114 protein-coding genes and 1 tRNA gene are annotated in these 111,827 nt (G+C 67.9%); 48 read left to right on the forward strand and 67 right to left on the reverse strand.

Annotated elements, in window-relative coordinates; genetic code table 11:
- Position 1: 1 nt before the first annotated feature.
- The gene (locus EPO52_RS16060; RefSeq protein WP_290809250.1) at positions 2-775 is read right to left on the reverse strand and encodes an MIP/aquaporin family protein; all 774 of its coding nucleotides are present in this window, start codon (positions 773-775) and stop codon (positions 2-4) included.
- Positions 776-1,010: 235 nt separating this feature from the next.
- On the opposite strand from EPO52_RS16060, the gene dhaK reads away from it, so the two are divergent.
- From dhaK to dhaM, 3 genes are all read left to right on the forward strand, one after another.
- Positions 1,011-2,012: a dihydroxyacetone kinase subunit DhaK gene (gene dhaK, locus EPO52_RS16065; RefSeq protein ID WP_290808543.1), complete on the forward strand. Its 1,002-nt coding sequence runs from the start codon at positions 1,011-1,013 to the stop codon at positions 2,010-2,012.
- A 140-nt stretch (positions 2,013-2,152) separates the two neighbouring features.
- Positions 2,153-2,791 (forward strand): dihydroxyacetone kinase subunit DhaL, encoded by a 639-nt coding sequence (gene dhaL, locus EPO52_RS16070; protein ID WP_290808546.1) that lies wholly within the window; start codon positions 2,153-2,155, stop codon positions 2,789-2,791.
- Positions 2,792-2,793: 2 nt separating this feature from the next.
- Positions 2,794-3,525, forward strand: coding sequence for a dihydroxyacetone kinase phosphoryl donor subunit DhaM (gene dhaM, locus EPO52_RS16075; RefSeq protein ID WP_290808549.1), 732 nt, complete (start codon positions 2,794-2,796; stop codon positions 3,523-3,525).
- Between the two features lie 13 nt (positions 3,526-3,538).
- Here dhaM and EPO52_RS16080 read toward each other — a convergent pair whose 3' ends face one another.
- The gene (locus EPO52_RS16080; protein ID WP_290808552.1) at positions 3,539-3,988 is read right to left on the reverse strand and encodes a nitroreductase family deazaflavin-dependent oxidoreductase; all 450 of its coding nucleotides are present in this window, start codon (positions 3,986-3,988) and stop codon (positions 3,539-3,541) included.
- 269 nt (positions 3,989-4,257) lie between these two features.
- Between EPO52_RS16080 and EPO52_RS16085 the strand changes: the two genes are divergently transcribed.
- The 6 genes from EPO52_RS16085 to EPO52_RS16110 all read left to right on the forward strand — a co-directional run bounded on the left by EPO52_RS16085 (position 4,258) and on the right by EPO52_RS16110 (position 9,399).
- Entirely contained in the window at positions 4,258-4,494 is a 237-nt protein-coding gene (locus EPO52_RS16085) for a hypothetical protein (RefSeq protein WP_290808555.1), read from the forward strand.
- A gap of 59 nt (positions 4,495-4,553) precedes the next feature.
- Positions 4,554-5,357, forward strand: a complete 804-nt coding sequence (locus EPO52_RS16090; protein ID WP_290808558.1) for a hypothetical protein — start codon at positions 4,554-4,556, stop codon at positions 5,355-5,357.
- A gap of 106 nt (positions 5,358-5,463) precedes the next feature.
- A complete protein-coding gene (locus EPO52_RS16095; RefSeq protein WP_290808561.1) occupies positions 5,464-5,901 on the forward strand; it encodes a YciI family protein in 438 nt (145 codons plus the stop codon).
- Positions 5,901-7,151 (forward strand): RNA polymerase sigma factor, encoded by a 1,251-nt coding sequence (locus EPO52_RS16100; RefSeq protein WP_290808564.1) that lies wholly within the window; start codon positions 5,901-5,903, stop codon positions 7,149-7,151. Before EPO52_RS16095 ends, EPO52_RS16100 begins: the two co-directional genes overlap by 1 nt.
- 61 nt (positions 7,152-7,212) lie before the next feature.
- The gene (gene argG / locus EPO52_RS16105; RefSeq protein WP_290808567.1) at positions 7,213-8,655 is read left to right on the forward strand and encodes an argininosuccinate synthase; all 1,443 of its coding nucleotides are present in this window, start codon (positions 7,213-7,215) and stop codon (positions 8,653-8,655) included.
- A 3-nt stretch (positions 8,656-8,658) separates the two neighbouring features.
- Positions 8,659-9,399, forward strand: coding sequence for a DUF1345 domain-containing protein (locus tag EPO52_RS16110; protein WP_290808570.1), 741 nt, complete (start codon positions 8,659-8,661; stop codon positions 9,397-9,399).
- A gap of 9 nt (positions 9,400-9,408) precedes the next feature.
- Here the strand turns inward: EPO52_RS16110 and EPO52_RS16115 are convergent, their stop codons facing one another.
- Positions 9,409-10,368 (reverse strand): zinc-binding alcohol dehydrogenase family protein, encoded by a 960-nt coding sequence (locus EPO52_RS16115; RefSeq protein ID WP_290808573.1) that lies wholly within the window; start codon positions 10,366-10,368, stop codon positions 9,409-9,411.
- A 71-nt stretch (positions 10,369-10,439) separates the two neighbouring features.
- On the opposite strand from EPO52_RS16115, the gene EPO52_RS16120 reads away from it, so the two are divergent.
- Positions 10,440-10,877, forward strand: a complete 438-nt coding sequence (locus tag EPO52_RS16120) for a MarR family transcriptional regulator (RefSeq protein WP_290808576.1) — start codon at positions 10,440-10,442, stop codon at positions 10,875-10,877.
- A gap of 51 nt (positions 10,878-10,928) precedes the next feature.
- On the opposite strand, the gene EPO52_RS16125 is transcribed toward EPO52_RS16120, so the two are convergent.
- Positions 10,929-11,420 (reverse strand): FBP domain-containing protein, encoded by a 492-nt coding sequence (locus EPO52_RS16125; protein WP_290808579.1) that lies wholly within the window; start codon positions 11,418-11,420, stop codon positions 10,929-10,931.
- Positions 11,421-11,680: 260 nt separating this feature from the next.
- Between EPO52_RS16125 and secA2 the strand changes: the two genes are divergently transcribed.
- The gene (gene secA2, locus EPO52_RS16130; protein ID WP_290808582.1) at positions 11,681-13,990 is read left to right on the forward strand and encodes an accessory Sec system translocase SecA2; all 2,310 of its coding nucleotides are present in this window, start codon (positions 11,681-11,683) and stop codon (positions 13,988-13,990) included.
- A 203-nt stretch (positions 13,991-14,193) separates the two neighbouring features.
- Here secA2 and EPO52_RS16135 read toward each other — a convergent pair whose 3' ends face one another.
- Positions 14,194-14,481 carry a hypothetical protein gene (locus tag EPO52_RS16135; protein WP_290808585.1) on the reverse strand — a complete coding sequence of 96 codons (288 nt, stop codon included), beginning with the start codon at positions 14,479-14,481 and terminating at the stop codon, positions 14,194-14,196.
- Positions 14,482-14,633: 152 nt separating this feature from the next.
- Here EPO52_RS16135 and EPO52_RS16140 point away from each other — a divergent pair, with 152 nt between their 5' ends.
- Positions 14,634-15,023, forward strand: a complete 390-nt coding sequence (locus EPO52_RS16140) for a VOC family protein (RefSeq protein WP_290808588.1) — start codon at positions 14,634-14,636, stop codon at positions 15,021-15,023.
- A gap of 52 nt (positions 15,024-15,075) precedes the next feature.
- On the forward strand, positions 15,076-15,738 hold the full coding sequence (locus EPO52_RS16145; protein WP_290808591.1) for a dihydrofolate reductase family protein: 663 nt from the start codon (positions 15,076-15,078) through the stop codon (positions 15,736-15,738).
- Positions 15,739-15,775: 37 nt separating this feature from the next.
- On the opposite strand, the gene EPO52_RS16150 is transcribed toward EPO52_RS16145, so the two are convergent.
- Positions 15,776-16,786, reverse strand: coding sequence for a helix-turn-helix domain-containing protein (locus tag EPO52_RS16150; protein WP_290808593.1), 1,011 nt, complete (start codon positions 16,784-16,786; stop codon positions 15,776-15,778).
- Between the two features lie 80 nt (positions 16,787-16,866).
- Complete coding sequence (locus EPO52_RS16155) at positions 16,867-17,841, reverse strand: alpha/beta hydrolase (RefSeq protein WP_290808596.1); 975 nt, start codon at positions 17,839-17,841, stop codon at positions 16,867-16,869.
- A gap of 210 nt (positions 17,842-18,051) precedes the next feature.
- On the opposite strand from EPO52_RS16155, the gene EPO52_RS16160 reads away from it, so the two are divergent.
- The 4 genes from EPO52_RS16160 to EPO52_RS16175 are packed head-to-tail and all read left to right on the forward strand — an operon-like array spanning position 18,052 to position 20,108.
- Positions 18,052-18,474 carry an arsenate reductase ArsC gene (locus tag EPO52_RS16160; protein WP_290808599.1) on the forward strand — a complete coding sequence of 141 codons (423 nt, stop codon included), beginning with the start codon at positions 18,052-18,054 and terminating at the stop codon, positions 18,472-18,474.
- A complete protein-coding gene (locus EPO52_RS16165) occupies positions 18,471-18,647 on the forward strand; it encodes a hypothetical protein (protein ID WP_290808601.1) in 177 nt (58 codons plus the stop codon). The genes EPO52_RS16160 and EPO52_RS16165 overlap by 4 nt, the downstream gene beginning before the upstream one ends.
- A 58-nt stretch (positions 18,648-18,705) precedes the next feature.
- A complete protein-coding gene (gene mmuM / locus EPO52_RS16170) occupies positions 18,706-19,641 on the forward strand; it encodes a homocysteine S-methyltransferase (protein WP_290808607.1) in 936 nt (311 codons plus the stop codon).
- A 47-nt stretch (positions 19,642-19,688) separates the two neighbouring features.
- Complete coding sequence (locus EPO52_RS16175; RefSeq protein ID WP_290808610.1) at positions 19,689-20,108, forward strand: Rid family hydrolase; 420 nt, start codon at positions 19,689-19,691, stop codon at positions 20,106-20,108.
- Positions 20,109-20,171: 63 nt separating this feature from the next.
- Here EPO52_RS16175 and EPO52_RS16180 read toward each other — a convergent pair whose 3' ends face one another.
- Positions 20,172-20,489 carry an antibiotic biosynthesis monooxygenase family protein gene (locus EPO52_RS16180; protein ID WP_290808613.1) on the reverse strand — a complete coding sequence of 106 codons (318 nt, stop codon included), beginning with the start codon at positions 20,487-20,489 and terminating at the stop codon, positions 20,172-20,174.
- A 95-nt stretch (positions 20,490-20,584) separates the two neighbouring features.
- On the opposite strand from EPO52_RS16180, the gene EPO52_RS16185 reads away from it, so the two are divergent.
- Entirely contained in the window at positions 20,585-21,208 is a 624-nt protein-coding gene (locus EPO52_RS16185) for a TetR family transcriptional regulator (protein ID WP_290808616.1), read from the forward strand.
- Between the two features lie 63 nt (positions 21,209-21,271).
- On the opposite strand, the gene EPO52_RS16190 is transcribed toward EPO52_RS16185, so the two are convergent.
- The 6 genes from EPO52_RS16190 to EPO52_RS16215 all read right to left on the reverse strand — a co-directional run bounded on the left by EPO52_RS16190 (position 21,272) and on the right by EPO52_RS16215 (position 27,282).
- On the reverse strand, positions 21,272-21,901 hold the full coding sequence (locus tag EPO52_RS16190) for a hypothetical protein (protein WP_290808619.1): 630 nt from the start codon (positions 21,899-21,901) through the stop codon (positions 21,272-21,274).
- A complete protein-coding gene (locus tag EPO52_RS16195; protein ID WP_290808622.1) occupies positions 21,898-22,494 on the reverse strand; it encodes a sigma-70 family RNA polymerase sigma factor in 597 nt (198 codons plus the stop codon). The genes EPO52_RS16190 and EPO52_RS16195 overlap by 4 nt, the downstream gene beginning before the upstream one ends.
- A 220-nt stretch (positions 22,495-22,714) precedes the next feature.
- Positions 22,715-22,879: a hypothetical protein gene (locus tag EPO52_RS16200; RefSeq protein WP_290808625.1), complete on the reverse strand. Its 165-nt coding sequence runs from the start codon at positions 22,877-22,879 to the stop codon at positions 22,715-22,717.
- Between the two features lie 141 nt (positions 22,880-23,020).
- The gene (locus tag EPO52_RS16205; RefSeq protein WP_290808628.1) at positions 23,021-24,214 is read right to left on the reverse strand and encodes an MFS transporter; all 1,194 of its coding nucleotides are present in this window, start codon (positions 24,212-24,214) and stop codon (positions 23,021-23,023) included.
- Between the two features lie 22 nt (positions 24,215-24,236).
- Complete coding sequence (locus EPO52_RS16210) at positions 24,237-26,615, reverse strand: excinuclease ABC subunit UvrA (protein WP_290808631.1); 2,379 nt, start codon at positions 26,613-26,615, stop codon at positions 24,237-24,239.
- A gap of 61 nt (positions 26,616-26,676) precedes the next feature.
- A complete protein-coding gene (locus tag EPO52_RS16215; protein ID WP_290808634.1) occupies positions 26,677-27,282 on the reverse strand; it encodes a TetR/AcrR family transcriptional regulator in 606 nt (201 codons plus the stop codon).
- Positions 27,283-27,327: 45 nt separating this feature from the next.
- Here EPO52_RS16215 and EPO52_RS16220 point away from each other — a divergent pair, with 45 nt between their 5' ends.
- Positions 27,328-27,789 carry a hypothetical protein gene (locus tag EPO52_RS16220; RefSeq protein WP_290808636.1) on the forward strand — a complete coding sequence of 154 codons (462 nt, stop codon included), beginning with the start codon at positions 27,328-27,330 and terminating at the stop codon, positions 27,787-27,789.
- Between the two features lie 24 nt (positions 27,790-27,813).
- Here EPO52_RS16220 and EPO52_RS16225 read toward each other — a convergent pair whose 3' ends face one another.
- The 5 genes from EPO52_RS16225 to EPO52_RS16245 are packed head-to-tail and all read right to left on the reverse strand — an operon-like array spanning position 27,814 to position 32,468.
- Complete coding sequence (locus tag EPO52_RS16225) at positions 27,814-29,073, reverse strand: ABC transporter permease (RefSeq protein WP_290808638.1); 1,260 nt, start codon at positions 29,071-29,073, stop codon at positions 27,814-27,816.
- Between the two features lie 17 nt (positions 29,074-29,090).
- Positions 29,091-29,891, reverse strand: a complete 801-nt coding sequence (locus tag EPO52_RS16230; RefSeq protein WP_363340681.1) for an ABC transporter ATP-binding protein — start codon at positions 29,889-29,891, stop codon at positions 29,091-29,093.
- Positions 29,888-31,489, reverse strand: coding sequence for a hypothetical protein (locus EPO52_RS16235; protein ID WP_290808641.1), 1,602 nt, complete (start codon positions 31,487-31,489; stop codon positions 29,888-29,890). The genes EPO52_RS16230 and EPO52_RS16235 overlap by 4 nt, the downstream gene beginning before the upstream one ends.
- A 4-nt stretch (positions 31,490-31,493) precedes the next feature.
- Positions 31,494-32,207 carry a hypothetical protein gene (locus tag EPO52_RS16240; protein ID WP_290808644.1) on the reverse strand — a complete coding sequence of 238 codons (714 nt, stop codon included), beginning with the start codon at positions 32,205-32,207 and terminating at the stop codon, positions 31,494-31,496.
- Positions 32,208-32,231: 24 nt separating this feature from the next.
- A complete protein-coding gene (locus EPO52_RS16245; RefSeq protein WP_290808647.1) occupies positions 32,232-32,468 on the reverse strand; it encodes a hypothetical protein in 237 nt (78 codons plus the stop codon).
- 180 nt (positions 32,469-32,648) lie between these two features.
- Here EPO52_RS16245 and EPO52_RS16250 point away from each other — a divergent pair, with 180 nt between their 5' ends.
- Positions 32,649-33,269 carry a DUF308 domain-containing protein gene (locus tag EPO52_RS16250; RefSeq protein WP_290808650.1) on the forward strand — a complete coding sequence of 207 codons (621 nt, stop codon included), beginning with the start codon at positions 32,649-32,651 and terminating at the stop codon, positions 33,267-33,269.
- On the opposite strand, the gene EPO52_RS16255 is transcribed toward EPO52_RS16250, so the two are convergent.
- Complete coding sequence (locus EPO52_RS16255) at positions 33,266-33,754, reverse strand: NUDIX domain-containing protein (RefSeq protein ID WP_290808653.1); 489 nt, start codon at positions 33,752-33,754, stop codon at positions 33,266-33,268. The genes EPO52_RS16250 and EPO52_RS16255 overlap by 4 nt on opposite strands.
- A gap of 5 nt (positions 33,755-33,759) precedes the next feature.
- A complete protein-coding gene (locus tag EPO52_RS16260) occupies positions 33,760-34,557 on the reverse strand; it encodes an SDR family oxidoreductase (RefSeq protein ID WP_290808656.1) in 798 nt (265 codons plus the stop codon).
- A gap of 120 nt (positions 34,558-34,677) precedes the next feature.
- Between EPO52_RS16260 and EPO52_RS16265 the strand changes: the two genes are divergently transcribed.
- From EPO52_RS16265 to EPO52_RS16280, 4 genes are all read left to right on the forward strand, one after another.
- Positions 34,678-35,184, forward strand: a complete 507-nt coding sequence (locus EPO52_RS16265) for an NfeD family protein (protein WP_290808659.1) — start codon at positions 34,678-34,680, stop codon at positions 35,182-35,184.
- The gene (locus EPO52_RS16270; RefSeq protein WP_290808662.1) at positions 35,181-36,116 is read left to right on the forward strand and encodes an SPFH domain-containing protein; all 936 of its coding nucleotides are present in this window, start codon (positions 35,181-35,183) and stop codon (positions 36,114-36,116) included. Before EPO52_RS16265 ends, EPO52_RS16270 begins: the two co-directional genes overlap by 4 nt.
- Complete coding sequence (locus tag EPO52_RS16275) at positions 36,094-36,888, forward strand: glycerophosphodiester phosphodiesterase family protein (protein WP_290808665.1); 795 nt, start codon at positions 36,094-36,096, stop codon at positions 36,886-36,888. Before EPO52_RS16270 ends, EPO52_RS16275 begins: the two co-directional genes overlap by 23 nt.
- A 120-nt stretch (positions 36,889-37,008) precedes the next feature.
- Positions 37,009-37,374, forward strand: a complete 366-nt coding sequence (locus EPO52_RS16280) for an RNA polymerase-binding protein RbpA (RefSeq protein ID WP_290808668.1) — start codon at positions 37,009-37,011, stop codon at positions 37,372-37,374.
- 31 nt (positions 37,375-37,405) lie between these two features.
- On the opposite strand, the gene lnt is transcribed toward EPO52_RS16280, so the two are convergent.
- Genes lnt through EPO52_RS16315 form a run of 7 tightly spaced genes read right to left on the reverse strand, consistent with a single transcriptional unit; the run spans position 37,406 to position 45,123 of the window.
- A complete protein-coding gene (gene lnt / locus EPO52_RS16285) occupies positions 37,406-39,049 on the reverse strand; it encodes an apolipoprotein N-acyltransferase (protein WP_290808671.1) in 1,644 nt (547 codons plus the stop codon).
- Between the two features lie 10 nt (positions 39,050-39,059).
- Entirely contained in the window at positions 39,060-41,549 is a 2,490-nt protein-coding gene (locus EPO52_RS16290) for a DEAD/DEAH box helicase (protein ID WP_290808673.1), read from the reverse strand.
- The gene (tatC, locus tag EPO52_RS16295) at positions 41,549-42,301 is read right to left on the reverse strand and encodes a twin-arginine translocase subunit TatC (protein WP_290809252.1); all 753 of its coding nucleotides are present in this window, start codon (positions 42,299-42,301) and stop codon (positions 41,549-41,551) included. The genes EPO52_RS16290 and tatC overlap by 1 nt, the downstream gene beginning before the upstream one ends.
- 50 nt (positions 42,302-42,351) lie before the next feature.
- Positions 42,352-42,672 (reverse strand): Sec-independent protein translocase subunit TatA, encoded by a 321-nt coding sequence (gene tatA / locus EPO52_RS16300; RefSeq protein WP_290808676.1) that lies wholly within the window; start codon positions 42,670-42,672, stop codon positions 42,352-42,354.
- Positions 42,662-43,015: a hypothetical protein gene (locus tag EPO52_RS16305; RefSeq protein ID WP_290808678.1), complete on the reverse strand. Its 354-nt coding sequence runs from the start codon at positions 43,013-43,015 to the stop codon at positions 42,662-42,664. The genes tatA and EPO52_RS16305 overlap by 11 nt, the downstream gene beginning before the upstream one ends.
- 9 nt (positions 43,016-43,024) lie before the next feature.
- Positions 43,025-44,077, reverse strand: coding sequence for a WYL domain-containing protein (locus EPO52_RS16310; RefSeq protein ID WP_290808681.1), 1,053 nt, complete (start codon positions 44,075-44,077; stop codon positions 43,025-43,027).
- On the reverse strand, positions 44,074-45,123 hold the full coding sequence (locus tag EPO52_RS16315; RefSeq protein WP_290808684.1) for a WYL domain-containing protein: 1,050 nt from the start codon (positions 45,121-45,123) through the stop codon (positions 44,074-44,076). Before EPO52_RS16315 ends, EPO52_RS16310 begins: the two co-directional genes overlap by 4 nt.
- Positions 45,124-45,207: 84 nt before the next feature.
- Between EPO52_RS16315 and EPO52_RS16320 the strand changes: the two genes are divergently transcribed.
- Together EPO52_RS16320 and EPO52_RS16325 are read left to right on the forward strand one after the other, a co-directional pair.
- The gene (locus EPO52_RS16320; protein ID WP_290808687.1) at positions 45,208-46,641 is read left to right on the forward strand and encodes a beta-propeller fold lactonase family protein; all 1,434 of its coding nucleotides are present in this window, start codon (positions 45,208-45,210) and stop codon (positions 46,639-46,641) included.
- A gap of 126 nt (positions 46,642-46,767) precedes the next feature.
- Positions 46,768-47,595: a L,D-transpeptidase gene (locus tag EPO52_RS16325; RefSeq protein ID WP_290808690.1), complete on the forward strand. Its 828-nt coding sequence runs from the start codon at positions 46,768-46,770 to the stop codon at positions 47,593-47,595.
- Between the two features lie 24 nt (positions 47,596-47,619).
- On the opposite strand, the gene EPO52_RS16330 is transcribed toward EPO52_RS16325, so the two are convergent.
- From EPO52_RS16330 to EPO52_RS16340, 3 genes are read right to left on the reverse strand one after another with little or no spacing between them, the layout of a single operon-like run.
- Entirely contained in the window at positions 47,620-48,522 is a 903-nt protein-coding gene (locus EPO52_RS16330) for a hypothetical protein (RefSeq protein WP_290808693.1), read from the reverse strand.
- 47 nt (positions 48,523-48,569) lie between these two features.
- Entirely contained in the window at positions 48,570-49,637 is a 1,068-nt protein-coding gene (locus EPO52_RS16335; protein ID WP_290808696.1) for a tRNA (adenine-N1)-methyltransferase, read from the reverse strand.
- A complete protein-coding gene (locus EPO52_RS16340) occupies positions 49,634-50,332 on the reverse strand; it encodes an HAD family phosphatase (RefSeq protein ID WP_290808699.1) in 699 nt (232 codons plus the stop codon). Before EPO52_RS16340 ends, EPO52_RS16335 begins: the two co-directional genes overlap by 4 nt.
- A 110-nt stretch (positions 50,333-50,442) precedes the next feature.
- Between EPO52_RS16340 and EPO52_RS16345 the strand changes: the two genes are divergently transcribed.
- Positions 50,443-51,303, forward strand: coding sequence for a PAC2 family protein (locus EPO52_RS16345; RefSeq protein WP_290808701.1), 861 nt, complete (start codon positions 50,443-50,445; stop codon positions 51,301-51,303).
- 109 nt (positions 51,304-51,412) lie between these two features.
- On the opposite strand, the gene mshC is transcribed toward EPO52_RS16345, so the two are convergent.
- From mshC to EPO52_RS16360, 3 genes are read right to left on the reverse strand one after another with little or no spacing between them, the layout of a single operon-like run.
- Complete coding sequence (gene mshC / locus EPO52_RS16350; RefSeq protein WP_290808704.1) at positions 51,413-52,705, reverse strand: cysteine--1-D-myo-inosityl 2-amino-2-deoxy-alpha-D-glucopyranoside ligase; 1,293 nt, start codon at positions 52,703-52,705, stop codon at positions 51,413-51,415.
- Positions 52,706-52,717: 12 nt separating this feature from the next.
- Positions 52,718-53,545: an undecaprenyl-diphosphate phosphatase gene (locus EPO52_RS16355; protein ID WP_290808707.1), complete on the reverse strand. Its 828-nt coding sequence runs from the start codon at positions 53,543-53,545 to the stop codon at positions 52,718-52,720.
- A gap of 57 nt (positions 53,546-53,602) precedes the next feature.
- Positions 53,603-54,916 carry a M20/M25/M40 family metallo-hydrolase gene (locus EPO52_RS16360; protein ID WP_290808711.1) on the reverse strand — a complete coding sequence of 438 codons (1,314 nt, stop codon included), beginning with the start codon at positions 54,914-54,916 and terminating at the stop codon, positions 53,603-53,605.
- A 119-nt stretch (positions 54,917-55,035) separates the two neighbouring features.
- Here EPO52_RS16360 and EPO52_RS16365 point away from each other — a divergent pair.
- The 3 genes from EPO52_RS16365 to EPO52_RS16375 all read left to right on the forward strand — a co-directional run bounded on the left by EPO52_RS16365 (position 55,036) and on the right by EPO52_RS16375 (position 56,607).
- Positions 55,036-55,120, forward strand: a tRNA-Leu gene (locus EPO52_RS16365).
- A gap of 139 nt (positions 55,121-55,259) precedes the next feature.
- The gene (locus EPO52_RS16370) at positions 55,260-55,862 is read left to right on the forward strand and encodes a sulfite oxidase-like oxidoreductase (RefSeq protein ID WP_290808714.1); all 603 of its coding nucleotides are present in this window, start codon (positions 55,260-55,262) and stop codon (positions 55,860-55,862) included.
- A 7-nt stretch (positions 55,863-55,869) separates the two neighbouring features.
- Entirely contained in the window at positions 55,870-56,607 is a 738-nt protein-coding gene (locus tag EPO52_RS16375; protein ID WP_290808716.1) for an FAD-binding oxidoreductase, read from the forward strand.
- Between the two features lie 10 nt (positions 56,608-56,617).
- Here the strand turns inward: EPO52_RS16375 and EPO52_RS16380 are convergent, their stop codons facing one another.
- The 5 genes from EPO52_RS16380 to EPO52_RS16400 form a co-directional block, all read right to left on the reverse strand.
- Positions 56,618-56,968: a VOC family protein gene (locus EPO52_RS16380; RefSeq protein WP_290808719.1), complete on the reverse strand. Its 351-nt coding sequence runs from the start codon at positions 56,966-56,968 to the stop codon at positions 56,618-56,620.
- A 4-nt stretch (positions 56,969-56,972) separates the two neighbouring features.
- Positions 56,973-58,448: a peptide MFS transporter gene (locus tag EPO52_RS16385; protein WP_290808722.1), complete on the reverse strand. Its 1,476-nt coding sequence runs from the start codon at positions 58,446-58,448 to the stop codon at positions 56,973-56,975.
- 85 nt (positions 58,449-58,533) lie between these two features.
- Complete coding sequence (gap, locus tag EPO52_RS16390) at positions 58,534-59,532, reverse strand: type I glyceraldehyde-3-phosphate dehydrogenase (RefSeq protein ID WP_290808725.1); 999 nt, start codon at positions 59,530-59,532, stop codon at positions 58,534-58,536.
- A gap of 163 nt (positions 59,533-59,695) precedes the next feature.
- Positions 59,696-60,643, reverse strand: a complete 948-nt coding sequence (locus EPO52_RS16395; RefSeq protein WP_290808729.1) for a helix-turn-helix domain-containing protein — start codon at positions 60,641-60,643, stop codon at positions 59,696-59,698.
- A gap of 10 nt (positions 60,644-60,653) precedes the next feature.
- Complete coding sequence (locus tag EPO52_RS16400; RefSeq protein ID WP_290808732.1) at positions 60,654-62,474, reverse strand: DEAD/DEAH box helicase; 1,821 nt, start codon at positions 62,472-62,474, stop codon at positions 60,654-60,656.
- Positions 62,475-62,698: 224 nt separating this feature from the next.
- Between EPO52_RS16400 and EPO52_RS16405 the strand changes: the two genes are divergently transcribed.
- On the forward strand, positions 62,699-63,496 hold the full coding sequence (locus EPO52_RS16405) for an SGNH/GDSL hydrolase family protein (RefSeq protein WP_290808734.1): 798 nt from the start codon (positions 62,699-62,701) through the stop codon (positions 63,494-63,496).
- An 85-nt stretch (positions 63,497-63,581) separates the two neighbouring features.
- On the opposite strand, the gene EPO52_RS16410 is transcribed toward EPO52_RS16405, so the two are convergent.
- From EPO52_RS16410 to EPO52_RS16420, 3 genes are all read right to left on the reverse strand, one after another.
- A complete protein-coding gene (locus EPO52_RS16410) occupies positions 63,582-64,841 on the reverse strand; it encodes a D-alanyl-D-alanine carboxypeptidase (RefSeq protein ID WP_290808737.1) in 1,260 nt (419 codons plus the stop codon).
- A gap of 65 nt (positions 64,842-64,906) precedes the next feature.
- Positions 64,907-66,463: an APC family permease gene (locus EPO52_RS16415; RefSeq protein ID WP_290808740.1), complete on the reverse strand. Its 1,557-nt coding sequence runs from the start codon at positions 66,461-66,463 to the stop codon at positions 64,907-64,909.
- Between the two features lie 69 nt (positions 66,464-66,532).
- Positions 66,533-67,351, reverse strand: a complete 819-nt coding sequence (locus tag EPO52_RS16420; RefSeq protein WP_290808743.1) for an RNA methyltransferase — start codon at positions 67,349-67,351, stop codon at positions 66,533-66,535.
- Positions 67,352-67,473: 122 nt separating this feature from the next.
- Between EPO52_RS16420 and EPO52_RS16425 the strand changes: the two genes are divergently transcribed.
- Positions 67,474-68,325, forward strand: coding sequence for an NAD-dependent protein deacetylase (locus tag EPO52_RS16425; RefSeq protein WP_290808746.1), 852 nt, complete (start codon positions 67,474-67,476; stop codon positions 68,323-68,325).
- A 25-nt stretch (positions 68,326-68,350) separates the two neighbouring features.
- Complete coding sequence (locus EPO52_RS16430; RefSeq protein ID WP_290808748.1) at positions 68,351-68,977, forward strand: histidine phosphatase family protein; 627 nt, start codon at positions 68,351-68,353, stop codon at positions 68,975-68,977.
- On the opposite strand, the gene EPO52_RS16435 is transcribed toward EPO52_RS16430, so the two are convergent.
- Both EPO52_RS16435 and EPO52_RS16440 read right to left on the reverse strand, forming a co-directional pair.
- Positions 68,904-70,001: a glycosyltransferase family 1 protein gene (locus EPO52_RS16435; RefSeq protein WP_290808750.1), complete on the reverse strand. Its 1,098-nt coding sequence runs from the start codon at positions 69,999-70,001 to the stop codon at positions 68,904-68,906. The genes EPO52_RS16430 and EPO52_RS16435 overlap by 74 nt on opposite strands.
- Entirely contained in the window at positions 69,998-70,951 is a 954-nt protein-coding gene (locus EPO52_RS16440; protein ID WP_290808752.1) for an alpha/beta hydrolase, read from the reverse strand. The genes EPO52_RS16435 and EPO52_RS16440 overlap by 4 nt, the downstream gene beginning before the upstream one ends.
- A gap of 97 nt (positions 70,952-71,048) precedes the next feature.
- Between EPO52_RS16440 and treS the strand changes: the two genes are divergently transcribed.
- Both treS and EPO52_RS16450 read left to right on the forward strand, forming a co-directional pair.
- A complete protein-coding gene (gene treS, locus EPO52_RS16445) occupies positions 71,049-72,773 on the forward strand; it encodes a maltose alpha-D-glucosyltransferase (protein ID WP_290808754.1) in 1,725 nt (574 codons plus the stop codon).
- Positions 72,774-73,152: 379 nt separating this feature from the next.
- On the forward strand, positions 73,153-73,848 hold the full coding sequence (locus tag EPO52_RS16450) for an exonuclease domain-containing protein (protein WP_290809254.1): 696 nt from the start codon (positions 73,153-73,155) through the stop codon (positions 73,846-73,848).
- A 206-nt stretch (positions 73,849-74,054) separates the two neighbouring features.
- Here EPO52_RS16450 and EPO52_RS16455 read toward each other — a convergent pair whose 3' ends face one another.
- The 3 genes from EPO52_RS16455 to glgA all read right to left on the reverse strand — a co-directional run bounded on the left by EPO52_RS16455 (position 74,055) and on the right by glgA (position 76,551).
- Positions 74,055-74,315, reverse strand: coding sequence for a type B 50S ribosomal protein L31 (locus EPO52_RS16455; RefSeq protein WP_290808756.1), 261 nt, complete (start codon positions 74,313-74,315; stop codon positions 74,055-74,057).
- Positions 74,316-74,400: 85 nt separating this feature from the next.
- Entirely contained in the window at positions 74,401-75,183 is a 783-nt protein-coding gene (locus EPO52_RS16460) for an ABC transporter ATP-binding protein (RefSeq protein WP_290808758.1), read from the reverse strand.
- A gap of 186 nt (positions 75,184-75,369) precedes the next feature.
- Positions 75,370-76,551 carry a glycogen synthase gene (glgA, locus tag EPO52_RS16465; protein WP_290808760.1) on the reverse strand — a complete coding sequence of 394 codons (1,182 nt, stop codon included), beginning with the start codon at positions 76,549-76,551 and terminating at the stop codon, positions 75,370-75,372.
- Between the two features lie 48 nt (positions 76,552-76,599).
- Here glgA and EPO52_RS16470 point away from each other — a divergent pair, with 48 nt between their 5' ends.
- Entirely contained in the window at positions 76,600-77,844 is a 1,245-nt protein-coding gene (locus EPO52_RS16470; RefSeq protein WP_290808761.1) for a glucose-1-phosphate adenylyltransferase, read from the forward strand.
- A 12-nt stretch (positions 77,845-77,856) separates the two neighbouring features.
- Positions 77,857-78,558: a phosphoserine phosphatase SerB gene (gene serB / locus EPO52_RS16475; protein WP_290808763.1), complete on the forward strand. Its 702-nt coding sequence runs from the start codon at positions 77,857-77,859 to the stop codon at positions 78,556-78,558.
- 159 nt (positions 78,559-78,717) lie between these two features.
- Here the strand turns inward: serB and fabG are convergent, their stop codons facing one another.
- Positions 78,718-79,440, reverse strand: coding sequence for a 3-oxoacyl-ACP reductase FabG (gene fabG / locus EPO52_RS16480; protein WP_290808764.1), 723 nt, complete (start codon positions 79,438-79,440; stop codon positions 78,718-78,720).
- 84 nt (positions 79,441-79,524) lie between these two features.
- On the opposite strand from fabG, the gene EPO52_RS16485 reads away from it, so the two are divergent.
- From EPO52_RS16485 to EPO52_RS16495, 3 genes are read left to right on the forward strand one after another with little or no spacing between them, the layout of a single operon-like run.
- Positions 79,525-79,854 (forward strand): DUF3099 domain-containing protein, encoded by a 330-nt coding sequence (locus tag EPO52_RS16485; RefSeq protein WP_290808766.1) that lies wholly within the window; start codon positions 79,525-79,527, stop codon positions 79,852-79,854.
- Positions 79,851-80,069 carry a hypothetical protein gene (locus tag EPO52_RS16490; RefSeq protein WP_290808768.1) on the forward strand — a complete coding sequence of 73 codons (219 nt, stop codon included), beginning with the start codon at positions 79,851-79,853 and terminating at the stop codon, positions 80,067-80,069. The genes EPO52_RS16485 and EPO52_RS16490 overlap by 4 nt, the downstream gene beginning before the upstream one ends.
- Positions 80,069-80,905 (forward strand): SURF1 family protein, encoded by an 837-nt coding sequence (locus tag EPO52_RS16495; RefSeq protein WP_363340714.1) that lies wholly within the window; start codon positions 80,069-80,071, stop codon positions 80,903-80,905. Before EPO52_RS16490 ends, EPO52_RS16495 begins: the two co-directional genes overlap by 1 nt.
- A 25-nt stretch (positions 80,906-80,930) precedes the next feature.
- On the opposite strand, the gene EPO52_RS16500 is transcribed toward EPO52_RS16495, so the two are convergent.
- A complete protein-coding gene (locus EPO52_RS16500; RefSeq protein ID WP_290808772.1) occupies positions 80,931-82,529 on the reverse strand; it encodes an ABC-F family ATP-binding cassette domain-containing protein in 1,599 nt (532 codons plus the stop codon).
- A 155-nt stretch (positions 82,530-82,684) separates the two neighbouring features.
- Between EPO52_RS16500 and EPO52_RS16505 the strand changes: the two genes are divergently transcribed.
- Complete coding sequence (locus EPO52_RS16505) at positions 82,685-83,275, forward strand: biotin transporter BioY (RefSeq protein ID WP_290808774.1); 591 nt, start codon at positions 82,685-82,687, stop codon at positions 83,273-83,275.
- A gap of 149 nt (positions 83,276-83,424) precedes the next feature.
- Here EPO52_RS16505 and EPO52_RS16510 read toward each other — a convergent pair whose 3' ends face one another.
- From EPO52_RS16510 to EPO52_RS16545, 8 genes are all read right to left on the reverse strand, one after another.
- On the reverse strand, positions 83,425-84,309 hold the full coding sequence (locus EPO52_RS16510; RefSeq protein ID WP_290808776.1) for a DUF559 domain-containing protein: 885 nt from the start codon (positions 84,307-84,309) through the stop codon (positions 83,425-83,427).
- A 180-nt stretch (positions 84,310-84,489) separates the two neighbouring features.
- On the reverse strand, positions 84,490-84,819 hold the full coding sequence (locus tag EPO52_RS16515) for a metal-sulfur cluster assembly factor (protein WP_290808778.1): 330 nt from the start codon (positions 84,817-84,819) through the stop codon (positions 84,490-84,492).
- Positions 84,820-84,823: 4 nt separating this feature from the next.
- Entirely contained in the window at positions 84,824-85,588 is a 765-nt protein-coding gene (sufC, locus tag EPO52_RS16520) for a Fe-S cluster assembly ATPase SufC (RefSeq protein ID WP_290808780.1), read from the reverse strand.
- Between the two features lies 1 nt (position 85,589).
- Entirely contained in the window at positions 85,590-85,916 is a 327-nt protein-coding gene (locus tag EPO52_RS16525; protein ID WP_290808782.1) for a non-heme iron oxygenase ferredoxin subunit, read from the reverse strand.
- A gap of 3 nt (positions 85,917-85,919) precedes the next feature.
- Positions 85,920-87,125, reverse strand: a complete 1,206-nt coding sequence (gene sufD, locus EPO52_RS16530) for a Fe-S cluster assembly protein SufD (RefSeq protein WP_290808784.1) — start codon at positions 87,123-87,125, stop codon at positions 85,920-85,922.
- A complete protein-coding gene (gene sufB / locus EPO52_RS16535; protein ID WP_290808786.1) occupies positions 87,126-88,544 on the reverse strand; it encodes a Fe-S cluster assembly protein SufB in 1,419 nt (472 codons plus the stop codon). It lies immediately after the preceding gene.
- A 190-nt stretch (positions 88,545-88,734) separates the two neighbouring features.
- Positions 88,735-89,634 carry a COX15/CtaA family protein gene (locus EPO52_RS16540; RefSeq protein ID WP_290808787.1) on the reverse strand — a complete coding sequence of 300 codons (900 nt, stop codon included), beginning with the start codon at positions 89,632-89,634 and terminating at the stop codon, positions 88,735-88,737.
- Between the two features lie 11 nt (positions 89,635-89,645).
- Positions 89,646-90,566, reverse strand: coding sequence for a heme o synthase (locus EPO52_RS16545; RefSeq protein ID WP_290808789.1), 921 nt, complete (start codon positions 90,564-90,566; stop codon positions 89,646-89,648).
- A gap of 164 nt (positions 90,567-90,730) precedes the next feature.
- Between EPO52_RS16545 and tkt the strand changes: the two genes are divergently transcribed.
- Genes tkt through pgl form a run of 6 tightly spaced genes read left to right on the forward strand, consistent with a single transcriptional unit; the run spans position 90,731 to position 98,899 of the window.
- The gene (gene tkt / locus EPO52_RS16550) at positions 90,731-92,824 is read left to right on the forward strand and encodes a transketolase (protein ID WP_290808791.1); all 2,094 of its coding nucleotides are present in this window, start codon (positions 90,731-90,733) and stop codon (positions 92,822-92,824) included.
- A 28-nt stretch (positions 92,825-92,852) separates the two neighbouring features.
- A complete protein-coding gene (gene tal / locus EPO52_RS16555) occupies positions 92,853-93,965 on the forward strand; it encodes a transaldolase (RefSeq protein ID WP_290808793.1) in 1,113 nt (370 codons plus the stop codon).
- Positions 93,962-95,566: a glucose-6-phosphate isomerase gene (locus tag EPO52_RS16560; RefSeq protein ID WP_290808795.1), complete on the forward strand. Its 1,605-nt coding sequence runs from the start codon at positions 93,962-93,964 to the stop codon at positions 95,564-95,566. The genes tal and EPO52_RS16560 overlap by 4 nt, the downstream gene beginning before the upstream one ends.
- 26 nt (positions 95,567-95,592) lie before the next feature.
- On the forward strand, positions 95,593-97,134 hold the full coding sequence (gene zwf / locus EPO52_RS16565; protein ID WP_290808797.1) for a glucose-6-phosphate dehydrogenase: 1,542 nt from the start codon (positions 95,593-95,595) through the stop codon (positions 97,132-97,134).
- Positions 97,131-98,108 carry a glucose-6-phosphate dehydrogenase assembly protein OpcA gene (locus EPO52_RS16570; protein WP_290808799.1) on the forward strand — a complete coding sequence of 326 codons (978 nt, stop codon included), beginning with the start codon at positions 97,131-97,133 and terminating at the stop codon, positions 98,106-98,108. The genes zwf and EPO52_RS16570 overlap by 4 nt, the downstream gene beginning before the upstream one ends.
- 20 nt (positions 98,109-98,128) lie before the next feature.
- On the forward strand, positions 98,129-98,899 hold the full coding sequence (gene pgl / locus EPO52_RS16575) for a 6-phosphogluconolactonase (protein WP_290808801.1): 771 nt from the start codon (positions 98,129-98,131) through the stop codon (positions 98,897-98,899).
- An 84-nt stretch (positions 98,900-98,983) separates the two neighbouring features.
- Here the strand turns inward: pgl and EPO52_RS16580 are convergent, their stop codons facing one another.
- The 9 genes from EPO52_RS16580 to uvrC all read right to left on the reverse strand — a co-directional run bounded on the left by EPO52_RS16580 (position 98,984) and on the right by uvrC (position 107,471).
- Entirely contained in the window at positions 98,984-99,346 is a 363-nt protein-coding gene (locus EPO52_RS16580; RefSeq protein ID WP_290808803.1) for an RNA polymerase-binding protein RbpA, read from the reverse strand.
- Positions 99,347-99,376: 30 nt separating this feature from the next.
- The gene (secG, locus tag EPO52_RS16585; protein WP_290808805.1) at positions 99,377-99,628 is read right to left on the reverse strand and encodes a preprotein translocase subunit SecG; all 252 of its coding nucleotides are present in this window, start codon (positions 99,626-99,628) and stop codon (positions 99,377-99,379) included.
- Positions 99,629-99,685: 57 nt separating this feature from the next.
- A complete protein-coding gene (tpiA, locus tag EPO52_RS16590) occupies positions 99,686-100,474 on the reverse strand; it encodes a triose-phosphate isomerase (protein WP_290808807.1) in 789 nt (262 codons plus the stop codon).
- Positions 100,465-101,679 carry a phosphoglycerate kinase gene (locus EPO52_RS16595; protein ID WP_290808809.1) on the reverse strand — a complete coding sequence of 405 codons (1,215 nt, stop codon included), beginning with the start codon at positions 101,677-101,679 and terminating at the stop codon, positions 100,465-100,467. The genes tpiA and EPO52_RS16595 overlap by 10 nt, the downstream gene beginning before the upstream one ends.
- 83 nt (positions 101,680-101,762) lie before the next feature.
- Positions 101,763-102,770, reverse strand: coding sequence for a type I glyceraldehyde-3-phosphate dehydrogenase (gene gap, locus EPO52_RS16600; protein WP_290808811.1), 1,008 nt, complete (start codon positions 102,768-102,770; stop codon positions 101,763-101,765).
- Between the two features lie 103 nt (positions 102,771-102,873).
- Positions 102,874-103,497, reverse strand: a complete 624-nt coding sequence (locus tag EPO52_RS16605) for a superoxide dismutase (RefSeq protein ID WP_290808813.1) — start codon at positions 103,495-103,497, stop codon at positions 102,874-102,876.
- An 87-nt stretch (positions 103,498-103,584) separates the two neighbouring features.
- Positions 103,585-104,562 carry a DNA-binding protein WhiA gene (whiA, locus tag EPO52_RS16610; protein ID WP_290808815.1) on the reverse strand — a complete coding sequence of 326 codons (978 nt, stop codon included), beginning with the start codon at positions 104,560-104,562 and terminating at the stop codon, positions 103,585-103,587.
- A 74-nt stretch (positions 104,563-104,636) separates the two neighbouring features.
- Complete coding sequence (rapZ, locus tag EPO52_RS16615) at positions 104,637-105,515, reverse strand: RNase adapter RapZ (RefSeq protein WP_290808817.1); 879 nt, start codon at positions 105,513-105,515, stop codon at positions 104,637-104,639.
- A 39-nt stretch (positions 105,516-105,554) separates the two neighbouring features.
- The gene (gene uvrC / locus EPO52_RS16620; protein WP_290808819.1) at positions 105,555-107,471 is read right to left on the reverse strand and encodes an excinuclease ABC subunit UvrC; all 1,917 of its coding nucleotides are present in this window, start codon (positions 107,469-107,471) and stop codon (positions 105,555-105,557) included.
- 115 nt (positions 107,472-107,586) lie between these two features.
- Between uvrC and EPO52_RS16625 the strand changes: the two genes are divergently transcribed.
- Positions 107,587-108,861, forward strand: a complete 1,275-nt coding sequence (locus EPO52_RS16625) for a plasmid pRiA4b ORF-3 family protein (protein ID WP_290808821.1) — start codon at positions 107,587-107,589, stop codon at positions 108,859-108,861.
- Between the two features lie 60 nt (positions 108,862-108,921).
- On the opposite strand, the gene uvrA is transcribed toward EPO52_RS16625, so the two are convergent.
- Positions 108,922-111,813 carry an excinuclease ABC subunit UvrA gene (uvrA, locus tag EPO52_RS16630; RefSeq protein WP_290809256.1) on the reverse strand — a complete coding sequence of 964 codons (2,892 nt, stop codon included), beginning with the start codon at positions 111,811-111,813 and terminating at the stop codon, positions 108,922-108,924.
- Positions 111,814-111,827 lie beyond the last annotated feature (14 nt).

The raw sequence follows: 111,827 nt of genomic DNA on the forward strand, positions 1-111,827 counted from the left end.
GCTAGGTGAGGATGGGGAGCAGCGGGATGGCGAGCAGCCCCGCGAGCACACCACCGATGATCGGGCCCACCACGGGAACCCACGAGTACGACCAGTCGGAAGACCCCTTGCCCTTGATCGGCAACAGGAAGTGCGCAATCCGCGGACCGAGGTCACGAGCCGGGTTGATCGCATACCCCGTCGGACCACCGAGCGACGCGCCGATACCGATCACGAGCAGAGCCACCGGAAGCGCACCGAGCGCGGCCAGACCGCCATCGCCCTGACGGCCACCACCGAAACCGATCACCACGAACACCAGCACGAACGTGCCGATGATCTCGGTGACGAGGTTCCACCCGTACGAACGGATCGCGGGACCGGTCGAGAACACACCCAGCTTGTTCGCCGCCTCGGGCTCCTCATCGAAGTGCTGCTTGTACGCCAGCCACACGAACACCGCACCGATGATCGCACCGATCAACTGCGCACCGATGTACGCGATCACCGTCAAGAAATTCACATCCACCGGGGTGGCCGCAGAACCGAACTCCGTCGCGCCGTTCGCCACGAGCCCGAGGGTCACCGCGGGGTTGAGGTGCGCGCCGGATGCGTACGCCACGATCACACCGGCGAAGACCGCGAGGCCCCAGCCGATGTTCACCATCAGGAAGCCGCCGTTGAAGCCCTTGGTGCGTGTCAGGGCGACGTTGGCCACGACACCGCAGCCGAGGAGCACAAGGAGGGCTGTACCCACCAGCTCCGAGAGAAAATCGATTCCGAGATTGTCCACGATGACCTTCTTTCGCACTGTTCGGCCACCCGCTGTGGCCTCCGTGGTGAACGGGATGTCCCGAGCATATCCCCAGGATCTTGCCAGGTACATGCCCCCGCGCCCACTCCGGTGGGTCGTTCTCCACAGGGTGGGATCGGCGCTACCGGATCGAATCGCAAACAGCGTAGATTTGCACTGGATGGCCCGGTCCGGGCTCCCGTCGCGGGCGACGAACGTCCGATCGAAGGGAATTTCAATGAAGAAGCTCATCAACGATCCGAAGAACGTCGTCGACGAAGCGGTGGCCGGCTTCGAGGCCGCTCACGGCGACATCGTCGTGGTGTCCCACGATCCCATCTACATCGTGCGCAAAGACGCGCCTGTCGCGGGCAAGGTCGGCATCGTCAGCGGTGGCGGCAGCGGCCACGAGCCCCTGCACGGCGGATTCGTCGGCTACGGGATGCTCGACGCCGCCGTTCCCGGCCCCGTCTTCACGTCTCCCACGCCCGACCCCATCCTCGCCGCCACGAAGGCCGTCGACTCCGGTGCAGGCGTGCTGCACATCGTGAAGAACTACACGGGAGACGTTCTCAACTTCGAGACGGCGGCCGACCTCGCGGCCGCCGACGACATCGAGGTGCGCACCGTGATCGTCGACGACGACGTGGCGGTGAAAGACTCGCTCTACACGGCCGGCCGGCGTGGCGTGGCGGGCACGGTTCTGGTGGAGAAGATCGCCGGCGCGGCCGCCGAGCGGGGCGACGACCTCGATGCTGTGGCCGCCATCGCCACGAAGGTCAACTCGCAGGTGCGCACCATGGGTGTCGCCCTCACGCCCTGTGTCGTGCCGCACGCGGGGGAGCCGAGCTTCACCCTCGCCGACGACGAGATCGAGATCGGCATCGGCATCCACGGCGAGCCCGGCCGCGAGCGCATCAAGCTCGAGCCGGCCGACGCGATCGTCGACCGACTGCTCGCGCCGATCCTCGAAGACATGCCACTCGCGTCCGGCGACAAGGTGCACCTCCTGGTGAACGGCATGGGCGGCACGCCTCAGGTGGAGCTCTACATCGTGTTCCGCCACGCGGCCGCGGTGCTCGCCGAGAAGGGCGTGGAGGTCACCCGCTCGCTGGTGGGCAACTTCGTCACATCGCTCGAGATGCAGGGCGTCTCGATCAGTGTTCTGAAGCTCGACGACGAACTGACCGCGCTCTACGACGCGCCGGTCCAGACGGCCGCTCTGCGGTGGGGAAGGTAGACGCATGACAGCGACTCTGTGCATCACCCGCATGACGGGCGGGATCGAATCTGCGGTGGGGAAGGTAGACGCATGACAGCGACTCTGTGCATCACCCGCATGACGGGCGGGATCGAATCTGCGGTGGGGAAGGTAGACGCATGACTCTGGGCATCACCTGGACGACAGACTGGATCAAGGACTCCGCGCGCGTGGTCTCCGAGCACCGGGTAGAACTCGTGACGCTCGACCGTGAGATCGGAGACGGCGACCACGGTGAGAACCTCGACCGCGGGTACACGGCCGTTCTGGCCAAGCTCGGGGAGCTGCCGTCCGACGCCGTTCCGGGTGATGCCCTCAAACTCGTGGCCACCACGCTCATCTCCACGGTGGGGGGCGCATCCGGTCCTCTGCTCGGCACCGCCTATCTCAAAGCGGCCGGCGCCGTGGGCAAGGAGCCCGAACTCGATGGCGCCGCCCTGGTGGCGCTGCTCACGGCCGCTCGCGACGGCGTGGTGCTGCGGGGCAAGGCCGAGCCGGGCGACAAGACCATGATCGACGCGTGGACTCCCGCGGTCGACGCCGCGGCCGCTGCTCTCGCCGAAGGCAAGAGCGAGGTCGAGATCCTGGATGCGGCGGCCACTGCCGCCGAGGCCGGTGCCGTGGACACCGAGCCCCTCGTCGCCCGCAAGGGCCGTGCGAGCTACCTCGGCGAGCGAGCCATCGGGCACCGCGACCCGGGCGCGCAGTCGTCGTCGCTCATCATCCGTGCCGCGGCCGACGCGGCGAAGGGCCTGTGAACGTGGCGAGCACCGTGCAGCACGTCGGCATCGTCTTCGTGTCGCACAGCGCGAAGATCGCCGAAGGTCTCGTCGAGCTCGCCCGCCAGATGGCCGGCACCACCGCGCTCGTCGCGGCCGGCGGCACCGACGATGGCGGCATCGGCACCAGCTTCGACAAGGTGAGCGCCGCCGTCGGCGAGGCCGATTCGGGTTCCGGTGTGGCGATCTTCTGCGACCTCGGCTCCGCCATCCTCACCGCGGAGACCGCGCTCGACTTCCTCGACGAGGAGGTTCAGGCGCGTGTTCGTATCGTGTCGGCACCGCTCGTGGAGGGCGGCGTGGCCGCTGCCGTGGCGGCCGAGTCCGGCGCGTCGCTCGACGACGTGGTGGCGGCCGGTGAGTCGGCCAACGAGGCCGCACCGTCGAAGGTGGCGGATGCGGGCGACGGCGCCGTCGCGGCGGTGCCTGTGTTCGAGGCGGAGGCGGCCGCATCCGCCACCCCGTCGCGCACGGTGACCATCATCAACAAAGACGGTCTGCACGCCCGGCCCGCGGCCGAGTTCGTGAAGCTCGCCAGTTCGTTCCCCATCAAGGTGACGGTGAACGGCAAAGACGCCAAGAGCCTGCTCGGCATCATGTCGATGGGGCTGACGAAAGGCGCCCAGGTGGAGATCGCCAGCGCCGATCCCCAGGGGGCCGACGCGGTGAACGCGCTGGCCGACCTCGTGGAGACCGGGTTCGGCGAGGCCTAGGCAGGCGCCCCGGCTACGACTGAGCCGACTCGAGGCGGGTCAGCAGGAAGACCGGGATCTGCCGATCGGTCTTCTTCTGGTAGTCGGCGTAGGGAGGGTACGCGGCCACGGCGCGCTCCCACCAGATCGCCTTCTCGTCGCCCGTGATCTCGCGCGCGGTGTAGTCGTGCTTCACGGGGCCGTCCTGCAGCTCGACGTGCGGGTTCTTCACGAGGTTGTAGTACCAGACCGGATGCTTCGGTGCGCCGCCCAGCGAGGCCACCACCGCGTACTCGCCATCGTGTTCGACCCGCATCAGCGGATTCTTGCGCAGACGCCCTGAGCGGGCACCCACCGAGGTGAGGATGATGACGGGCATTCCGTTCAGCATCGTTCCTTCGGTGCCGCCCGAGCCTTCGTAGGTCTCGAGCTGCTGACGGGCCCAATCGCTGGTTCCCGGTTCGTATTCTCCTGTGAGTGGCATGGTTCTATTCAACTCCAGCACCGCCCCGGTATTCCACAGATCGACGCCGGCGTCGACCGGGGTGTGGGTTCCGTGGGAGGATTCGGGTGGGGCACAGGGGATTCAAGACGAACGGTCGGAAGGATCGAACACAACAGATGGCCAGCGGTACAACAAGCAAATGCCCGCTCTGCGGAAGGTCGATCGCGGTCGGCCTGGTGTCGGGAACCTTGATCCAGCACGAGGACAAGACAGGTCTGCGGTGCTCGGGATCGGGCAAGGAGCCTGTGGTGGCCGCGCCCCGCAGCTCGGCTGCTGCACGCGCGAAGTCTGCGGCATCCGGAGCGGCGCCGAAGCGCACCAGCCCGGCCACGAAGGGCTCGCTCAGCGTTCGCAAGGTCGAGGTCGACCCGGAGGTGGCTCGTGAACGCGCCGAGAAGTCGGAGCGCCTGCGGCAGGAGCGCGCCGAAGCGGCACGCGCCCGCAATGAGGTGCACGTCTCCTACTTCGACGAGCCACGGGCCTGATACGCCGCACACGAACAGGTCGTGACGATGGGTGACGACCGCCGGTGGATGATGGAGCGATGCACTCGATTCGGTCTCCGTATCTCGAGAGCGTAGCGGCACGCCGCCGGGCGACGATCCTTGCCGAGTATCTTCCGTCTCGGCTCGACGGGTTCGTCGATCTCGCGCTCGATGGCGGCTCGCTCGCGATCACCGTGATGAGCCGGCATCCGGGCGCCTTCGTGACGATGGCATCGACCGAGTCGGAGCTGCTCACGGTGTGGCAGGTGGCGCAGTCCGAACCCGAGGCGCTCGTCGACGCGGTCACCTTCCATGGCGACCGCCACAGCCGTTCGTACTTCGCGGCCCTGCGCGACTCCGCGGTGCGCGGAGACGCGGGCCGTGCGGGGGAGGTGGGCGCCGCATCCGAATCGGTGGAGCGGGCTGCACGTTTCGTGTATCTGCGCGGTAGTGCGCGCGCGGATGCGCATGGCCGTCCGCTCCGTCGCTTCGACGAGGCGGAGTACGGCCGCGACTCGGTCGCTTTCGACGCCTCGAACCTCCTCGCTCTCGGGCGCCTGCTGGCGCAGCGCGACATCGCCTTCCTGGAGCGGCCGCCCTTCGAGGTGCTCGGCGACATCCGGGAGGGCGATCTGGTGCTGCTCGATCCGCCCGCCGATGCGGTCGGGGGCCCCTCGCCCCGAGAGCTACGGAGCCTGGCCGGCTCGATCACCGCCCGAGGGGGCTTGGTGCTTGCCCCGGGGGGCGGCGACGCGCACGCCGGGTGGCAGGCATCCGCGGGCCTCACGTCACTGGGGCGGCGGGACGGACTCGAGATCTGGGTCAACGGCGGACTCCTCCGGGCGCATCGCGACGCGGGCTGAGGGTTCCCGAGAACATTTTTCCGTGCGATGTCGATTTCGGTCGCGGCTGTTCGACGCGATAGTAGAGGGAGCCATGAACGGCACCCCACGATGGAGGAGACATCCCATGAAGTACATGCTGATCATGCGCACCACGGCCGAGGCCATCGAGGCGTCGAAGGATCTCGATTTCGAGGAGATCATCAACGCCATGGGCGCGTTCAACGAGTCGATGATCACCGCCGGCGTACTCATCGGCGGCGACGGCCTGAGCGATGCCAAGGAGGGCTTCGTGGTCGACTTCTCGGCGCAGCCCCCCGCGGTGACCGACGGCCCCTACGGCGAGGTGCACGAGCTCTTCAACGGCTTCTGGATCCTGCAGGTGTCGTCGAAGGAGGAGGCGCTCGAGTGGGCGCTCCGCGCGCCGCTCGGCGCCGGGACGAAGCTCGAGGTGCGCCGCATCACGGATGAGAGCGACTTCGCCGACTACGCCGACAACGAGTTCATCCAGAAGGAGAAGGAGTGGCGGGCCGCGGAGTCCGAGGGCACGTCCCCCGCGCTGTAATGGACGCCCGGCGCTCGGTCGACGCCGTCTGGCGCATCGAGAGCGCGCGCATCGTGGCGACGCTCGTGAAGATGGTGGGCGACGTCGGCCTCGCCGAGGATCTCGCGCAGGAGGCCCTCGTCGACGCGCTCTCACAGTGGTCGGAGACCGGGGTTCCGCAGAATCCCGGGGCCTGGCTCACCGCGGTGGCGAAGCGCAAAGCGATCGACAGCTGGCGGCGGCGCGCGCGGCTCGACGATCGCTACCGGGCCATCGCGCACGACCTCGAAGGCCAGGCGGCGGGCCCGGATGCCCCGGGCGGCGCCGGCTGGGAGCCGATCGACGACGACGTGCTGCGTCTGATCTTCATCGCCTGCCACCCGGCGCTCAGCCAGGACGCGCGTGTCGCCCTCACTCTGCGCGTCGTGGGCGGGCTCAGCACCGAGGAGATCGCGCGGCTGTTCCTGCTCCCGGTCGCGACCGTGCAGCAGCGGATCGTGCGGGCGAAGAAGACACTCACGGCGGCGCAGGTGCCCTTCGAGACGCCCGAGCCGGCCGAGTGGCCCGCCCGACTCGGTTCTGTCGAGGGGGTCGTGTACCTGATCTTCACCGAGGGCTATGCGGCGACATCCGGAGACCGGTGGATGCGCGCGGAGCTGGCCGGGGAGGCCCTCCGCATCGGGCGCGTTCTCGCCGGTCTGCTGCCTCGCGAAGGCGAGGTGCACGCCTTGGTGGCGCTGATGGAGTTCCAGGCCTCTCGGTTCGGGGCGCGCACGACACCGGACGGCACCCCGGTGCTGCTCGAGGATCAGGACCGCACGCGATGGGACCGCGCGCAGATCGTGCGGGGGAGCGCGGCGCTGGCTCGAGCGGATGCCCTGGGCCGGGGGCGTGGCCCCTACGCCCTGCAGGCGGCCATAGCCGAGTGCCATGCGATCGCGCCGAGCATCGCCGAGACCGACTGGGAGCGGATCGTGGTGCTCTATGAGGCGCTCGGGCGTCTGGCGCCGAACCCCGTCGTCGACCTCAACCGGGCCGTGGCCGTCTCGATGGCCGTCGGGCCCGCATCCGCTCTGCGTATCGTCGATGAGATCGAGGAAGCGGGGTCGCTGCGGGGGTCGCCGCTGCTGCCGAGCGTGCGGGGCGAACTGCTCGCGCGCCTCGGGCGAAAGGATGAGGCGCGCTCCGAGCTGGCCACGGCTGCCGGTCTCACCGCGAATGAGCGGCAGCGCGCGGTGCTGCTCGGCAAGATCGCGGCGCTCGGCGGCTGAGGGAGCTCGAACGACCGTGGAGCGTGCGATCGGGCATCCCTCGCCGCGCTAGGGTTTTGGTATGTCCAAGGTTCTCAGCTCCCTCCCTGTCGGCGAACGTGTCGGCATCGCCTTCTCCGGGGGTCTCGACACCTCCTGCGCCGTCGCCTGGATGCGCGAGAAGGGCGCTGTGCCCTGCACCTACACGGCCGACATCGGCCAGTACGACGAACCCGAGATCGACAAGGTGCCGAGCCGCGCCATCGAGTACGGCGCCGAGATCGCCCGTCTCGTCGACGCGAAGAGCGCTCTCGTCGAGGAAGGTCTTGTGGCGCTGCAGTGCGGCGCGTTCCACATCCGCTCCGGGGGCAAGACGTACTTCAACACCACGCCGCTCGGCCGCGCCGTCACCGGCACGCTTCTGGTGCGCGCCATGAAGGACGACGGTGTCGACATCTGGGGCGACGGCTCCACCTACAAGGGCAACGACATCGAGCGCTTCTACCGCTACGGCCTGCTCGCCAACCCGCGTCTGCGTGTCTACAAGCCCTGGCTCGACGCCGAGTTCGTGGGCGAGCTGGGCGGGCGCACCGAGATGAGCGAGTGGCTCGTGGCGCGCGGCTTCCCCTACCGCGACTCCACCGAGAAGGCCTACTCCACCGACGCCAACATCTGGGGCGCCACGCACGAGGCGAAGAAGCTCGAAGAGCTCTCGACCGGGCTCGACATCGTGGAGCCGATCATGGGCGTCGCGGCTTGGCGCGACGACGTGCAGATCGCCACCGAGGAGGTCTCGGTTCGCTTCGAGGCCGGCCGCCCCGTCGCCATCAACGGCGTCGAGTTCGCCGACCCGGTGGCCCTCGTGCTCGAGGCCAACGCCATCGGCGGCCGCCACGGTCTCGGTGCCTCCGACCAGATCGAGAACCGCATCATCGAGGCGAAGAGCCGCGGCATCTACGAGGCGCCGGGCATGGCGCTGCTGCACATCGTGTACGAGCGCCTCCTCAACGCGATCCACAACGAGGACACCGTGGCGAACTACCACACCGAGGGCCGCCGCCTCGGCCGCCTCATGTACGAGGGTCGCTGGCTCGACCCGCAGTCGCTCATGCTGCGCGAGTCCATCCAGCGCTGGGTCGGCTCCGCCGTCACCGGTGAGGTCACCCTGCGGCTCCGTCGCGGCGACGACTACACGATCCTCGACACCACGGGCCCCGCGCTCAGCTACGACCCCGACAAGCTCTCCATGGAGCGCGTCGGCGACGCCGCTTTCGGGCCCGGCGACCGCATCGGCCAGCTCACCATGCGCAACCTCGACATCGCCGACTCGCGTTCGCGACTCGAGCAGTACGCGGCGGCGGGCATCATCGGGGGAGCCACGGCTGAACTCGTGGGCACCCTCGAAGCCGGCGAGGCCGACGAGATCCTCGAGGGCACCGCGGGGTCGGATGCGGCCTCCGCCGCCCTCGAGCGAGCCACCGACGCGGCTTCCGAAGGCGCGGCGTTCGACTCCGGAACCGACTGAGCCATGCTGGCCGGGGGCGAGCCATCCGGCCTGCCGGTTCCTGAGCCGGAGCCGCAAGCTGCTCCGCACCACGAACCCGGCACGTCGACCAAGCGCGGCTGGCTTCTCGTGGGATTCATCCTGAGCTCCCTCGCCCAGCTCGGCCTCGTGGCGCTCGGGCTCAGCTATCTCTTCGACGAGAGCGACTTTGGCGGCGCGTTCATCCTGCTCACCTGGTGTCTGGCCGGATCGCTCTACGTTCTGGTGGCGGTGATCGTGCTCGGCCGGCTCTCGCGCCAGTCCACCGACCGGCCGCTGCGGCCGTCGCGGCTCGAAGTGGGCCGGGTTGCTCGGGTGGTGGCGTTCGTCTCCACCATCCTCACCAGCCTGATCGGAGTGGCTGCGGCGATCCAGCTCGTGAGCTACCGGTCCGATCCCGAGTGGGGTCAACTCACCGTGGTGGTGGGGGTGTGGGCGATGGTGCTGTCGTGGGGGCTCCTGCACTGGGGCTTCGCGCAGATCTACTACCAGGATTACTACAAGGCGGCTGAGCCCATCATGCGGTTCCCGTCGACGCCGTATCCGCGTCTGGTCGACTTCGTCTATTTCTCGTTCACCCTCGGCACCTCGTTCGCTGCGAGCGACATCGAGGTGCAGAGCAGCCGACTGCGCTGGCGCGTGGTGTGGCACTCGGTGATCAGCTTCTTCTTCAATGGCCTGATCATCGTGTTCGCCCTGAACTCCATCCTGAGCGCCGGCGGCTGAGACCGACCGTCAGGGAACGATCACGATGCGGCGGCGCGCGAGCGGCGCATCCGTCCACGCCTGCTCGACGTCGCTCAGCGGAACGGTCAGCGGATCGACCTCGAACCCTCCCGCCGTGATCGCTGCGGCGATGTCGGCCAGTTCGGCCAGGATGTCGCGCGTGCTCACCGACCCCTGCCCGCTCCCCACGATCGAGAGCTTCGACGAGCGCAGGGCGGCCGACGGGATACCGGCGGTCGGTCCTGCGACGGAGCCGATCTGCACCCAGGCGAGCGGAATTCCCCGATCGGCGCGCTGGGTGACGATGCCGGTCATCGCGGCGGATGCGGGCTCGCCCCAGACGTAGTCGAGCACGACGTCGACATCGGATGCGGCGGCGCCCACCCTGCGGGCCACCTCGACTGAGTCGCCCGCGAGTGACACGACATCGTCGGCACCGAAGTGGTGGAGCTCCGACAGGGTTGCCGCGTCGCGGCCCGCGGCGACGATCCGCGATGCGCCGAGGCGGGCGGCGACCTGGACCGCCATGCGACCCGCGCTGCCCGTGGCGCCGAGCACGAGCACCGACTGGCCGGCTTCGAAGGGGATGCGGCGGCGAAGAGCGAGCCACGACGACATCACGGGATTCATCGCGGCCGCGACGCTGACGGGGTCGCTTCCCTCGGGGAGCACGACGCTCCGTCGAGTATCGATCACCGTCTGCTCGGCCAGGGAACCGAGTGTCGTGTCGCCGAGCACGAAGTAGCGGAGGAGGCCGTCGCTGCCGCGACCTACGCCGTCGACCCCTGGCACCAGCGGGAGGACGCCGGTGCTCGTGTAGTGCGAGCCGTCGGCCTGGGAGCGCACGCGCGGGTGCAGACCGGCGGCGAGCACATCGACCACCAGCTGGTGGTCGATGAGCGCGGAGGGCGCGGGGAACTCGTCGAATCGCGGGGCGAGGTCGAATGTGTGAACGACAGCGGCTTTCATGAGGGCTCCTTAGTACGTAATACGAACTAATAATAGTTGGTGATACGAACTATGACAAGTAGTCTTGAGTCATGGACACTTCCGAGCCCGAAGATCCAGGACTGGTCGACGCCCTGGTGCAGTCGTCGTTCGTGGTCATCGCCGCCCTCAGTTCTCTTGCCGCCGCGCACGACCTCTCGCTCACGCAGCTGCGCGTGCTCGCGATCCTGCGCGACCGACGGTTGCGGATGGCGGGCCTGGCCGGTTACCTCGGTCTCGAGCGCTCGACGCTGTCGGGGCTCGTCGACCGCGCAGAGAAGCGCGGGTTGCTCGAGCGGGCTCCGAGCGCCGACGACGGCCGGGCGATCGAGGTGTTCCTCGCGCCCGGCGGGCGGGAGCTCGCCGACAGGATCACGGTCGAGGCGGGCGCAGCTCTGGCGCCGCTCACCGCAGCGCTCGCTCCGGGCGACCGCGCCCGGCTGACGGGGTTGCTCGGGAGCATGCTCGAACCGGGTGCGCGCCCGCGATGATCTGCGGCCGCGCACCCGTTCGAACCCGGCAGGCGCTCTCCCGGTACCGGGTCAGCCGGTGTGCGCCACCTCGCGAGCGAAGGCCTCAGCGTGCAGCTGGAGCTCCCGGATGCGGTCGATACGGGCCGCCTCGGCGTCGAAGCCGATGTACGCCATCGGAGGGAGCTTGCGCACCGTGGCGGAGCATCCGAAATCGGCGCAGATGAGGGTTCCGATCGTGTCGCCGTTGCGGCCTGCCGCCCCCGCGCGTTTCGCCGAGTAGAACACGACGTCGTTCGTGAGGTTCACGTCGGAGCACCACGAGCACTGCGGGCGAGTGAGCGGACGGGCGTCGGCTTGGCGCAGCACGACGCCGACAGGTCGGCCGTCGACCTCGGCCACGATGTAGCTGCGGCGGGCGAGCTTGCGGTCGTGCCAGCCGAAGTAGTCGAGCGCCTCGAAGCGGGTCTGCGCGAAATCGGTGGGGAAGGCCGCATCCGACACCTCCTTGCGGGAGGCGTTCACGAAGGATGCGCGAATCTGCTGTTCGGTCAAAGGGGTCATCGTTCTCATACCAATCGTCATCGTCTCGGCCTCGCGGCCGCGTCTGTGCCCGCGCGACGCGCGAGCGGGGATCTCTACCGCGGGAGGCGGCTATCTGGTACCGGCGAGAACGACGCCGGCAACCTCCCCACGCCCCGAGGGCGACACGATGCGACTGATGGATGACACCTGTCGAGGGTAACAAACGCGGGCGGGAGTCACCTGTCCGGCGGCGGGGAACCGGGTCGGGTCTCGTCACAAACGCGACGTATACTCATGCAATGGTGCAGCGGGCGCGGGGCAGGATGCTCCGCCAGTTCCTGGGCATCGGGGGAGTGGCCGAGTTCCGCCTCGAGCGGCGGGTGGTCGCGTCCGCCGAGCTGACCCGCCCGGCGGCGGCGCCCCGGCCCGGCGCGTTGGCGGCGCTGCGTTCTTCCGGCACTCGGGGGTGGAGCGCCGAGCAGGAGCGCGAGTTCTGCGCACGGGCGGCGGCGGCCGCCGAAGAGGCAGTGGGCCTGCGAGCCTATCCGGGGCAGCTCGTGGCGGCGCTCGCGCTTCTCCACGGGCACGGTGTGCAGATGGCCACAGGGGAGGGCAAGACCCTCGCCGGGGCACTGGCCGCGATCGCGGGCGCTCTCCAGGGGCGTTCGGTGCACGTGCTGTCGGTGAACGACTATCTCGCCCGGCGCGACGCGGAGTGGATGGCCCCGCTCTACAGCGCCTTCGGTATCAGCGTCGGCTGGGTGTCGGCGGAGCTCGATCGGGACGAGCGCCGCTCCGCCTACCTCTGCGAGGTCACCTACGTGTCGGTCAGCGAAGTGGCATTCGACGTGTTGCGCGACCGGTTCCGAACCGATCCGGCCGATGATGCGATCGTGGAGCGGGATGTCGCTCTCGTCGACGAGGTCGACGCGGTGTTGATCGACGAGGCCACCACACCTCTCGTGCTCGCCGGCGAGGCGTCTCCTGACCAGGACGACGGCCTGGCGGCGGACATCGATCCCCGCGTGGTCGCGGCCGCGGTCGCCGAGCTGCACGATGGCACCGACTTCGAGGTCGACTCCGACCGCCGCAACGTCTCGCTCACCGATGCGGGCACGGCCCGCATCGAGCAGTCGCTCGGTCTGACGAATCTCTTCGCGTCGGATCACGATCACCTCACGGCCGTGAATCTCGCGCTGCACGCGCGAACCCTCGTGCAACGCGACGTCGACTACCTCGTTCGCGACGGTGCGCTCGAGGTCGTGAACACGGCGCGCGGCCGCATCGCGGCCGCCCAGCGGTGGCCCGATGGGCTGCACGCCGCCATCGAGGCGAAGGAGGGGCTCGGCACGAGTGTCCTGAGCGAGGTGCTCGACTCGATCACGGTGCGTGCTCTCATCCGGGGGTATGCGTCGGTGTGCGGCATGAGCGGCACGGCGATGGATGTCGCGGAACTGCTCGCCGAGTCCTACGGATTCACCACGGGTGAGGTCGACCCGCGCGTGCCGTCGGTGCGAGACGACCTGCCCGACCGCGTCTTCCGCACCCGAGACGAGAAGCAGCGCGCCCTGGTCGAGCATGTCGTCGTCGTCGCCCGCACGGGGCGGCCGGTGTTGATCGGCACCGGGAGTGTGGCGGCATCCGAGACCCTCGCGACCGCGCTGGCGGAAGCCGGTGTCGCGACCGTGGTGCTCAATGCGAAGAACGACGCGGAGGAGGCGGAGATCATCGCGCGGGCCGGTGAGTTCGGGCGCGTGACCATCTCGACCCAGATGGCGGGCAGGGGAACCGACATCCGGCTGGGCGGAGTCGACGAGCACGATCGCGAGCGCATCCTGGGCCTTGGCGGCCTGTACGTGATCGGCGCAGAGCGGCAGAGCAGTTCCCGGCTCGACGGGCAGCTGCGGGGCCGGGCAGGGCGGCAGGGTGATCCGGGGTCGACGGTGTTCTTCGCGAGCCTCGACGACGACGTCATCGTGGCGAATCTCGACGTGGCCGAGAAGGAGGGCGGCGACGCCATCCGAGCGGATGCGGCACTCTTCGATCACGCGCAGAGGGTTGCCGAGGCGACGCGAGAACAACTCCGCACGTCGACGTTGCACTATTCCGAGATCCCTGCCCGGCAACGCGAGGCGGTGCTGCGGCTTCGTGAGGGCGTGTTCCACGGGGAGGTGCCCGAGGGCCTCACCTCCGACGAGAGTGCAGCCGGCCTCGCCGTACTCGAACTGCAGTTCGGCACCGAGGCGGTCGTCGAGTTCCGGCGCGAGCTCGTGCTCCATCACCTCGACGCGGAGTGGAGCCGGCACGCGGCGGTGCTCGCGGCTGCGCGAGAGGGTATCCATCTTCGATCGCTTGCGCGCGATGATCCGCTCGCCGTCTACGACAAGATCGCCTATTCGGAGTTCGAGCAGTTCGTTCCGCGGGTGTCCGCAGCGGTGGCCGAGGCCGTCGCGAGCGCACGGGCGGCCGGGCGTGTGGACGCCGGTCTCGCGGCCCTCCGTCGGCCGAGTTCCACCTGGACCTACATGGTGGTCGACGACCCGTTCGGCTCTCCCGAGAGGCGCCTCGCACGGCGCATCACGCGGGGGCTGCGGAGGCTCGTGGGCTGACGAAGCCCGGGCCGTGTCGTGCCGTGCCGTCAGTGTGTGTGGCGGTGGTGGCTGTCGGGGTAGTGCTCGTGCGTGTGGGTGAGTGGGGCGTGGGTGTGCGGATGCTTGTGCCAGCCGCGCGGGCCGACATCCTGTGCCGGCTCGTGGTCGTGCTGGTGGTGCTCGTCGTGGGTGTGCCAGTGGTCGTGGGTGAGCGCCGACGGTCAGTGGGCTGCGGTCGTGTACCGCTCGTCCTGGTCGGTGCGGCGCAGCGAGATGAGCACGCCGATGACGGCGAAGACGATCGGCAGGGCGCCGAAGATCAGCAGATCGAGCCACGAGAGCTCGCCGCGTGTGGCGGAATTCAGCAGGATGCCGAGTGCAGCGATGAGGGCGGAATCGAGGCCCAGTACGATGGCGATCCGGTTGCCGCTGCGGAAGCAGATGACCGCCGCCGTGATCGTGATCGCGAGCAACGCGAGCGAGATGAGCAGTGTCCAGATGCCGATCATGTGACCATCCCTTCGGTTGCCTGCCACGAGTCTAGGAGTTGACAGGCGCGTGTGCGCGTGCCTACCGTGCAGGAAGTCGGGGTGCGTGACACGATCGACACCACACCGCTCGCGCTGATCGCCGATCGGTGTTCGGCAGAAGAGGAGACACCGTGAGACTCCAGACCGTGAGCATCTTCGTCGACGACCAGCAGCGTGCGCTCGACTTCTACACGTCCCGACTCGGGTTCGTGGTGTGCGACGACGTGCCGCTCGGCGAGCATCGGTGGCTGACCGTCGTCGATCCGGATCGGCCTGACGGCACCCGGCTGCTGCTCGAGCCGAAGGCGCATCCGGCGGTCGCACCATTCACCGAAGCGCTCGCGGGCGACGGTATCCCGTACCTCGTGCTGGGCGTCGACGACGTGCAGGCCGAGTACGACCGGCTTGTGGCGCTGGGGGAGACGTTCACCCAGCCGCCCACGCCGATGGGTCCCGTGATCATCGCGGTGCTCGACGACACCTGCGGCAACCTCCTGCAGCTCGCCCAGTTCGAGGGCTGAGGACGGACGCCTGAATGTGGACGATGTACACATTCGCTGCTAGCGTGGCGGCATGACGAAGCTCAGGGTTCACAATCTCGCGGTGTCGCTCGATGGGTTCGCGACGGGCGAGGGGCAGTCGCTCGAGACGCCGTTCGGGCACGCGGGGCATCGGCTGATGAGCTGGTTCTTTCCAACCCGGAGTTTCGTGGCCATGACGGGCCACGACGATGAGGCAGTGGGGCGCGGCACGAGCGGCGTCGATGATGCCTTCGCGTCGGCCACGAACCAAGGGATCGGCGCCGAGATCATGGGGCGCCGCAAGTTCGGGCCGCAGCAGGGGCCCTGGGAGGATGAGTCCTGGCGCGGTTGGTGGGGTGAGGAACCGCCGTTCCACTCACCGGTGGTGGTGCTCACCCATCACGAGCGGCCCGACCTGGCGGTCGGCGAGACGACGTTCCTGTTTCGTTCGCTCGGCCCTGCCGATGCCCTGGCGCTGGCGACCGAGCAGGCGGGCGCTCTCGATGTGCGACTCGGCGGTGGCCCCACCGTCGTGCGCGAGTTCCTCCAGGCGGATCTCGTCGATCACCTGCACATCGTGGTGGTGCCGATCCTGCTCGGCCGCGGGGTACGTCTGTGGGACGGCCTCGAAGGGCTGGAAGACCGCTTCTCGGTCGAGGTGACGGCGTCGACCTCGGGCGTCGTGCACTACGTGTTCACCAGGTTGCCGCGCTGATCGGAGGCTCCGCTGAAGGAGTGGTCTGATCGACGGCTCAGTCGAGGCGGGTGGTGGCCAGGCGGTGCAGGGCCAGCGCGAGGGTGAGGCGCACCCGGCCGCCCGGGGAATGCACGTCGAAGCCCAATGCCTGGGCGATCTGGGTCGCCTTCGCCTGCACGGTCGAGTGGTGCAGGCCGAGTTCGAGGGCGACCGCGCGCAGGCTGTCGTTCTCGGCGAGCACGTCGAGGAGATTCTCCTGCTGCGGATGTGCGCGGAGAAGCGCTCCGACGGCGAGCGCATCCGGAGCCGGTGGGCCTGATCCGACCGCTGCGGCCAGAACGAGGAGCCCTCCGAGGCTCTCCGAGTCGACCACGGGGGAGTGCGCCGACGTCAGTCGCAGGGCGACCAGAGCGGATGCCCACGACGAGTCGAGCGCGTCGGCGCGTGCTGCGACACCGATGCCCGCCCGCTCGAGATCCCCCGTGTCGGCCGGCGATTGGATCGAGACCCTGACCGCTCCGGCAGCCGTGCCGATCACGAGGCTCGGCCGAGCATGTTCGACCGATGACGGCGTCGCGATCACCCGATAGGAGGCCGAGGGATCGAGGTGCAGCCGCGTCGCTGCGGCGACCCGTGCCTCCTCGCTGGAATCCGAGTCGATGAGGGTCTCGATGGCCCTCCGCGACGCGGCGGCGGGCGACGTGCGGTCGATCGCGATGTCGAGCGCGATCGCGAGTCGCTCCACGATCATCTCGTCATTCGCGTGAGCCGCGCCCTCGCGTTCGATCCAGGCTCTCCCATCGTCTCCGAACGTGTGTGTCGGCCATCCGTCGATGCGCTCGGGTGTTCCGTGCACGCCGGGGGAGCGGATGCCCGTCGCGTCGACTCGATGGGTGCGGCCTTCCGCACTGAATCCCGCGGCGCATCCGCTCAGCACGGCCGCACCGCGCAGGAGCACGTCGACTCCCGCCCGGCCGTCGACGAGGGCATCGAAATAGGAGATGACCTTCAGGGTTTCCGTCGCCTCGGCGTCGAGTGCCGTCAGGCGACCCACGAGTTCCTGCATCTTCGCTGCTCACTGGTAGGGGTCTCTGCCCCACCACCCTAGCTGCGGCGGGGGCGATGAGGCAGAGCTTCGCGCTGAGCTCAGGCCCCGAGCACTCGATGCAGCCACGCCACCCGTGCGGCTCGGGCCTCCATGGAGAGCGCGGCCTGCGGTGCCATGGCGTCGAAACCGTGGAATCCGCCCGGCCACACATGCAATTCGGCCACGCCGCCCTGCTCCCAGATCTTCGTCGCGTAGGCGACATCCTCGTCGCGGAACACCTCGGCTGTGGCGACGTCGATGAAGGCGGGTGGCAGTCGGGTGAGGTCGGTCGCGCGGGCGGGTGCGGCGTAGATGGAGACGTCGGCGGTGCGGCGTCGTTCGCCGAGGAGGGCATTCCAGCCGGTGTCGTTGCTGCCGCGATCCCACACCCCGAAACCGTCGACCTGGTGGCTCGAGACGGTCTCGTTGCGGTCGTCGAGCATCGGGTAGATCAGCAGCTGGCCGGCGAGGGCGGGTGTTCCGAGATCCCGCGCCTTCAGGGCCACCCCCGCAGCGAGGCCGCCCCCGGCGCTTGCGCCGCCGATCACGATGCGAGCGGGGTCCACCCCGAGTTCCTCCGCGTGCTCGGCGAACCAGACGAGCCCGGCGTACGAGTCGTCGACGGGAGCAGGATCGGGGTTCTCGGGGGCGAGCCGGTATTCGACCGACGCAACCACGGCGTCGAACTCGAGCACCCAGCTGAGAAATTCGTCGGCACCGGTGAAGCGGTCGCCGATGACCATCCCGCCACCGTGGGTGTGGTAGATCCCCGGTCCGCCCGCGACGTGGTCGGTGCGCGTGAAGAGGGAGATCACGATGTCGGGGGCGCCCGCCGGGCCGGGAACCGTGCGCTCCTCGTGCCGGATGGGACGGTCGGCGATGAGGTCGGCGATCGGCGGGGCCAAGAAGCCGCCGTCGCGCATCGGGCCGATCATCTCGGGGGTGAGGGTGGACGGGAGCATCTCGCCCAAGGCGGCGAGCGCTGCGCCGAGTTCGACGTCGAACGGGGGAGCGGGGTGGATCGTGGTCGTCATGATGACCTCCAGTGGTCGTGGCCACATCGTTGTGGCGTGATCCATCCTGACGTGCCGCTGACGCCCGCCTCTACCGCCATGTGCACGCGGATGTCGGCTCCCGCCCGCCAACTGGCGGCCCGGCGGTACGCATGTCGGCTTCCTGATTCATCGCCGTTCACTTCCCGCCACTAGCATCAGCACAACACACCCGACCGAGGAGCCGCCGAAGTGACCGACACGTCCGCCACCACCCCGAAGCCCGCCGTCTTGTTCGTGTGCGTGCACAACGCCGGCCGGTCGCAGATGGCCGCGGGCTATCTCCGAGCGCTGGCCGGCGACCGCGTCGACGTGTTCTCGGCCGGCAGTGAGCCTGGCGATCAGGTGAATCCCGCCGCTGTCGCCGTGATGAACGAGGAAGGGATCGACCTCGCGGGTGCTGTCCCGCAGATCCTGACGACCGATGCCGTGCGTCAGGCCGATGTCGTGATCACGATGGGCTGCGGTGACGCGTGCCCGATCTTCCCGGGCAAGCGCTATGAGGACTGGGAGCTCACCGACCCGGCCGGGCTCCCTGTGGAGCAGGTTCGGCTGGTGCGTGACGACATCAAGGGCCGCGTGCGGGCGCTGATCGAGAGCCTGAACGCGGAGTGAGCCGCATCCCTGTCGCTGCGACGGGTGCGATCTGCGTAGCGGCCCTGTTGGCGGGCTGTAGCGATTGGAGCGAGTACAACGACCTGCGCGACTCTCCCGCGGTGACCTCGTGCGTGGAGACCGCCCGAGGATCGTCGATCGAGACGCACGTGGCGAGTCTCGAACGGCGCTGAGAGCCACGCGCTGTCCCGTTCGCTCGGTCGGGCGGTGGCGGCGAGGCACAATGAAGACATGGAGCTGAACCGCGGGTGGTGGACGGTCGACGGAGGGCTCGGCACCCTTCTCGAAGCGCGTGGTCACGACCTCTCCGACAGCCTGTGGAGTGCCCGCCTCCTGGCGAGCGATCCCGCTGCGATCCAGGCCGCTCACGAAGAGTTCTTCGCGGCCGGCGCCCAGATCGCCGTCAGCGCGTCGTACCAGGTGGGCTTCGAAGCGTTCGAACGGTTCGGGATCAGCCGCACGGACACGGAGCGGCTCCTGGCTTCGAGTGTCGAGCTCGCCCGGGCGGCGCGCTCGGTCGCCCTCGGCGCCGGACCGGCGCCCGATGCGCCGCTCCTCGTCGCGGCATCGGTCGGACCCTACGGCGCCACCTGCGGTGATGGTTCGGAATACAGCGGATCTACCGGGCTCAGCAGGGCGGAATTGCGCCACTGGCACGAGCGACGCTTCGAGGTGCTCGTCGATGCCCGCCCCGATCTGCTCGCGATCGAGACCATCCCGACGCTCGACGAGGCAACGGCGCTCACCGACCTTCTGCGCGGCTCCGGCGTCCCGGCTTGGCTCTCCTTCACGATCGAAGCGGGCCGGCTGCGTTCCGGCGAGCCGATGGAGGAGGGGTTCCGGCTGGCCGACGGTGTCGATGAGCTCCTGGCCGTCGGCATCAACTGCTCTCATCCGCGTGAGGTGCTTCCGGCGATCGCGGCCGCACGCGCCGTGACCGATCGAGCGATCGTGGTCTATCCCAATTCCGGAGAGGTCTGGAACGGAGCGAGCCGAAAGTGGCAGGGAGCGTCCTGGTCCGGCGACGTCAAGGCGTGGTCGGATGCCGGTGCGACACTGATCGGCGGGTGCTGCCGCGTGATGCCGGCCGAGGTCGGGGCCATCCGTGCCGCGCTCGACTCCTCGGGCCACGCCAACGATCACGGATGCGCGGGGTCAGCACCGTAGTATGTCGGGAGCAGCGCCGTCGATATCAAGCCCCGGGGGAGCGACCTGTGGAACGTGACGTGATCTTCACTCCGGATGCGCCGTGGAGCCCCGGCGGTTCCAGCCAGGCGATCGCCCACAACGGTCTGCTCTACGTGTCGGGCCAGCTTCCGATCGACCCGGCGACCGGGCAGATGCTGCCTCGCCCGCTGAACCCGTTGTTCGGGGGCGGTGATCAAGCGGTGAGCGCTCAGACGCGACAGTGCTTGAACAATGTGAACGCGATCTGTCAGGCCGCAGGGGCTGACCTGTCGAACGCGATCAAGCTCACCATCTACACGCCCATGCTGATCGAGTTCGCCGGCGTCATCGATCGTGTCTACCGCGAATCCTTCGCATATGACCCTCCGGCACGTTCGATGATCGGAGTGAATGTGCTGCAGGGCAATGCGCTGGTGCAGATCGACGCGATCGTGGCGCTCAACTGAGACGGCGGGGGAGCGGTCGGCGGCAAGACCTACCAGGTGTGCGCGTGCGACCTGTTCCCGTGATCAGCTCGAGAAGACGACGTGGACGTCCACGCGCATCGACGGATCCAGCCCTGCTTCGTCGGCAAGCAGATCGAACACGCGCTGGTGGGGTTCGTCGAGTTGCTGATTCGAGTAGTGACGATCGAACGAATCCTGATCCCGGTAGAACTCGAACGCCCACATCACGTCCGGGTTGCTGGCGTCGCGACTGAGCGACCATTCCACGGGTCCATCCGGGTCGCCCGTGAAGTGGAGGTCGTTGCAGAGCTGGAAGAGTTCATCGCCCCTCCCGGGCTTGGCCTGGAAGCGCAGGACCACACCTGGCTGATTCGTCTTCATGAAGGTCTCCTTGCTGTTCGGTATCCGAGGCGACGCCTTTGGATCACTGCTCCAAATAGTTTGGATCAACGATCCAAACATGTCAAGATGGATCCATGGTGGAGTCGAAGAACAAGGTCCGTCGTGTGGACGCGCTGTCGAAGGATCGAATCGTCCTAGCCGCGGTCGAGATTCTCGACGCGTCGGGGGAGGGGGGCCTCACCACCCGGAGTCTCGCGGCGTCTCTCAACACCGGATCGGGCGCGATCTTCCATCATGTCGGCAGCAGGGATGAGCTTCTGCGAACCGCGGTTGACAGCGTCATCGCTGACGTGACTGCCGGCATGGCGCACGAGGGGACACCTGAAGAGTCCATTCGGATGCTGATGCTCGGAGTCTTCGACGCGATCCAGGCGCATCCCTGGGTCGGCGCACAACTTGCCCGCGAGCCGTGGCAACCCGCTCTCCTCGAGATCTTCTTCGAGATCGGCAGCAGGCTCCAACTCCTCGGGGTTCCCGAGGCCGAGCTCTTCGACGCGGCTTCGACCCTGCTGGGCTACCTCCTGGGTGTTGCCAGCCAGCATGCCGCCGCCGTGAATCTCTCGCGGAATACCGACCGGGCGAACCGCCGTGCATCGTCAGATCATCCGTTTGCCCCGCACGTGACACGACTCGCCGATCATGACGACCGCGTGCAGTTCGTGGCTGGAGTGGAGATCATCCTGGCGGGGATCGCGTAATAGGGCAGGTGCGGGTCCAGATCGGGGCCGGTCACCCAGCACCTCCGGGGGGCCGGATGGAGCCTATGACACGGTGCGGTTGAAGGTGACGGTCGGATTCGCGGGGGGTCCCGAGACTGTGCAGAGGGCGATGATGTTGCTCACTGGCGTCGAACCGGTGGGCCAATTCACGTAGACAGTTGCGACTGATGACCATTCGGATTCGGGGATGCTGTCCTGCGTGTAGGGGTCGACGCCTGCTTTCACGCTGTCGTCAGTGAACTCTGCCGCTGTTGGCACGGGGTCGAATCCGGCAAACCCCTCCTGGGGAGTGGCGTCGATGCAGGCTTGGTAGGCCTGTCGAGCATCGAAGCCATTGACGAACGGCCCTTCCGGTTCGATCGGGGTCGTGCCTGTTGGAGTGGCTGAGGTCGTAGGCGTTGGGGTGGGGGTCGGTTCCGCCAAGGGGGTGGGGCTGGCGGTAGCGCTGTGTGGTGGAGTGCTTGCGATGGGCGGGGTGGTGCCGAGGTTGGGGAGGCCGGCGACGATGATGGCGACGGCAGCTGTGGCGACTCCGGTGATCAGTGCGATGCTTCCGGCGGCTGTGATGATCCGACGTGAGGAGTGCTTTCTGCCAGTACTCGTGCGTGCGTGCGCGAGTATCGTCCGGCGCATGGATGCGGACAGTTGTGGGTCCAGGTCGGGGCCGGTCATCGAGCACCTCCGGTGTGTGCTGTTTCGTTGTTGAGTGTTGATAGCACGTCGGCGGCGAGGCGCTGCTTTGCGCGTGACAGCCTTGATTTGACCGTCCCGGTTGGGATGGAGAGCACCGCCGCAGCGTCGGCGGTGGAGAGTTGCTGGATGATGCAGAGCGTGATTATGTCCTGATCTCGCTTCGGAAGCCTGGAGAGAGCGTCGCGCACTTGGCCATTCAATGACTGCGTGTCGAGTCTGTCGGCGACTTCGTCCGCCGGGTCGATGTCGTGCAGGGGCTCTCGCATCTGTTCGAGAAGGGTGCGATAGCGGCGTCGTGAACGGTCGAGGTTTCGTGCGAGGTAGTTGGCGGTCACGAGGAGCCAGCCGATCATGGAGCCGTCGACCATGCGGACGGAGTCGCGTCGCCTCCATTTTTCGAGGAAAGTCGCAGCGGTGACATCCTCGGCGTCGTGGATGGTGGGTGCCATCCGTTGTGCCTGATGGAAGACGCGGTTTCGGTGAAGGTCAAAGATCGCGCCGAACGCGGTGGGATCGCCAGCGCGGGCTGACTCCCAGCTGGCAGCTTCGTCGTCAGGTGTAGTGATGGTCACGTTAAGAGATTGTCCCGACTCGTCGTTTGGTTCCATTTATTGCCACGGTCTGAGACGTAAGCCCAGAACAGAGCGGTGATCGGGCCTGGAATGTCAGACGGACTCGTGAGTACCCGAAGTTCTGTCATTGCAGAAAGAGAGCTTGAGCAGCCTTTTACTTGACATAATGTGCATTATCAGCGGTTCTCGATGTAAGCGATCTGGTTCGATCGTGTCGGCTCTACAGGCCGTCACCCAGGCTGGAGAACGTGAGTGACAGGCCGAGAACGAAGACGGCGATCGCCAACACGCTCGCGGCGGTCGTTGCGGCCGACGTCGCGACGAGCGCTGTCGTCAATCTTGAGCGCTGGCGCGAGCGGAGAATGATGGACAGTGCGAGCGTCATCGCACTCCCTAGTGCCAGACACGCGCCTAGGGGCACGAGTGAGATGAATGCCATGCGAGGAGTTGCCTCTCGGGATCGACCCAATCCGTTCGTGAGGTGGTTGACGATGGATCTGAAATGAGCATACCTCATGCGATCGTTTCAGTCGAGGTGGCCGTCGCGTGGGAGCCAGCGCGGGATGAGGATCACGAGCACGATGAGCGCGAGCACGCCCGCGCTGACGAAGCCGAGACCGCCCGTGCCCGTCAGGGTGATCGCCTGGCCGCCGACGATCGCGCCCAGGGTGATGCCGATGTTGAAGGCCGTGTTGCTCACGGGCGCCGCAACGGCGGGCAGGCTGAGCGATGCACGGATGGCGAGCACGTTCAGCAGCACCGGCATCGCCCCGAACCCCACGCCCCAGGCGATCACAGCGATCGTGATACCCCACGCGGAGTCACGCGTGAGACCGATCGCGATCACCACGGCCAGCACGAACACGAGCGTCACCCGCAGGGCTGCGCCGGGATGCGCGTGCGTGAACCGCGTCACCGCCAGAAGGCCCACGAGACACGCCATCCCGTAGCCGAACAGCACGAGTACGACACCCTGCTGAGGCACACCCGCGCCACGCAGGAGCGGCTCCACGTAGGTGTAGGTGAGGAAATGCGCCAGAAGCACCACGATGATCGTCACCGCTACGCGCAGCAGACCCGGCTGCACCGCTGCGCGCAGGACAAGACGGGTCGTCAACGGCTCCCCCGCCTCGGTGCGCGTCTTCGGCAGCAGCAGGAACACCGCGATCGCCAGCAGCGCGAACACGCCCGCGACCACCGTGAACGGCAGACGCCACGACGCCAGATTCGCGAGCGCGGTGGCCAGGGGTACGCCCAGCGCGAGCGCCATCGCGTTGCCCGCACTCACCGTGGTGGCCGCCACCGCGCGCCTTTCGGGAGCCACCACCGAGAGCGCGATGCGATAGACCGCCGTGAAGAGCACGGCGTGCGCCACCCCGCCGAGAGCCCGCGCGGCGAGCGCCACCCCGAATGACGTGGTGAACGCCATGATCCCGGCGCTCAGGCAGAACGTGACGAGCACGACCGCGAGGGTGGTTCGAGCGTTGAACCGCGCCGTGACCGCACTCAGCGGTATCGATCCCACCACCACCAGCACGCTGAAGGCGCTGACCAGGAGCCCGGCGCCCTGCTCGTCGACACCGAAATCGCGCGCGATAGGCGTCAGGAGCCCGATCGGGAGGAGCTCGTACACGACCGCCACGAACACCGCGAACCCGAGTACCAGCAAGGGCAGCCGGGCCCCGGATGCGCGCGCGACTCCCCCGGTCACCTCGCTCACGAGGCGCCATCCGACGCCGCGCTCACGCGCTCACGTACTCCGCCAAGTGCTTGCCGGTGAGGGTCGCTCTCGACGCCACGAGATCGGCGGGCGTGCCCTCGAACACGATGCGGCCGCCATCATGGCCTGCGCCGGGCCCGAGATCGACGATCCAGTCGGCATGCGCCATCACGGCCTGGTGGTGTTCCACCACGATCACCGATTTGCCCGAGTCGACCAGTCGGTCGAGCAGGGCCAGGAGGTTCTCGACATCCGCCAGGTGCAGGCCGGTCGTGGGCTCGTCGAGCACGTAGATGCCGCCATTCTCGGCCAGGTGCATCGCGAGCTTCAGGCGCTGACGCTCGCCACCCGACAGCGTGGTGAGGGGCTGGCCGAGGCTGATGTAGCCGAGCCCGACGTCATGCAGCCGCTCCAGGATGGCGTGCGCCGCCGGGATGCGTGACTCCCCCGACTCGAAGAAGGTCAGAGCCTCGGAGACGGGCATCGCCAGCACCTCGCTGATGTCACGGCCGTTGAGCGTGTACTCGAGAACGGAGGCGGCGAAGCGTCTTCCTTCACACACCTCGCAGGGTGTGGAGATCTCCGCCATGATGCCGAGGTCGGTGTAGATGACGCCCGCACCATTGCAGTTCGGGCAGGCTCCCTCCGAGTTGGCGCTGAACAACGCCGGCTTCACGTTGTTCGCCTTCGCGAATGCCTTGCGGATGGGCTCGAGCATGCCCGTGTAGGTCGCCGGATTGCTGCGCCGCGAACCCTTGATGGCCCCCTGATCGATTGAGACCACGCCCGCGCCTGCCGGAATAGAGCCGTGCACGAGCGAGCTCTTACCCGATCCGGCCATGCCCGTCATCACCACGAGCACGCCCAGAGGGATGTCGACGTCGACATCCTTCAGGTTGTGGGTCGACGCCCCCCTGACCTCGAGCGCTCCGGTCGGCGTGCGAACCGACGACTTCACGGAGGCCCGGTCGTCGAGATGGCGGCCTGTGAGGGTGCCGCTGTGGCGCAGCCCTTCGAGAGTGCCCTCGTAGCAGATGGTGCCGCCCGCGGTTCCGGCACCGGGACCGAGGTCGACCACATGGTCGGCGATCGCGATCATCTCGGGCTTGTGCTCCACCACCAGCACCGTGTTGCCCTTGTCGCGCAAGAGGAGCAGCAGCTCGTTCATGCGCTGGATGTCGTGCGGATGAAGGCCGATGGTGGGTTCGTCGAAGACGTACGTGATATCGGTGAGCGATGACCCGAGGTGCCGGATGATCTTGGTGCGTTGCGCTTCTCCCCCGGAGAGCGTGCCCGACGGCCGATCGAGCGAGAGGTACCCGAGCCCGATCTCGACGAAGGAGTCGAGGGTGCTCTGCAGGGTTCTCAGCAACGGGCCCACCGACGGATCGTCGAGGTCGCGAACCCACGCCGCGAGGTCGCTGATCTGCATGGCGCAGGCATCCGCGATGCTGATGCCCGCGATCTTCGACGACCGTGCACCCTCGCTGAGGCGGGTGCCGAGGCACTCGGGGCAGGTCGTGAACGTGACGGCGCGGTCGACGAATGCGCGGATGTGCGGCTGCATCGCCTCTCGGTCTTTCGAGAGGAACGACTTCTGCACCTTCGGGATGAGGCCCTCGTAGGTCATGTTGATGTCGCCGACCCTGACCTTCACGGGCTCCTTGTGCAGGAAGTCGTGCCGCTCCTTCGACGTGTAGTCGCGGATCGGTTTGGCGGGATCGAGGAACCCGGAACCCGTGAAGATGCGCACGCCCCACCCATCGGGGGTGTAGCCCGGGATGGTGAGCGCTCCCTCGTCGAGCGACTTCGAGTCGTCGTAGAGCTGCGTGAGGTCGATGTCGGTGACGCTGCCCATGCCATCGCAGCGAGGACACATGCCTCCCGTGATCGAGAAGCTCCGCCGTTCCTTCGTGGTGACGCCGCCCTTCTCGAGGGTGACCGCGCCGGCCCCCGAGATCGACGCCACGTTGAAGGAGAAGGCCTGCGGCGGTCCGAAATGCGGTTGGCCGAGCCGACTGAACAGGATGCGCAGCATCGCGTTCACATCGGTGGCAGTGCCCACCGTGGACCGCGCGTTGGCACCCATGCGTTCTTGGTCGACGATGATGGCGGTGGTGAGGCCCTCGAGTACGTCGACGTCGGGCCGAGCTTGCGTCGGCAAGAAGCCCTGGACGAAAGTGCTGTAGGTCTCGTTGATCATGCGCTGCGACTCGGCCGCGATGGTGCCGAACACGAGCGAGCTCTTGCCCGAACCCGACACGCCCGTGAACACGGTGAGGCGCCGCTTCGGGATGTCGACGCTCACGTCTTTGAGGTTGTTCTCGCGGGCCCCTTGCACGCGGATGATGTCGTGGGTGTCGGCCGCGTGCGACTCTGGTACCGAAGCGGTGGATGCCATGCCTGTCACACTAGCCGCGACATCCGACGCCGTGCTTCTCCGTTTCTGACGCGCTCCTCCGCTACGCCGGATCGCTTCGAGTCGGGTCGTCGTGGTGGCGCGGATGCCCGCCGCTTGCGGCCTCGATCACGGCCAGCTGCTCATTGGCGACCAGGTCGAAGGGTTCCAGGGAGCGCTCGGCGCGGGAGAGCACGACGGCACCCTCACCGGCCGCGATGAGGGAGGCGGCGAGGGCCTGCGCGCGACGCTCGTCCACACCGCCCGCGGTGAGGAGGTCGCTCAGGCTGTGCCGCCATCCGCGGAACACTCCCCCGGCGCGGTCGAGAAGCTCGTTGCTGTCGGCAGCCACGGTGACGGCGGCCACGGCGCATCCGGCGCTGAACTCGGAGCGGGTGAGCACGGAGCGCCAGAGGGCGAGGAATGCGGTGGCCACGTCGACGGCCGACCGCCCGCTCAGCTGCTCGAGCACTGCCATGGCCCGCTCCCCCGCGGCGCCGACGGCGGCGAGCACCAGCTCGTCCTTGCCGCCCGGGAAGTGGTGATAGAGCGAGCCTCGCGGGGCCCCGGATGCCTCGATGATCTCACTGAAGGATGTGCCCTGCAGGCCGCGCTTGGCCAGGAGCAGGGCGGTGGAATCGATCATCCGCTGCTTGATCTCGCCGGCCATGATGCACCTCTCGTTGACTATGACGCTCGTCTTAGTCTACGGTCTATGACGACCGTCATATTCACGAGGAGCGTCTCCATGCCCATGATCGACATCTACGCCACCGCCGGCCTCTTCGCCGACGTCCACGAGGTTGCGAGAGCCGCCGCCACGATCGTGAAGGAGGTCGAGCAGGTGCCCGACATCCCGATGTTCCACAAGAACACCGCCGCCTTCGTGCACGAGCTGGTTCCGGGCGCCTTCACCAACGTCGACGGCGACACCGACTACGTGCGGGTGCAGGTGCTCACCAACTCGGGGGCGCTCGATCGCGACAAGCAGGTGGCCGTGGTGCGCCGGCTCACCGATCTCGTGGCGAGCGCCGCGGGTGACCCCACTCTCGTGGATCGCACGTGGGTGCTGCTCACGGAGGCCGTGGAGGGTGGCTGGGGCCTGTGGGGCCACGCGCACACGAATGCGGAGATCGTGGATGCGGCCCGCGCCGAGATCGGCCGACTGCGGGGCTGAGAGGGGGCCGGCCGTCTAGACCGGTCAACCGGATGCCGCCCGCAGCGCTTCGACCGGTTCGATGAGTGCGGCGCGGATGGCAGGGTAGCCACCCGCGAGAAGGCCGACCACTCCCCCGGCCGCAGCGCCGCCCAGCGTCATCCCGAGGTCGAGCACTGGAGTCCACCCCTGCACCAGGGAGATCGTCACGACGACGAACACCCCGAGGGCGGCCCCGATCACACCGCCCAACAGCCCGACCACCACGGACTCGAGCACGAACTGGGCGGCGATCTGACCTCGAGTGGCGCCCAGGGCGCGGCGGAGGCCGATCTCGCCGCGTCGCTGCGACACACCGAGCATCGTCACGCTGGCGATTCCGAGACCGCCCGCGAGAAGGGTGATGATGCCGATCGCCACGAACACGAGATCGATGTCGCTGCGCACCGCTCCCTCGAACTGCGTCGGTTCGGCCGGGGCGGCGACGTCGAAATCATCGGGCGAGTTCGGTGCGAGGGCGATGGGAACCTGGTGGGCGACGACGGATGCCGAGCCCACCGCGATCTTCAGCTCCACGCGGGCTGCAGTCGCACCGGGGTAGTCACGGCGCGCGGCGGCCAGCGGAACGATGACCGACCCGAGCAGGTTCGGCTGGATGTCGACCGCATCCAGTATTCCGATCACGGCATACGCGTGACCACCGAGGAAGATGGAGGGGCGACTCGCCACGTCGCCCACGCCGAGTGAGGCAGCGGCGTCGCGACCCAGCACTGCGACCCGGTCGCCGCGCGCCGAGTGGCCAGCGTCGAAGAAGCGGCCGCGTGCGAGGCGGCCGCTGACGGCTCCGAGCAGGTCGCCCTCGGCCGCCACGACCGGAGGTGCCAGGGTCTCGGGCATCGACGGGTCGTGGATCGGCACAGCGGTGATCGGATCGGTGCCGATGTCGACCTCGCCCAGGACGGCCGCGGCTTCGACACCGGCGAGGCCGTCGAGCCTCGCGAGCGCATCGCGAGGGATCTCGGCGGTCGGATGCTCGGCGCCGTCCGCCCCCGCGGCCACCGCCGCCGTCGCCTCGGCGTGGGTGGAGGAGATGGCGTCGAAGTGGGAGGCGAGCTGCCCGCCGGCGGTCTGGCCGAGCCCGATCGTGAGCACCAGCGCAGCGATGCCCGTCACTGTTCCGAGCACGGTGACCACGAGACGCCCGGGCCGGGCGCCGACTCCGTCGAGTGCCTCGGTGATCACCGACCGTGCCCCGAGGCCCTGGCCGTGAGGTGGCCGCGTGTGGTGCCGAGTCGACCGGCTCACGGTGCGATCCCGCCGACTCATCGGCGTGTCCCGCCGCGGATGCCCGTGACCTGGTTCACGTCGGCCAGCGAAGCGTGCGTGCCATCCGAAGGGGCCGGTCCGCGCGCGCTGGACGGCTGGAATGCCGGAGCCGCCGCCTCGGCAGCGGAGGAGTGAAGCGTGCCGTCGCGGAGCTGGAGCCTTCGATGGGCGCGGCCGGCGACCTCATCGTCGTGCGTGATGATCGCGATCGTGAGGCCGTCGGCATTGAGCTCGGCGAAGAGCTCCATCACCGACTCCGAGTTGCTGCGGTCGAGGTTGCCCGTGGGCTCGTCGGCGAGGAGCAGCCGCGGGCCCGCACACACGGCTCGGGCGATCGCGACCCGCTGTCGTTCGCCGCCCGAGAGCGTGGCCGGCGAGAACGCCAGCCGGGCACCGAGACCGACGCGATCGAGTGCCTCGACCGCCCGCGGCCGCCTTTCGGATCGCGGCACCCCGCCGTAGGTGAACGCCATCAGCACGTTGTCGAGCACCGACCGGGTGGCCAGCAGGTGGAACGACTGGAACACGAATCCGATCGTCGAACCGCGCACCGCCGAGCGCTGACGATCGTTCAGCCCGGACGTGGCGACCCCGTCGACGAAGTACTCGCCCGCTGTCAGGCGGTCGAGCAGCCCCATCACGTTGAGCAGGGTCGACTTGCCGGCTCCGGATGCGCCCACGATCGCGCAGAAATCGCCGGGCGCCAGCGCCAGATCGACTCCGGCCAGTGCGCGAACCGTCGTCGCGCCACCGAACTCGCGCACCACGTGGCGCAGCTCCGCGACGGCCGCGCTCATCGCCCCACCACCACCTCGGTACCGGGCTTCACCCTCGGGTCCTCGGAGCGAACCTCCACGTACCCGCCGGCGGCCAGACCCGTGGTGACGACGACGAGCTCGGTGCGGCGATCCGCGCCCCCGCCGGAGTCTGAGTCTGAGTCTGATCTGTCGCCGTCGGACGGCACACCCGCCTGATCCACCACGAGCTCGATGCGGCTCTCCCCTCCCGTGCCGGCCGTCAATGCAGCGACCGGCACCGCGAGAACGTCACCGTCGGTCGACTCTACGGGGATGGCGACCCGCACATTGCTCCCGCGCAGCGCGCCGACCTCGGCCTCGGTCAGATTCTGCGGTGCGAGCATCACGTCGTACCGCTTCGAGGCGCCGGCTGCTCCGGCCGTGTCAGCCCCGCCGCCCTTCTTCTCACCCACCGTCGAGATCGTGGCGGAGTACTCCGTGTCGTTCGATGCCGTGAAGGTGGCCGTCATCCCGGGCTTCAGCAGCGCAGCATCCGTCTCCGAGGCCGACCCCGCCAGCACCAGCTCGGCGCCCGAGACGCTCATTGCGGCGCCCTCGACGACTTTGCCGCGTTCGGCGCCGACGGTGTCGACCCGCCGTGGGAGGGAGCTGAGATACACCACCTCCGCGCCGGGCAGCACTGTGAGCGCGTCGTTCTCAGCCCTGGCCAGGCGGTCTTCGGCATCGGAGAGCTGATCCTGCGCACTGCTCAGGCCGGCACGCTCAGCGGAGGCCTCCGGTGGTGCGAGAAGCTGGGCGCGCCGGGCGGCGGCGAGGTTCAGCTCGTCGGCCAGCCGATCGAGTTCGACTGCATCAGCACCTCGCTGGCGGGCCGCATCGAGCGCCCGTTGCGCCTCGCGCACCGCGTTGTCGGCTTCGATGCGTGCGGCGTCGTCGGGGCCGCGGGTGGCGGTGTCCAACGCGGACTGCGCCTGCGAGAGAGCCGCCTGCGCACTCCGCACGCCCTCGCGTGCCGCATCGACCGCATCCTGCGCGCTGTCGGAGGAGCGCGGCGGCTCGTAGCCCGACGCCCGATAGAGACGGTCGATCGCAGCGGCCGTGGCGGCATCGAACACATCGGATGCGGTGTCACCCGGGTCGAGCGACATCGACGCGAGCGCCGCCTTGAGCTGCAGCACGTCCGGTCCGGAGAGCCCGATGTGCAGAGTGCGGTACACGGGCAGATCACCCGGCAGCACGATGAGAGGGCGCCCCGCAACCTCGAGCGCGACGGAACCCGCCGACAGGGTGTCGCCGACTTCGGGTACATGCCCCGTCACCACGGCGGGCCCCGACAGCCCGGATGCGTCGACCTTCACGTCGACGGCGTCGGCGTAGGTGACATCGGCGCGGGTGGTGACGGAGTTCTCGATCACCCTGCTCTCGATCGGCGCGGTGATCGCACCCGCGGGCGGGGCCGCGGCATCCGACGCCAGCTGTGCCGGCGACACGATGACGCGACTGAGCAGGATGCCCGCCACCAGCGATGCGATCGCGACGACCGCGATCACTGCGACGAGACCCGGCCCACGCGTCCACCTGCGCGTTCCAGGAGTCGGGCTCAGGGCATCCGGAGCCCCCGCGGAAGTCGATGCCACGCGCTCACTGCTGCCCGTACTGCGCCACCAGCGCATCGAGCTGCTCCTTGTTCTGATCGATGAACTCCTGTTCGAGGCGGATCTGCTCCGTCTTCAGCGTCTCGGCGTAGCCGCTGCTGCTGTCACAGCCGAGGTCGGCCACGGCGATGTCGATCTCGTCGGTCTGCAGCGCGGCGAGAGCGGTGGGGTCGGGAGGATCTGCCTCCGCCGAGGTGGGGTCGGCGGGGGTGGTGAGCGCAGTGAATCGATCATTGATCGACGTCTCCGGGTCGCTTTCGTGGCTGAACTGCGGGAACCCCGCATCCGCCATGCAGCCGGCCCATTCCGTCTCACGTGCCTTCACGGCGGGAGTGGCGCCCGCTTTGTCGGAGAGGCCGTTCATCTCGTCGATCAGCGACTTGTAGTGCGGATCGTCCCAGAAGGCCGTCGCAGTGACTTCCTCGTGCTGTGCAGCACCCATGCAGCCCATCGACTGCCAGTCCCAGTCGCCGGCGGACACGGTGCCGGACCCTGTGTCGTCGACCGGAGCTCCCCAGAGCGCCTCGTTGTAGGCCGCCTGCTCGGAATCGCTCAATGCTGCCACGTAATCGGCGTTGGGGTCGACATACTCCTCCCCGCCCTGCATCGCGCTGTACGGGTCGGTGGAGATGCCATAGCCGTAGGTGCGAACGAACTCCTCGCTCCCCCACTCCATGCCGAGCGAGTCGCTCGTGATCATGGTGCCGCTGCCGCCATCCGGCGTCTAGTCGAACCCCGCGTCTTTCATGCACGACGCGACGGACTCCTGGATGGCGGCGTTCTGCGCCGTGATCTCGCCCTCGTCCATCCCTCCGTACAGCAGTGAGTAGTACGCATCGAGCGGTGTGCCACTGGCCGAAGGGCCGGGTGCACCGCCTGGTGCGGAGCAGGCGCTGAGAGGCAGCACCAGCGCGGCACAGATCGCGAGGGATCCGCGCCGCAGGGTCGACGACGACACCATGATGTACTTTCTGCCCGCACCCCCGAAGATGACGATTGCTCGTAACGATAGAGGATGCCGCCGACACGGGTCGACCGGCCGCGACATGCTCCCGGCACTTTCCCATCCGCCACCGAGCCAGGCGCTAGATTGAGCACCAACAACAGACGTCGCCGCACCGGCGCACCCGAGGGGAACACGATGACCACGCGCACCACTGCAGCATCTGGATTCTGGCTCTTCGACGGCGACATCAGCGCCGCCGCCACCCGCTGGCTCAAAGGCGGCCTCTGGATCCGTGCGATCCTCTCGCTGATCCTCGGCATCGTCATCCTGGTGCTGTCGTTCAACAACCCCGACGCGATCGTGTTCACCATCGCGCTGTTCTTCGCGATCTACTTCTGGGTGATCGGCCTCGTGCGCATCGTCAGCGGCATCGTGAACAACACGGTGTCGGGCGGGATGCGGGCGATCAACATCATCCTCGGTGTCCTGCTGATCGTTGCCGGCGTCGTCGCCATCCGGAACCCCGAGGTGGCCCTCTTCGCCCTGGCCTTCGTGATCGGGTTCTCCTGGATCCTCGAGGGCGTGCTCGCCGTGATCGAGACCGCGAACGACTCCTCGAAGTGGTTCGGCACGATTCTCGGTGTGGTGTCGGTCGTGGCCGGCATCGTCGTGATCTTCCTGCCCACGCAGTCGATCGGAATCCTGGTCCTGTTCACCGGCATCATGCTGATCGTCACGGGCATCATGGCGGCCATCACGGCCCTCACGCTCGGCCGCACCCCGAAGAACGGGCCCGGAGCGACGGTCACCGTCTAGGCGACGGAGCCGAGCACCCGCGCCAGCACGTCAGGCAGATCGGCCGGCTCGAACGAGTCGGCCGATTCGCGTATCTCGGCGAGGGCGAACCACCGCCATCGCTCCACATCGATCCGCTCCTCGGGCGTCCAGTTGTCGTCGACGGGCGAGAAGTGCAGAGTCCGGTGCAGATACCACTCCTCGTGATACGAGCGGCGGATGCCCGGGGCGGGTTCCGCCTCGAAGTCGCGGGCGAAGAAGGGTGAGCCGAGTGCGTCGGCCGACACCACCAGCCCCGTCTCCTCGAAGAGTTCGCGGGCAGCTCCCACGGCGTGCGTCTCGTCCGCTTCGAGGTGTCCGCCGGGCGTGAGCCAGCGAGTGGGATTCGTGGCGACATCCGCCTTCGTGTAGAAGAGCAGCGCGCGATCGTCTTGATCGAGCAGGAGCACCCGGGCCTTCTGGATCACGGCGCCCTCGGGAGTCGCCGCGTCCGCCTCCCCGCTCACGGCGACTACTCCGCGATCGCGCCGAAGTCGGAGATGTCGCCGACGTACCGCGTGTGGTTCGCCGGGATCGGATCGATCGCCGCCGCGGCGACCTCGGCCGCGAACTCGCTCACGTTGTAGAGGCGGCCCGCCGCCTCCTTGCGGGCGCCGATGGCACCCGGGTTCGCGCGCTCGAGCAGCGTGGCCGTGATGGTGCCCTCGATCATGTCGCCCGACACCACCACGAAGTCGATTCCGGCCTCGTCGAGCTGCGGGATGAGCGCGCGCAGGGCGTCTTCGCCGGCGCGCTTCGAGAGCGCCACCTGCTCGTACTCGGGCATCGTCTCCGTGGTGCGGATGAAGTGCGCCTGGTGGCTCGTGACGAACACGATGCGCGACCCAGGAGCGAGCAGCGGCAGGGCGGCCGTGAGCACGTTGACCTGCGCGTCGCGGTTCAGCGTCATCGCGTAGTCGGCGGCCATGCCGCTCTCCATGCCGCCCGAGGCGTTCAGCACGAGGATGTCGAGGCCATCGAGCTCCGCTTGGATCTGGTCGAACATCGCCGAGACGGATGCGGGGTCGGTGAGGTCGGCCCCCACCACGATGGCCGAGCCGCCCGCCTCGCGGATGCTGTTCGCCAGCTTCACGGCGCGAGCCTCCTTGTTACGGTAGTTGATCACCACGGATGCGCCGGCCTCGGCGAAGTACCCCACCGTGTCGGCGCCGATACCGCGCGACGAGCCCGTGACGAGCGCGCGCTTCCCGGCAAGGGAACCGGCGGCGAGCGGCGCGGTGGCGCCAGGTGTGGGCACGGAATCAGACACGGAGAACTCCTCGTAGATCGAACGACCACCCGAGACTACCAAGTAGCCGATACTCCACCGGCTAGCGCCACGACCCTGGTAGCGTCGAAGAACGCGATCAACGCCGAGAGGAGACCGCAGATGCTCGAATTCCTCGACTCCTACGCCTGGATCTTCTGGCTGGGCCTGATCCTGCTCTTCGTGGTCATCGAGATGCTCACGCTCGAATTCACCTTCCTCATGATCGCCATCGGCAGTCTCGGTGGGCTCATCTCGGGTGCGCTCGGGGCTCCGTGGTACGTGCAGATCGTCGTCGCGGGCATCCTGTCCCTGCTGCTCATCCTCACACTGCGCCCTCCCCTCCTGCGGGTCCTCAAACGCGGCGGAGACCCGGCCAAGAGCAACGTCGACGCACTGCTCGGCCTCGAGGGCCTCGTGATCGACCATGTCACCGACAGTGCCGGTCATGTGAAGCTCTCGAACGGCGACATCTGGACGGCCCGGGTGTCACCGCTCACCGAGAACCGGGAGCTGGTGCGGGGAGAACGCGTCCTCGTGACGGCCATCGAAGGAGCCACGGCCATCGTGGTCCCCGCCCAGCGGGTCGAGCCCGCCGTGCCCGCCGACCGAAAGGAACCCACCACATGAACGACCTCGTGGGCCAGATCATCCTCATCGTCGTCGTGGTGATCATCGTCATCTTCGTTTTGGTGGTGGTGGCGCGGGCGGTCCGCATCATCCCGCAGGCCCGGGCGGGTGTCGTGGAGCGCCTCGGCCGCTATCACAAGACGCTCATGCCGGGCCTGAACATCCTGGTGCCCTTCATCGACCGGTTGCGGCCGCTCATCGACCTCCGCGAGCAGGTGGTGTCGTTCCCGCCGCAGCCCGTGATCACCGAAGACAACCTGGTGGTCTCCATCGACACCGTGGTGTTCTTCCAGGTGACGGATGCCCGTGCCGCCACCTACGAGATCGCCAACTACCTCGGCGCCGTCGAACAGCTCGCCACCACCACGCTCCGTAACGTGGTGGGTGGGCTGAACCTCGAAGAGGCGCTCACGAGCCGCGACGAGATCAACGGTCAGCTGCGTATCGTGCTCGACGAAGCCACCGGCAAGTGGGGCATCCGGGTGTCGCGGGTGGAGCTCAAGGCCATCGATCCGCCGCTCTCCATCCAGGACTCGATGGAGAAGCAGATGCGGGCCGAGCGAGAGCGTCGCGCCGTCATCCTCACCGCTGAGGGAACCAAGCAGTCGGCCATCCTCGAGGCCGAGGGCCACCGGCAGGGCGAGATCCTCCGCGCCGAGGGCGATGCCAAAGCGGCCGTGCTGCGCGCGCAGGGTGAGGCCGAGGCCATCACCACGGTGTTCGAGGCCATCCACAAGGGCGAGCCCGACAACCTGCTTCTGGCCTATCAGTACCTTCAGACGCTGCCGAAGATCGCCGAGGGCAGCGCGAACAAGCTCTGGGTCATCCCGAGCGAACTCACCGAGGCGCTGAAGGGCATCGGCCAGGCCTTCGCCGAGCGCACCCCACGATCACCGGATGCGGGCAGCGGTGGCCAAGCGACACCGAACTAGCGGCACGCCACCCTACTTCGCCAGCCCGCTCCCCCGCGTTCTCGCGCACCGGGGGCTCGCGCTCGACGTCCCCGAGAACACGCTCGCCTCGTTCGGCAAGGCCATCGAGGCCGGAGCGGTGTACATCGAGACCGACGTGAACGCGTCCGCCGACGGTATCGCCATCACGGTGCACGACCCCGATCTCGACCGCGTGGCGGGGGTACCGGGCACGGTCGCCGGCTTCACGCTCGCCGAACTGCAGCAGATCGATCTCGGCGGCGGCGTGCGCTTCTCCACGCTGGCCGAGGTGCTGGCGGCGCATCCCGAGACGCGGTTCAACATCGACATCAAGTCGGAGGATGTCGCGGCTCCGGCGGCGGCCGCCATCATCGCCACCGGAGCGATCGACCGGGTGCTGATCACGTCGTTCTCCACGAAGCGGCGCCGGGCCACCGTCGAACTTCTGGGCGACGGCGTGGCCGCATCCGCGTCCGCGGGCGAATTCGTGCCGGCGCTGGTGTTCGCCAAGCTCGGCATCGTGCCCCTCGTGCGCTTCGTGCTCCGGCGGGTCGACGCCGTGCAGATCCCCCGGGCGATCTACGGCATCTCCACGGTCACCGCTCGCACGGTCAGGCGTCTGCACGCCGCCGGCGTCGAGGTGCACGTGTGGACCATCAACGACGTCGAGGAGGCCCGTGAACTGCTCGAGAAGGGCGTCGATGGCATCGTGACCGACCGCGCCGACCTGATGGTCCCCCTCGCCCAGACCTTCCGACACGCCGCCTCATGACCCCCGAACTGGTGCTGGCGCCGATTCGCTGAGAGAGTACTGGCAATAGACGGCTTCGGAAAGGTTTCAGGCAGCTCCGCGGTTTATAACGTTTGAAGCAACGCGAGAGGAGACCACACAATGGCAGATCGCAGTTTGCGCGGAATGCGTTTGGGCGCACAAAGCCTGCAGAGCGAAGAGGGCGTCGTATTTTCCCCTCGAACGACCTACACGTACCGATGCGCGACGTGCGGCCGCGACACCGAAATGGTGTTCTCGGCCGAGGCGGAGGCCCCAGAGGCCTGGGAGTGCAAGTACTGCAGTCACGAGGCGACGCTGATGGTGGGCGCCGAGGCGACCGTCATCGATCACAGCGATGCGAAGGTTCCCCGGAGCCACTGGGACATGCTGCTCGAGCGCCGCACGCGCGCCGAACTGGAGGAGCTGCTCGAGGAGCGGCTCCAGTACCTGCGGGCCCGTCGGGGCACGCAGAAGATCGGGGCGTAGCCGGCCGAGGCCGGTGCAATCGATCGCACGACTACGAACGTCGCGCAGCCTTCCGGGGCCGGCGCGGCGTTCTCGTCGTTAACGCCATCGCGAGACCGATGACGCCGAACCCGGCGGCAAGCCACTCCAGCTGGAAGCCCACGAGCGAAGCGGGTGTGGGAGTGGTGGCGAGCGGCACATCCGCCACCATCGCGCCCGCCTGGTAGGCGGGGATACCGGTGATCTCGCTGCCGTCGGGCGCGATGATCTCGCTCGTGCCCACCGTGGAGATGTTCACCACGCTGCGCCCGAACTCGATCGCCCGCAGGCGGGCGATGGCGAGCTGCTGCAGGTTCTCGTCGGTCTGGCCGAAGTCGGCGTTGTTGGTCTGCGCGAGGATCACCTGCGCGCCCTCGGCGCTCATCGAGCGCATCACCGCGTCATCCGTGATGTCGAAGCAGATCGAGATGCCGGCGATGAGGCCGTTGATGTCGAACGTGAGGTCGGTGCTGCCGAACTCGTAGTCGCGCGTCACCAGGTCGACGAGGTCGGGCGCGAGAGCATGGAAGAAGTCGCGGTTCGGCATCCACTCGGCGAAGGGCACCGGATGCCGCTTGTCGTAGTAGTCGGCCACCCCGCCGTTCTGCCAGAGCAACGACGTGTTGTAGACCTTGCCGTCGCGCTGCTGGATGGTGCCGACCACCATCGGCACATCTCCGAGGCGCTGGCTCACCGCATCCAGGGTCTGCGCGGCGATGGCGTACTGCGCCGGGTCGATGTCGGAGGCGTTCTCGGGCCACACCACGACATCGAGGTCCTGACCCTCGAGCGCCTGCGAGGCGGAGACGTGATCGCTCAGGATGTCGCCCCGCTCGTGCACGGCGAACAGCCCCGCGTTCGAGTTGCCCTGCACGGCGCCGATGCGCGAGGTTCCGGATGTGGGCGCCGGCCACGCGGGCACGGCGAGCGTCGCGGCGATCGCCACCGCGGCCGCGAGCACACGGGTGGTGCGCGCGAGCCCTGCGGCGCCGCCCTCCCGGGCCAGCTGGATGAGGAAGGCCACGAGCCACACCAGAACGAAGCTGAGGCCCGACATGCCGACCCAGGCCACGAGGTCGGCATAGGGCGATTGCGACTGCGACATCGCGACTCTGCCCCAGGAGAAGCCGCCGTACGGGAAGATCGAGTTGATCCCCTCGCGCAAGGTCCAGAGCCCGGCCACGACCAGGGGCACGATGCCCAGGCGGCCTCGGCGGCTGGGCCACACGAGATCGGCGCGGCGGTACACCACGGCGATGAGCATCGCTCCCAGGGCGAAGTAGACCGCCTCGAAGCCGGTGAGGCCGAGCCAGGGCACGGGGCCGAGGTAGAGGGTGAGCCACGAGATGTGAACGCCCCAGAAGGTGGCTCCGGCCACGAGCCCGATGAGGAAGGCCATGCCGGGGCGCCGGCCGATCAGGGCGGTGAGCACGATTCCCGTGCCCACCAGGGTGAGCGGCCACCAGCCCTTGTCGGGGAATCCGGCGTCGAGCGCGATGCCCGCGCCGACGGCGCTCACGAACGCGAGCCAGAGCGGCATCAACGGCCGGGCGACGCTGTCGTGCGAACGGCTTCCGTCGGCCTCGAAGGCGGGATCGGCCGGGCGGAAGCTCCGGGTGGCTCTGCGGCGCTCCTGCGGGCGCGTCATGGTACTCATGCCGGCCGCCTCACGCCACCGAGGAGTAGGCGACGATGCCGCGGCGCACCGCGTCGATGGCGGAACGGGCGGTGGAGGCGAGTCGCGCATCCGGAGTGCCCTGCAATTGGTCGAGCAGGTCGATCGTCTGCTTGGCCCAGCGCACGAAGTCGCCCGCGGCCATGTCGGCCTCGTTCAACACCTCGTCGAGCGAGGCGCCGCGCGCCCACTTGTGCATGGCGGTGGAGAGCCCGGTGGCCACCGGATTGCTGCCCGGCAGCCGGTGATCGCGCTCGACGTCGTCGATCTCGGCCCACAGCGTCTGCGTCTTGTCGAGTGCCACTCGGAAGGCGCCGCGCGGCAGGAAGCGCTCGGCCATCTCGCTCTCATCGCGCCGGGGCTCGTAGATCAGCGCGCAGGCGATGGCGGCGAGGGAGGGCGGGTCGAGCTCGCGCCACACCTGGCGCCGGATGCACTCCGCCACCAGCAGGTCGCGTTCCCCGTAGATGCGCTTGAGGGTCTGGCCGTGCGGGGTCAGGGTGGTGACGCCGTGCTCGTCCATTGTCAGGTACTCCATGCCGAGCAGCACGTCGGTGACGCGATCGAACACCTTGGCGATCACGTTGGTGCGGGTCTGGATCTGCTGGGTGAGCTTGTCGGTCTCCCGCTTGAGTTTGAACCACCGCTCGGCCCAGCGGGCGTGCGCCTCGCGGTCTTTGCAGCCGTGCACCGGATGAGAGCGCAGCTGCCGACGCAGCGACGCGATGTGGCGCTGCCGCTTCTCCCGGTCTCCGCGGGAGAGCGTGTCGGCCTTGCCGGCGCCGGAGCGCTCGAGGTCGGTGAGTTCGCGGCGGATCTTCGCGTACTCACGGAAGTCGCCGAGGTGGCAGGTCATCGCCTTCTCGAAGCCCTCGAGCGACTCCTCCTGCTGGCGCACCTTGCGGGCGAGGTCGACCACGGCCCGGTCGGCCTGGAACTGCGCGAACGACGACTCCAGGATCTCGCGCGTGCGCGGCCGCCCGAACTGGTCGATGAGGTTCACGGCCATGTTGTAGGTGGGCCGGAAGCTGGAGTTGAGCGGGTAGGTGCGCCGCGACGCCAGCGACGCCACCTCCTGTGGATCGAGTCCCTCGCGCCACTGGATGACGGAGTGGCCCTCCACATCGATTCCGCGACGTCCGGCGCGCCCGGTGAGCTGCGTGTACTCCCCCGCGGTGATGGGCACCCGGGCTTCGCCGTTGAACTTCTCGAGCTTCTCGAGCACCACGGTGCGGGCGGGCATGTTGATGCCGAGGGCGAGGGTCTCGGTGGCGAACACGACCTTCACGAGCTTCTTCTGGTAGAGCTCTTCCACCACCTCCTTGAAGGCGGGCAGCATGCCGGCGTGATGGGCGGCGACGCCGCGTTGGAGGCCCTCGGTCCACTCCCAGTAGCCGAGCACGGCCAGGTCTTCATCGAGAAGGGTGCGGCAGCGGTCGTCGACGATCTGGCGGATCTCGTCGCGCTCCTCGGCGGTGGTGAGCCGCACGCCGGCGCGCAGCACCTGTTTCACGGCCTGGTCGCAGCCGACGCGGCTGAACACGAAGAAGATGGCAGGCAGGAGGCGGTGCTCGTCGAGCAGGCGCACAACCTCGGGGCGCTCCATCCGCTCGAACCCGCCGCGATTGTGCGGATTGCCGTGCCCGTACCGATTGCCGCCGCGGCTTCCGCGGTTGTGGCCACCGCGTCCGCGGCCGCCACGGTCGGAGGCGAGCGACGCTCCCCCACGCACGAGCTGAGCCAGTTCGGGATTGACCCGGTTGGTGGCGGCGCGCCCCGTGGAGTCGAACAGGTCGAGCAGCTTGGTCTTCACGAGGGCGTGCTGATCGAGCGGTACCGGCCGGTCTTCTGACACGATCACCTCGGTGTCGCCGCGCACGGCCTGCAGCCAGTCGCCGAACTCCTCCGCGTTCGACACGGTGGCCGAGAGCGACACGAGCTTGACCGTCTGAGGGAGGTGGATGATCACCTCTTCCCACACGGCTCCGCGGAAGCGGTCGGCGAGGTAGTGCACCTCGTCCATCACCACGAACCGGAGGTTCTTGAGCAGCCCCGAGTCGGCGTAGAGCATGTTGCGCAGCACCTCGGTGGTCATCACCACGATGCGCGCATCGGCATTGATGTTGGTGTCGCCTGTGAGCAGGCCCACCTCGTCGGGCCCGTACTCGGCCACGAACTCATTGAACTTCTGGTTCGAGAGGGCCTTCATGGGTGCTGTGTAGAACACCTTGTCGCGCACCGACTGCATGGCGAGGTGCACGGCGAACTCGGCCACCACGGTCTTACCCGCCCCCGTCGGGGCCGCCACGAGAACGCTGCGCCCGTCTTCGAGCGCGCCGGCCGCCTCGATCTGGAACGGGTCGAGGTCGAAGCCGATGCCCGCGCGGAACACTTCGACCTGCGGATGGCCCTGCCGGGTGCGGCTCAGGGCGAACCGCTCTGCCGGGCTCAGCACGTCGCTGGTGTCGCCTGCGCGCGGCATCAGACGGCCAGCTCGACGTCGAGCTGCTGCTGGCTGCGCTTCAGGCGCCGGTCGTGCATCCAGGCAATTCCCGCGGCGGTGAAGTAGAGGAGCACCATCGGGATGGCGAGCAGGAACATCGACATCACATCCGCCGCGGGGGTGGCGATGGCGGTGAACACGGTGATGGCGAGCACGGCGATCCTCCATGATTTCAGGATGGCGGCGGCACTCAGCACCCCGGCGAAATTGAGCAGCACGAGGAAGACGGGGAGCACGAAGGCGATGCCGATGGCCAGCACGAGCTTCAGCACGAAGTCGAAGTACGACCGTGCGGTGAGAAGGGCGGTTGTGCCCTCGGGCGCGAATCCGGTGAGCAGGGTCACCATGTGCGGCATCACGAGCCAGCCGGCGGCGCAGCCGGCGAGGAAGAGCGGTACCGCGGCCAGCACGAAGCCCACGGCGTAGCGCTTCTCGTTCTTCTTGAGTCCGGGCATCACGAACGCCCAGAGCTGGTAGAGCCACACCGGAGACGACAGCACCACCCCGACGGTGAAGGCGATCTGCACGCGCAGGTCGAACGCCGACGAGACATCGGTGAAGTTGAGGCTCGCCGCCCGGCTCTGATCGGCGGCCACCTCGGCGATCGGCTTGATCAGAGCGTCGAGCACGAAGTCGGAGAGGATGAACCCCACCACCATCCCCGCCACGATGGCGAGGGCGGCGATGAACAACCGCTTCCGCAGTTCGATCAGATGGGCGCCCAGCGACATCCGACCGTCACGGGCACGCTGCTGCCGCGGTGACTTGACGGCCACGGATGCTACGGCTTCGGCTGCTCGGTGGCGCTGCCCGGAGTCGTGGTGCTGTTCTCGGCCGATACCGGTGTCGGGGCCGGAGCCGGTGCTGCCGCGGCCTCGGGGACGACGGTGGCGGGGGCGACCGGCGCAGCGGGAGCGACCGTTGATGCGCCCGCAGTCGTGTCGGCGGCGTTCTCCTCTTTCATCGCCTTGGTCTCGTTGCGGAAGATGCGCATCGACTGACCGAGGCTCTTCGACAGGGCGGGCAGCCGCGTCGCACCGAACAGGAGGAGGATGACGACGAGGATGATGACCAGGTGCCACCCGTTGAGGTTATTCAGCATTGGTCTGCTTCCTTAAGGTCGGGATCGTTTCGGGCCTGATGAGGAGTTTACCTCGTGCGAGCCGGGCTTCCCTGCGCGCCTGCTTCAATTCGGCGCGGCGCTCCTGGTGCCGTTCGCGCTGTCGGGCGACCTCGCCGTAGCCGACGACCATGGCCCGCTCCGGGTGGTCGACGGCCAGCTCCTCGACGTTCTCGGTGAGTCGCCCGACCTTGTCGGTGAGTTCCTCGAACGCCTGCAGGGCGCCCCGGAACTTCACGAACAGCCGGTAGCCGAGCCAGGCGAGCATGCCGAAGAAGCCGAGCACCAGCAGCACCCAGATGATCAGCCACGCCCACCACGCCATCGTCACAGCCTATTCGACGCGATGGTCTGGGCGGCCTTCGCGGCTCTCACTGCCTTCGCGGTCGTAGCCCGTGAGCGCTGCGGTCGCCCAGTCCACCACCGCGGCGCGCGCCTCCGGCGGGTCGATCACGGTGACCGCCCCCGGCATCGAGGTGACGAGCCGCGTGAGGCCGTGGATGTGCGCCACCCGGATGCGTGCTCGCACCCGCCCCGACGCGGCGGCCGTGGCATCCGTCGGCTCCTCGTCGACGCTCGCCAGGAACTCGCCGAGCAGCGTGGTGGCCGAGGGGTCGATCTCGATCGTGACGAGTTGATCGTCGTCGCCGCCCTGGAAGAGCCGGTCGCCGAGGCGGACGTCGTCGTGGGTACCGGAGACCGGCGCATCCGTGACGGCGACCTGGGTCATCCGGTCGAGGCGGAAGGTGCGCACGGCTTCGCGCAGGTGGTCCCAGGCGCGCAGGTACCAGTTCTCGTCGTCGGAGTCGATGCGGAGCGGGTCGACTCTGCGGCGCTCGTGCGAGCCCCGGGAGGAGAGGTAGTCGAACTCGAGCTGAACGCGGCGGTCGAGGGCGTCGCGCACCTCGCTGAGCGATTCGGTCGCATCGGTGCGGGCCACGGCGACCTGGCTCGGACGTTCGGATGCGCCGCGCGCCAGCTTGTCCATCAGGGAGGAGTAGACGCCGCCGTCGATGTTCTCGGGCAGCGACTGCAGATACTGCAGCCCCGCGATGAGGGCGGCGGCCTCGCGGGCGCTGAAGCGCGGCGAGTCGTCGAGAGCCACCTTGTGGGTGATCACGATCTCGTCGCGCTCGTCGAAGTCGTCCCAGGAGATGTCGAAGAGGTTGCCGTGCTGGTACTGGGTGGTCTCGCCCGGAACGCCGGAGACGGCGATGAGCGAGACGGCCTCGCGGATCTGCTTCTCACCCACCTGGAAGTGGGCGGCGGCATCCGCCACCGACACGCGACCCCTGTCGAGCAGGTAGGGCACGAGCGTGAGGAGGAAGGTGAGTTTGTCCTGCGCGAAGGAGAAGGGCTGGCTCTCGCGGGGGGTGTTCGGGGTCATGGGCGCACCTCGGTGCTGGCTGAGGCTGCGGATGCGGCGTGCCCGTCGGTTCGGTGCGCAGCGACGGCCGCCTCGAGCCGCGCGATCACGGCGTCGACCAGGCGCTCGGGGCCGAGCACGCGCACCTCGGGGCCGAAACCCGCCAGCTCGTCGGCGAGCAGGGCGGCATCCGTGAAGTGCAGGAGCACCCGGCCGTCGTCGTCGAGGCTCGCGCCGCGGCGGCGGACGAGGCGCACGGACGCATCCGTTCCCGGGCGCACCTCGATGAGGGCCACGTTGGCCTGCCAGATGGACTCGAGCTCGGCCAGGGCGGATGCGGCGTGGTCGCCGGGCACGCTTGGGCTCGCGGTCCGGCTGAGCTTCACCGGCCCGGTGATGCGGGAGAGGAGGAAGGTGCGCGGCTCCCCCACGCCCTGATCGATGGCTTTGAGGTGCCAGCGCCCCTGGTGCTGCACGAGTGCGAGCGGCACCACGGTACGCAGGCGTGCTGTGGGGTCACCGGGCTTCAGGTAGGGGAACGAGACGATGACGCCCTTCGAGAGGGCATCGTTGAGTGGGCCGAAGGCGGCGTCGCGGGTGCGGATGCGCGGGGCGTAGCCGAGCAGCGGATCGCTCGTCTCCGCCCCGATCGAGCGCAGCTTCAGAAGCGCGCGACGCGATTCGCGCGACAGCGAGCCCTCGCGCCAGGCCATGGCTGCCAGGTTGAGCAGCGCGGTCTCGGAGGGCGAGAACGCGATGTCGGCGGGCAGCTCGTAGCCGGCGCGCGGGATGCGGTAGCGCAGCGTCTGGTTGTTGCCGGGATCGCCCGGGGCGTCGATGGTCTCGAGCGGAACCCCGAGCTCGCGGATGTCGTCTTTGTCGCGCTCGAACTGACGCTCGAGGCTCGCGTTGTCGCCGCGCGTCGCGTAGCGCTGGCGGTAGCCCTGCACGGTCGAGAGGATCTCGCTCTTCGTGAGCCCGTTCTCGGTGGCGAGGAGTGCCAGCACGAGGCTGAACAGCCGTTCCTCGACCGGGATCGGCGCGGGCTGACGCTTCTCGGAGGACACCCCTGAATTCTAGTCGCGGGGCCCCACGGGCGTCGGCCTCGCAGCAACTGGCACGCATCGCGGTAAATGAGCTATTCTCGCAACATGACACAAACTCATACATTCGCCGGGAAGATCGCCGCCGCCCTGGGTATCGCCTCCTTGGCGGTGCTCGGGGTGGCCGGTTCCGCGCAGGCGGCGACCGCCTTCAGTGAAGTAGCGGTCATCCCGTCTGGCGCGGACAGCATAGGGCAGAACCCCACGGATGTTGCGGTGGATTCCGTTCATCACCGCGCCTATGTCACGAACTTTGTTGATGGCTCCGTATCTGTAGTCGACACATCCGGAGCGGGCGCTGAAGTCGTCCAGGTCATCCCGAACGGCGCCGGCAGCATCGGGAAGGGGGCATGGGGAGTTGCGGTCGACACTGCACACAACCGCGCTTACGTCACCAACGCTGTTGACAACAGCGTGTCGGTGATCGACACCACAGGCACCGGAGCACACGTAGTGGCGGTCATCTCTTACGCCGCGGGAAATGGACACTCACCGCGATCAGTCGCGATTGATGCAACGCACAACCGCGCCTACGTGGTAAACACCGATGACGACACCGTCTCCGTGATCAACACGGGAGGGACGGGCATAACGGTCGATTCTGTCATCTCAATAGACATCGGATCCGCGCCGAGTGACGTCGCTGTCGATCAGGTCCACAGCCGCGCCTACGTGACGAACGACAACGACGGCACGGTCTCGGTGATCGATACCACGGGCGCGGGAACCAATGTCATCGCGGTGATCCCGCATGGTGCGACCAGCATCCAGAACAGCCCTCAGAGCGTGGAGGTGGATGGGGCGCACAATCGTGCTTACGTCGCCAATGCGGGCAGCGACAGTATTTCGGTCATCGACACGACGGGGACAGGGACAGCGGTGACCGAGGTGATCACGGCCGGAATCGGCGAAGGCCCGTTAGGCATTGCCGTCGACACCACAAGAAATAGAGCCTACGTGGCCAACTTCATCTCGGGTACTGTGTCGCTTATCGATACAACCGGTGCCGGCAACACGGTGATCGCGTCGACGTCGGTTGGTCGAGGTGCCTGGGGTGTGGCGGTCGATATCGAACACGACCGCGCCTACGTGGCCAATAACTTGGTCTCCACGGTGTCGGTGGTGGCGGCTCAGACGAGCCCGGTGATCACGACGCCGGCCGGTGCGCTGACCGGCGGGACCGTGTCGGCCGCGTACTCGCCGGTGACCATCGAGGCGACCGGCACGCCTGCTCCGACGTTCACGGCCACGGGGGCTCTTCCGCCCGGGTTGACGTTGTCGGCGGCCGGGGTGATCTCCGGCACACCGACCACGGCCGGCACGTACACGTTCACAGTCGTTGCGTCGAATGGCGTCGACCCTGATGCGAGTCAGACGTTCTCGATCGCGATCAGCGCGGCGGCGGTCGTCCCGGCGCCGGCGACCCCCGGTGCCGCTGGCGCGGCCAAGCCTGCCGCACACCTTCCCGTTGTGAGCGGCTAGCAAGCCCGGCTCCATCCAACCCATCCCCGTCGCGCGCGGGCTGACGACGCCTCGCGTCCAGCCCGCGCGCGACCTTCTTAGAAACGACGACAATTGTTCTCATGCCCCCGTGTCATCGTCGGGCTCGTGGTCGGCGCGCTTGCGTTCTCGTTGGCGGGTTGCGTTCCCGCTGATCAGACATCCCTGGCGCCCGCCACGCTCAGCGCCGCGGCTGCACCGGACTCACCGTCCGCTTTCCAGGAGCCCACCCCCGCCGAGGTGGCCGCGCTTCCCGAAGCCACCTATGACGCCGTGATCTCGGGTCTCTTGCCATTCTCTCGTGTGGTCGATTCCCCGGTCGCACGTTTTCACCTCGAAGCCGATGCCCCGATGTACGGTGCCGATCGACACACGCCGGTCGCCCGGCTGGCCGCGTCGAACTTCCTCGGGGAAGACACGGTCGTGGTCCCCGTCGAGATCGACGGGGACTGGGCGATGGTGCTCACGCCGAGCCGGCAACTGCTCCCCTCACAGAACGGCGGGAGCGCTCCCGCTCAGTCGGCTGCATGGATCCGCGTCTCCGAGCTGACCCAAGATGCGGAACTTCCCGCGCGCATCGACGTGTCGGTCGGGAAGCAGACCCTGACCATCACAAATGACGGGCAGCCAGACATCACCTTCCCCGTCGGCATCGGCGCGCCAGACACCCCGACGCCAACCGGTGTCACCGGGTACCTGCAGGCGCGCTACCTCGACCCCGCTCAAGACGAGACTGTCTACCCCATCCAGCTCACGTCACTGCACTCGTCGGCGGCCGATGAGCCGTTCGGCGGCAGCGACGGCGGCCTGATCGGCATCCACTTCCAGGAAGAGAACACGGGCCAGGTCTCGCACGGCTGCATCCGCCTGTCTGCCGATGCCATCACCGCCGTCAACGCGCTCCCGCTCGGCACCCTCATCAGCATCACGCCGTGAGGGCCACCCGCCGCGGGCGAGGAGCTAGCTCGCCGGCAGCACGCCCAGGATGTCGACGACCCAAGCCGTAGCCGAGCCCGCGTCGTCCGGCAGCACGACGATCACTTCGGAGCCGACCGGCACGCCCTGGAGGAACGCCGCAATGCCGGCGGGCTGCTTGGAGCCCGAAGTCTGGTTGGTGTCATCGGAGACGAGCCACAGCTGCGGGCTTCCGTCTTCCCACGTCGAGCTCACGACCTTCTTGGTGGTGTACGAGACGGCCGTGGCCTGCACGATGACCTCGTCGCCCTCGGCCAGCTCCTGACCGTCGCCCTTCTTGAGCAAGGCCGACTTCGCCTCGGTGGGCGCTTCGCCCGTGATCGAGATGCCAGGGCGTCCGTTCGAGTCGTGCACCACGCTCGGGAAGCCCGACTGCGCGGGCTGATCGGCGCCCGTAGCGGCCTGCGGGAAGGCGCTGATGATGTCGAAGACCATCACGATCGAGCCGGTCGCGCCCGAGACGATCTGGCTTGCCGTGTCGTTCGGCAGAACGACGGCGACGCGCTCACCTGCGCTCGCGCACGCGAGCGGCTCCTTCAGCCCATCGAAGAGCTTGTCGGACACGGCGATCGTGCTGGTGCTCGGCGAGCCCACCTGGCTGCCGGTCTCAGCGTCGTAGACGGAGTAGCTGGCGTTCACGACGCCACCGACACCCGCGGGAGTGCCGTCGCCCTCGATCAGCACCGAGCTCTGCGCCGTGCTCGAGACGAGCGGGAACGGGAAGGTCGCGGTGACGGTCGACCCGAAGTCACCGTTCACGGAGACGAGGTTGCTGGCGTCGCCGGGGCCGACGGCGGAGCAGTCGACACCGGGGTCGGGCGTGCTGCTGCACGCGGCGAGCGAGAGCAGAAGGCCTGCCGACAGAATGAGCGCGAGAGACTTGCGCACGGATCCTCATTTCCTGCGTTCGATGAGCCGAGGCCCGTTGAGCGGGTTCAGTCTATTTCATCGCCGCGGGGCGGAATCGCACCCGGCTGGGAGTCGCCCACGAGTGGGGCGTCGGTCTCGGGGGCGCCCGCGGCCCGGGCCTCGCGCGCCAGCGCCGCATCCGCTGTCGCAGTGGCCGCACGCACCCGCTTCCGGAGACTCTTCGCACTGATGCCCCGCTCGCCGAGAGCGCCGGGGGTCCACGCCTCCACATCTTCATCGGCGAAATCGGTCTTCGAGGCGCGGCGTTTGAGCTCCGGCAGCACGGCGCCCGGAGCAAGGCGGCGGGCGGTGACGAGGAAGCCGGTGTGGCCGATCATGCGGTGGTCTGGGCGAACGGCGAGACCTTCGACGTGCCAGCCGCGGATCATGGTCTCGCTCGGCACCGGGTTGGTGAAGGCATCCGCGTCGCGAAGGGCCTCGACCACCCGCGAGAGCTGAGTCACCGTGGCCACATAGCAGAGCACCACACCGCCGGGCTTGAGTGCGGCCGCCACGGCCGGCACGCACTCCCATGGGGCGAGCATGTCGAGCACGACGCGGTCGACCGAATGAGAAGGATGCTGCTCCGGCAACGCCTCGGCGAGGTCGCCGATCGTGACGCTCCAGCCGTCGGGCACGTGACCGAAGTAGGCGGCCACGTTGGCGCGAGCCACATCCGCGAACTCGTCGCGGCGCTCGAAGCTCGAGAGCCGGCCTTCGGGACCGATGGCGCGCAGCAGCCAGAGCGAGAGGGCGCCGGATCCGACACCCGCCTCCACCACGGTGGCGCCGGGGAAGATGTCGGCCTGCGCGAGGATCTGCGCCGCATCCTTCGGGTAGATGATGGCCGCCCCGCGCGGCATCGACATCACGAAGTCGGTGAGCAGAGGGCGCAGCGCCAGGTGCTCGACGCCCACGGAGTTGCTCACCACCGAGCCGTCGGGCAGCCCGATCAGCGCGTCGTGGTCGATGAAGCCGCGGTGGGTGTGGAACACCTTGCCCGACTCGAGTGTGATGCTGTTGAGCTTGCCCTTGGGGCCGGTGAGCTGAACGCGGTCGCCCTCGCGGAACGGTCCGCTGTACTGCGCTGTCATGAGTGCTCCCCTGTCGCGACGGGCGTGTGCGCGGAACGCACCTCGGCGAGCACCGCCGAGAGATCGGCCGGAGTGCGCCCCCCGAGCGTCTGCCAGATGTGCAGCGCGCCCGAGTCGTCGAGGTTCAGCAGGTGTTCCACGCCGATCACGGCGGCACCGGATGCGACGGCCGAGGTGACCCCGGTGACCGAGTCCTCGATGGCCACGCACTGCTCGATCTCGACGCCGAGGAGCGCCGCCGCGAGGAGGTAGGCCTCCGGATGCGGCTTGCTGTTCACGACATCATCGGCCGACACGATGGCGGAGAAGGCCTCGAACGGGATGTGGTCGGCCACGTGCCGGGCCATGCGGCCGATCGACATGGTGACGAGAGCCTGGGGCACTCCGGCCTCGTGCAGGGCGGTGAGGAGCTCGAGGGCGCCCGGGCGCCACGGCACGTGGGCCGAGATCTGGGCCATGACCTCATCGGACATGCGGTCGATGATGACGTCGGCCGGCAGATCGACGCCGAACTCCTGCAGAATGTTGGCGCTGCGGTCGAGGCCGGAGCCGATGAGCGTCTTCGCCGCCTCTTCGGTCCAGGTGCCGCCGAACGACTCCACGATGTCGTGCTCGGCGCGCATCCAGTAGGGCTCGGTATCGACGATGGTGCCGTCCATGTCCCAGAGGACTGCGGCGGGCAAGGATTCGGTCACGGGCGACAAGTCTAGTTCGTCGGCTCGCCCGGGAGATCGACAGGCTACCCTTATCTGATGGCACCCGCACCGTGCGGTCGTCTCGAAAGGCTAGTGAGGTACGCATCACGGTGACAGACAAAGGATTCCTGAGGGGACGACTTCTGCTGGTCGCGTTCGAGGGCTGGAACGACGCGGGGGAAGCGGCCACCGGCGCGCTTCGCGTGCTCAAAGACCAGCTCGACCTCGTCGAGATCGCGGATGTCGACACCGAGGAGTACTTCGACTTCCAGTTCAACCGGCCCACCGTCACGGTCGACGAGGAGGGCCGGCGCGTTCTGGTCTGGCCCGGCGCCACGGTGTTCGGGCCCAACGACGACGGCTCGCACGTGTACCTGGCCATCGGCTCCGAGCCGAGCCGCAACTGGCAGCGGTTCACCGCCGAGATCATGGCCACGGCACTCGCGGAGGACATCGCGGGCATCGTGCTGCTCGGCGCCATGCTCGCCGACGTGCCGCACACCCGTCCGATCTCGGTGTTCGCCACCAGCGAGAACCCGCTCGTGCGCACCGAGCTCGACATCGAGCGCAGCAGCTACGAGGGCCCCGTGGGCATCCTGAGCGTCATCGCGGATGCGGCCGAGGGCATGGGCATCCCCACGATCTCGATCTGGGCCTCCGTGCCGCACTACGTGCACAACGCACCGTCGCCCAAGGCGACGCTCGCGCTGATCGACAAGGTCGAAGAGCTCATCGACATCACCATCGACCGCGGCGAGCTCGTCGACGAGTCGGCGGCGTGGGAGACGGGCATCGATGCGCTCGCGGGCGACGACGAGGACATGGCCGCCTACATCCAGCAGCTGGAGCAGGCGCGCGACACGGTCGACTCCCCCGAGGCGAGCGGCGAGGCGATCGCGCAGGAGTTCGAGCGCTACCTCCGCCGTCGAGGTGACGGCCGCGCCGGCGACGAGCCCTGGCGCCGCGAGTAACCCAAGCCCGCTCACCCCTCCAGATCCGTCACTTTTTGCGCGAAATCGGGGCAGAACGCGCGAAAAGTGACGGATCTGGCAGGAGGGGCGCCCAGAAACGGGGCCGGGGTCAGAGGCGGATGCCCAGCAGGGCGTCGAGGGTGCGGGCGGCCAGCGCTGTGGAGGCCGCCGAGTGGGGGCGATCGAACCAGTCGTCGACGAGCGCGAGGGCGCCCGGCGTGTCGAGGTCGTCGTGCAGGCGCGTGCGGATGCCCGCCAGCAGTTCGAGGGCGTCATCCTCGTCGAGACCCGCGGTGAGGGCGTCGGCGTCGATGCGGGAAGCGCCGGCACGCCAGCGGGCGAGCCGCTCGGTGGCGAGCTGCTCGTCGCCGCGCAGCCACTCCCAGTCATCGCGGTAGGGGTGCCCGAGGATGGCCAGCCGGATGGCCGCCGGCTCGATGCCCGCCGCGCGCAACTGCGACACGAGAACGAGATTGCCGAGCGACTTGCTCATCTTCTCGCCGTCGAAGGCCACAAGACCGCCGTGCGCGTTCACCCGCGCGAACCGCTCGCCGGTGAGTGCGGTGGCGTGGGCCGCGCTGAACTCGTGGTGGGGGAACACCAGGTCTCCCCCGCCTCCCTGCACGCAGATGGTGTCGCCGAGGGTCTCGCGGGCGATCACCGAGCACTCGATGTGCCAGCCCGGCCGACCACGCCCGATCAGGGGAACGGATGCGGTGTCCCACGCGGGCTCGCCCTCGCGCTCCACCCGCCAGAGCAGAGGGTCGAGCGGGTCGCGCTTCCCCTCCCGGTCGAGGTCTCCCCCGCGCTCGGCGAAGAGTGCGGTCATCGTGGCGCGGTCGAGGCCGCTCTCGGAGCCGAGGATCCACGGCGTGGCCGATTCGGCCGCCGCGATGTCGAAGTACCAGTCGGCCGCATCCGGTTCGCTCGCATCGGGCGTGGGCACCTGGTAGGCGATGCCACGCGCTCGGAGTTGGTCGACGGCGGCGGCGATGGAGTCGATCGTCTCGGTGACCCCGATGTAGGCGTCGGGCGGGATGACGCCGAGCGCCTCCATGTCGGTGCGGAAGAGCTCGATCTGGCTCGCCGCGAGCTCACGCCAGTCGACGCCGGTGGCGGTGGCGCGTTCGAGCAGCGGGTCGTCGACGTCGGTGACGTTCTGCGTGTACGCGACCTCGAGCCCGGCATCGTGCCAGAGCCGGACGAGAGTGTCGAAGGCCAGATAGGTCGAGGCGTGGCCGATGTGCGTGGCGTCGTACGGCGTGATGCCGCAGACGTAGAGCGTGGCTCGTGCTGACCGGTCGGCGCTCTCGAGGAAATGCCCCGAGGAGTCGTCATGGATACGGGGAACGGGCCCCGCTCCGGGAAGCGTGGGAACGTCGGGTCGGGGCCAAGAGCGCACCGATCAAGCCTATTAGGCCTGCAGCACTCCGGCGGACAGCAGCACGATGAGCACGACGCCGAGCACGATGCGGTAGATCACGAACGGCAGGAAGCTCCGCTTCGAGATGTAGCTCATGAAGAACGCGATCACGACGAGGCCCACCACGAACGCGATCACCGTGGCGACCACCGTCTCGAGCGGCCCGTACGCGCCGCCGGTCTCGCCCATGCTCTTGTACACCTGATAGAGGCCAGACCCGAACACCGCCGGGATGGCGAGCAGGAACGAGTAGCGGGCCGCTGCACGGCGCTCGTAGCCCATGAAGAGTCCGGCCGTGATGGTGCCGCCCGACCGTGAGACCCCCGGGATGAGCGCCAGTGCCTGGGCGAGCCCGAAGATGATGCCGTGCGGCACGGTCAGGTCTTTCAGGCGGCGCTTCTTCGCCCCCACCCAGTCGGCGATGCCGAGCAGGATGCCGAAGCCGATCAGGGTGGCCGCCACGATCCAGAGCGAACGCAGCGTGGTCTCGATCTGGTCCTGGAACAGCACGCCGAGGACCACGATCGGGATCGAGCCGACGATGATCAGCCAGCCCATGCGCGCATCCGGGTCGTTCCGCGGCACCCGCCCGACCAGCGACTTCGCCCAGCGCGACACGATGCGCACGATGTCGCGCCAGAAGAACACCACGACCGCGGTCTCGGTACCGAGCTGCGTGATGGCGGTGAACGCCGCACCCGGATCTTTGGCGCCCGGCAGGAACTCGCCCAGGATACGCAGGTGAGCGCTCGACGAGATCGGCAGGAACTCGGTGAGACCCTGAACGAATCCGAGGATGACGGCGTTGAGAAAGTCCATGGGCTCCCTTAGCGGATGAAGCGGATGAGGCGGAGGTAAGTTCGCGGAACCGCGTCGTCAGTAGCGCAGCAGCAGATCGGTCAGAACGTCTGAGCCAAACCCTAGCGCGTCGATCGGCACCCGCTCGTCCACGCCGTGGAACATTCCCGGGAAGTCGAGAGCAGCGGGCAGCTGCAGCGGCGCGAAGCCGAATCCGCGGATGCCCAGCAGGCTCAGCGCCTTGTTGTCGGTGCCGCCCGAGAGCAGGTAGGGAAGCACCTCGGCGCCCGGGTCGTGACGCTGCAGACTGCCGATCATGGCGTCGACCAGCTCGCCGTCGAAGGTGGTCTCGAGTCCGATGTCCTGGTGCGACACCACGATCTCGATGTCGTCGCCCACGATCTCGCGGATCTCGGCCATCACCTCGTCCTCGTGCCCGGGCAGCACCCGCACGTCGACCATGGCCTCGGCCCGATCAGGAATGACGTTGTGCTTGTAGCCCGCGGTGAGGCCGGTGGGGTTCGCGGTGGTGCGCAGGGTGGCCGTGATGAAGCGCGAGGCCGTGCCGGTGGCGATGGCGATGTCATCCGGGCTCATCTGCTGCGGGTCTTTGCCGAGGATGGCGGCGACCCGGTCGAGCAGCACGCGCGTGGTCTGGGTGAGGTGCACGGGCCATTCCCGGCTGCCCAGCGCGGCCACGGCACGGGCGAGGCGGGTCACGGCGTTCTCGTGGTTGATCTGCGAACCGTGACCCGCCGTGCCCCGGGCGACCAGTTTCATCCAGATCAGGGCCTTCTCGCCCGTCTGCACGAGGTAGGCCCGCTTGCCGTCGAGGTCGATCGAGTACCCGCCCACCTCGCTGATGGCTTCGGTGGCGCCGTCGAAGAACTCCGGATGCTGCATCACCACGGGGTGGGAGCCGAAGACGCCCCCGTTCTCCTCGTCGGCGAAGAACGCGACCACCAGATCGCGCTCGGGCTGCCGCCCCGACGACAGGATGCGGTCGAGAGCGGTGACGATCATCGCATCCATGTTCTTCATGTCCACCGCACCGCGGCCCCAGAGCATGCCGTCTTTGATCACGCCGCCGAAAGGATCGACCGACCAGTCGTCGGCGATGGCGGGCACGACGTCGGTGTGGCCGTGCACCACGAGAGCGGGCTTCGACGAGTTCGCACCCGGCACCCGGGTGACGATGCTCGTGCGCCCGGGGGCGGCGTCGAAGCGTCGAACGGTGAGTCCCAGCCGCTCGAGGTGAGCCGCGAGGTACTCGGCCGCCTCCGTCTCGCCGTTCGACCGGCCCTCGCCGTAATTGCTCGTGTCGAGCCGGATGAGGTCGCGCGCGATCCTGGTGGTGAGGTCGAGATCGTCGTTCGGAGGAGTACCGGTCATGACTCTCACGGTACCCGCCCGCGCCGATCGGCCGCTCGTGGCGATGGTGATTCGACGGCTCCGCATCCGTGCTATTGTCTTTCCTTGGCTGGTTGAGCGATCAAAAAGCTTCAATCCCACTCCGGGTGGCGGAAATGGCAGACGCGCTAGCTTGAGGTGCTAGTGCCCGTATAGGGCGTGGGGGTTCAAGTCCCCCCTCGGAGACACTGGTTGAGACAGTGCGGAAGACCTGGTCGAGAGACCAGGTCTTCCTGTCGTTAAGCCGGGATTCCAACCCTGTCAGGGCCCCCATCGACAGGCCTCGTCCGCGTAGGCTGGGCAGATACCGTCGGGAGGGAGCACCATGGGAATCGTCACACCGGGTTTCTTCGGCAAGCATCGCGAGGCCGATCCGAAACTCCCCCCGGGGCAGTACGAGACGAAGGACTTCCCCGTGCTCTCCGCCGGGCCCACCCCGAACATCCATGCCGGTGAGTGGCAGTTCTCGATCACGAACGAATCGGGCGACGTCAAGCGCTGGACGTGGGACGAGTTCATGGCCCTGCCGATCGAGACGGTCGACACCGACATCCACTGCGTCACCCGCTGGTCGAAGTTCGGTACCTCCTGGCGGGGCGTGTCGCTCGACACGCTCTTCGCCGACGTGGAGACGGATGCCGGCTACACGATGGCCCACTCCTACGGCGGGTACACCACCAACGTGCCGCTGGAAGACCTTCTCGACGGCAAGGCGTGGGTGGCGTTCGAGTTCGGTGGCGAACCGCTCGACCCCGAGCACGGTGGCCCGGCGAGGCTGCTCGTGCCGCACCTGTACTTCTGGAAGAGCGCCAAGTGGATCACGGGGCTCACGATGCACGAGACCGACGAGCTGGGCTTCTGGGAGGTCAACGGGTATCACGCCTACGGCGACCCGTGGAAAGAGCAGCGCTACTACTACGATTCGTAGGATGCCGATGAAGTGGGAGGTCGCCGACGTCGTCGCGATCCACGAGGAGACGCCGACCGCGCGCACGCTGATGCTGCGCATCCCCGGATGGGCGGGAGCGCTGGCCGGCCAGCACATCGACATCCGCCTCACGGCGCCCGACGGCTACCAGGCCGCGCGCTCCTACTCGCTGTCGTCGGCGGCGTCCGACGAGCTCGCCGCCGTGAGCGTCGAACTCATGCCCGACGGCGAGGTGTCTCCGTACCTCGTGCGCGGCATCTCGGTGGGCGATCAGCTCGAGGTGATCGGCCCGCTGGGCGGCTGGTTCGTGTGGCGACCGGAGCAGCAGGAGCCGATCCGCATGATCGGCGGCGGATCGGGGGTCGCTCCCCTGGTCTCCATCCTCCGCACGCACATCGCCTCGGGCAACACCGCGCCGGTGAGCCTGCTCTACTCGGTGCGCTCCCCCGAGTTCGTCTACTTCCGCGACGAGCTGGAGTCGCTCACGGCGTCGGCCGGCGGCGAGGTGACCATCCAGTACACCCGGCACGCCCCTCCGGCGTGGCAGGGCACCCTCGGGCGTCTCGATGCGGCGCGCATCACGGAGTGGGCGGATGCGGGCACCGCGGCATCCGGCGCGGGTGCGGCTGCCCCCTCCACCTACATCTGCGGCCCCACGCGCTTCGTCGAGCTCGCCTCCGACGCGCTCGTAGCCTCGGGTGTCGACCCGATGACGATCCGAACCGAACGCTTCGGCGGCGCGTAGGAGTCAGGCGTCAGGCGGGCTTCACCACGCACCACTCGTTGCCTTCGGGGTCGTGCAGCACCTGGAAGGTGCCCACGGAGTCCGAATGCAACTCGCCCACGAGCGACGCCCCCAGCGCCACGGCCGCGGCTGCGGCGGCCGGCACATCGGCCACCGCCACGTCGAGGTGAAGGCGGTTCTTGGCGGACTTGCCCTCGGGGACCCGCTGGAAGGCGATCCGCAGACCGGCGGGCGTGTCGAAGTACGACCAGTCCGCGCGGCGGTGAACGGGTGCGCTGCCGCCGAACACCTCGTGCCAGAAGGCCGAGAGCGTCACCGGGTCGGCGCAGTCGAACACGACCTCGTCGAGTGTTCCGAGCATCCGGCTACCTCACGCCTGCCATTGTGCGGCGCACCCAGGGGGTGACGGCCACGAGCGCTCCGCCGACGGCGATCGCCGCGAGCCCGGAGATGGCGAAGTAGGGGATCTCATTGGATTCGTTGTAGAACCCCGCGAGGATTCCCGACAGGGCGGTGCCGAGGGCGATCGAGAGGAAGAACAGAGCCACCATCTGGGTGTGGAAGGCCTTCGGCGCGAGCTTCGTCGACAGCGACAGCCCCACGGGCGACAGCAGCAGCTCGGCGATCGTGAACACGAAGAGGATGCCGACGAGGGCGAGCAGCGGGGTTCCGTGTGCTCCGGTGCCGGAGAACGGGATGAACAGCAGGAACGCGATGCCCATCACGGCCGCGGCGGCCGCGAACTTGTAGGGGGTCGCCGGCTGGCGGGCGCCCCACTTGGTCCAGATCGCGGCGAAGACGCCCGAGAGGATGATGATGAAGATCGGGTTGATCGACTGCACCCAGGCCACCGGCATGTCCCACCCGAAGATGTCGAGGTTGAGCCGGTCGTTCGCATAGAGGGTCACCACCGTGAACTGCTGCTGGTAGAGCGCCCAGAACGCCACACTGGTGATGAACATCGGGATGAAGGAGATCACCCGGCTGCGCTCGACCTTCTCGAGCTTCCTGCTCGACAGGATGAGCGCGAACAGCGCGATCGAGGCGGCCAGTGTGACCAGGGCGACCGCATCCGCGAGGTTGTCGGCGTTGAGGAGGCCGATCAGCACGGCGGCCACCACCACGAGCACCGCCACCACACCGATGCCGATCATCAGCAGACGGTGGTTGCGCGGGAGCGGGTTCGGTACGGTCTTCGACTCGGCGGGCAGGGAGCGCCGCCCGAAGGAGTACTGCGTGAGACCGATGGCCATGCCGACGGCCGCGAGACCGAAGCCCCAGTGGAAGCCGACGGTGCTCTGGAGGAGGCCCGTGAGCAACGGGCCGAAGAAGGCACCGAGGTTGATCCCGAGGTAGAAGATCGAGAATCCTGCATCGCGGCGCACATCGTCTTCGGAGTAGAGGGTTCCCACCACCGAGGTGGCGTTCGCCTTGACGCCGCCGGAGCCCAGGGCGATGAGGATGAGGCCCGCCCCCAGGCCCACGAGACCGGGGAGCAGCGCGAGAGCGACATGGCCGGCCATCACCACGATGGCGCTGAAGAACAGCGTGCGCTCCGAGCCGAGCAGCCGGTCGGCGATCCAGGCGCCGAGGATGGTGGCGAGGTACACCGATCCGCCGTAGGCGCCGATGATCCCCACCGCCACGGGCTTCGGGATGCCGAGGCCGCCCTCGGCCGCGGAGTAGAACATGTAGAGCAGCAGGATGCCCTGCATGCCGTAGAACGAGAACCGCTCCCACATCTCCACGCCGAACACGTGCACGAGCGAGAAGGGCTGGCCGAAGAAGGTTCGCTCCTTCGCGGTGGGAGCATCGGGAGCAGCAGCGGTCTCGGTCGTCATCCAGCCATAGTGGCACGGCGGATGCCCCGCGGCGCGGTGGCCGTGACCCCGCGTTCGTGGGGCACGGGCCACCGCAACCGAGCGGTCAGTCGCGGCCGAGGAGGGCGAGACTGTCGACGACGCGGTTGGAGAAGCCCCACTCGTTGTCGTACCAGGCCACGACCTTCACGTGGCGCCCGTCGACCCGGGTGAGGGCGGAGTCGAAGATCGCCGACGACGGGTTGCCCGTGATGTCGCTCGACACCAGCGCATCGCTCGTGTATTCCAGGATGCCGGCCAGCCACCCCTCGGCGGCAGCGCGGTAGGCGGCGAGCACCTCATCGCGGGTGACGTCGCGAGTCACCGTGGTGTTGAGCTCGACGATCGACCCCACGGGCACCGGCACGCGGATGGAGTCGCCCGAGAGCTTGCCGTCGAGCTGCGGCAGCACGAGACCGATGGCCTTGGCGGCCCCCGTGGTTGTGGGAACGATGTTCACACCGGCGGCACGAGCGCGACGGAGGTCGCGGTGCGGACCGTCCTGCAGGTTCTGCTCCTGAGTGTAGGCATGAACCGTGGTCATGAACCCGTGCTCGATCCCCGCGAGCTCGTCGAGCACCGCGGCCAAGGGCGCCAGGGCGTTCGTGGTGCACGACGCATTCGACACGATGCGATGACGGGCCGGATCGTAAGCGGCGGTGTTGACGCCATAGGCGAGCGTCACGTCGGCGCCGTCGGCCGGGGCGCTCACGAGCACGCGCTTCGCGCCCGCCTGGAGATGGGCGCCCGCCGCGCCAGCGGAGGTGAACCGGCCCGTCGATTCGAGGGCGACGTCGATGTCGAGTTCCGCCCAGGGCAGCTGAGCGGGATCGCGTTCCGCGAGCACCTGGATGCGCCGTCCGGCGACGACGAGCACGTCACCGTCGACGGACACCGGGTGATTCAGCCGCCCCTGGGAGCTGTCGTAGCGGAGGAGGTGCGCGAGCGCCTCCGGATCCGTGAGGTCGTTGATGGCGACCACCTCGAGCGAGCTGTCGCGGGCGAGGAGTGCGCGGAGCGTGTTGCGGCCGATGCGGCCGAAGCCGTTGATGGCGATTCTGGTCATGAGATGTCCTTTCGAAGCGATGCGGAGGAGCATCACCGTCTGTCTCGGCATCCATGTTCCGTGGGCGGTGGATGCCACGACAGTGGCTCCTTCGACAGGGTTCGCAAGCATCCGGCCAGCATCGGCGTCACCCGGCGCCAGGATCCCGCCAGTGCGCGGCGGGTCAGGCCGAGAAAGTGTGCCGGTACTCCTGGGGTGAGGTGCCGAGGATCTTCTTGAAGTGGAGGCGCAGATTCGCCCCCGTACCGAGGCCCACCCGGTGGGCGATCTGCTCGACGGGGAGATCGCTGCGCTCCAGCAGTTCTCGCGCGACGTCGATGCGCGCACGCAGAACCCACTGCATCGGGGTGTACCCGGTGTCGGCCACGAAGCGCCGAGAGAAGGTGCGCTCCGATACCGCGGCGTTTCGGGCGAGCTGCGCCAGCGTCAGAGGTTCGCCGAGGTGCACGAGTGCCCATTCGCGGGTGCTCGCGAAGACGTCGCCGAGAGGCTCCGGCACACTCCGAGGCACGTATTGGGCCTGCCCACCGCTCCGGTAGGGCGCTGCCACCAAGCGGCGCGCCACGTGATTCGAGAGCCCCACGCCGTGGTCGCGGCGCACGAGGTGCAGGCAGAGGTCGATGCCGGATGCGGCTCCCGCCGAGGTCAGCACCGTGCCCTCGTCGACGAACAGCACGTTCTCGTCGACGCGGACGAGTGGATGCCGCTCGGCCAGCGCTCTCGTGTAGTGCCAGTGCGTGGTGGCCCCTCTCCGGTCGAGGAGGCCGGTCGCGGCGAGGGCGAAGGCTCCGGTGGAGATCGCGGCGAGCCGGGCACCGCGGGAATGTGCGGCGATCAGGGCCGCGATGACGGCATCCGGGGGCTCCGTGGTGGCCGGATCGCGGTAACCGGGGATGAAGACCGTGTCGGCGCGCTCCAGGGCGTCGAGGCCCTCGGCCACGACGTAGGAGAGGCCGTCTCCCCCGGAGACCTCGCCCGGGGCCGCGCCGCACACCCGCACGTCGTACGGCATGCTCGGGCGCGCCGAGAAGACCTGGGCGGGGATGCCCACATCGAGCGGTTTCGCGCCCTCGAGAACGAGCACGGCGACTCGGTGCGGAGTCTCGGCCATGGTGCACCTCTCAGTGGTTGGCCGCGCCCATCCAACGGCGCACGGTCACGATCCGGGATTGGAGCTGGGTGACGCTGGCCTGGGCCACGGCCGGGCCGCCGCAGATGCGCCGGAGCTCGGCATGGATGAGGCCGTGCGGCTCGTTCGAGGTCTTCGACCAGATTCCCACGAGCGAGTTCAGCAGGCTGCGCTGCTCCTTCAGCGTGCGGTAGAGCGGGGCGGGAACACCGCCCTGATCGGGCGTGTCGGCGCTCGGCCGGCCGGTCTTGGCGTGCTTCTGCTGACGCGCCTGGCGGTGCTGGAGGAGGTCTTTCACCTGATCGGGTTCGAGCAGCCCGGGAAGCCCGAGGAAGTCGAGCTCCTCCTCGCTGCCCACCACGGCCTCGAAGCCGAACTCTCCCCCGTCGTAGACCACGCGGTCGAAGGTTGCACCCGAGCTGAGGGCCTGGAAGTCGAACTCCTGGGTCAGACCCTCCGAAGCCTTCTCGTCGCGGTTCGCCGCGGCCACCATGGCGTCTTCGGGGTTGTAGAAGTCGCCGTCGGGGTTCGAGCCGTCGTCACGCTTGTCGAGGGCGTGGTCGCGCTCCAGCTCGAGCTTCTCGGCGAGGGCCATCAGCGACGGCACGTTCGGCAGGAAGATCGACGCGGTCTCGCCGCGGCGGCGGGCGCGCACGAAGCGGCCGACGGCCTGTGCGAAGAACAGCGGGGTGGATGCGCTGGTCGCGTAGACGCCCACGGCCAGACGCGGCACGTCGACGCCCTCCGACACCATGCGCACGGCCACCATCCAGCGCTTCGAGGAGTTCGAGAACGACTCGATGCGGTCGGAGGCCTCTTTCTCGTCGGAGAGGACCACGGTGACGGGCTCCCCGCTGATCGCCTCGAGGATGGTGGCGTAGGCGCGCGCCACGGTCTGGTCGGTGGCGATCACGAGGCCGCCCGCATCCGGGATCGACTGCCGCACCTCGCTCAGGCGCTTGTCGGCGGCACCGAGCACCTGCGGGATCCAGTCGCCCGAGGGATCGAGCGCCGTTCGCCAGGCCTGCGACGTGATGTCTTTGGTGTTTCCCTCACCGAGGCGCGCCTCCATCTCGTCGCCCACCTTGGTGCGCCAGCGCATGTGGCCGGCGTAGACCATGAAGAGCACCGGGCGAACCACGCCGTCTTTCAGAGCGCGGCCGTAGCCGTAGCTGTAGTCGCTGCGGGAGACGCGGATGCCGTGCTCATCCGGAGCGTACTCCACGAACGGAATGGGCGACGTGTCGGAGCGGAAGGGCGTTCCGGTGAGCGACAGGCGGCGGGTGGCCGGCTCGAACGCCTCGCGCACGGCATCGCCCCAGCTGAGAGCGTCGCCGCCGTGGTGCACCTCGTCGAGGATGACCAGTGTGTTCGCACCCTGCGTGAGCTCGCGGTGGAGGGATGCGCGGGCCGCGACCTGCGCGTAGGTGATCGCCACCCCGTGGAAATGCCGGCCGAAGCGCGACTCGCTGTTGCGGAAGCCCGGGTTGAGCCGCACGCCGGCGCGGTCGGCGGCATCCGCCCACTGGCGCTTCAGGTGCTCGGTGGGCGCGACGACGATCACACGGTCGACGGTTCGGCGGTGCAGCAGCTCGGAGGCGAGGCGCAGGGCGAACGTGGTCTTGCCGGCCCCCGGCGTCGCGGCGGCGAGGAAGTCGCGTGGCTCGGTGGCGAAGTACGCGGTCAGCGCCTCCTCCTGCCAGGCCCGCAGCCGGCCCGCAGTACCCCACGGCGCTCGCGCCGGAAACGACGGCGAGAGGTGCCCCGCTGCACTCGTCCCGGGAGCGGGTTCGAAGAGCGGCTGATCGGTCACGATGTTCCATGCTAGCTGCGCTGGGCGCCTGTGCCGCTTCGCGGCGCAGCCGTCCAGGGGTCGCGCCGGCCCCTGCCCGGCACGACGCGACATGTTCGCGTGCCGTCGCTCCCGCGGCGGCGCGCTCACCCTGGGTCATCGAGTACGGCCCTCGGTTTTCGCTCACCCGCAACGTCGAGGTAAGGCTCGACATCCGGAGATAGTGTGTTCTCGGAAGGAGAATCATGTCTCAACCGCACCCCTGGCGCCGTTACGTCGCTCTCGGAGACTCGTTCACCGAGGGGATCGGAGATCCGGAGCCCGACAGCCCCGGTGGTTTCCGCGGGTGGGCCGACCGGGTGGCCGAGACCCTCGCCACCACCGCCGACGGCGAGTTCTCCTATGCGAACCTGGCCATCCGGGGGCGTCTGCTGAAGCAGATCCTCGAGGAGCAGGTCGAACCCGCTCTGGCATTGCAGCCCGACCTGATCACGATCTCGGCGGGCGGCAACGATGTCATCCGCCCGGGCACCGACCCCGATGACATCGCCGCGCGCTTCGAGGTGGGCATCCGCCAGCTGCGCCGTGATGGTGCGACCGTGGTCATCTTCACGGGAGTCGACACGAGCTTCACTCCCGTGTTCCGCGGCATCCGCGGCAAGGTCGCGATCTACAACGAGAACCTCCGCGTGATCGCCGACAAGCACGACTGCATCGTGGCCGATCAGTGGGGGCTCAAGGAGATCCAGGATCCCCGGATGTGGGACGAGGACCGTCTGCACCCCAATCCCCTCGGTCATCACGAGATCGCCCGCCTCGTGCTGCGATCGCTCAATGTCGACAACGACCTGCAGCCCGGTGCCCCCGAGCCCCTGCCTCCCACGAGCTGGCGTCAGGCGCGTGCCGGCGACCTCGTGTGGGCGCGCACCCACTTCGTGCCCTGGGTGGTGCGCCGCATCACGCATCGCTCGAGCGGCGACGGCATCACACCGAAGCGCCCCACCCCCGAGACCGTCTCCGTGCACCACCCCGACGCCCCCTGACTCCCACATCTCGTGGGGTCGCACGATTTGTCGCGAATTCACCGTTCACGCGACAAATCGTGCGACCCCACGAGGGCGCGGGGCCCTAGCGCACGGGATGCGTGAGGCGCCAGGCCGCATCGGGGCCCGGGAGGTCGCTCGCGAGGGCGAGCGGCACGCTGTAGGTGGCGGGGTCGAGGGTGATACCGCTGAGTGAATAGTCGGCGCTGCCCACCACCGCTCCGGATGCGCCCGAGCCGATCGTGTCGAGCGAGGTCGTGCGGGTCACGTCGCTCTGCGACCAGACGGTCGCCTGCACCGACTCGGTGGCCACGACATCCGCGCTGTCGCCCCACTCCGTGGTGTAGGTGCCCACGACGTCGCCCGCGGTCACCACGGTGACGCTCTGGAAGCCGCTCTGGGCGCTCTGCAGAAGGGCGAGCACGGAGGCGTAGAGCGAGTCGTCGCTCGGCGCGCCCAGCACGACACCCACGAGCGTGACGGTGCGGTCGCCCACGGCGAAGCTCGAGGCGAACAGCAGACAGAAGCCCGCCTCATCCGTGGTGCCGGTCTTGATGCCGACGATGCCCGCCTGACCGAGCACCTTGTTGGTGTTCTGGATCTCTCCCAGCTGGGGCAGCACATCCGTCGCCGTGCCCACGATCGCGGCCAGTGTGGGGTCGGCCATGACGAGCGATGCGATGGTGAGGAGGTCGGCGGACGTGCTGCGCGAGCCCGGGTCGAGGCCGCTCGTGTCGACCACGGCCGTGCCGCTGAGGTCGTGGGCCGCGAGCCAGGCGGTTGCGGCGGCGAGATAGGCGTCGACCGAGCCGAACGCCCACGTGGTGAGGGTGACGCTGTAGTTGTTGGCCGATTCGAGCAGCATGATCTCGAGCACCTGGCGCTCGGTGAGAACCTGGCCGGGGTACACGGAGGCCCAGGATCCGCCGGCCGCGATGGTGTCGGCCAGGTAGCCCGCGTCGGCGTCGGTCATGGTGAGGTCGGGCCCGGATGTCCCGTCGGGCAGGGGCTTGGCATCGAGCACCACGAGCGCGGTGATGGTCTTGGTGATGCTCGCGATCGGCACCGAGTCGGTGCTGCCGCTCGCCCCGAGTGTGACGGGCGTGGAACCCGGCACGGCCGGATCGGCGGGCATGCCGATCGCGCTCGTCCCGGCCCCGGGAGCAGCCAGCGCGGTGGCCGCCGATGACACGGCACCCGCATCCGGAACGACGGCGACGGCCGCGGGCACCGGAGCGAACAGCGACACCGGCACGTACACGCCGATGACCACCAGTACGGCCAGCACGCATCCGACGACGATCCGCCTCCGCCGATACACAGCACGACGGGAAGCAGAACTCACCCGCCAATCCTAAGTGGCGTGGATGTGTAGCGACGGCACAGGCCGTACGCGGGCACCCGGCCCAGCTACATCAGGCCGCCATCGACCGAGCGCACAATCGGAACATCCTCATCGGGCACGAGCACCTCGGTGTCCATGTTCAAGGACTCGCCGCGGAAGAACGCCTTCGCCCGCGGGAAGAACGACCAGACGATCATCAGCACCACGCCGAGGGCGAGCGAGCCCACGCCCACCACGAACACTCCGCCGATGCCGAAGATCACGGTGTAGCCGTAGTCGGGGTTGTACATGTCGATGGCCGACTGGATGAACGCCGCCGTGAGCATGAGGCCACCGAGCAGCGGGAAGAGCCCCTTGAAGAAGAAGTTGCGCGCCGTGGTGAAGATCTCCTTGCGGAAGTACCAGATGCACGCGTAGCTCGTGAGCGCGTAGTAGAACGCGATGGCCAGACCGATCGAGAGGATCGTGTCGGAGAGGATGTTCTCGCTCACGATCGTCATGCCCACGTAGAACACCACGGCGACGACGCTCATGAAGATGGTGGCGAAGCGCGGGGTACGGAACTTCGGGTTGATGCGGCCGAACGCCTCGGGCAGCGCACGGTAGGTCGACATGGCGAGCGTTCCCCGTGCGGTGGGGAGGATGGTGGTCTGTGTCGACGAGATGGCCGAGACGCACACCGCGATCACGAGCAGCCAGGCCCACGGCCCGAAGATCGCATCCTTCAGCGCCAGGAAGACGTCGCCCGAGTTCTCCTCGTTGCCGAGGCCGACGCCCGAATCGCCGAGCCCCGCGAACGACATGGCCGCCACGGTGACCGAGACGTAGGTGACCAGCAGGATGACGGTGGAGAGCACCGCGGCACGGCCGGGCGTGCGCTCCGGATCTTTCGTCTCCTCGTTGAGGGCGAGGCAGGTGTCCCAGCCCCAGTAGATGAAGAGGCAGAGCAGGATCGCCTCGGTGAAGCCCGACAGCGAGGTGAACGCGAACGGGTTGAACCAGTCGGCCTGCGGCGCCGTCGAGCCCTCCGGGGCCGTTCCCGTGATGACGGCCCAGAACGCCAGCACCACGAACAGGATGAGGGCCACGTACTGCACGCCGAGCAGCACGTTCTGCAGTCTCTCGCCGATCTGCAGCCCGCGCACACTGATATACGTCATGGCGGCGATGAACACCACGCCCGTCGCGGTGACGAGCACGGTGTTGTCGTAGAGGTCGGGGTTGTTGGTGAGCAGCCACAGGTACTTCGACCCGATCTGCGCGAGGTTCGCCAGCACGATGATGCCGGCCACGGCCACGCCCCAGCCCGCGAGCCATCCGGTGCGAGGCCCGAACGCCTTGGTGACCCAGGTGAACGCCGTGCCGCAGTCGGGCACCGCACGGTTGAGCTCGCGGTACGCCGAGGCGGTGAGGAACATCGGGATGAAGGCCAGGATCATCGCGATGGGCGCCTGCGCCCCCACTGCGAGCACCACGAACCCGATCGTGGCCGCCAGCGAGTACACGGGAGCGGTCGACGCGAGGCCGATCACCGTGGAGCCGAAAAGCCCCAGAGTGCCGGCCGCGAGGCCCTTGCCTCCGGTCGTTGTGGGAACAGTCGGAGCAGCGTTCTTGCCGGACATCACGGGCCTCCCTCGGATCGAGTAGGGGAATCCTATTGGCTCGCGGCCTCAGCGCATACTAAGTAGTGCCTACCCTTTTCGCGCGCCGTACCGCAGCGCGTAGAGCGCCACGGCACCCGCCGAGGCGACGTTCAGCGAATCCACCCCGTGCAGCATCGGGATCTCGACCCGCACGTCCGCGGCCGCCAGCGCTCGCCGGCTGAGCCCGTCGCCCTCCGTGCCGAGCACGATCGCCACCCGGTCGGGCAGGTTCTGCGTGAACTCGGGCAGCGGGATCGAGTCGTCGCCGAGGGCGAGCGCGGCGATGGTGAAGCCGAGTTCGTGCAGCAGCGGTGCCGCATCCTTCCACTCCCCGATCCGCGTCCACGGCACCTGCAGCACCGTTCCCATGCTCACCCTGACGCTGCGCCGGTAGAGCGGATCGGCACAGCGGGGCGAGATGAGCACAGCGTCGGCACCGAGTCCGGCCGCCGAGCGGAAGGCGGCCCCGACATTGGTGTGGTCGACGATGTCCTCGAGCACCACGACCGTACGGGCGGAGGCCAGCAGCTCCCGTGCATCCGGGAGCACGGGCCGGTGCATCGACGCGAGCGCGCCCCGGTGCATCTGAAACCCCGTGAGCTGTTCGAGCAGGGCGTCGCTCGCCACGAAGATCGGCACCTCGGGGAAGCGCTCCGCCACCCAGGCGAGATCGGCGAGCCACTTCTCCTGCAGGAGCACCGAGCGGGGTACGTGCCCCGCCGCCACGGCGCGTTCGATCACCTTGCTCGACTCGGCCAGGTAGAGCCCGCCGGCGGGCTCGAGGATGCGCCGCAACGCCACGTCCGTCAGGTCGGCGTAGTCGGCGAGCAGCGGGTGGTCGAGCGAGTCGATCGGGATGACGGGCACGGAGGCCTTTCCGGCGGGAGGAGATGGATATTCACCCCACACTCTGCCAGTGCGGAAACATTCCGGAAAACTTCGCTGTTTAGACTGCAGAGGTCGGCGTGAATCGCCGGCGAGGAGGTTCCATGGTTCCGCTCGTGTCGTCGGTGTCGGAGAGCACGGCCGCGCTCGCTCTCGAGCAGGCCGCCGATCTGCTGGCCGGCAAGCGCATCACGGTGCTCACGGGTGCCGGGGTCAGCACCGATTCGGGCATCCCCGACTACCGCGGCGAGGGCGCCCCGAAGCGCAACCCCATGACCTTCGACCAGTTCTTGGCCAGCCCTTCGTACCGCAAGCGCTACTGGGCCGGCAGCCATCTCGGCTGGCGCATGTTCGACGCGGCCGAGCCCAACACGAGCCACCGCGTTCTCGCCGAGCTCGAAGAGGCAGGCCTCGTTCGCGGGGTCGTCACGCAGAACGTCGACGGCCTTCACGCCCGCGCCGGCACGCGCCATCTGGTGGATCTGCACGGGTCGATGGACCGCGTGAACTGCCTCACCTGCGGCCAGACCTTCGCCCGCGCCAGCGTGGCCGACCGCATCACCCAATCGAACCCCAGCCTCTCCGAACCCGAACTCGTGCGCATGGCGCCCGACGGCGACGCGGATGTGGCGGAGTACGAGTCGTTCGTGGTTCCCGCGTGCACCGTCTGCGGCGGCGTCTTGAAACCCGACGTGGTGTTCTTCGGCGAGTTCGTGCCCACCGAGAAGTTCTCCGAGGCGTCCGCGATGGTGAAGGACTCGGATGCGCTGCTCATCGCCGGTTCCTCGCTCGTGGTGAACTCGGGCATCCGGCTCCTCGAGCTGGCCCGGCGCCGCAAGCTGCCGATCGTGATCGTGAACCGCGGTGTCACGAAGGGCGACTCGCGCGCCACCGTGAAGATCGACGGTGGCACGTCCGAGACCCTCACGGCCCTCGCGGCGCGCCTGCTGCCGTAGTGCGCCGCCCGTAGACTTGAAGGCGATGACTACCTTCACCTTCGTGCGGCACGGCCAGACCGACTGGAATTTCCAGAAGCGCATCCAGGGCTCCACCGACGTGCCCCTCAACGACACCGGCCGGGAGCAGGCCCGCGAGACCGGGCTCCTGCTCGCCGAGCGCCGCTGGGACGGCATCGTGGCCAGTCCCCTGAGCCGTGCCCGCGAGACCGCGGAGATCATCTCCTCGATCGTGGGGCTCGGTTCCCCCGAGCTCGTTCCCGAGCTCGCGGAACGCAGCTACGGCGAGGTCGAGGGCCTGAACGCCGAGGAGATCCGCGCGCGCTTCCCCGATCCGCTCGGCCCTGTGCCCGGGCGTGAGCGCCGTTCCGCTGTCGTGCAGCGGGTGCTCCCGGCTCTCGAGGCGCTGGCTGAGGAGCATCCGGATGAATCGCTCATCGTGGTCTCGCACGGCGGCGTCATCGGTTCACTCGTGCGCTTCATCACCGAGAAGCAGCTGCCCCAGAAGGGTCACGCCATCCCGAACGGGTCGGCGCACGACTTCGTGCTCGATGGCGGGCACGTGTCGATCTCCGAGTTCAACGGCGTCGCGATCGATCCTGCAATCCGGATGCGAGCTCCGCTATCACTCGCGCTGACGCAGCCCAGCTGAACTGCTCGGCCTGGCTGCGGCTGACGCGCGAGCGAGCCGCCCACTCGTCGGTGTCTTCGAGGCGCTTGACGGCACGAGCGAAGGCCGCCGCATCCTTCGCGGGCGCGTAGAGGGCCGCCTCTCCCCCGATCTCCCGGAACACCGCGATGTCGCTCACCACGACGGGCGTGCCGTACCCCATGCTCTCGACGAGCGGGATGCCGAAGCCCTCGTCGAGCGAGGCCGTCACGAGTGCCGTCGCCTGGTGCAACAGCGCGTGGTACTCCTCGTCGCTGACACCGTCGTGGAACTCGATCAGGGCATCCGGGTCGATCGCTCGAAGGCGCGCCTTGTCGGCGTCGGACGCCCTGCTCAGCAGGTGCAGCGTGTAGCCGGGCAGCTCGCCGACGGCGCGCACGAGGGTCTCGACGTTCTTGTAGGGCATGAATGAGCCCATGTACACGAGCGACCGGGAGGCCGCGCGGGCGGGTGCGTCGGCCGCTGCGGCGGCGGCGATCCCTGCGTCGGGGAGATCGGCCGCGTTGCGGGCCACCACCACGGGCCGCTTCGTGAGGTGGTGATCGGCGATCAGGTCGCGGGTGGTGTCGGAGACGGTCACCACCGCGTCGGCTCCGTTGAGGAGCATCCGCTGGGGCCACCAGGCCTTGTGGTAGAGCCGCCACAGCAGGCGCACGAAGGCGGGCAGGTCGCGGGGCGGCGTGGGGTTCGAGTAGTAGATGAGGTCGTGAACGGTGAGGGCGAGCGGATATCGCCGGCCGAAGGTGCCCATGGTCTGCATGGGGGTGATGACGGCAGTGGGCTCGAGCTTGTTCACCTGCAGCGCCACGAGCGGCTCCCGCACGCTCGTGGGGCCCGAGACCTTCACCCAGGGCAGGTCGGGCAGCATCGCGAGCTGGCGTTCGTCGCTGATGATCATGGTGACGTCGGTCAGCTTCGCTAGCTCGGTGACGATGCCCGCGGTGTAGCGGCTGATGCCGTCGTGCCGGTCGATGCGGGTGTAGCGGCAGTCGAAGGCGACGGTCACGACAGCTCCGCCAGGAACGAGCGGATGGCCGCTGCCGCTTCGATCGGGCGCTCGTAGTGAATGAGGTGGCCCACGTCGTGGATGGTGACGAGCCGCGCATCCGGAATCGCCTCCTGCACCTCGTGCTGCGCCGACATGGGCGTGATGTCGTCTTTGTCGGCGGCGACCATCAGCGTCGGCACGGTGATGCGCGCCGCGTACTCGCTCACGTCGTGGCTCACGGATGCGCGGAACGCGTCGAGCACCACCGTGCGGTTCGCGAAGGCGCTGAAATAGCGGTCGTGCTGGTCGTGCACCCAGCGGCGCAGGTGCCGGTCGTGCGTCTTCACCATCGTGATGCTGATCACGCGCACCATGAGCGGCAGGCTGAGGAGTGTGTAGCCGAGCTTCTCGGGCACGGCGGCGGCCAGCTGGTAGTAGCCGATCGCCACCCGGGTCATCACGCCACGGGGCCCCGTGAGGGCGGGGGCGGAGATGGGGTTGATGAGGATGGCGGCGTCAGCCTCGAGCGGCGCTGTCCCCGCTGCGGCGCCCTCGCCCGCCAGCGCCGCGGAGACGATGATCGAACCGAACGAGTGGCCGAGCACCACGAAGCGTGCGGTCGGCGACTCGGCGCGCACGGTGGCGCACAGCGCCCGCAGCCAGTCGGCGTAGTCGTCGACGGTGTGGCCCGCGCGGAGCGGATCGGAGTCGCCGAAGCCGGGCAGGTCGGGGGCCACCATCCGCAGCCCGGGGGCGCCGAGCTGGGCGATGATCGGCTCGAGCCCGTGGTGGTCGCCGCGGTAGCCGTGGATGACCATGATCACCGTCTCGGCGTCGCGACGGGCGTCCGCGTCGGTTCCGGATGCGCCGTACTCCCAGACATGGGTGTCGCTCCCGAGTACCGGCACCACCCTGGTGGTCACGGGGAGCCGGGAGAGTTCGACGGCGTAAGGCGAGGCGACGGTCATCCGCTCAAGCATAGACGGGCCGCATCCGGCTGCTTGGGCTAGCGTGAGGACAGATGTGCGGAAAACGCAGTCCGTCAGCCACCCCGGAGGGACCCACGTGAACTACACCGCCCCGATCCAGATGCCAGGGCTCACGCTCGACACGCAGTGGTACAAACGGTCGGTGTTCTACGAAGTGATGATCCGCTCCTTCGTGGATTCGAACGGCGACGGCTTCGGCGACATCGCCGGCCTCATCTCGAAGCTCGACTACCTGCAGTGGCTCGGCATCGACGCGCTCTGGCTTCCGCCCTTCTTCCAGTCGCCCATGCGCGACGGCGGGTACGACGTCTCCGACTTCACCGCGGTGCTGCCCGACTACGGCACGGTCGAGGAGTTCCGCGACCTCGTCACGAAGGCGCACGAGCGCAACATGCGCATCATCATCGACTTCCCGCTCAATCACACCTCCGATCAGCACGACTGGTTCCAGCAGTCGCGTGAAGACCCCGACGGGCCGTTCGGCGACTTCTACGTGTGGAGCGACACCGACGACAAGTACGAGAACATCCGCGTGATCTTCGTCGACACGGAGGAGTCGAACTGGACGTTCGATCCGGTGCGCCGGCAGTTCTTCTGGCACCGCTTCTTCTCGCACCAGCCCGACCTCAACTTCGAGAACCCGGCCGTGCACGATGCCATCTTCGACACGGTGCGGTTCTGGTTCGACATGGGGGTCGACGGCATCCGGCTCGACGCCATCCCCTACCTCTACGAATCGGATGAGGGCAACGGCGAGGGCGAGCCGAAGACCCACGAGTTCATCGTGAAGCTGCGGGAGATGATCGACAACGAGTACCCCGGCCGGATGCTCGTGGCCGAGGCCAATCAGTGGCCGCGCGAGGTGGCCGCCTTCTTCGGCAGCGAGGAGGAGCCGGAGTGCCACATGGCCTTCGACTTCCCCGTGATGCCGCGCATCTTCTACTCCCTGCGGTCGCAGAAGGCCGACGAGCTGATCCGGGTGCTCTCGGAGACGACGGACATCCCCGAGGGCGCGGCGTGGGGCGTCTTCCTCCGCAACCACGACGAGCTGACCCTCGAGATGGTGTCGGAGGAATACCGGCAGGCGATGTACGGCTGGTACGCCTACGACCCCCGGATGCGCTCGAACATCGGCATCCGGCGCCGTCTCGCGCCGCTGCTCGACAACTCGCGTGCCGAGCTCGAACTGGCGCACGCGCTGCTCTTCGCGCTGCCGGGCTCGCCGTTTCTGTACTACGGCGACGAGATCGGCATGGGCGACAACATCTGGCTGCCCGACCGCGACTCCTCGCGCACGCCCATGCAGTGGACCCCCGACCGCAACGCCGGGTTCTCCACCGCCGACCCGGGCAAGCTGTACCTGCCCGTGGTGCAGTCGCTCGTCTACAACTACAACCTGGTGAACGTGGAGTCGCAGCTGGCGCAGTCGCGGTCGCTGCTGCACTGGGTGCGCAACGTCATCCACGTTCGCAAGGCTCATCCGACGTTCGGGTTGGGGTCGATGGAGGTCGTGAACTCCGACCACGAGTCGGTGCTCGCCTTCGTGCGCTCCTACGAGGGTTCGGGCGCGTACTTCGGTGACGGTCCCGAAGACGTGCTCTGCGTGTTCAGCTTCTCGCACAACCCTGTGTCGGCCACGATCACTGCGCCGGAGTTCGCGGGCCGCAGACTGTTCGACCTGTTCGGGCACGGTGAGTTCCCCTCGTTCGACGAGAGCGGCCAGGTCACGCTCACCTTCGGTACGCAGGCGTTCTATTGGCTGCACGTGGGTCAGCGCGTGGAGGAGCAGGAGGGTCGCTGACGCTCGACCCGCCGCTCACGCGATCAGTGGTTGGCGAGTGTCGGTGAGCGCTGAGGTCGGTGGCTCAGGGCAGACTACGAGCATGTCGATTATCGAGGTGCCGCTGTTCGAGATGCCCGCCGACGATGAGCTCGCAACAGCTTCCGCGGGCGTCGCCGTGGCCGGTGCCGTCGATGAGATCGTGGTGGTCGTGGAGGTCGCACTCTTCGACGAGTCCGATATCGACGATGCGGATGAGACGCCGCGCGCCCACACGTCGACCGCTGCGGTCGCCACGGCCGCGCCCGACCGCGAGGCGCGGTCCGGCGCATCCGCCGAGCCGGTCGCCGTGGCGGTGCTCGATCACGAGGTCGAGCGGCCGATGGTGCTGGATGCGCCGATGCCCGCGTGGGCCGAGAGGCTGGCGGTGTTCGATCTCGAGACCACGGGAATCGATGTCGAGACCAGTCGTATCGTCACGGCGAACGTCAGTCTCCTCGATGCCGACGGTGTGATCGAGCACCGCTCCGACTGGCTGGCCGATCCGGGCGTCGACATCCCCGAGCAGGCCACGGCGGTGCACGGCGTCACCACGGCACGGGCCCAGGCGGAGGGCCGGCCGGCCCGGGAGGTCGTCGCCGAGATCGTGGCGTCATTGCGCGAAGCCCTCGCCGACGGCTACGCCCTCGTGGTCTACAACGCCCCCTACGACTTCACGCTGCTCGACCGCGAGGCGCGCCGCCACGACGTGGCCCCGCTCGAGACGGTCTCCCCCGTCATCGACCCGCTCGTCATCGACAAGCAGGTCGACCGCTACCGCAAGGGCAAGCGAACGCTCACCGCCGCATCCGACTACTACGGAGTGTCGCTCACCGACGCTCACGACGCCGGCGCCGACGCGGTCGCCGCCGGTCGCGTGGCACAGGCGATCGCCCGTCGTTATGCCGCGGAGCTCGACCTCTCGGCCAGCGACCTGCACGACGCTCAGTCGGCCTGGCACGATGCCCAGTGCGACAGCTTCGAAGACTACATGCGCCGCACGCGCGACCCCGCGTTCACGGCCCGCCGCGGCTGGCCGGCGGTCGCCCGCCCCTGAGCGGCGCCCGCTCCGTCTGAAACGACGGAGTTTCAGGCGAAATTCGGCCGACGGCGGAGTCTGAGTCCGAATCCGCCGACATGTTCCGTCGTTTCTGGCCACCCCGGTGCTGCGTCCTCACGTACGGTGCGAAGCCCCGAACACGAAGAACCCCGCCGGCCGAGGCCGACGGGGTCATCCGTGCGTGTGATTGCGGAAAGCGTGAGCTACTTGATGGCTCCGCCGAAGCCCTTGTAGCGGGTGTTGAACTTCTCGACGCGACCGGCGGAGTCGAGGATGCGCTGCTTGCCCGTGTAGAACGGGTGCGACTCCGACGAGATCTCGACATCGATGACCGGGTAGGTGTTGCCGTCTTCCCACTCGATGGTCTTCGCCGACGAGACGGTCGAACGGGTGAGGAACGTGGCGCCGGACGCGAGGTCGCGGAAGACCACGGGAGCGTACTCGGGGTGGATGTCAGTCTTCATAGTGGTGTCCTTGATTCACAGCATGGGGAGTGGAACAGATGAAATCGGCGGCCAGACGGGCCAGCTAGAGAGTTTAGCAGATAGCTCACGCCGCGCGGGCGGAATAGCGACCGTCTTCTTCGCTCAGTGTGATGGGCAGCCCGAACGTGGTCTCGAGGTTGGCGGATGTCAGCACCTCATCGATGGGGCCGGCCGACACGATGCCACTCTTGTTGAGCAGCAGGGCGTGCGTGAAGCCCACCGGGATCTCCTCGACGTGGTGCGTCACCATCACGATCGCCGGTGCCTCAGGAGCCGAAGCGTAGCCGCCGAGCAGCTGAAGCAGCTCCTCGCGGGCACCGAGGTCGAGGCTGGCGGCGGGCTCGTCGAGCAGCAGCAGCTCGGGGTCGGTCATGACCGACCGGGCGATCTGCACGCGCTTCTGCTCGCCGTCGCTGAGCGAGCCGAAGAGCCTGTCGGAGAGGTGGTCGAGCTTCCACTCGGTGAGCACGCGCTGGGCGCGTCGCATGTCGATGTCTTCGTATTCCTCGTTCCACCGGCCGGTGACCGAGTACGCCGCGGTGAGCACGACGTTCAGCACGGTCTCGTTGGCCGGGAAACGACGGGCCATCGCGCTCGAGGCGAACCCGACGCGCGGCCGCAGCTCGAAGAGATCGACCTGGCCGAGAGTGCCCTCGAGAACCTGCACGACTCCACCCGAGGGATGGCTCATCGCTGCGGCGATCTGCAGCAGCGTGGTCTTGCCCGCGCCGTTCGGCCCGAGCACCACCCAGCGCTGATCGCCATCCACTTTCCAGTTCACGGATTCGAGGATGCGATTCCCATCGCGGACAACGGAAACGTCTTCGAGATCGAGCACTGTGGGCATGAGAAAAGACTATCGGAGCCAGCATCCCGCCAAGACGTCGGCACGCACTCTCACCAACACCCGTCCACGAGAACGAGAACCGCGGGCTGTGCTCGACGGCCCAGGGCTGCGCAGTCGCCGCGGAAAGAATCAGCCCTCGACCCTACGAGCAACAAGCGGGAGGGATTGCGTGAGTGCCCCGCGGCCTCACACGAGCGACTTGTAGATGCCCACCGTTTGCTCGGCGATTCGTGACCACGAGAACTCCGCTTCGGCGCGGCGGCGGCCCGCTCGACCCATCTCGGCGGCCCGGGCCGGGTCGGAGAGCATGTCGGTGAGCGCCGCCGCCAGGTCGGACACGAAGCGGTCGGGGTCGGTCGGGGTGCCCGTGCCGTCCTGCAGCTGGTCGATCGGCACGAGCAGGCCCGTCACGCCGTCGTCCACCACCTCCGGGATGCCGCCCGTCGCGGTGCCCACCACGGGCAGCCCGCAAGCCATGGCCTCGAGGTTCACGATGCCGAGGGGCTCGTAGACCGAGGGGCACACGAACACGGTGGCGGCGGTCAGAACCGCGGCGAGCTCGGGCTGCGGCAGGATCTCCTCGATCCAGATGATGCCCGTGCGCGTCTCCTGGAGGGTGCGCACCGCCGAGCTCACCTCCTCGAGGATGGCGGGCGTGTCGGGCGCACCCGCGCACAGCACCACCTGCACGTCGGAGGGCAGCATCGCGAGCGCGCGCAGCAGATACGGCAGACCCTTCTGCCGCGTGATCCGCCCCACGAACACCACGGTGGGGCGCGACGGGTCGATGCCGAGCCGGGCGAGTACCGACGGGTCATCCGTCGGGCGCCATTTCTCGAGGTCGATGCCGTTGTAGACCGTGGTGACCTTCTGCTCGTCGAGCGCCGGGTACGAGCGCAGGATGTCGCGGCGCATGCCGTCGCTCACCGCGATCACCGCATCCGCCGACTCGAACGCGTCTTTCTCGATGAGCGACGAGATGCGGTAGCCCCCGCCGAGCTGTTCGGCCTTCCACGGGCGTAACGGCTCGAGTGAGTGCGCCGACACCACGTGCGGCACATCGTGGAGAAGAGCGGCGAGCCGGCCGGCCGCGTTGGCGTACCAGGTGTGCGAGTGCACGAGGGATGTGCCGATGACGGCCTGGGCGATCTGCAGATCGACGCCGAGCGTCGTGAGCGAGGGGTTCGCGCCCTGCAGCTCGTCGGGAACCTGGTAGGCGAAGACGCCGGGCTCGTCGCGCGGAGCGCCGAAGCACCGCACCATCACGTCGAGGTGCGTGCGGAGGCCCTTCACGAGCTCCGCGACGTGCACTCCGGCACCTCCGTAGACCTCGGGCGGATACTCTCGGGAAATCACATCGACTCGCATAGTTGAACGGTAGTACCACGCGGCCGAAACCTCATTATGGTTGGGGGTATGGCACCATCAAAGAAGATCTTCGGCATCGTTCTGGCCGGAGGTGAGGGCAAGCGCCTCATGCCCCTCACGGCCGACAGAGCCAAGCCCGGCGTCCCGTTCGGGGGCGGCTACCGCCTCATCGACTTCGCACTGTCGAACCTCGTGAATTCCGGCCTGCGGCAGATCGTGGTGCTCACCCAGTACAAGTCGCACTCCCTCGACCGCCACGTGTCGCAGACCTGGCACCTCGACGGTCTGCTGAACTCGTACATCGCCTCGGTGCCTGCTCAGCAGCGCCTCGGCAAGCGCTGGTTCAGCGGCTCGGCCGACGCCATCCTGCAGTCGCTCAACCTCATCCGTGACGAGAAGCCCGACATCGTGGTCGTGGTGGGTGCCGATCACGTCTACCGCATGGACTTCGAGCAGATGATCCAGGCCCATATCGAATCGGGCAAGGGGGCGACGGTGGCCGCCATCCGGCAGCCGATCGAGCTGAGCGACCAGTTCGGGGTCATCCAGACCGATCCCGACGACGCCACCCTCATCACCGAATTCCTCGAGAAGCCGAAGGATGCCACGGGCCTCGCTGATGCGCCGCACGAGGTTCTGGCCTCCATGGGCAACTACATCTTCGACGCCGACCAATTGATCGAGGCCGTCATCCGCGACGGCGAGAAACCCGAGTCGAGCCACGACATGGGCGGCGACATCATCCCCGCCTTCGTGGCCGCCGGCAACGCCGCCGTCTACGACCTCAACCGCAACGACGTACCCGGTTCCACCGACCGTGACCGCTACTACTGGCGCGACGTGGGAACCATCGACTCGTTCTACGACGCCCACCAAGACCTCATCTCGGCCCTGCCGGTGTTCAACCTTTACAACGAGCGCTGGCCCATCTACACGCAGCAGCTCAACTCGCCGCCCGCCAAGTTCGTGCGCGACAGCAAAGGCAACCCCGGTGTCACCGTGGAGTCGATCGTGTCGCTCGGATGTCTCATCTCGGGTGCGCGGGTCGAGGGCAGTGTCGTGGGCCCCTGGACCATCGTCGACTCGGGTGCCCTCGTGCAGCAGTCGGTTCTCTTCGACCGCGTGCACATCGAACCCGACACCATCGTGCGCCGGGCTATTCTTGACAAGAACGTCGTCGTGTCGGCCGGCGCCCAGGTGGGCGTCGATCCGGATCGCGACCGGGAGCGCGGCTTCACGGTCACCGATTCCGGAATCACCGTGGTCGGCAAGGGAGTGCGCGTCGTTCCCTAGGGGCGGAGTGACATGAGGTCAGAGGTGCTGGAGCACGAGGCATCCGAGGCCCGGTCGCTGGGCGGGCAGCTCGCGTCGGCGCGCTTCCTCGTGGTGCTCGACGTCGACTCGACCCTGATCGAGAACGAGGTCATCGAGATGCTCGGCGACCTCGCCGGGTGCCATGCGCAGGTGGCCGAGATCACCGAGCGCGCCATGCGCGGCGAGCTCGACTTCGCCCAGAGCCTTCAGGCCCGTGTCGCCCTGCTCGAGGGCCTCTCCGACACCTGCTTCGAGGAGGTGCGCAGCCAGATCCGCGTGACCGCCGGGGTTCCCGAGATGATCGCCGCCCTCCACGCCGACGGCAGCCTCGTGGGCGTGGTCTCCGGTGGTTTCCACGAGGTGCTCGACCCGCTGGCCGAAGAACTCGGCCTCGACCACTGGCGGGCCAACCGTCTGGGCGTGATGAACGGCCGGCTCACCGGCGAGGTCTCGGGCCCCATCATCGACCCCCAGAGCAAAGCCGACGCCCTCATGGAATGGGCGGATGCCCGAGCAATCCCGCTCGCGCGGACCGTCGCGGTGGGAGACGGCGCCAACGACCTCCGCATGATGGAGGTGGCGGGTCTCTCCGTGGCCTTCGACGCCCGCCCCCTGGTGCGCCAGCAGGCCGACCTCGTCATGGACGAGCGCGACCTCAGCCAGCTCCTCCCCCTCCTGGGCCTCCGAGGCTGACCGACCCCGACCGACTTGCCACACGTTGTGGCAAGTGGCGCCGGGTGGCCACAACGTGTGGCAACTCGAGTGCATCGCTCACGCCGCCATCGATCGACGTGACGCGAACTGTTGGGCCGAGGGGCGACTTGCCACAACTTGTGGCAACCCGAGGGAGGGCTAGTGCCCCATTCCGAGGCCACCGTCGACAGGGATGACGGCCCCCGTGATGTACGCGGCGTCGTCGCTCGCGAGCCAGGCCACCACCTTCGCGACCTCGGAAGCCGACCCGTACCGCCCCGCCGGAATGTTCTTCTTGTACTCGGCCTGCTGCGCCTCGGGAAGCTCGGCCGTCATGTCGGTCTCGATGAATCCGGGTGCCACGACGTTCGCGGTGATCCCCCGGGCGCCGAGTTCGCGCGAGATCGATCTGGCGAAGCCCACGAGGGCGCTCTTCGACGAGCTGTAGTTGACCTGTCCGGCCGACCCGTAGAGCCCGACAACGCTCGAGATCAGCACGATCCGACCGAAGCGGGCCTTCAGCATGCCCTTCGAGGCCCGCTTCACCACGCGGAACGCTCCCGTGAGGTTCGTGTCGATCACCGAGGTGAAGTCGTCTTCCGACATGCGCATTAACAGCGTGTCGCGAGTGATCCCGGCGTTCGCCACCACGACCTCCACCGGTCCGAGCTCCGCCTCAATGGCGTCGAAGGCCGCATCGATGGATGCGCCGTCGGTGACGTCGCCGGCGACGGTGAGGGCGCCATCCGGCCCCCCGGTGCCCGAGCGCGAGGTCACGGCCACCCGGTGGCCCTGGGCCACGAACTCCTCGGCGAGGGCGTAGCCGATGCCTCGGTTGCCTCCGGTGATGAGAACGGTGCGGGGTGTGGTCGTGGTGCTCACGGGAGGGCGGTCCTAACTTCGAGGTGACTGCGGTGCGGGTACCAGCTTAGAAGCAGTCGGTGAAGCGTAGGCTATGGGCACATCATGAAGCAGTCCGCTCAGTCCGTCACCAGCATCCCTCGCTCTCCCGAAGACGAGCGGCGATCGCGTATGACCAAATACCTCGTTACCATGGGCATCCGCATCGTGTGCCTCGTGCTCATGCTGTTCGTGCAGGGCTGGTGGCTCGCGGTGTGCGCGGCTGGCGCCATCCTCCTTCCCTACTTCGCCGTGGTCCTCGGCAATGTCGGCACCTCCTGGGTGAGTCATGCCGAGCGGCCCACCGCGATCGAGGTCTACCGCCGCCCCGACGGGCCCGCGGGTGCGGCCGGCCCGGCCGGTTCGGTGGGGCCCGAGACAGGCCCGCGTCCGTGATCTCGCTCGGTCTCGAACCCGGCGCGGAGGAGTGTTCGCGGGCAGGATGCCGCGCGGCGGCGCAGTGGCGGATCGAGTGGCGCAACCCCAAGATCCACACGGAAGACCGCCGCAAGATCTGGCTGGCGTGTGAGGAGCACGTGGACTTCCTCCGTGAATTCCTCGGCGCGCGTGACTTTCCTCTCGAGGTGCTCCCGCAGAAGGCGAGCGCGTGATGGGGTGGCGCTTTCTTCTCTCCCGTCGCTGGGCGGGCTACCTGGCTCTCACGATCGTGTTCGCCCTGGTGTGCGTGCTGCTCGCGATGTGGCAGCTGGCCCGGCGCGATGAGGCCGTGGCAGAGATCAACCGCGTCGCGGCGAACTTCGATGCCGAGCCGACACCACTGGCCGATGTGCTGCCCGAACTCGACTCCTACGACGTCTCACAGGAATGGCTCACCGTGTCGATGACCGGCACCTACCTCGTCGACGACCAGGTTCTCGTGCGCAACCGCCCGCTCGGCGGCGACGTCGGCTTCGACGTTCTCGTGCCGTTCCGGCTCGAGAACGGCGACGTGTTCATCGTCGACCGCGGCTGGGTGCCCACGGGCCAGGAGCAGGATGTGCCGGATGCCATCCCCGCCGCTCCCACGGGCACGGTGACGGTCGTCGCCCGGCTGAAGGCGGGCGAACCGCACCTCGACAACCGGGGCGCGGTCGCGGGTCAGATCGCCACGATCGAACTCCCGGTGCTCGCCGACCAGGTCGGCCTGCCCACCTACACGGCGGCCTACGGTCTGCTCGCGTCGGAGGATCCGGCTCCCGCGGAGCGCCCCACCGCCGTCACGAAGCCGCAACCGGATGAGGGTGCCCACCTCTCGTACACGTTCCAGTGGTTCTGCTTCGGCCTGCTGGGCTTCGTCGGTCTCGCATACATCGTGCGCCAGGAGTACCGGCGCATCAACGAAGACGACCCCGAGGAGCAGGAACGCGCGGCGGAGCGCGAGCGTAAGAAGCGTGCGAAGAAGTCGGACGCCGACGTCGAAGACGAGATCCTCGACACGAGGAACTGATCCGAACGGAACCGAGCGGGCGCTCCTAGGCCAGCGAGATCAGGTCGGCGTAGTCCTTGTTCCAGTGGTCTTCGACGCCGTCGGGCAGGATGAGCACGCGCTCGGGGTTGAGCGCCTCCACGGCGCCCTCGTCGTGGCTCACGAGTACCACGGCGCCCTCGTAGTGGGCCAACGCATCCAGGATCTCCTCGCGGCTCGCGGGGTCGAGGTTGTTCGTGGGCTCATCGAGCAGCAGCACGTTCGCACCCGACACCACGATCATCGCCAGAGCGAGGCGCGTCTTCTCGCCGCCCGAGAGCACGCCGGCGGGCTTGTGACCGTCGTCGCCTGTGAAGAGGAACGAGCCGAGCACGCGCCGCGCCTCGGTCTCGGTGAGGTTCGGCGATGCCGACACCATGTTCTCGAGCACGGAGCGCTTGACGTCGATGGTCTCGTGCTCCTGGGCGTAGTAGCCGATGCGCAGGCCGTGGCCGGGCTCGATCTGGCCGGTGTCGGGCTTGTCGGCCCCACCCAGGATGCGCAGGAGCGTGGTCTTGCCCGCACCGTTCAGGCCCAGGATGACCACCTTCGAGCCGCGATCGATCGCCAGATCGACCGCGGTGAAGATCTCGAGCGAGCCGTAGCTCTTCGAGAGGTTCGAGGCCATCAGCGGAGTGCGGCCGCACGCGGCAGGGGTCGGGAAGCGCAGCTTGGCCACACGATCGACCTCGCGCACCTCCTCGAGACCCGAGAGCATCTTCTCGGCGCGCGCCACCATCTGGTGGGCTGCCGCGGCCTTCGATGCCTTGGCGCCGAACCGGGCAGCCTGCATCTGCAGCTGGGTTGCCTTCTTCTCGACGTTGACGCGCTCCTTCTTGCGACGCTCCTCGTCGGCCTCGCGCTGCTTGAGGTAGTTGCGCCAGTTCATGTTGTAGACGTCGATCACCTGGCGATTGGCGTCGAGATAGAACACGCGGTTCACCGTCTCGCCCACGAGCTCGATGTCGTGGCTGATCACGATGAAGCCGCCGTTGTAGTTCTTGAGGAAGTCGCGCAGCCACACCACCGAGTCGGCGTCGAGGTGGTTGGTGGGTTCATCCAGAATCAGCGTCTCCGCGTCGGAGAACAGGATGCGCGCGAGCTCGATACGGCGCCGCTGACCACCCGAGAGCGTCTTCAACGGCTGGTCGAGGATGCGGTCGGGCAGGCTGAGGTTGCTGGCGATCGATGCCGCCTCCGCCTCGGCCGCGTAACCGCCGAGTCCGTCGAAGCGCTCGGTGAGGTTGCCGTACTTCTTCATGGCCGCAGCGCTCACGGCCGGGTCATCCGACCCCATGGCCATGGACGACTCGTGCATGCCCTCGAGCAGTGACCCGAGACCCCGGGCGTTCAGGATGCGTGTGCGCGCCAGCTCCTCGGGGTCGCCCGACCGTGGATCCTGGGGGAGATAGCCGAGCTCGCCCGACCGGTGCACGGCACCGTCGGCGGGCTGGAGGTCACCGGCGAGCACCTTGGTGAGGGTGGTCTTGCCGGCTCCGTTACGGCCGACCAGTCCGACTTTGTCGCCGGGACCGACGCGGAACGACACGTCCTCCATGAGGGTTCGTGCGCCGACCCGGATGGCCAGGTCTGAAACGCTGAGCACAGAAATATCCAATTCTTTCGTTGCGTTTCCACAACGCGAGGGGTGGGGGGTGTCTTCTAGTATATTTCGAGGGACACCGCCGGCTGACCGCTGCTCGCTGTCCGCGCAATCGCCTTGCATCAGCGCCGGGCGTCCCGCACCGAGAAGGAGACTGCATGTCCACTCTGTCCTTGGCCGCCGGCCGCCCCACGCTCGCCGATCGCCTGGTCGCCCGGAGCGTCCTCTCCGACGTGCTCCTCGTCGCGGGCGGTGCCGCGTTCACCGGTCTTCTGGCTCAGATCGCGGTTCCCCTGTGGCCGGTTCCGATCACTGGACAGACACTCGCCGTCCTGCTCGTGGCCTCCACGCTCGGCGCCGTGCGCGGCGTGCTCGCCATGGTCGCCTACGCGCTGCTCGGCGTGGTGGGTGTGCCGTGGTTCAGCGAGGCGGCTTCCGGATGGCACGTGGTCGCCGGTCCCACCGGTGGCTACATCATCGGCTTCATCTTCGCCGCCGGCCTCACCGGTTGGCTCGCCCAGCGTCAGTGGGACCGCCGGTTCCTCGGTGCCTTCGTCTCGTTCATGGCCGGCACCGGCATCACCTTCGCCATCGGTCTCCCCTGGCTGGCCGCCTCGCTCGGCCTCAACCTCGAGCAGACCCTGCAGGCCGGCCTCTACCCCTTCATCATCGGCGGCATCATCAAGGCACTCCTGGCCGCGGGCATCATCCCGCTCGCCTGGAAGCTCACCGACCGCTTCAAGAAGTAGCCCGCCCCGCGGCCTCGCCGCGCTACCCGCGGACTTCGCCAAACGTCGCGGCAACCTCGCCCTCTGGGGCGCCGGTTGCCGCGACGTTTGCCGTTGTCCGCAGCCCGAACGCCTCTTCCCCTTTCGGCGCGAACGCCGGCCCACTGCACTCACGGCGTCACCACCGCTCCCCTTCGGTGGCGCGCCGACCACCGATGTTCTCCACGGGCGACAATGGCCCGCACCACCGCCACCACCCGCGGCCACTCGAACATCACCTGCGCGTAGCTCAGTCGCAGCACGAGATACCCCCGTTCGGCAGCCCCCAGGTCGCGCTCGTAGTCCTTCTTCACGGCCTGGTCGTCGGAGTGCCACTCGCGCCCGTCGCATTCGATCACGAGGCGCTCCCCCACGAGCAGATCGACCCGTCCAATCCCCACAAGTTCGACCTGAATGCGGAACGGGATGTTCACCGCCCGCAGCCCCAGGCGAACGCGGGTCTCGATTCCGGAGTCGGCACGCCGGTCCGTCAGCTCGAGGTACCGCCGATAGCGCCCCGGCAACTGTTCCATCACGGACTCGAGCTGCCGAGGACGCACCGCATCCGTGTGCAGTGCGGAGTCGAGCGATGCGACGGCATCGAGCCTGCTCTCGCACATCACGGCCTGGGCCAGCGCCCAGCTCGCTGCATCGATACCTCCTCGGGGCGGGGGAAGACCCACGAGCTGGAGTGACCGGTGAAACGTCACCCCGTGCGCCGCCGCCGGCAGCTTTGCGTAGCGAGGCACCCGCACATGCCGCCGCCCATCGTCGATCCCCGCCCAGATCCCGTGGCGGCGAAGCGCCGTCGTGCAGCTGAGGATGCCGCCGAGGCGTACAGCGGCCACTGCATCCGCGGGCGCATCCGGAAGCCTCACCCAACCGCGCCGCACCCGCAGGAGGGCACCCGAGCGCACGGGCCGGTCGATGTCGCGCAGGCTGTGGCCGTGCGCCCGCAATTCGTCGCACGACGCGAGCCCGCCCAGCGCGACCACCGTCTCCTCCACTGTGTGCATGCCGCAATCCTGAGTGGTGGATCGGCCGACGGATGCCCCAGAACCCGGTCTGGGGACATCCGCCCCCCACCGCCATCGGTGCAGGAGAGGACGCGACTTCGGACAACGACAAACGTCGCGGCAACCGGCGCCCCAGAGGGCGAGGTTGCCGCGACGTTTGGAGAACTCCGCGGAGAGAGGCTAGATCGAGAAGCCGAGCGCGCGCATCATGTCGCGACCGTCGTCGGTGATCTTGTCGGGACCCCACGGCGGCATCCACACCCAGTTGATGCGGAACTGCTCCACCACGCCGTCGAGTGCCTCGGCCGTCTGCTCTTCGAGCACGTCGGTGAGGGGGCATCCGGCGCTCGTGAGCGTCATCGAGATGACGAGGGCGTTCTGCTCGTCGTCCCAGCCGAGGTCGTAGATGAGGCCGAGGTCGACGATGTTCACGCCGAGTTCCGGGTCCATCACGTCTTTGAGCGCTTCTTCGATCTCGTCGAAGCGCTGGGGTGCCAGTGTCGTGACCATATCGTTATTCTACGTTCGCCGTCTCGAGAAAGCGATCGTATCCCTCGTTCTCGAGGCGCACGGCGAGCTCGGGGCCACCCTGTTCCGCCACTTTTCCGGCGACGAACACGTGAACGAAATCGGGCTTCACGTAGCGCAGGATGCGGTTGTAGTGGGTGATGAGCAACACCCCCAGGCCGGTGTTCTGCTTGGCACGGTTCACACCCTCCGACACGATCTTGAGCGCGTCGACGTCGAGCCCGGAATCGGTCTCGTCGAGAACCGCGAACTTCGGCTTCAGCAGCTCGAGCTGCAGGATCTCATTGCGCTTCTTCTCGCCGCCCGAGAAGCCCTCGTTCACGTTGCGCTCACGGAACGACTTGTCCATGCGCAGAGCCTGCATCGAGGCGTCGAGGTCTTTGATCCAGCCGCGGATGGCGGGCGCCTCACCGTCGATGGCGGTCTTCGCCGTGCGCAGGAAGTTCGACACGGAGACCCCGGGGATCTCGACGGGGTACTGCATCGCCAGGAAGAGGCCCGCGCGGGCGCGCTCGTCGACCGTCTTGTCGAGCATCTCCACACCATCGAGGGTGACGGAGCCCCCCTCGACGTGGTACTTCGGGTGCCCGGCGATCGCGTAGGCGAGCGTCGACTTGCCGGAACCGTTCGGGCCCATGATGGCGTGGGTCTCGCCCTCGCCGATGGTGAGGTCGACGCCGCGGAGGATCTGCTTGGTCCCCTGTTCGGTCTCAACGCTCACGCGGAGGTCTTCGATCTTCAGAACCGACATGCTAATCAATCACTTTCGTCACGGTTGGGTCGATGTAGATGTCCCCGTCGATGACTTCGATCGCGAAGACGGGAACAGGCTCGTAGGCGGGCAGCGTCATGGGCTTGCCCGTCTCGAGCGAGAACTTGGAGCCGTGGGCCCAGCACTCGAGCGCGTCGTCTTCCACGAAGCCCTCGGCGAGTGAGATGTCGCCGTGGGTGCAGGTGTCGCCGATGGCGTGGCACTCCCCCGCGGAATCCTTCACGAGCGCGATCGGCACGCCGCCCACCACGACGCGCAGTGCCTGGTTCACGGGCACGTCGTCGAATGCACAGACTCTCTCAGCCATCGGTCACACCGCCTGGGATGCGACGAGCTCGGCTTCGATCGCCTCCGAGAGGCGTGCCTCGAGCGACTCCGAACCGATCTGCTGGATGATCTCGGCCAGGAAGCCGCGCACCACGAGGCGGCGGGCCTCCTCTTCGCTGATGCCGCGCGACTGCAGGTAGAAGAGCTGCTCGTCGTCGAAACGGCCGGTCGACGAGGCATGCCCCGCGCCCATGATGTTGCCCGTCTCGATCTCGAGGTTCGGGATGCTGTCGGCCCGCGTTCCCTCGGAGAGCACGAGGTTGCGGTTCTGCTCGTAGCTGTCGGTGCCATCGGCGTGCGGGCCGATGAGCACGTCGCCCACCCACACGGTGTGTGCGCCCTCGCCCTGCAGCGCGCCCTTGTAGTTGACCCGGCTGCGGGTGTTGGCGGCCACGTGGTCGATGTAGGGCCGCTGTTCGAAGTACTGGCCCGCATCCGCGAAGTAGAGACCGAACGAGTCGATCGACGCGCCCTGCTCCACCAGGTGGATCGAGGGGTTGATTCGAACCACCGAGCCGCCGAGCGACACGATCACGTGCTTCAGTGAGGCATCCCGCCCGACACGGGCGAAGTGGCTCGAGAGGTGGATGGCCGAGTCGTTCCACTCCTGCACCGTCACGACCGTGAGCTGCGCGTTCGCGCCCACGACGATCTCGACGTTCTCGGTGAGGTTCGCGTCGCCGGACTGCTCCAGGATGACGGTGCCCTTGCTGTTCGGCACAGCCTCGATCACGATGTGGGCACCGCGCGGTGACCCGTCGAAGCGGTCTCGGCGCACGACGGTCTCGGCGCCGTCTTCACCGGTGACCTTGATGTGCAGAGCCTTCTCGACACTCGCCCAGGCGTTCGCGGATGCGCGCTCCTCCGGAGCGCCCGCCGAACCGACCAGCGCGTTCGTGCGGTCGATCCAGTCGACCGTCGCGCCGCCCGACTCGGTGTAGCTGAAGGCCACGGGCGAGCCGTCGACCGACTCGGCCGTGAGGTGCTTCAGCTTCGCGAGGGGTGCGAACTTCCACTCGAACTCGAGCCCCGTGACCTCCGCGAAGTCATCGGGTGACGTGGAGGTGAAGCGCTCCGAGCGGGTCTGAACCGGCACGAAGGCCGAGCCCCCGTCGGAGTGCGCCTGGAGTCCGTGCTGAACGGCCGCCACCTTCTCAGTCAGAGGTGCGGTGATTTCGGGTGCCGCCATCTAGCCGACGCTGCCTTCCATGCCCATCTCGATGAGCTTGTTGAGTTCGAGTGCGTACTCCATGGGCAGCTCGCGCGCGATGGGCTCGATGAAGCCGCGCACGATCATGGCCATGGCCTCGTCTTCGGGGAGACCCCGCGACATGAGGTAGAAGAGCTGCTCTTCCGACACCTTCGACACGGTCGCCTCGTGACCGAGCTGAACGTCGTCGACCCGGATGTCGATGGCCGGGTAGGTGTCGGAGCGCGAGATGGTGTCAACCAGCAGAGCGTCGCAGCGCACGGTGTTGGCCGAGTGGTGGGCGTTCTCCGACATCCGGATCTCACCGCGGTATCCCGCGCGACCGCCGCCTCGGGCGATCGACTTCGAGACGATCGACGACTGGGTGTAGGGCGCCATGTGGATCATCTTCGCGCCGGCATCCTGGTGCTGGCCCGGGCCCGCGAAGGCCACCGAGAGCGTCTCGCCCTTGGCGTGCTCACCCACGAGGTAGATCGAGGGGTACTTCATGGTGACCTTGGAGCCGATGTTGCCATCGATCCACTCCATCGTCGCGCCCTCGTGCGCGATGGCGCGCTTGGTGACGAGGTTGTAGACGTTGTTCGACCAGTTCTGGATCGTGGTGTAGCGAACGCGGGCGTTCTTCTTCACGATGATCTCGACCACGGCCGAGTGCAGCGAGTCGCTCTTGTAGATGGGAGCGGTGCAGCCCTCGATGTAGTGCACGTACGAGCCCTCATCGGCGATGATCAGCGTGCGCTCGAACTGGCCCATGTTCTCGGTGTTGATGCGGAAGTAGGCCTGCAGCGGGATCTCGACGTGCACGCCCTTCGGCACGTAGACGAACGAGCCGCCCGACCAGACGGCCGTGTTGAGTGCGGCGAACTTGTTGTCGCCCGAGGGGATGACGGTGCCGAAGTACTCGGTGAAGAACTCGGGGTGCTCGCGCAGCGCGGTGTCGGTGTCCATGAAGATGACGCCCTGGGCCTCGAGGTCTTCGCGGATCTGGTGGTACACCACCTCGGACTCGTACTGCGCGGCGACGCCGGAAACGAGACGCTGACGCTCCGCCTCGGGGATGCCGAGCTTCTCGTAGGTGTTCTTGATGTCGTCGGGCAGGTCTTCCCAGGTCTGGGCCTGCTTCTCCGTGGAGCGCACGAAGTACTTGATGTTGTCGAAGTCGATGCCCGAGAGATCTGCTCCCCACGTGGGCATGGGCTTGCGTCCGAAGATCTGAAGGGCCTTGAGGCGCGTCTTCAGCATCCATTCGGGCTCGTTCTTCAGGGCGGAGATGTTCTCGACCACGGACTCGTTGATGCCGCGTTTAGCGGATGCACCTGCAGCATCCGAGTCGGACCAGCCGAACTCGTACACCCCGAGGTTCTCGAGTTCCGGTCGGTCGATGAGTACGTCTGACATGACCGCTCCCTTCCTTGCTGCTGACAACCTCCGCTTTCAACCGGGCGGAGGTCTCCGACATTCCATGGTCGCAGCGAACTATCTGTCGCGACGCGATTCTGGGCGGATTGTGTGTCGGGTGGTACTACGCGTTAAGAGCGTGTTCCTGAGGTTCCATTGTATACGTGGCCAGAGCGCGCCGGGCGAAAAGTCACGGATGCACGTCGAGCAGCACGCGGAGCACGCCCACCCACACGAGGGCCGACCCGAGCAGGTGCAGCACCACCATCCACTCGGGCAGTCCGAGCAGGGCCTGGCCGACCCCGAGCAGGGCCTGGAGCACGACGACCACCACGAACGTGAGCGCGCGCCGGCGGGCGAGCTGCGCGCCCGGGATGCGCTGCAGCGCCACGAGCAGCACGATGCCGAGCACGAGGGTGGCTGTGCCGAGCACACCGTGCACCACCGTCACCTGCTCCCAGACGAACGCCATGCGGGGCACATCGGCGGAGTCTCCCGCGTGCGGGCCGGATCCGGTGACGAGGGTGCCGACCAGGATGAGCACGGCCGTCACCACCACGAGGGCCCAGGCGAGGCCGCCCACCGCACGGGGGAACGCGACATCCGCCGACTGCCCGCGGTGGGCGCGGTGCCAGGTGAGCGTGGTGGTGGTGAGCAGTGCGATGGCGAGCACGAAGTGCATGGCCACGATGTAGGGGTTGAGCTCCGAGAGAACGGTGACGCCGCCGGCGAGGGCGTTCACGACCACGAGCCAGAACTGCGACCAGGCGAGGCGCGTCATCGTGCGGTCGCGCGGCTTCTGCAGCCGCGCCGCCACGATGGCCCAGCCGACCGCCGCGATCAGCACGCCGGTGAGTGCCCGGTTGGTGAATTCGATGAGACCGTGGATGCCGAGCTCGGGCGTGGTGGTGAGCGACCCCGTCTCACAGGCCGGCCAGGTGGGGCAGCCGAGCCCGGAGCCCGTGACGCGCACGACTCCCCCGGTGACGATGATGAGGATGCTGACCACGAGCGCGGCCGTGGTGCCCCAGCGGAGGGCACGGGGGGTGAGAGTGACTCGTTCGGCGAGCCATCCGAAGGGGGTCTTCACGGCGTCGCCCTTCAGAACGGCAGCAGCGGGTCGATGGCCACGGCGAGGAAGATCAGGGTGAGGTAGGTGATCGAGCCGTGGAACACGCGCATCGGCTTGATCGTGAGGTCGCGGATCGACCGCGAGTACAGCCGGTGCGACTCGTAGAGGAACCAGCCGCCCGCGAGAACCGCGGTGGCCGAGTACACGATCCCCATGTGGCCCACCGGGATGAGCAGCAGCGAGCAGGCCACCATCGCCCAGGCGTAGAGCACGATCTGCAGGCCCACCACGACGCGACCCCGCACGACAGCGAGCATCGGCACGCCCGCGGTCTTGTAGTCGTCGCGGTACTTCATCGACAGCGGCCAGTAGTGCGGCGGCGTCCAGAGGAAGATGATGCCGAAGAGGATGAGCGCCTCCCAGGAGAGGGAGTTCGTGACGGCCGCCCAGCCGATGAGAACGGGCATGCAGCCCGCGGTGCCGCCCCACACGATGTTCTGCGGGGTGCGGCGCTTCAGCACCAACGTGTAGAGCAGCACGTAGATGAGGATGGCGGCGAGCGAGAGCGATGCGGCCAGGATGTTGGTGAACACCGCGAGCCACACGATCGAGATGACCCCGATCGTCCAGGCGAACACGAGAGCCTCGCGGTCGGAGAGAACGCCGGTGACGAGGGGTCGCTTCGAGGTGCGGTTCATCACCCGGTCGATGTCGCGGTCGAAGTAGCAGTTGAACGCACCGGCGCTGCCGGCAGAGAGCGCGCCGCCGATGAGAGTGGCGAACACGAGCCAGAGGTTCGGGATGCCGCCCTGGGCCAGGATCATGACGGGGACGGTGGTGACGAGCAGCAGCTCGATCACCCGCGGTTTGGTCAGGGCGAAGTACGCCTTGATCTTCTCGCCGGGGCTGATGTGCCGTTTCTCGACCCGGCCGTCAACCGCTACGTCCATTACTCCTCATTACCTACCGCTGCTGTCCCCTGGCACAAGTCTATTGGATCGGGGCGGTCGACCCGTCCGCCTCACTATGCTTAAGGAGCGACACTGACGTGGTGACGAGAAGCCTTGCGCCGGGTGCGCGGGGCCAGCATGAAATCGAGAAGGGTCCATACCTCGTGGCTTCACTCCAATGGGAACCCATTGACGACAAGGCAGTAACGACCGCCAAGATCCTCGCGGCAGACGCCGTCGAGAAGGTCGGAAACGGCCACCCCGGCACCGCGATCTCCCTCGCGCCGGCCGCCTACCTCCTGTTCCAGAAGGTGATGCGCAAAGACCCGTCCGACCAGCACTGGCTCGGCCGCGACCGCTTCATCCTCTCCGTGGGCCACTCGTCGCTCACGCAGTACGTGCAGCTCTACCTCGGCGGCTTCGGCCTCGAGCTCGACGACCTGAAGGCGCTCCGCACCTGGGGTTCGCTGACGCCGGGCCACCCCGAGTACGGCCACACCGACGGCGTGGAGATCACCACCGGCCCGCTCGGCCAGGGTCTCGCCTCCTCCGTGGGCTTCGCCTACGCGCAGCGCTTCGAGCGCGGCCTGTTCGACCCCGATGCCGCTCCCGGTACCAGCCCGTTCGACCACTACACCTACGTCATCGCCGGCGATGGCGACATGGAGGAGGGTGTCACCAGCGAGGCGTCATCGCTCGCCGGGCACCAGCAGCTCGGAAACCTGATCGCGTTCTACGACTCGAACCAGATCTCGATCGAAGACGACACGAACATCGCCTTCACCGAAGACGTGAAGGCCCGCTACGAGGCCTACCACTGGCACGTGCAGGTCGTCGACTGGAAGAAGACGGGCGAGTACGTCGAAGACGTGCACGCGCTCTACGAAGCGATCGAGGCCGCCAAGGCGGAGACCTCGAAGCCCTCGCTCATCATCCTGAAGACCATCATCGGCTGGCCGTCGCCCAAGAAGCAGAACACCGGCAAGATCCACGGATCCGCTCTCGGGGCCGACGAGCTGAAGGGCCTCAAAGAGGTTCTCGGCGCCGACCCCGAGCAGAGCTTCGTGGTGAGCGACGAGGTCATCGAGCACACCCGCGGCCTCGTGGCCCGGGGTGCCGAGGAGCGTGCCGAGTGGCAGAAGGGCTTCGACGCCTGGGCGGCCGCCAACCCCGAGAAGAAGGCCCTGCTCGATCGACTCGAGGCCGGCGAGCTGCCCGATGACATCGAGTCGGTGCTCCCCGTCTTCGAGGTTGGCAAAGAGGTCTCCACCCGCGCCGCATCGGGCAAGGTCATCAACGCGCTCGCACCGGCTCTGCCGGAGTTCTGGGGCGGTTCTGCCGACCTCGCCGAGTCGAACAACACCACCATCGAGTCGGGCGCATCCTTCGTTCCGGCCGAGCACTCGACGCACGAGTGGACGGGCAACCCCTACGGGCGCGTGCTGCACTTCGGCATCCGCGAGCACGCCATGGGCTCGATCCTGAACGGCATCGTTCTGCACGGCAAGACCCGCCCGTTCGGCGGCACCTTCCTCATCTTCAGCGACTACATGCGCCCCGCGGTTCGTCTGGCCGCCCTGATGAAGGTGCCCTCGATCTTCGTCTGGACGCACGACTCCGTCGCCCTCGGTGAAGACGGCCCCACGCACCAGCCCATCGAGCAGCTCGCCACCCTCCGCGCGATCCCGGGCCTCGACGTGGTGCGTCCTGCCGACGCCAACGAGGTGGGTGCCGCCTGGCTGACCATCCTCGGCCGTCACCACAACCCCGCCGGCATCGCGCTCACGCGCCAGAACATCCCGGTGTACGAGCGCGGTGAGGGTGAAGCATCCGGCGAGGTGTTCGCCTCCGCGAAGTACGTCTCGAAGGGCGCCTACGTGCTCGCCGAAGCGCCGAACGGAACCCCCGACGTGATCTTCATCGCCACGGGCTCCGAGGTGCAGCTGGCCGTCGAGGCCCGCGAGATCCTCAAGGGCGAGGGCATCAACGCCCGCGTCGTGTCGGCTCCGTCGCTCGAGTGGTTCGAGGAGCAGTCCGACGAGTACAAGGAGTCGGTGCTGCCCGCCGCCGTCAAGGCCCGCGTGTCGATCGAGGCCGGCCTGGCCCTCGGCTGGCGCTCCTACGTCGGCGACGCCGGCCGCAGTGTGTCCATCGAGCACTTCGGCGCATCCGCCGACTACAAGACCCTGTTCCGCGAGTTCGGCATCACCACCGAAGCCGCCGTCGAAGCCGCGAAGACGTCGCTGGCCGCTCTCTGAGCGCCGGCAATCAAGGAGATAGAAGAAAATGACTGAAGCAACTCCCACCCAGCAGCTCTCCGATGTCGGCGTGTCGATCTGGCTCGACGACCTGTCGCGCTCGCGCATCTCGTCGGGCGGCCTGCAGAAGCTGATCGCCGAGAAGAACGTCGTCGGCGTCACGACGAACCCGTCGATCTTCGCGGCGGCCCTCGCCAACGGAGAGTCCTACGCCGAGCAGGTCGCGGTTCTCGCCAAGGCCGGCACGGATGTCACCACCGCCGTCTTCGAGATCACCACCGACGACGTGGCTGCCGCGAGCGACATCTTCAAGCCGATCTACGACGCCACCGCCGGCTTCGACGGCCGCGTCTCGATCGAGGTCGAGCCGGGTCTCGCCCACGACGCCCAGGGCACGATCGACCAGGCCAAGGCGCTCCACGCCAAGGTCGACCGCGAGAACGTGCTCATCAAGATCCCCGCCACCGTCGAAGGCCTCGAGGCCATCACGGCCACGATCGCCGCCGGCATCTCGGTGAACGTCACGCTGATCTTCTCGCTCGAGCGGTACCGCGACGTCATCAACGCCTACCTCGCAGGCCTCGAGCAGGCGAAGGAGGCGGGCCACGACCTGTCGAAGATCCACTCGGTGGCCTCGTTCTTCGTGTCGCGCGTCGACACCGAGATCGACAAGCGACTCGAGGCGATCGGCACGGATGAGGCGCTCGCCCTCAAGAGCAAGGCCGGCGTCGCCAACGCGCAGCTCGCCTACGAGGTCTACGAGCAGGCGTTCGACACCGAGCGCGCCAAGCTCCTCCTCGCAGCCGGTGCCAACAAGCAGCGCCCCCTGTGGGCCTCCACGGGTGTCAAAGACCCGAGTGTGCCCGACACCACCTACGTGGTCGAACTGGCCGCGCCCGAGGTCGTGAACACCATGCCCGAGAAGACGCTCGACGCCACCTTCGACCACGGCAAGGTCACCGGCAACACCATCGCCGGTTCCTACGCCGCGGCCAACAAGGTGCTCGACGCCATCGGCGCGCAGGGCATCTCCTACGCCGAGGTCACCGAGCTGCTCGAGAAGGAGGGCGTCGAGAAGTTCATCGTGTCCTGGAACGAGCTGCTCGACACCGTCACCACCGCGCTGGACGCCGCGAAGTGACCATAGGGATCCACGTATCCGGCGACGCCAAGAAGGCGGTCGAGGCCCACGTCCCCCAGCTCGTCACCGATCTGGTGGCGTCGGGGATCACGGGCCTCGACCCCGCCCTCTGGGGCCCGGCCGCCGAGGCCGAGGCCTCGAAACGACTGGGCTGGACCGAGGCGGTCTCGATCTCGCGCCCTCTCGTGGCGCAGATCGAGGAGCTCCGTGAGGAGTTCCTCGCCCTCGGCATCGACCACTTCGTGCTCGCGGGCATGGGTGGATCCTCCTTGGCCCCCGAGGTCATCACGAAGACGCTGGGTGTCGAACTCACCATCCTCGACTCCACGTCGCCCGAGCAGATCCGCGCCGCCCTGGCCGACCGGCTCGAGACCACGGTGCTCATCGCCTCGTCGAAGTCGGGCGGAACGCTCGAGACCGACAGCCAGCGCCGGGCCTACGAGGCGGCGTTCCTCGCCGCCGACATCCAGCCCGCGGAGCGCATCGTGATCGTCACCGATCCCGGTTCCCCCCTGCAGCAGCTGGCGACGGAGGCGGGCTACCGCACCTTCCTCGCCGACCCGAACGTGGGTGGGCGCTACTCGGCGCTCACCGCGTTCGGTCTCGTGCCTGCCGGTCTCGCCGGCGCGGCCATCGATGAGCTGCTCGACGAGGCGGATGCGATCTCGCTCAACCTCGCCGAAGACGGCCCCGAGAACTTCGGGCTCATCCTCGGTGCCGCGCTGGCGGGTACCGTCCCGCTGCGCGACAAGACCGGCATCGTGGCCGACGGAACCCACATCGTGGGCTTCGCCGACTGGGCGGAGCAGCTCATCGCGGAATCCACGGGCAAAGACGGCAAGGGCCTCCTGCCCGTCGTGCTCGACCTGAACTCGCCCGAGCTCACGTCGAAGCCCGCCGACCTGCAGGTCGTGCGCCTGGTCGACAACGCGAACGAATTCCATCTGCGCGAGAAGCACCCCGGTGAGATCCTGATCAGCGGATCGCTCGGCGCCATGCTCCTCACCTGGGAGTACGCCATCGCGGTGGCGGGTCGCATCCTGGGCATCAACCCGTTCGACCAGCCCGATGTCGAGTCGGCCAAGGAGGCCGCCCGCGGTCTTCTCGACAATCGCCCCGAGCCGGCGACACCCGCCTTCGTGCAGGGCGGCATCGAGGTGCGCGGTTCCTCGCCTGCGGTCACGGATGCCGGCACCCTCACCGGTGCCGTCGACGCGCTCCTGGCGCAGCTCCCGGCCGACGGCTACGTCGCGGTCATGGCGTATGTCGACCGCCTCGCCCTGCCGCAGCTCGCCGAGCTGCGCGACCTGCTCGCCGCACGGTCCGGTCGCCCGGTGACGTTCGGCTGGGGTCCGCGCTTCCTCCACTCCACCGGTCAGTACCACAAGGGCGGCCCCGCCACGGGCGTCTTCCTGCAGATCACGGCCGACACGACCGACGACCTCGACATCCCCGGCCGTCCCTTCACCTTCGGCCAGCTCATCCAGGCCCAGGCCGCGGGCGATGCCGGTGTGCTGGCAGAGCACGGCCGGCCCGTGCTGCGCCTGAACCTCACCGACGCCGCCGCCGACGTTCCAGCCCTGTTCGACGCGCTGCGCTGAACCCTCCGTTCGATCCAAGGAGTCCCATGCCTCCCGTAGACATCTCGCCGGATTACAACCCGCTCCGGCTTCCCACCGATCGTCGTCTGAACCGGATCGCAGGTCCCTCGGGCCTCGTGATCTTCGGTGTCACCGGTGACCTCTCACGCAAGAAGTTGATGCCGGCGGTCTACGACCTCGCCAGCCGCGGCCTGCTGCCGCCCGGATTCTCGCTCATCGGCTTCGCCCGCCGCGACTGGGAAGACCAGGACTTCGAGCGGGTCGTTCACGACTCCGTCAAGGAGCACTCGCGCACGCCCTTCGACGAAGACGTGTGGCGTCAGCTGTCCGAGGGCATCCGCTTCGTCTCGGGAGAATTCGACGACGACTCGGCCTTCGAGCAGTTGAAGACCACGATCGACGAGCTCGACCGCGATCGCGGAACGATGGGCAACTACGCGTTCTACCTCTCCATCCCGCCCAAGGCCTTCCCCCTCGTCACCGAGCAGCTGCGCCGGTCGGGTCTCGCCGACCAGCAGGAGGACCGCTGGCGCCGCGTCGTGATCGAGAAGCCCTTCGGCAGCGACCTGAAGACGGCCATCGAGCTGAACGACGTGGTGGAATCCGTCTTTCCGCCCGACTCGGTGTTCCGCATCGACCACTACCTCGGCAAGGAGACGGTTCAGAACATCCTGGCCCTCCGCTTCGCCAACCAGCTCTACGAACCCATCTGGAACGCGAACTACGTCGACCACGTGCAGATCACCATGGCCGAAGACATCGGGGTGGGCGGCCGTGCCGGCTACTACGACGGCATCGGCGCGGCACGCGACGTCATCCAGAACCACCTGCTGCAGCTCATGGCTCTCACGGCCATGGAGGAGCCCATCTCCTTCGATGCCGCCGACCTGCGTGCCGAGAAGGAGAAGGTGCTCGCTGCGGTCAAGCTGCCCGACGACCTCTCCACGGTCACCGCGCGCGGCCAGTACTCCGGTGGCTGGCAGGGCGGCGAGAAAGTGCTCGGCTTCCTCGAGGAAGACGGGATGAACCCGCAGTCCACCACCGAGACCTACGCCGCGGTGAGGCTGGATGTCGGCACCCGCCGCTGGTCGGGTGTGCCCTTCTACCTTCGCGCGGGCAAGCGCCTGGGGCGCCGCGTGACGGAGATCGCCGTGGTGTTCAAGCGCGCTCCGCAGTACCTCTTCGCGGAGAGCCAGACCTCGGAGCTGGGTCAGAACGCCCTCGTCATCCGTGTGCAGCCCGATGAGGGCGTCACGATCCGGTTCGGCTCGAAGGTGCCGGGTGCCGGCGTGCAGGTGCGCGATGTCACGATGGACTTCGGCTACGGCCACGCGTTCACCGAGGCCTCACCCGAGGCGTACGAACGACTCATCCTCGACGTCCTGCTGGGCGACCCGCCGCTGTTCCCGCGGCAGAAGGAGGTCGAGCTCTCCTGGATGATCCTCGACCCGATCGAAGAATACTGGACCACGCAGGGCCAGCCCGAGCAATACCGCCCCGGAACCTGGGGGCCGAGCTCGGCCGATGAACTGCTGGCCCGCGATGGAAGAACCTGGAGACGCCCGTGATCGTCGATCTACCTGACACCACGACGAGCAAGATCTCGAAGTCGCTCGTCAAGATCCGTGAAGAGGGCGGAGCGGTGGCCCTCGGCCGCGTACTCACCCTCGTGATCGTCACCTCGCTGGGTGAAGAGGAAGACGCGATCGAGGCGGCCAACGACGCCTCGCGCGAGCACCCGATGCGCGTGATCGTGGTCTCCACCGACCAGGAGAACGACGGTCTCACCACCGGGCGGGGTGCGCGTCTCGACGCGCAGATCCGTGTCGGCGGCGACGCCGGTGCGAGCGAGGTCGTCGTGCTCCGTGCCTACGGTGCGGCCGCGAGTGACCAGGAGGGGCTCGTCACGGGCCTGCTGCTGTCGGATGCCCCGGTCGTGGTGTGGTGGCCGGGTGCTGCCCCCGACAACATCTCAACGTCGAGCCTCGGCCGGATCGCCACCCGCCGCATCACGGATTCCTCGAACCAGAGCAACCCCTACGAAGCGCTTCTGGCACGCTCGGCGACCTACGCGCCCGGTGACACCGACTTCGCCTGGACGCGACTGACCCTGTGGCGGGCTCAGCTCGCCGCCGTGCTCGACCAGCCGCCCTACCTCCCGGTCACGGCGATCGAGGTGTCGGGCGCATCCGACTCCCCCTCGACGTTGCTGCTCGCGGCCTGGTTGCGGCACCAACTGCAGGTGCCGGTGAAGTACGGCCTCCTCTCGCGCGCGGCGAACGGATCGAGCGGCATCCACGGCGTCATTCTCACCCGCGAGAACGGCCCGATCGAATTGGTGCGAGATGTTCCCAACGTGGCCCGGCTCAGCCAGCCGAACCAGCCCACGCACGACCTCTCACTCCCCCGGCGCAACCTCCGCGACTGCCTCGCGGAGGAGCTGCGCAGACTCGACCCCGACGACCTGTATGGTGAAGTGATCTCGCAAGGTCTGAACGAATTGCTGGAGACGAACGATGCCCGCGTCAACGACGCGGTCTGACGTATGAAGGTGTGCCCTCTATGACAACTGACCGACGCGTTCTCGTTCATCCCGACAAGGAGTCGTTGGCCGGCTCGGTCGCGGCGCGCTTCATCACGAAGGTCATCGACATCCTCGATGAGTTCGACGAAGCCCACATCGTGCTGACCGGCGGCACGATGGGCAGCGCGGTGCTGGCTGCCATCCGCGATTCGGCCGCCTCGCACACGATCGACTGGTCGCGCATCCACTTCTGGTGGGGCGATGAGCGGTTCGTGCCGAAGGCGGATGCCGACCGGAACGATCTGCAGGCCCGCGAGGCGTTGCTCGACCACGTTCCGGTCGATCCGGCGAAGGTGCACGCGTTCCCTGCCTCCGACGAGATCGCCGACCTGGATGAGGCAGCGCGTGTCTACGCGACCGAACTTGCCTCGGCGGCACCGGAGGGGGCGGCTTTCCCGCGCTTCGACATCATGTTCCTCGGCGTAGGGCCCGACGGGCACATCGCCTCCCTGTTCCCGGGCCATGACGAGATCCGCATCACGGACGCGACGGTCGTGCCCGTGCGCAACTCCCCGAAGCCGCCGCCGAACCGGCTCAGCCTGACTCTCCCAGTCATCCGCTCGGCCGACCGCATCTGGATGGTTCTCGCCGGCGCCGACAAGGCTTCCGCGATCGGCCTGGCCCTCGCGGGCGCCAGCGTCGACGAGGTGCCGGTGGCCGGCGCGGAGGGCCGCAAGCGCACAGTCTTCTTCGTCGACAGCGAGGCCGCCGCCGAAGTCCCCGAATCGCTTATCGCCCCCTCGTACTGACATCCAGTCGCTTAACGACTGAAAGGGATCTGCTCACCTCGTTGTGAGCAGATCCCTTTCAGGTTTCAACGATTGTTCTCGTGCCTAGGAGGCGTTGGTGCCTCGGCGGTCGCGCAGCTGCTGCAGAGCGTCTTCGAGGAGCTGCTCGGCCTCTTTCTCGGTGCGACGCTCTTTCACGTAGGCGAGGTGCGTCTTGTAGGGCTCGAGCTTGGCTACCGACGGAGGGTTCTCCTTGTCGCGACCGGCCGGCAGACCCGACGTGGGGCAGTCGATGGTCTCGGGGATCTCCTCGTCGGGCAGGTTCGCCGCGAAGTACCGAACGGTCTCGTTGCCCAGTGCGTCCCAGTACGAGACCTGGATGCGCTCCGCGTGAAAACCGCGGTCTTGCTCGCCCATGGGTCCTGCGCCGACGCGCGATCCGCGGATCGCGCTTCCTCCTGATGCCATAGTTCGTCTCCCCTGACGTGTGATGAAGGGCTAGATGCCGGTGTCGAACTTGGTGATGAGTCCGAGGATGATGATGCTGGAGACCCAGACGAGCCCCAGGATCACCGTGATGCGGTTGAGGTTGCGCTCTGCGACACCTGATGCACCGAGGTTCGAGGTGACGCCGCCGCCGAACATGTCAGAGAGACCGCCCCCGCGACCCTTGTGGAGCAGGATCAGAAGGGTCAGCAGCAGGCTCGTGATACCGAGCACCACCTGGAGGATGACCTGAAGGATTTGCACTGCTTGCCTTTCACATGCGGGGAGAACGAGTCGCTCCCCCGAAGACCAGAGGTCAGTCTACACTCCGACGTGCTTCTGGTAGCGCACGATGGCGGAGAACTCCGCGATGTCGAGGGCTGCCCCGCCGACGAGTGCCCCGTCGACGTTCGGCTCGCGCATGAAGCCGGCGATGTTGCCCGACTTCACGGAGCCGCCGTAGAGGATGCGCGTGGCGGCGGCGGCATCCGCGCTCAGGCTCTCTGCGATCACCGCGCGCAGAGCGGCGCACACGGTCTCGGCCTGCTCGGGAGTTGCGGCCTGGCCGGAGCCGATGGCCCAGACGGGCTCGTAGGCCACCACGATGTCGGCGTCGGCCTTGAGGCCCTCGAGGGCGGTCTTCAGCTGAGCAGCCGGAACAGCGCTCGGGCCGAACTTCTCGAGGTCTTCGGCCGTCTCCCCCACACAGATCACGGGTACGATGCCGTGACCGATGGCCGCCTTCGTCTTGGCGGCGACGATCTCGTCGGTCTCGCCGTGCAGAGTGCGACGCTCGGAGTGACCGATGATGACGTACTTGGTGTCGAGGCGGGCGAGGAACGCGCCCGAGATCTCACCGGTGTAGGCGCCCGACTCGTGCTGCGAGATGTCCTGACCGCCGTAGGCCAGGGGAAGCTTGTCGGCGGCCACGAGGGTCTGCACCGAACGCAGGTCGGTGAAAGGCGGGAAGACCGCCACCTCGACGTCGTCGTAGTTGTGCTTCGCGTCGTCGAGCGACCAGGCGAGCTTCTGCACGAACGCGATCGCCTGAAGGTGATCGAGGTTCATTTTCCAGTTGCCGGCGATGAAAGGGGTGCGATTCAGGACCATCCGAGGACCTCCAGGCCAGGGAGACGCTTGCCCTCGAGGAACTCGAGACTGGCACCGCCTCCGGTTGAAATGTGTCCGAACTGATTGTCGGAGAAACCGAGTGCACGCACGGCGGCGGCGGAGTCGCCACCACCCACGACTCCGAGGCCGTCGACCTCGGTGAGCGCCTGCGCGACTGCTTTGGTGCCGGCGGCGAACGGGGCGAGCTCGAACACGCCCATGGGGCCGTTCCAGAACACCGTCTTCGACGCGGCGATGATCTCGGCGAAGTGGGCTGCCGTGTCGGGCCCGATGTCGAGTCCGAGGCCGGATGCTCCGAACGCGGTCTTCTCGATGGAATCCGCGGCGGTGATCTCGACCTCGGCGTCAGCGCCGAACTTGGATGCCACGACGACGTCGGTGGGCAGCACGATGGTGACGCCGAGCTCCTCCGCTTTCGCGAGGTAGCCGCGCACGGTGTCGAGCTGGTCTTCTTCGAGGAGGCTGGAGCCCACTTCGTGGCCCTGGGCCTTGAGGAAGGTGAAGAGCATTCCGCCACCAATGAGCAGGGTGTTCACCCGCGGGAGGAGGTGGCCGATGACCCCGAGCTTGTCGGAGACCTTCGAGCCGCCGAGCACCACCGTGTAGGGGCGTTCGGGGTTCTCGGTGAGCCGGTCGAGCACGTCGAGCTCGGTCTCGATGAGGAGACCGGCCGCGCTCGGCAGGATCTCGGCGAGGTCGTAGACGCTCGCCTGCTTGCGGTGCACCACGCCGAACCCGTCGGAGACGAAGGCGTCTCCGAACTCGGCGAGCTGCTCGGCGAAACCGTGACGCTCCGCCTCGTCTTTGCTCGTCTCCCCCGCGTTGAAACGCAGGTTCTCGAGCACGACGATCTCTCCGTCGCCGAGCGCCTCCACGGCGGCCGTCGCTTCGTCTCCCACGGTGTCGTGGGCGAAGGCGACCGGCTTGCCGAGGAGCTCGCCCAGACGGGCGGCCACCGGCTCCAAGGTGTACTTGGCATCGGGGGCACCGTCAGGGCGGCCGAGGTGGCTGATGACGATCACACGAGCGCCCTGCTCGAGCAGGGTGTTCAGTGTGGGAACGCTCGCACGAGCACGTCCGTCGTCGGTGATGACCCCGTCCTTCACAGGAACATTGAGGTCACACCGGACGATGACGCGCTTGCCGGCGAGCGATCCGAGAGAGTCGAGAGTGCGGAGCGTCACAGAATCGCTTTCAAGTCAGAGCCGGTGACGCCGTGCCCGCACCGAGATGCGGTACCGGGGGCGTCACCGGCTGGGTGGCACAATTACAGGCGGTCTGCGACGTACTCGGTGATGTCGACGAGACGGTTGGAGTAGCCCCACTCGTTGTCGTACCAAGAGGCGACCTTGACCTGGTTGCCGATGACCTTGGTGAGGCCGGCGTCGAAGATCGAGGAGTGCGGGTCGGAGACGATGTCACTCGACACGATCGGGTCTTCGGTGTAGCTCAGGATGCCCTTGAGGTCGCCCTCGGCGGCGTTCTTGTAGGCCGCGTTGATCTGCTCGACCGTGGCCGGGTTGGTCAGCTCGACGGTGAGGTCGGTGATCGAGCCGGTGGGAACCGGAACGCGGAGAGCGTAGCCATCCAGCTTGCCCACGAGCTCGGGGATGACGAGGCCGAGCGCCTTGGCGGCACCGGTCGACGTGGGGATGATGTTCTGCGCGGCACCGCGGGCGCGACGGAGGTCGCTGTGCGGGCCGTCCTGCAGGTTCTGGTCGGCGGTGTAGGCGTGCACCGTGGTCATGAGACCGCGCTCGATGCCGAAGTTGTCGAGCAGCACCTTGGCGAGCGGCGCGAGGCAGTTCGTGGTGCACGAGGCGTTCGAGATGATGTCGTGGATGGCGGGGTCGTAGGTGCCCTCGTTGACGCCGAGCACCAGCGTGGCGACATCGCTGCCCGTGGCGGGCGCGGAGACGATGACCTTCTTGGCGCCGGCGGTGATGTGCGCACGGGCGTCTTCGGAGGAGGTGAAGCGGCCGGTCGACTCGATGACGATGTCGACACCGAGGTCGCCCCAGGGCAGGTCGGCGGGGTTGCGCTCGGCGAGCACGATGATCGGCTTGCCGTTGACGACGATCTTGTCGCCGTCGAGCTCCACCGTGGCGTCGAGGCGACCGGTGATGGAGTCGTACTTCAGAAGGTGCGCGAGCGCCTTGTTGTCGGTGAGGTCGTTGACAGCGACGATCTCGAGGTCGCTGCCCTTGGCGAGGGCGGCGCGGAAGAAGTTGCGACCGATGCGGCCGAAGCCGTTGATTCCGATCTTTACAGACACAGATTGCTCCTGTTGCTGGGGCCCGGTTGGGCAGGGTGGTGGGTAGCCGTGGAGAAGGATGACCGTGGCCGGCCGTTCGACCGGCCCCGGCATCCCGCGTCGGTTATGACAGTACCAGCAGGCCTTCGGTCTTCGTGCGAGCAGCCGCGAGGCGCTCGGCGACGTTGGACCAGTTGGCGATGTTCCAGACGGCCTTGATGTAGTCGGCGCGCACGTTCAGGTAGTCGAGGTAGTAGGCGTGCTCCCAGACGTCGAGCATGAACAGCGGCACGACGCCGAAGGGCATGTTGCCCTGCTGGTCGAAGAGCTGGAACACGGTGATGTTGCCACCGATGACGTCGTAGCCGAGCACGGCCCAGCCGGAACCCTGCACACCCAGAGCGACCGCGGTGAAGGCGGCCTGGAACTTCTCGAAGGAGCCGAACGCGTCGTCGATCGCCGCGGCGAGCTCGCCCTCGGGGGTCTGAGTGTCGGGGGTGAGGTTCGTCCAGAAGATGGTGTGGTTCACGTGCCCGCCGAGGTTGAAGGCGAGGTCTTTCTCGAGCTTGTTGATGACGGCCAGGTTGCCGCTGTCTGAGGCGTCTTTGATGGCGGCGAGGGCGGTGTTGGCGCCGGCGACGTAGGTGGCGTGGTGCTTGTCGTGGTGCAGCTGCATGATCTTGCCGCTGATGTGCGGTTCGAGGGCCGCGTAGTCGTAGGGAAGGTCAGGCAGGGTGTACTCAGCCATTGAAATGTTCTCCTCGTGAATATGGCCGCCGGTCCGTTGAAAGGCGGCTGAGAGTGACCTGATCAGTCTATTCCCGTTCGCCGGGGGTCAGTCGTCGAGGTCGGGCGGAAGGTTGGCCTCTGTACCGGGGATTCCCAGGTCTGCGGCCTGCTTGTCGGCCATGGCGAGAAGACGGCGGATGCGGCCCGCGATCGCGTCTTTGGTCATGGGCGGGTCGGCGTGATGGCCGAGTTCGTCGAGGCTCGATTCGCGGTGCGCCAGGCGGAGTTCGCCGGCGTACTTCAGGTGGTCGGGGATGTCGGGGCCGAGGATCTCCATGGCCCGTTCGACCCGCGCGCACGCGGCGACCGCGGCCTGGGCGGAGCGGCGGAGGTTCGCGTCATCGAAGTTCACCAGGCGGTTCGCGGTGGCACGTACCTCACGGCGCTGGCGCATCTCCTCCCAGCGGGTGACGGTGTTCGCGGCACCCATGATGGCGAGCATCGAGGCGATGGCCTCGCCGTCACGGATGACGACGCGATGCACTCCGCGCACCTCGCGGGCCTTCGTGGAGATTCCGAGCCGGGATGCCGCACCCACAAGAGCCATGGCCGCCTCGTTGCCGGGGCAGGTGACCTCGAGAGCGGCGGAACGGCCGGGGTCGGTGAGTGAACCTGCAGCAAGGAAAGCACCGCGCCAGACTGCGGCGAGGTCGTCACGACCGCCCGTGGTGAGACGGTTCGGGAGGCCGCGGATGGGGCGGCGGCGCGCATCCAGCAGCCCTGTCTGGCGGGCGAGGGTCTCACCGCCGTCGAGTACCCGGACCAGGTAGCTGCCCTCGCGGCGCATGCCGGTGGCCGCGATCATCGACACGTCGCCCTTCACTCCGTAGAGCTCGGCGAGGTCGCGCAGCACCCGCTTCACGATGTCGGGGTTGTCGAGCTCTGCTTCGATCGCGATGCGGGAGGAGATGAGGTGCAGTCCACCGGCGAACCGCAGCACGGTCGCGAGCTCGGCGGCCCGCACGGTGGTCTTGCTGACCGAGACGCGGGCCAACTCCTCTTTGACGTCGGCAGTGAGTGCCACTATTGAAACCTTCTTCTGTTGCGCGGAGCGTGGAGCGGTGTGCCTGGAGATGCGTGGAGCGGTGCCCGCCCCGGCTACTCCCGGCCGAGGTCGCGATGCTTGACGTTCACGACGACGCCGGGATAGCGGGCGATATGGTCGGCCAGTTCACGGGCGATGGCCACGGAACGGTGTTTGCCGCCCGTGCAGCCGATGGCGATCGTGGCGTGGCGCTTGTTCTCTCGCTGGTACCCCGCGAGAACGGGTTCGAGCGCCTTCGCATAGGCTTCGACGAATTCGTGGGCCCCGGGCTGACCCAGAACGTACTCGCTCACCTCGGGGTCGAGCCCCGTGTGTGCGCGCAGCTCGGGCACCCAGAACGGATTCGGCAGGAACCGCGCGTCGGCGATGCCATCGGCATCGGTGGGCGCACCGTATTTGAAGCCGAAGCTCATCACCGTGACCTGCACGCCAGCGGTGTCGGCGGTGGAGAACCGCTCCTGCACCACGGTGGCGAGCTGGTGGATGTTGAGGTCGGAGGTGTCGATGATGATGTCGGCCGACTCGCGGATGGGGCTGAGGCGAGAGCGTTCGGCCCCGATGCCGTCGAGCAGTGTGCCGTTTCCCTGGAGCGGATGCGGCCGGCGCACCTGCTCGAATCTCCGCACCAGCGCCTGGTCGGTGGCTTCGAGGAAGAGCACCCGCAACTGGATGCCGCCACGGAGGGCCTGGATGATCTCCTGGAGGTCGGAGAAGAAGTCGCGCCCGCGCACATCCACCACCGCGGCGATGCGGGGAAGCGTGGAGCCGGCGTGCTCGGCGAGATCGACCAGAGGGCGCAGCATCTGCGGCGGCAGGTTGTCGACCACATACCAGCCGAGGTCTTCGAGGGCATTGGCCACCGTCGATCGGCCCGCACCGGACATGCCCGTGACGATCAGCACTTCTTGCTGCTGAGGAGAGTCGGGAGCCATCGTTCGCTTTCGCTTCGTTATCGGACCGTGCAGTCAAGCCTACCGGGCGAGAGTTTCGCAGATCGTCTGAGCCAGCTGAGGACCGATGCCCTTGACCTCGGCGATGGCCGGCACGTCGGCCTTCTTGAGCTCGGCGACCGAACCGAAGTGCCGAAGCAGTTCTTTCACCCGCGATGGGCCGAGACCGGGGATCTCGGAGAGCACGGAACCGATGTCGCGTTTGCGCCGGGCCCGCTGGTGGGTGATGGCGAAGCGGTGCGCCTCGTCACGGATGCGCTGGATCATGAAGAGCGCCTCACTGCCGCGCGGGAGGATCACCGGATAGTCGGTGTCGGGCAGCCAGACCTCCTCGAGCCGCTTCGCGATGCCGGCGAGGAAGATGCCCTGCACGCCCGATTCCTCGAGCGCCTTGGCTGCGGCGTTCACCTGGGGCTGGCCACCGTCGACGATGAGGAGATTCGGCGGGTAGGAGAACTTCTTGCGCTTCGTCGGTTCGATCGGACCCTCGCCCGCCTCGAAGACACCGGCATCCGATGCCGGGTCGTCGGGATGCGCGTCGTCGGGCTTGAGGTAGGCCAGACGCCGCGTGATGACCTGGTAGATCGACTCGGTGTCGTCGGTGGAATCCGCGATCGTGAAGCGGCGGTACTGGTCTTTGCGGGCCAGGCCGTCTTCGAACACCACCATCGAGGCCACGATGTTGGTGCCGGCGAGGTGCGACACGTCGAAGCACTCCATGCGCAGCGGGGCATCCGTCATCCCCAGCGCCTCCTGGATGTCGGTGAGTGCCGCCGAGCGCGCCACGAAGTCGCTCGAGCGGCGCGTCTTGTAGAGCATGAGGTTGTTCTTCGCGTTCATCGTGGCGGTCTGCATGAGTGCCGCCTTCTCGCCGCGCTGGGCGGTGTGCAGCTTCACGGTGCCGGGCGTGCCGTCTCGCTTCGGGCGCCGCTCCCCCAGCCACGACTCGAGCTCCACGGTGTCGTCGGGCAGGGCCGGCACGATGATCTCCTTCGGCGGTTCCTCGCCGTCGTAGGCCTGTTGCAGGATCGAGTCGACCAGTTCAGCGGTGTCGACGTCGATCTCCTTGTCGACCGTCCACGAGCGCTCTCCACGGATGCGCCCCCCGCGCACGATGAACTGCTGAACGGATGCGGCGAGCTCATCGTGCTCGATGGCGAACAGATCGGCGTCGACCTTGTCGCGCAACACCACGGCGCTCTTGGCCAGCACGGCTTCGAGGGCCTGGAGCTGGTCGCGGTACTTCGCCGCGGCCTCGTAGTCTTGCCGCTCGGCCGCTGCTCGCATCTTCTTCGTGGCCGCGGTGACGAATCGCTTGTCGCCACCCGCCATGAAGGCCACGAAGTCGTTCACGATCTCGCGGTGCTCCTCGACGGTGACCTTGCCCGAGCACGGACCGCCGCAGCGACCGATCTGGCCGGGAAAGCAGGGCCGCCCCGTCTGCATGGCGTGCTTGTAGCTCGAATCGGAGCAGGTGCGGATGGGGAACGCCTTGATCATGAGGTCGATCGTGTCTCGCACCGCCCAGATCTTGGGGTAGGGGCCGAAGTAGCGGGCGCCCTTGATGCGGTGGTTTCGGGTCACCATCACGCGCGGTGCTTCGTCGCCCAGCGTGACCGTCATGAAGGGGTAGGTCTTGTCGTCGCGGAACTTGACGTTGAACGGCGGGTTGAACTCCTTGATCCAGGTGTACTCGAGCTGGAGTGACTCGACATCGGTGGCCACGACGGTCCACTCGACCCCCGCGGCCGATGTGACCATGCGGCGGGTGCGTTCGTGCAGGCTGCGCAGCGGTGCGAAGTAGTTGCTGAGCCGAGCGCGGAGGTTCTTCGCCTTGCCGACGTAGAGCACCCGGCCGGATGCGTCTTTGAAGCGGTACACGCCGGGCTGCGTGGGGATCTCGCCGGCCTTGGGCCGGTAGGAAACGGTGTCTGCCATGGTTGGTTCAATTCTCGCATCCGGCGCCGACATCGATGCCCGTACGATCGGTGTGCGGGTGCGCGCTGAGCGGACGCGAGCGGGTTCGCACCCACCGAGACGAGAAGGATGCACGATGGATACGGCTACCAGGGCACTGCTGATCGCCTTCACGGGCTGGTACAAGCGGCATGCGGGTGACGATCCCGAGCACGCCGCAGCCGACGAGCTGACCCCGCTGCTGGGCACGATGTTCGAGGTCACGAACGGCGCGCTCCGGACGCCGACCGCGGAGGTGTTGGAGAACCTGGTGGCGAGCCTCGACGGTGATCTCGAGCTCGAAGCGCTGCGGCCGCAGCTTCTCGACGCCCTCGAGCACTACCTCGACTTCGCCGTGGAGACGGGCTCCTGGCCGGGCACCGACGCCCAGATCGCACAGAGTGCCGACGTGCTGGAGCGCGCCTACGAGCTCACCACGGGACTGCTCCCGTATCTTCTCGATGCCCTCAACGACATCGATGATGTTCCCGCCGAGATCGAGCGCGCCGCGTTCGAGGCGCTCACCGCCCGCATCCGTTCGTCGCAGGAGCTGGCCGACCACCTCCGCACCGTGCTCGACGAGGGGGCGGACAGTTCGACTGTCTCCGGCGCGCTCGCCCTCGAGAGGGTGCTCGGAGTGCTCAGTGTGGCCGCCTACCCGGCGCTGCTCCCCGGGCTCTCGACCGCGCGGGTCGAGGAGATGCTCGATGTCGCGGCGGGCGTGACCGCAGCGGAGGCGCGCGAGGCTCGACCTGCCACCGACAGGATTCTGGCGGGATTCGAGTTCGACGGAATCCTGCAGCCGGGCGTGGATGAGGACGCGGATCGATTGATCGCCGCGCCCGGCCTCCGGCCCGCGCTGGCCGACGCGCTCATCGACCTCGCGGAAGAGTGGGGTCTGCTGACGGACGACGAGGCGAATCCGCATCCGGACGGCACAGCCCTGCAGGTGAAGGCGACCATCGCCGACACGAAACCGGCGGAGTGGCGCCGCCTGCTGTTCGCCGCCGACGCGGACTTCGGTGAGCTGCATCTCGCGCTGCAGCTCGCATTCGACTGGTCCGATTCCGATCCCCACGAATTCACGCTCGCCGATGAGCCGGGCACCGTGCTCACCACCGTCGATCTGCTCGAGGGGCTGGCCGTGGAGGACGCCCTCGACGAGGACGAGGTGGAACTCGGCGAACTCTTCGTCGACGTCGGAGACGAGGTTCTCTACCGCTACGGGCAGGATGACGTGCGCCGCCTCGTGGTGCGGTTGGAGCGGATCGTCGAGTCGTCGGATCAGGTGTTGCCCCGATGTGTGGGCGCGTCGGCGGGCATCGATGTGGGCGAGGCCGACCGTTTGCTGTCGCCGTTGCGCCTGCGCTGATCCGCCCCGCGCGCCGCGCAGTCCCGTGCGGGCGCGCGGCGCGCTCGAGCTAGTGCCGGGTCACCGCTTCTTGACCGGCACCGGGAGGATCTCGCGCAGGAAGTGACCCGTGTGACTGGCCTCGACCGTGGCGAGCTTCTCGGGAGTTCCGCTGGCGATGATCGTGCCGCCGCCGGAACCGCCCTCGGGCCCCAGGTCGATCAGCCAGTCGGCCGACTTGATGACGTCGAGGTTGTGCTCGATGACGATGACCGTGTTGCCCTTCTCGACCAATCCGTTGAGCACGAGCAGGAGCTTGCGCACGTCTTCGAAGTGCAGCCCTGTCGTGGGCTCGTCGAGAACGTACACACTGCGGCCGTTCGACCGGCGCTGCAGCTCCGTGGCCAGCTTGACGCGCTGGGCCTCACCGCCCGAGAGCGTGGTGGCGCTCTGGCCGAGTCGCACGTAGCCGAGACCGACCTCGACGAGGGTCTTGAGGAAGCGGTGGATGGCTGAGATCGGTTCGAAGAAGTCGGCAGCTTCGGAGATGGGCATGTCGAGAACTTCGGCGATGTTCTTGCCCTTGTAGTGGATGCTCAGGGTGTCGCGGTTGTACCGCGCTCCCCCGCACACCTCGCAGGCGACGTAGACATCGGGCAGGAAGTTCATCTCGATCTTGATGGTGCCGTCACCGGAGCACGCCTCGCAGCGGCCTCCCTTGACGTTGAACGAGAACCGGCCGGCCAGGTAGCCGCGCGCCTTGGCCTCGGCGGTCTCGGCGAACAGGTTGCGGATGCGGTCGAACACCCCCGTGTAGGTGGCCGGGTTGGAACGCGGAGTGCGGCCGATCGGGTTCTGGTCGACATGCACCACCTTGTCGAGGTTCTCGAGCCCGGTGATGCGCTTGTGCTTGCCCGGGAGCTTTCGGGCGCCGTTGAGCTTGTTCGCGAGCACCCGGTACAGGATGTCGTTCACGAGACTCGACTTGCCCGAACCGCTCACCCCGGTGACGGCGGTGAAGGTGCCGAGGGGGAAGTCGGCGGTGACGTTCTTGAGGTTGTTGGCCTCGGCGCCCTGCACCGAGATCATGCGCTTGCGGTCGATGGGGCGGCGCTTCGTGGGGACCGCGATCGATTTGCGACCCGACAGGTAGTCGCCCGTGAGTGATTCGGTGTTCGCCAGCAGCTCGTCGTAGTGACCCGAGTGCACCACCCGGCCGCCGTTGACGCCGGCGCCCGGGCCGATGTCGACGATCCAGTCGGCGGTGCGGATGGTGTCTTCGTCGTGCTCCACCACGATGAGCGTGTTGCCCAGGCTCTTGAGCTTCACCAGCGTCTCGATGAGGCGGCGGTTGTCGCGCTGGTGGAGGCCGATGCTCGGCTCGTCGAGAACGTAGAGAACGCCGGTGAGACCTGACCCGATCTGCGTGGCGAGACGGATGCGCTGGGCCTCGCCACCCGACAGCGAGCCGGCGGCGCGCGCGAGGTCGAGGTAGCTGAGGCCGACCTCGATGAGGAAGTCGAGACGGGCCCGGATCTCGCGCAGGACCTGCGCGGCGATCATGGCCTCACGGTCGGTGAGAGTCAGTGTGCCCATGAACTGCTGGGCATCGCTGAGGCTGAGGAGCGAGACATCCGCAATGCTGAGGTCGTTGACGGTGACCGCGAGCACCTCGGGTTTGAGACGCTTGCCGTCGCAGACCGGGCAGGGCACCTCGCGGAGGTACTCGCCCCAGCGGGCGCGCTGCGAGTCGGACTCGGCCTGGAGGAACTGGCGCTCGATGTACGGCATCACGCCCTCGAAGCCGGAGGTGTAGCTCATCTCACGGCCGTACCGGTTCTTCCACTTGACCTTGACCTCGAAGTTGTTGCCACGCAGGATCGCCTCCTGCACGTCGGGCTTCAGCTTCTTCCACGGGGTGTTGAGCGAGAAGTCGAGGTCGCGGGCGAGGCCGTCGAGCAGCTTCTCGTAGTACTGGAAGAGGCCCTTGCCCTGCGTGGTCCAGGGGATGATGACGCCGTCGTTGATGCTGAGGTCTTCGTCGCCGAGGAGGAGGTCTTGGTCGACGGACATGCGCGTGCCGAGTCCGGAGCATTCGGGGCAGGCGCCGAACGGTGCGTTGAACGAGAACGTGCGCGGTTCGATCTCGGTGAGCTGGATGGGGTGCTGGTTGGGGCAGCTGAGCTTCTCGGAGAAGGTCTGCCAGGCCTCCGGACCGTTCTCGTCGACGAAGTGGACCTGCACGAGGCCGTCGGTGAGGCGCAGCGCTGTCTCGAGGGAGTCGGTGAGGCGGCCCAGGATGTCGGGGCCGGCCACGAGCCGGTCGACGACCACGGAGATGTCGTGCTTGAACTGCTTCTTGAGCTTCGGCGGCTCGGCGAGCTGGATCGTGTCGCCGTCGACGAGGGCGCGCGAGTAACCGCTGGCGCTGAGCTCCTTGAAGAGGTCGACGAACTCGCCCTTCTTCTGCGACACCACCGGGCTCAGAACCTGATAGCGGATGCCCGGCTCGAGTTCCATGAGCTGGTCGGCGATCTGCTGCACCGTCTGTGCGGAGATGCGCTCACCGCACACGGGACAGTGGGCGATACCGATGCGCGCCCAGAGCAGACGCATGTAGTCGTAGATCTCGGTGATGGTACCCACCGTGGAGCGTGGGTTTCTGTTGGTGGACTTCTGGTCGATGGAGACCGCGGGGCTGAGGCCCTCGATGAAATCGACGTCGGGCCGGTCGACCTGGCCGAGGAACTGACGCGCATAGGCGCTGAGGCTCTCGACGTAGCGGCGCTGGCCTTCGGCGAAGATGGTGTCGAACGCCAGGCTCGACTTGCCCGAACCGGAGAGGCCGGTGAACACCACGAGCGAGTCGCGGGGGATCTCGATGTCGACGTCGCGCAGGTTGTGCACCCGGGCTCCGTGCACGCTCAGCTTGCCGCTCGCGCCGTGGCGGAGGGCCGCGGCGGGGCTGGTCACCGGGGTGCTGTGGG

It is taken from the genome of Herbiconiux sp. (assembly GCF_004297105.1).
Classification (GTDB): Bacteria; Actinomycetota; Actinomycetes; order Actinomycetales; family Microbacteriaceae; genus Herbiconiux.

Bases quoted from the DNA above. Each gene is read 5' to 3' on its own strand.
- dhaK (WP_290808543.1), top strand. From the start codon at position 1,011: ATGAAGAAGCTCATCAACGATCCGAAGAACGTCGTCGACGAAGCGGTG.
- dhaL (WP_290808546.1), top strand. From the start codon at position 2,153: ATGACTCTGGGCATCACCTGGACGACAGACTGGATCAAGGACTCCGCG.
- EPO52_RS16080 (WP_290808552.1), bottom strand. From the start codon at position 3,988: ATGCCACTCACAGGAGAATACGAACCGGGAACCAGCGATTGGGCCCGT.
- EPO52_RS16090 (WP_290808558.1), top strand. From the start codon at position 4,554: ATGCACTCGATTCGGTCTCCGTATCTCGAGAGCGTAGCGGCACGCCGC.
- EPO52_RS16095 (WP_290808561.1), top strand. From the start codon at position 5,464: ATGAAGTACATGCTGATCATGCGCACCACGGCCGAGGCCATCGAGGCG.
- EPO52_RS16100 (WP_290808564.1), top strand. From the start codon at position 5,901: ATGGACGCCCGGCGCTCGGTCGACGCCGTCTGGCGCATCGAGAGCGCG.
- argG (WP_290808567.1), top strand. From the start codon at position 7,213: ATGTCCAAGGTTCTCAGCTCCCTCCCTGTCGGCGAACGTGTCGGCATC.
- EPO52_RS16110 (WP_290808570.1), top strand. From the start codon at position 8,659: ATGCTGGCCGGGGGCGAGCCATCCGGCCTGCCGGTTCCTGAGCCGGAG.
- EPO52_RS16115 (WP_290808573.1), bottom strand. From the start codon at position 10,368: ATGAAAGCCGCTGTCGTTCACACATTCGACCTCGCCCCGCGATTCGAC.
- EPO52_RS16120 (WP_290808576.1), top strand. From the start codon at position 10,440: ATGGACACTTCCGAGCCCGAAGATCCAGGACTGGTCGACGCCCTGGTG.
- EPO52_RS16125 (WP_290808579.1), bottom strand. From the start codon at position 11,420: ATGACCCCTTTGACCGAACAGCAGATTCGCGCATCCTTCGTGAACGCC.
- secA2 (WP_290808582.1), top strand. From the start codon at position 11,681: ATGGTGCAGCGGGCGCGGGGCAGGATGCTCCGCCAGTTCCTGGGCATC.
- EPO52_RS16135 (WP_290808585.1), bottom strand. From the start codon at position 14,481: ATGATCGGCATCTGGACACTGCTCATCTCGCTCGCGTTGCTCGCGATC.
- EPO52_RS16145 (WP_290808591.1), top strand. From the start codon at position 15,076: ATGACGAAGCTCAGGGTTCACAATCTCGCGGTGTCGCTCGATGGGTTC.
- EPO52_RS16150 (WP_290808593.1), bottom strand. From the start codon at position 16,786: ATGCAGGAACTCGTGGGTCGCCTGACGGCACTCGACGCCGAGGCGACG.
- EPO52_RS16155 (WP_290808596.1), bottom strand. From the start codon at position 17,841: ATGACGACCACGATCCACCCCGCTCCCCCGTTCGACGTCGAACTCGGC.
- mmuM (WP_290808607.1), top strand. From the start codon at position 18,706: ATGGAGCTGAACCGCGGGTGGTGGACGGTCGACGGAGGGCTCGGCACC.
- EPO52_RS16180 (WP_290808613.1), bottom strand. From the start codon at position 20,489: ATGAAGACGAATCAGCCAGGTGTGGTCCTGCGCTTCCAGGCCAAGCCC.
- EPO52_RS16185 (WP_290808616.1), top strand. From the start codon at position 20,585: ATGGTGGAGTCGAAGAACAAGGTCCGTCGTGTGGACGCGCTGTCGAAG.
- EPO52_RS16190 (WP_290808619.1), bottom strand. From the start codon at position 21,901: ATGACCGGCCCCGACCTGGACCCACAACTGTCCGCATCCATGCGCCGG.
- EPO52_RS16200 (WP_290808625.1), bottom strand. From the start codon at position 22,879: ATGACGCTCGCACTGTCCATCATTCTCCGCTCGCGCCAGCGCTCAAGA.
- EPO52_RS16210 (WP_290808631.1), bottom strand. From the start codon at position 26,615: ATGGCATCCACCGCTTCGGTACCAGAGTCGCACGCGGCCGACACCCAC.
- EPO52_RS16215 (WP_290808634.1), bottom strand. From the start codon at position 27,282: ATGGCCGGCGAGATCAAGCAGCGGATGATCGATTCCACCGCCCTGCTC.
- EPO52_RS16220 (WP_290808636.1), top strand. From the start codon at position 27,328: ATGACGACCGTCATATTCACGAGGAGCGTCTCCATGCCCATGATCGAC.
- EPO52_RS16230 (WP_363340681.1), bottom strand. From the start codon at position 29,891: ATGAGCGCGGCCGTCGCGGAGCTGCGCCACGTGGTGCGCGAGTTCGGT.
- EPO52_RS16240 (WP_290808644.1), bottom strand. From the start codon at position 32,207: ATGATCACGAGCGACTCGCTCGGCATGGAGTGGGGGAGCGAGGAGTTC.
- EPO52_RS16245 (WP_290808647.1), bottom strand. From the start codon at position 32,468: ATGGTGTCGTCGTCGACCCTGCGGCGCGGATCCCTCGCGATCTGTGCC.
- EPO52_RS16250 (WP_290808650.1), top strand. From the start codon at position 32,649: ATGACCACGCGCACCACTGCAGCATCTGGATTCTGGCTCTTCGACGGC.
- EPO52_RS16265 (WP_290808659.1), top strand. From the start codon at position 34,678: ATGCTCGAATTCCTCGACTCCTACGCCTGGATCTTCTGGCTGGGCCTG.
- EPO52_RS16270 (WP_290808662.1), top strand. From the start codon at position 35,181: ATGAACGACCTCGTGGGCCAGATCATCCTCATCGTCGTCGTGGTGATC.
- EPO52_RS16280 (WP_290808668.1), top strand. From the start codon at position 37,009: ATGGCAGATCGCAGTTTGCGCGGAATGCGTTTGGGCGCACAAAGCCTG.
- lnt (WP_290808671.1), bottom strand. From the start codon at position 39,049: ATGAGTACCATGACGCGCCCGCAGGAGCGCCGCAGAGCCACCCGGAGC.
- EPO52_RS16290 (WP_290808673.1), bottom strand. From the start codon at position 41,549: ATGCCGCGCGCAGGCGACACCAGCGACGTGCTGAGCCCGGCAGAGCGG.
- tatC (WP_290809252.1), bottom strand. From the start codon at position 42,301: ATGTCGCTGGGCGCCCATCTGATCGAACTGCGGAAGCGGTTGTTCATC.
- tatA (WP_290808676.1), bottom strand. From the start codon at position 42,672: ATGCTGAATAACCTCAACGGGTGGCACCTGGTCATCATCCTCGTCGTC.
- EPO52_RS16305 (WP_290808678.1), bottom strand. From the start codon at position 43,015: ATGGCGTGGTGGGCGTGGCTGATCATCTGGGTGCTGCTGGTGCTCGGC.
- EPO52_RS16310 (WP_290808681.1), bottom strand. From the start codon at position 44,077: ATGACCCCGAACACCCCCCGCGAGAGCCAGCCCTTCTCCTTCGCGCAG.
- EPO52_RS16320 (WP_290808687.1), top strand. From the start codon at position 45,208: ATGACACAAACTCATACATTCGCCGGGAAGATCGCCGCCGCCCTGGGT.
- EPO52_RS16335 (WP_290808696.1), bottom strand. From the start codon at position 49,637: ATGACAGCGCAGTACAGCGGACCGTTCCGCGAGGGCGACCGCGTTCAG.
- EPO52_RS16355 (WP_290808707.1), bottom strand. From the start codon at position 53,545: ATGGACTTTCTCAACGCCGTCATCCTCGGATTCGTTCAGGGTCTCACC.
- EPO52_RS16360 (WP_290808711.1), bottom strand. From the start codon at position 54,916: ATGACCGGTACTCCTCCGAACGACGATCTCGACCTCACCACCAGGATC.
- EPO52_RS16370 (WP_290808714.1), top strand. From the start codon at position 55,260: ATGGGAATCGTCACACCGGGTTTCTTCGGCAAGCATCGCGAGGCCGAT.
- EPO52_RS16375 (WP_290808716.1), top strand. From the start codon at position 55,870: ATGAAGTGGGAGGTCGCCGACGTCGTCGCGATCCACGAGGAGACGCCG.
- EPO52_RS16380 (WP_290808719.1), bottom strand. From the start codon at position 56,968: ATGCTCGGAACACTCGACGAGGTCGTGTTCGACTGCGCCGACCCGGTG.
- EPO52_RS16385 (WP_290808722.1), bottom strand. From the start codon at position 58,448: ATGACGACCGAGACCGCTGCTGCTCCCGATGCTCCCACCGCGAAGGAG.
- gap (WP_290808725.1), bottom strand. From the start codon at position 59,532: ATGACCAGAATCGCCATCAACGGCTTCGGCCGCATCGGCCGCAACACG.
- EPO52_RS16395 (WP_290808729.1), bottom strand. From the start codon at position 60,643: ATGGCCGAGACTCCGCACCGAGTCGCCGTGCTCGTTCTCGAGGGCGCG.
- EPO52_RS16405 (WP_290808734.1), top strand. From the start codon at position 62,699: ATGTCTCAACCGCACCCCTGGCGCCGTTACGTCGCTCTCGGAGACTCG.
- EPO52_RS16415 (WP_290808740.1), bottom strand. From the start codon at position 66,463: ATGTCCGGCAAGAACGCTGCTCCGACTGTTCCCACAACGACCGGAGGC.
- EPO52_RS16425 (WP_290808746.1), top strand. From the start codon at position 67,474: ATGGTTCCGCTCGTGTCGTCGGTGTCGGAGAGCACGGCCGCGCTCGCT.
- EPO52_RS16430 (WP_290808748.1), top strand. From the start codon at position 68,351: ATGACTACCTTCACCTTCGTGCGGCACGGCCAGACCGACTGGAATTTC.
- EPO52_RS16440 (WP_290808752.1), bottom strand. From the start codon at position 70,951: ATGACCGTCGCCTCGCCTTACGCCGTCGAACTCTCCCGGCTCCCCGTG.
- EPO52_RS16450 (WP_290809254.1), top strand. From the start codon at position 73,153: ATGCCCGCGTGGGCCGAGAGGCTGGCGGTGTTCGATCTCGAGACCACG.
- EPO52_RS16455 (WP_290808756.1), bottom strand. From the start codon at position 74,315: ATGAAGACTGACATCCACCCCGAGTACGCTCCCGTGGTCTTCCGCGAC.
- EPO52_RS16460 (WP_290808758.1), bottom strand. From the start codon at position 75,183: ATGCCCACAGTGCTCGATCTCGAAGACGTTTCCGTTGTCCGCGATGGG.
- glgA (WP_290808760.1), bottom strand. From the start codon at position 76,551: ATGCGAGTCGATGTGATTTCCCGAGAGTATCCGCCCGAGGTCTACGGA.
- EPO52_RS16470 (WP_290808761.1), top strand. From the start codon at position 76,600: ATGGCACCATCAAAGAAGATCTTCGGCATCGTTCTGGCCGGAGGTGAG.
- serB (WP_290808763.1), top strand. From the start codon at position 77,857: ATGAGGTCAGAGGTGCTGGAGCACGAGGCATCCGAGGCCCGGTCGCTG.
- EPO52_RS16485 (WP_290808766.1), top strand. From the start codon at position 79,525: ATGAAGCAGTCCGCTCAGTCCGTCACCAGCATCCCTCGCTCTCCCGAA.
- EPO52_RS16495 (WP_363340714.1), top strand. From the start codon at position 80,069: ATGGGGTGGCGCTTTCTTCTCTCCCGTCGCTGGGCGGGCTACCTGGCT.
- EPO52_RS16505 (WP_290808774.1), top strand. From the start codon at position 82,685: ATGTCCACTCTGTCCTTGGCCGCCGGCCGCCCCACGCTCGCCGATCGC.
- EPO52_RS16510 (WP_290808776.1), bottom strand. From the start codon at position 84,309: ATGCACACAGTGGAGGAGACGGTGGTCGCGCTGGGCGGGCTCGCGTCG.
- EPO52_RS16515 (WP_290808778.1), bottom strand. From the start codon at position 84,819: ATGGTCACGACACTGGCACCCCAGCGCTTCGACGAGATCGAAGAAGCG.
- sufC (WP_290808780.1), bottom strand. From the start codon at position 85,588: ATGTCGGTTCTGAAGATCGAAGACCTCCGCGTGAGCGTTGAGACCGAA.
- EPO52_RS16525 (WP_290808782.1), bottom strand. From the start codon at position 85,916: ATGGCTGAGAGAGTCTGTGCATTCGACGACGTGCCCGTGAACCAGGCA.
- sufD (WP_290808784.1), bottom strand. From the start codon at position 87,125: ATGGCGGCACCCGAAATCACCGCACCTCTGACTGAGAAGGTGGCGGCC.
- sufB (WP_290808786.1), bottom strand. From the start codon at position 88,544: ATGTCAGACGTACTCATCGACCGACCGGAACTCGAGAACCTCGGGGTG.
- EPO52_RS16545 (WP_290808789.1), bottom strand. From the start codon at position 90,566: ATGGACGTAGCGGTTGACGGCCGGGTCGAGAAACGGCACATCAGCCCC.
- tal (WP_290808793.1), top strand. From the start codon at position 92,853: ATGACTGAAGCAACTCCCACCCAGCAGCTCTCCGATGTCGGCGTGTCG.
- zwf (WP_290808797.1), top strand. From the start codon at position 95,593: ATGCCTCCCGTAGACATCTCGCCGGATTACAACCCGCTCCGGCTTCCC.
- pgl (WP_290808801.1), top strand. From the start codon at position 98,129: ATGACAACTGACCGACGCGTTCTCGTTCATCCCGACAAGGAGTCGTTG.
- EPO52_RS16580 (WP_290808803.1), bottom strand. From the start codon at position 99,346: ATGGCATCAGGAGGAAGCGCGATCCGCGGATCGCGCGTCGGCGCAGGA.
- tpiA (WP_290808807.1), bottom strand. From the start codon at position 100,474: ATGGTCCTGAATCGCACCCCTTTCATCGCCGGCAACTGGAAAATGAAC.
- EPO52_RS16605 (WP_290808813.1), bottom strand. From the start codon at position 103,497: ATGGCTGAGTACACCCTGCCTGACCTTCCCTACGACTACGCGGCCCTC.
- rapZ (WP_290808817.1), bottom strand. From the start codon at position 105,515: ATGGCTCCCGACTCTCCTCAGCAGCAAGAAGTGCTGATCGTCACGGGC.
- uvrC (WP_290808819.1), bottom strand. From the start codon at position 107,471: ATGGCAGACACCGTTTCCTACCGGCCCAAGGCCGGCGAGATCCCCACG.
- EPO52_RS16625 (WP_290808821.1), top strand. From the start codon at position 107,587: ATGGATACGGCTACCAGGGCACTGCTGATCGCCTTCACGGGCTGGTAC.